The organism is Aneurinibacillus sp. REN35, from assembly GCF_041379945.2.
GTDB lineage: Bacteria > Bacillota > Bacilli > Aneurinibacillales > Aneurinibacillaceae > Aneurinibacillus.
In genome coordinates this window covers 230,687-326,056 of sequence record NZ_JBFTXJ020000004.1, presented here as the reverse complement: position 1 = coordinate 326,056, position 95,370 = coordinate 230,687, and the positions used below count along the sequence as shown (strand labels likewise).

92 protein-coding genes are annotated in these 95,370 nt (G+C 42.8%); 71 read left to right on the top strand and 21 right to left on the bottom strand.

Translation table 11 applies throughout. From position 1 onward, the window contains the following. The first annotated feature begins 167 nt into the window (after window positions 1-167). From AB3351_RS10870 to AB3351_RS10850, 5 genes are all read left to right on the top strand, one after another. Window positions 168-2,297 carry a sensor histidine kinase gene (locus AB3351_RS10870; RefSeq protein ID WP_371147155.1) on the top strand — a complete coding sequence of 710 codons (2,130 nt, stop codon included), beginning with the start codon at window positions 168-170 and terminating at the stop codon, window positions 2,295-2,297. Between the two features lie 7 nt (window positions 2,298-2,304). Continuing rightward, window positions 2,305-2,931: a hypothetical protein gene (locus tag AB3351_RS10865; protein ID WP_327885083.1), complete on the top strand. Its 627-nt coding sequence runs from the start codon at window positions 2,305-2,307 to the stop codon at window positions 2,929-2,931. Further along, on the top strand, window positions 2,921-3,574 hold the full coding sequence (locus AB3351_RS10860; RefSeq protein ID WP_327885084.1) for an HNH endonuclease: 654 nt from the start codon (window positions 2,921-2,923) through the stop codon (window positions 3,572-3,574). Before AB3351_RS10865 ends, AB3351_RS10860 begins: the two co-directional genes overlap by 11 nt. Before the next feature lie 27 nt (window positions 3,575-3,601). After that, window positions 3,602-5,041, top strand: coding sequence for an Eco57I restriction-modification methylase domain-containing protein (locus AB3351_RS10855; protein WP_371147154.1), 1,440 nt, complete (start codon window positions 3,602-3,604; stop codon window positions 5,039-5,041). A 62-nt stretch (window positions 5,042-5,103) separates the two neighbouring features. Continuing rightward, window positions 5,104-5,394, top strand: a complete 291-nt coding sequence (locus tag AB3351_RS10850) for a DNA sulfur modification protein DndB (protein WP_371147153.1) — start codon at window positions 5,104-5,106, stop codon at window positions 5,392-5,394. A 370-nt stretch (window positions 5,395-5,764) separates the two neighbouring features. Here AB3351_RS10850 and istB read toward each other — a convergent pair whose 3' ends face one another. Together istB and istA are read right to left on the bottom strand one after the other, a co-directional pair. Further along, entirely contained in the window at window positions 5,765-6,493 is a 729-nt protein-coding gene (gene istB / locus AB3351_RS10845; protein ID WP_371147152.1) for an IS21-like element helper ATPase IstB, read from the bottom strand. After that, window positions 6,490-7,911, bottom strand: coding sequence for an IS21 family transposase (gene istA / locus AB3351_RS10840; protein WP_371147151.1), 1,422 nt, complete (start codon window positions 7,909-7,911; stop codon window positions 6,490-6,492). The genes istB and istA overlap by 4 nt, the downstream gene beginning before the upstream one ends. Window positions 7,912-8,802: 891 nt before the next feature. Between istA and AB3351_RS10835 the strand changes: the two genes are divergently transcribed. Beyond that, window positions 8,803-10,623, top strand: coding sequence for a helix-turn-helix transcriptional regulator (locus AB3351_RS10835; protein ID WP_371147150.1), 1,821 nt, complete (start codon window positions 8,803-8,805; stop codon window positions 10,621-10,623). Window positions 10,624-11,482: 859 nt separating this feature from the next. On the opposite strand, the gene AB3351_RS10830 is transcribed toward AB3351_RS10835, so the two are convergent. The 4 genes from AB3351_RS10830 to AB3351_RS10815 form a co-directional block, all read right to left on the bottom strand. Continuing rightward, window positions 11,483-12,013, bottom strand: a complete 531-nt coding sequence (locus AB3351_RS10830) for an IS630 family transposase (RefSeq protein WP_371147149.1) — start codon at window positions 12,011-12,013, stop codon at window positions 11,483-11,485. Beyond that, window positions 12,006-12,542: a helix-turn-helix domain-containing protein gene (locus AB3351_RS10825; RefSeq protein ID WP_371147148.1), complete on the bottom strand. Its 537-nt coding sequence runs from the start codon at window positions 12,540-12,542 to the stop codon at window positions 12,006-12,008. Before AB3351_RS10825 ends, AB3351_RS10830 begins: the two co-directional genes overlap by 8 nt. A gap of 267 nt (window positions 12,543-12,809) precedes the next feature. Continuing rightward, window positions 12,810-13,766 carry a DUF4365 domain-containing protein gene (locus tag AB3351_RS10820; protein WP_371147147.1) on the bottom strand — a complete coding sequence of 319 codons (957 nt, stop codon included), beginning with the start codon at window positions 13,764-13,766 and terminating at the stop codon, window positions 12,810-12,812. A 237-nt stretch (window positions 13,767-14,003) separates the two neighbouring features. Continuing rightward, complete coding sequence (locus AB3351_RS10815; protein ID WP_371147146.1) at window positions 14,004-15,005, bottom strand: DGQHR domain-containing protein; 1,002 nt, start codon at window positions 15,003-15,005, stop codon at window positions 14,004-14,006. Between the two features lie 149 nt (window positions 15,006-15,154). Here AB3351_RS10815 and AB3351_RS10810 point away from each other — a divergent pair, with 149 nt between their 5' ends. Next, entirely contained in the window at window positions 15,155-15,511 is a 357-nt protein-coding gene (locus AB3351_RS10810; protein ID WP_371147145.1) for a helix-turn-helix domain-containing protein, read from the top strand. Window positions 15,512-15,618: 107 nt separating this feature from the next. Next, on the top strand, window positions 15,619-15,834 hold the full coding sequence (locus AB3351_RS10805; protein WP_371147144.1) for an SDR family NAD(P)-dependent oxidoreductase: 216 nt from the start codon (window positions 15,619-15,621) through the stop codon (window positions 15,832-15,834). Window positions 15,835-16,398: 564 nt separating this feature from the next. Here the strand turns inward: AB3351_RS10805 and AB3351_RS10800 are convergent. Then, window positions 16,399-17,712 carry an RNA-directed DNA polymerase gene (locus AB3351_RS10800; protein ID WP_371147143.1) on the bottom strand — a complete coding sequence of 438 codons (1,314 nt, stop codon included), beginning with the start codon at window positions 17,710-17,712 and terminating at the stop codon, window positions 16,399-16,401. A 256-nt stretch (window positions 17,713-17,968) separates the two neighbouring features. Here AB3351_RS10800 and AB3351_RS10795 point away from each other — a divergent pair, with 256 nt between their 5' ends. The 12 genes from AB3351_RS10795 to AB3351_RS10740 all read left to right on the top strand — a co-directional run bounded on the left by AB3351_RS10795 (window position 17,969) and on the right by AB3351_RS10740 (window position 37,018). Next, window positions 17,969-19,912 (top strand): RNA-directed DNA polymerase, encoded by a 1,944-nt coding sequence (locus AB3351_RS10795; protein ID WP_371147142.1) that lies wholly within the window; start codon window positions 17,969-17,971, stop codon window positions 19,910-19,912. Window positions 19,913-20,245: 333 nt separating this feature from the next. Then, window positions 20,246-24,439: a hypothetical protein gene (locus AB3351_RS10790; RefSeq protein ID WP_371147141.1), complete on the top strand. Its 4,194-nt coding sequence runs from the start codon at window positions 20,246-20,248 to the stop codon at window positions 24,437-24,439. Between the two features lie 749 nt (window positions 24,440-25,188). Then, the gene (locus tag AB3351_RS10785; protein ID WP_371147140.1) at window positions 25,189-26,691 is read left to right on the top strand and encodes a malate:quinone oxidoreductase; all 1,503 of its coding nucleotides are present in this window, start codon (window positions 25,189-25,191) and stop codon (window positions 26,689-26,691) included. A 377-nt stretch (window positions 26,692-27,068) separates the two neighbouring features. Next, window positions 27,069-30,218 (top strand): 7TM diverse intracellular signaling domain-containing protein, encoded by a 3,150-nt coding sequence (locus AB3351_RS10780; RefSeq protein ID WP_371147139.1) that lies wholly within the window; start codon window positions 27,069-27,071, stop codon window positions 30,216-30,218. A gap of 98 nt (window positions 30,219-30,316) precedes the next feature. After that, window positions 30,317-31,366 (top strand): selenide, water dikinase SelD, encoded by a 1,050-nt coding sequence (selD, locus tag AB3351_RS10775; RefSeq protein WP_371147138.1) that lies wholly within the window; start codon window positions 30,317-30,319, stop codon window positions 31,364-31,366. Between the two features lie 18 nt (window positions 31,367-31,384). Beyond that, on the top strand, window positions 31,385-32,407 hold the full coding sequence (gene mnmH / locus AB3351_RS10770; protein WP_371147137.1) for a tRNA 2-selenouridine(34) synthase MnmH: 1,023 nt from the start codon (window positions 31,385-31,387) through the stop codon (window positions 32,405-32,407). 313 nt (window positions 32,408-32,720) lie between these two features. Further along, window positions 32,721-33,170, top strand: a complete 450-nt coding sequence (locus tag AB3351_RS10765) for a hypothetical protein (protein WP_371147136.1) — start codon at window positions 32,721-32,723, stop codon at window positions 33,168-33,170. A gap of 91 nt (window positions 33,171-33,261) precedes the next feature. Continuing rightward, complete coding sequence (locus AB3351_RS10760) at window positions 33,262-33,678, top strand: YugN family protein (RefSeq protein WP_371147135.1); 417 nt, start codon at window positions 33,262-33,264, stop codon at window positions 33,676-33,678. Between the two features lie 83 nt (window positions 33,679-33,761). Beyond that, complete coding sequence (locus AB3351_RS10755; RefSeq protein ID WP_371147134.1) at window positions 33,762-34,253, top strand: YajQ family cyclic di-GMP-binding protein; 492 nt, start codon at window positions 33,762-33,764, stop codon at window positions 34,251-34,253. Window positions 34,254-34,427: 174 nt separating this feature from the next. Beyond that, window positions 34,428-35,483, top strand: coding sequence for a spore photoproduct lyase (gene splB, locus AB3351_RS10750; protein WP_371147171.1), 1,056 nt, complete (start codon window positions 34,428-34,430; stop codon window positions 35,481-35,483). A 92-nt stretch (window positions 35,484-35,575) separates the two neighbouring features. Continuing rightward, window positions 35,576-36,004 (top strand): transcriptional regulator MntR, encoded by a 429-nt coding sequence (gene mntR, locus AB3351_RS10745; protein ID WP_371147133.1) that lies wholly within the window; start codon window positions 35,576-35,578, stop codon window positions 36,002-36,004. Window positions 36,005-36,112: 108 nt separating this feature from the next. Next, window positions 36,113-37,018: a patatin-like phospholipase family protein gene (locus AB3351_RS10740; protein WP_371147132.1), complete on the top strand. Its 906-nt coding sequence runs from the start codon at window positions 36,113-36,115 to the stop codon at window positions 37,016-37,018. Window positions 37,019-37,023: 5 nt separating this feature from the next. On the opposite strand, the gene AB3351_RS10735 is transcribed toward AB3351_RS10740, so the two are convergent. Both AB3351_RS10735 and AB3351_RS10730 read right to left on the bottom strand, forming a co-directional pair. Beyond that, window positions 37,024-37,428, bottom strand: a complete 405-nt coding sequence (locus AB3351_RS10735) for an SA1362 family protein (protein ID WP_371147131.1) — start codon at window positions 37,426-37,428, stop codon at window positions 37,024-37,026. 45 nt (window positions 37,429-37,473) lie between these two features. Then, window positions 37,474-38,418, bottom strand: coding sequence for a DUF1385 domain-containing protein (locus tag AB3351_RS10730; protein WP_371147130.1), 945 nt, complete (start codon window positions 38,416-38,418; stop codon window positions 37,474-37,476). A 181-nt stretch (window positions 38,419-38,599) separates the two neighbouring features. Between AB3351_RS10730 and AB3351_RS10725 the strand changes: the two genes are divergently transcribed. The 4 genes from AB3351_RS10725 (at window position 38,600) to efp (ending at window position 41,256) form a co-directional block, all read left to right on the top strand. Further along, window positions 38,600-38,953, top strand: coding sequence for a c-type cytochrome (locus AB3351_RS10725; protein WP_371147129.1), 354 nt, complete (start codon window positions 38,600-38,602; stop codon window positions 38,951-38,953). 137 nt (window positions 38,954-39,090) lie between these two features. After that, window positions 39,091-39,546, top strand: coding sequence for a type II 3-dehydroquinate dehydratase (gene aroQ / locus AB3351_RS10720; protein ID WP_371147128.1), 456 nt, complete (start codon window positions 39,091-39,093; stop codon window positions 39,544-39,546). Between the two features lie 23 nt (window positions 39,547-39,569). Next, window positions 39,570-40,631, top strand: coding sequence for a M24 family metallopeptidase (locus AB3351_RS10715; RefSeq protein WP_371147170.1), 1,062 nt, complete (start codon window positions 39,570-39,572; stop codon window positions 40,629-40,631). 67 nt (window positions 40,632-40,698) lie between these two features. After that, entirely contained in the window at window positions 40,699-41,256 is a 558-nt protein-coding gene (efp, locus tag AB3351_RS10710; protein WP_371147127.1) for an elongation factor P, read from the top strand. Between the two features lie 54 nt (window positions 41,257-41,310). Here efp and AB3351_RS10705 read toward each other — a convergent pair whose 3' ends face one another. The 3 genes from AB3351_RS10705 to AB3351_RS10695 all read right to left on the bottom strand — a co-directional run bounded on the left by AB3351_RS10705 (window position 41,311) and on the right by AB3351_RS10695 (window position 44,242). Beyond that, window positions 41,311-42,108 (bottom strand): methyl-accepting chemotaxis protein, encoded by a 798-nt coding sequence (locus AB3351_RS10705; RefSeq protein ID WP_371147126.1) that lies wholly within the window; start codon window positions 42,106-42,108, stop codon window positions 41,311-41,313. Window positions 42,109-42,193: 85 nt separating this feature from the next. Next, a complete protein-coding gene (locus tag AB3351_RS10700) occupies window positions 42,194-43,459 on the bottom strand; it encodes an MFS transporter (RefSeq protein WP_371147125.1) in 1,266 nt (421 codons plus the stop codon). A gap of 6 nt (window positions 43,460-43,465) precedes the next feature. Then, complete coding sequence (locus tag AB3351_RS10695) at window positions 43,466-44,242, bottom strand: alpha/beta fold hydrolase (protein WP_371147124.1); 777 nt, start codon at window positions 44,240-44,242, stop codon at window positions 43,466-43,468. A 189-nt stretch (window positions 44,243-44,431) separates the two neighbouring features. Between AB3351_RS10695 and spoIIIAA the strand changes: the two genes are divergently transcribed. The 26 genes from spoIIIAA (at window position 44,432) to spo0A (ending at window position 66,791) form a co-directional block, all read left to right on the top strand. Beyond that, window positions 44,432-45,367: a stage III sporulation protein AA gene (spoIIIAA, locus tag AB3351_RS10690; RefSeq protein ID WP_371147169.1), complete on the top strand. Its 936-nt coding sequence runs from the start codon at window positions 44,432-44,434 to the stop codon at window positions 45,365-45,367. A gap of 4 nt (window positions 45,368-45,371) precedes the next feature. Further along, window positions 45,372-45,890, top strand: a complete 519-nt coding sequence (gene spoIIIAB / locus AB3351_RS10685; protein WP_371147123.1) for a stage III sporulation protein SpoIIIAB — start codon at window positions 45,372-45,374, stop codon at window positions 45,888-45,890. A gap of 12 nt (window positions 45,891-45,902) precedes the next feature. After that, window positions 45,903-46,106, top strand: a complete 204-nt coding sequence (gene spoIIIAC, locus AB3351_RS10680; RefSeq protein WP_371147122.1) for a stage III sporulation protein AC — start codon at window positions 45,903-45,905, stop codon at window positions 46,104-46,106. Between the two features lie 12 nt (window positions 46,107-46,118). Further along, window positions 46,119-46,508, top strand: coding sequence for a stage III sporulation protein AD (gene spoIIIAD, locus AB3351_RS10675; RefSeq protein WP_371147121.1), 390 nt, complete (start codon window positions 46,119-46,121; stop codon window positions 46,506-46,508). A gap of 14 nt (window positions 46,509-46,522) precedes the next feature. Then, complete coding sequence (gene spoIIIAE / locus AB3351_RS10670; protein ID WP_371147120.1) at window positions 46,523-47,725, top strand: stage III sporulation protein AE; 1,203 nt, start codon at window positions 46,523-46,525, stop codon at window positions 47,723-47,725. Window positions 47,726-47,739: 14 nt separating this feature from the next. Beyond that, entirely contained in the window at window positions 47,740-48,450 is a 711-nt protein-coding gene (spoIIIAF, locus tag AB3351_RS10665; RefSeq protein ID WP_371147119.1) for a stage III sporulation protein AF, read from the top strand. Continuing rightward, entirely contained in the window at window positions 48,447-49,043 is a 597-nt protein-coding gene (gene spoIIIAG / locus AB3351_RS10660; RefSeq protein WP_371147118.1) for a stage III sporulation protein AG, read from the top strand. The genes spoIIIAF and spoIIIAG overlap by 4 nt, the downstream gene beginning before the upstream one ends. A 15-nt stretch (window positions 49,044-49,058) precedes the next feature. Continuing rightward, on the top strand, window positions 49,059-49,640 hold the full coding sequence (locus AB3351_RS10655) for a SpoIIIAH-like family protein (RefSeq protein WP_371147117.1): 582 nt from the start codon (window positions 49,059-49,061) through the stop codon (window positions 49,638-49,640). A gap of 188 nt (window positions 49,641-49,828) precedes the next feature. Next, window positions 49,829-50,347 carry an acetyl-CoA carboxylase biotin carboxyl carrier protein gene (gene accB / locus AB3351_RS10650; protein WP_371147116.1) on the top strand — a complete coding sequence of 173 codons (519 nt, stop codon included), beginning with the start codon at window positions 49,829-49,831 and terminating at the stop codon, window positions 50,345-50,347. Between the two features lie 10 nt (window positions 50,348-50,357). After that, window positions 50,358-51,710 carry an acetyl-CoA carboxylase biotin carboxylase subunit gene (gene accC, locus AB3351_RS10645; RefSeq protein ID WP_371147115.1) on the top strand — a complete coding sequence of 451 codons (1,353 nt, stop codon included), beginning with the start codon at window positions 50,358-50,360 and terminating at the stop codon, window positions 51,708-51,710. 100 nt (window positions 51,711-51,810) lie between these two features. Beyond that, window positions 51,811-52,221, top strand: coding sequence for an Asp23/Gls24 family envelope stress response protein (locus tag AB3351_RS10640; RefSeq protein WP_371147114.1), 411 nt, complete (start codon window positions 51,811-51,813; stop codon window positions 52,219-52,221). A gap of 39 nt (window positions 52,222-52,260) precedes the next feature. Beyond that, a complete protein-coding gene (amaP, locus tag AB3351_RS10635) occupies window positions 52,261-52,830 on the top strand; it encodes an alkaline shock response membrane anchor protein AmaP (protein WP_371147113.1) in 570 nt (189 codons plus the stop codon). Between the two features lie 10 nt (window positions 52,831-52,840). After that, entirely contained in the window at window positions 52,841-53,059 is a 219-nt protein-coding gene (locus AB3351_RS10630; protein WP_371147112.1) for a DUF2273 domain-containing protein, read from the top strand. A 185-nt stretch (window positions 53,060-53,244) separates the two neighbouring features. After that, window positions 53,245-53,676: a transcription antitermination factor NusB gene (gene nusB / locus AB3351_RS10625; RefSeq protein WP_371147111.1), complete on the top strand. Its 432-nt coding sequence runs from the start codon at window positions 53,245-53,247 to the stop codon at window positions 53,674-53,676. Between the two features lie 3 nt (window positions 53,677-53,679). Continuing rightward, on the top strand, window positions 53,680-54,633 hold the full coding sequence (locus AB3351_RS10620) for a Kae1-like domain-containing protein (protein ID WP_371147110.1): 954 nt from the start codon (window positions 53,680-53,682) through the stop codon (window positions 54,631-54,633). A gap of 136 nt (window positions 54,634-54,769) precedes the next feature. Then, window positions 54,770-55,636 carry a bifunctional methylenetetrahydrofolate dehydrogenase/methenyltetrahydrofolate cyclohydrolase FolD gene (gene folD, locus AB3351_RS10615; RefSeq protein ID WP_371147109.1) on the top strand — a complete coding sequence of 289 codons (867 nt, stop codon included), beginning with the start codon at window positions 54,770-54,772 and terminating at the stop codon, window positions 55,634-55,636. Window positions 55,637-55,657: 21 nt separating this feature from the next. Further along, the gene (gene xseA / locus AB3351_RS10610; RefSeq protein ID WP_371147108.1) at window positions 55,658-57,025 is read left to right on the top strand and encodes an exodeoxyribonuclease VII large subunit; all 1,368 of its coding nucleotides are present in this window, start codon (window positions 55,658-55,660) and stop codon (window positions 57,023-57,025) included. Beyond that, on the top strand, window positions 57,018-57,263 hold the full coding sequence (gene xseB / locus AB3351_RS10605; protein WP_371147107.1) for an exodeoxyribonuclease VII small subunit: 246 nt from the start codon (window positions 57,018-57,020) through the stop codon (window positions 57,261-57,263). The genes xseA and xseB overlap by 8 nt, the downstream gene beginning before the upstream one ends. A gap of 5 nt (window positions 57,264-57,268) precedes the next feature. Beyond that, window positions 57,269-58,156 (top strand): polyprenyl synthetase family protein, encoded by an 888-nt coding sequence (locus AB3351_RS10600; protein WP_371147168.1) that lies wholly within the window; start codon window positions 57,269-57,271, stop codon window positions 58,154-58,156. Window positions 58,157-58,351: 195 nt separating this feature from the next. Then, entirely contained in the window at window positions 58,352-60,295 is a 1,944-nt protein-coding gene (gene dxs / locus AB3351_RS10595) for a 1-deoxy-D-xylulose-5-phosphate synthase (RefSeq protein WP_371147106.1), read from the top strand. Between the two features lie 3 nt (window positions 60,296-60,298). Next, a complete protein-coding gene (locus AB3351_RS10590) occupies window positions 60,299-61,117 on the top strand; it encodes a TlyA family RNA methyltransferase (RefSeq protein ID WP_371147105.1) in 819 nt (272 codons plus the stop codon). Between the two features lie 132 nt (window positions 61,118-61,249). After that, window positions 61,250-62,107, top strand: coding sequence for an NAD(+)/NADH kinase (locus AB3351_RS10585; RefSeq protein WP_371147104.1), 858 nt, complete (start codon window positions 61,250-61,252; stop codon window positions 62,105-62,107). Between the two features lie 36 nt (window positions 62,108-62,143). After that, window positions 62,144-62,593 carry a transcriptional regulator AhrC/ArgR gene (ahrC, locus tag AB3351_RS10580; protein ID WP_371147103.1) on the top strand — a complete coding sequence of 150 codons (450 nt, stop codon included), beginning with the start codon at window positions 62,144-62,146 and terminating at the stop codon, window positions 62,591-62,593. Between the two features lie 21 nt (window positions 62,594-62,614). Continuing rightward, window positions 62,615-64,342: a DNA repair protein RecN gene (gene recN / locus AB3351_RS10575; protein ID WP_371147102.1), complete on the top strand. Its 1,728-nt coding sequence runs from the start codon at window positions 62,615-62,617 to the stop codon at window positions 64,340-64,342. A 113-nt stretch (window positions 64,343-64,455) separates the two neighbouring features. After that, window positions 64,456-65,781, top strand: a complete 1,326-nt coding sequence (gene spoIVB, locus AB3351_RS10570) for a SpoIVB peptidase (RefSeq protein WP_371147101.1) — start codon at window positions 64,456-64,458, stop codon at window positions 65,779-65,781. Between the two features lie 230 nt (window positions 65,782-66,011). Continuing rightward, window positions 66,012-66,791, top strand: coding sequence for a sporulation transcription factor Spo0A (spo0A, locus tag AB3351_RS10565; protein WP_371147100.1), 780 nt, complete (start codon window positions 66,012-66,014; stop codon window positions 66,789-66,791). A 319-nt stretch (window positions 66,792-67,110) separates the two neighbouring features. On the opposite strand, the gene AB3351_RS10560 is transcribed toward spo0A, so the two are convergent. Then, a complete protein-coding gene (locus AB3351_RS10560; protein WP_371147099.1) occupies window positions 67,111-67,314 on the bottom strand; it encodes a Spo0E family sporulation regulatory protein-aspartic acid phosphatase in 204 nt (67 codons plus the stop codon). A gap of 252 nt (window positions 67,315-67,566) precedes the next feature. Here AB3351_RS10560 and fabI point away from each other — a divergent pair, with 252 nt between their 5' ends. Together fabI and AB3351_RS10550 are read left to right on the top strand one after the other, a co-directional pair. Beyond that, the gene (gene fabI / locus AB3351_RS10555; RefSeq protein ID WP_371147098.1) at window positions 67,567-68,337 is read left to right on the top strand and encodes an enoyl-ACP reductase FabI; all 771 of its coding nucleotides are present in this window, start codon (window positions 67,567-67,569) and stop codon (window positions 68,335-68,337) included. A gap of 75 nt (window positions 68,338-68,412) precedes the next feature. Next, window positions 68,413-69,252 (top strand): PHP domain-containing protein, encoded by an 840-nt coding sequence (locus tag AB3351_RS10550; protein WP_371147097.1) that lies wholly within the window; start codon window positions 68,413-68,415, stop codon window positions 69,250-69,252. Between the two features lie 133 nt (window positions 69,253-69,385). Here the strand turns inward: AB3351_RS10550 and AB3351_RS10545 are convergent, their stop codons facing one another. After that, the gene (locus AB3351_RS10545; RefSeq protein WP_371147096.1) at window positions 69,386-69,832 is read right to left on the bottom strand and encodes a GNAT family N-acetyltransferase; all 447 of its coding nucleotides are present in this window, start codon (window positions 69,830-69,832) and stop codon (window positions 69,386-69,388) included. Between the two features lie 119 nt (window positions 69,833-69,951). Between AB3351_RS10545 and AB3351_RS10540 the strand changes: the two genes are divergently transcribed. The 5 genes from AB3351_RS10540 (at window position 69,952) to AB3351_RS10520 (ending at window position 73,437) form a co-directional block, all read left to right on the top strand. Beyond that, a complete protein-coding gene (locus AB3351_RS10540; protein ID WP_371147095.1) occupies window positions 69,952-70,134 on the top strand; it encodes a hypothetical protein in 183 nt (60 codons plus the stop codon). 177 nt (window positions 70,135-70,311) lie between these two features. Next, window positions 70,312-70,866: a phosphatidylglycerophosphatase A family protein gene (locus tag AB3351_RS10535; protein WP_371147094.1), complete on the top strand. Its 555-nt coding sequence runs from the start codon at window positions 70,312-70,314 to the stop codon at window positions 70,864-70,866. A 130-nt stretch (window positions 70,867-70,996) separates the two neighbouring features. After that, a complete protein-coding gene (locus AB3351_RS10530) occupies window positions 70,997-72,256 on the top strand; it encodes a S1C family serine protease (protein ID WP_371147093.1) in 1,260 nt (419 codons plus the stop codon). 59 nt (window positions 72,257-72,315) lie between these two features. Next, entirely contained in the window at window positions 72,316-72,939 is a 624-nt protein-coding gene (locus AB3351_RS10525; protein WP_371147092.1) for a stalk domain-containing protein, read from the top strand. 117 nt (window positions 72,940-73,056) lie between these two features. Beyond that, window positions 73,057-73,437, top strand: a complete 381-nt coding sequence (locus AB3351_RS10520; protein ID WP_371147091.1) for a DUF4912 domain-containing protein — start codon at window positions 73,057-73,059, stop codon at window positions 73,435-73,437. 84 nt (window positions 73,438-73,521) lie between these two features. Here the strand turns inward: AB3351_RS10520 and AB3351_RS10515 are convergent, their stop codons facing one another. Beyond that, entirely contained in the window at window positions 73,522-74,001 is a 480-nt protein-coding gene (locus AB3351_RS10515; RefSeq protein WP_371147090.1) for a DUF1885 family protein, read from the bottom strand. Between the two features lie 213 nt (window positions 74,002-74,214). On the opposite strand from AB3351_RS10515, the gene AB3351_RS10510 reads away from it, so the two are divergent. Beyond that, window positions 74,215-74,736, top strand: coding sequence for a MarR family winged helix-turn-helix transcriptional regulator (locus tag AB3351_RS10510; RefSeq protein ID WP_371147089.1), 522 nt, complete (start codon window positions 74,215-74,217; stop codon window positions 74,734-74,736). A 217-nt stretch (window positions 74,737-74,953) separates the two neighbouring features. On the opposite strand, the gene AB3351_RS10505 is transcribed toward AB3351_RS10510, so the two are convergent. Continuing rightward, complete coding sequence (locus AB3351_RS10505; RefSeq protein ID WP_371147088.1) at window positions 74,954-75,925, bottom strand: 4Fe-4S binding protein; 972 nt, start codon at window positions 75,923-75,925, stop codon at window positions 74,954-74,956. Between the two features lie 309 nt (window positions 75,926-76,234). Here AB3351_RS10505 and AB3351_RS10500 point away from each other — a divergent pair, with 309 nt between their 5' ends. Both AB3351_RS10500 and AB3351_RS10495 read left to right on the top strand, forming a co-directional pair. After that, entirely contained in the window at window positions 76,235-76,528 is a 294-nt protein-coding gene (locus tag AB3351_RS10500) for a DUF3055 domain-containing protein (RefSeq protein ID WP_371147087.1), read from the top strand. 233 nt (window positions 76,529-76,761) lie between these two features. Further along, a complete protein-coding gene (locus AB3351_RS10495; protein WP_371147086.1) occupies window positions 76,762-76,875 on the top strand; it encodes a GapA-binding peptide SR1P in 114 nt (37 codons plus the stop codon). 75 nt (window positions 76,876-76,950) lie between these two features. Here the strand turns inward: AB3351_RS10495 and AB3351_RS10490 are convergent, their stop codons facing one another. Next, window positions 76,951-78,420 (bottom strand): aminotransferase class I/II-fold pyridoxal phosphate-dependent enzyme, encoded by a 1,470-nt coding sequence (locus AB3351_RS10490; protein ID WP_371147085.1) that lies wholly within the window; start codon window positions 78,418-78,420, stop codon window positions 76,951-76,953. A gap of 255 nt (window positions 78,421-78,675) precedes the next feature. On the opposite strand from AB3351_RS10490, the gene AB3351_RS10485 reads away from it, so the two are divergent. Then, complete coding sequence (locus AB3351_RS10485) at window positions 78,676-79,653, top strand: NAD(P)H-dependent flavin oxidoreductase (protein ID WP_371147084.1); 978 nt, start codon at window positions 78,676-78,678, stop codon at window positions 79,651-79,653. A gap of 62 nt (window positions 79,654-79,715) precedes the next feature. Here the strand turns inward: AB3351_RS10485 and AB3351_RS10480 are convergent, their stop codons facing one another. Continuing rightward, a complete protein-coding gene (locus AB3351_RS10480) occupies window positions 79,716-80,342 on the bottom strand; it encodes a YktB family protein (protein ID WP_371147167.1) in 627 nt (208 codons plus the stop codon). A 172-nt stretch (window positions 80,343-80,514) separates the two neighbouring features. Between AB3351_RS10480 and AB3351_RS10475 the strand changes: the two genes are divergently transcribed. Together AB3351_RS10475 and AB3351_RS10470 are read left to right on the top strand one after the other, a co-directional pair. Beyond that, entirely contained in the window at window positions 80,515-81,114 is a 600-nt protein-coding gene (locus tag AB3351_RS10475) for a hypothetical protein (RefSeq protein WP_371147083.1), read from the top strand. 124 nt (window positions 81,115-81,238) lie between these two features. Beyond that, window positions 81,239-82,747 carry a leucyl aminopeptidase gene (locus AB3351_RS10470; RefSeq protein WP_371147082.1) on the top strand — a complete coding sequence of 503 codons (1,509 nt, stop codon included), beginning with the start codon at window positions 81,239-81,241 and terminating at the stop codon, window positions 82,745-82,747. A gap of 27 nt (window positions 82,748-82,774) precedes the next feature. On the opposite strand, the gene AB3351_RS10465 is transcribed toward AB3351_RS10470, so the two are convergent. Together AB3351_RS10465 and AB3351_RS10460 are read right to left on the bottom strand one after the other, a co-directional pair. Beyond that, window positions 82,775-83,185, bottom strand: coding sequence for a hypothetical protein (locus tag AB3351_RS10465; RefSeq protein ID WP_371147081.1), 411 nt, complete (start codon window positions 83,183-83,185; stop codon window positions 82,775-82,777). Further along, on the bottom strand, window positions 83,172-83,696 hold the full coding sequence (locus AB3351_RS10460; protein ID WP_371147080.1) for a hypothetical protein: 525 nt from the start codon (window positions 83,694-83,696) through the stop codon (window positions 83,172-83,174). The genes AB3351_RS10465 and AB3351_RS10460 overlap by 14 nt, the downstream gene beginning before the upstream one ends. A gap of 258 nt (window positions 83,697-83,954) precedes the next feature. Here AB3351_RS10460 and AB3351_RS10455 point away from each other — a divergent pair, with 258 nt between their 5' ends. From AB3351_RS10455 to AB3351_RS10435, 5 genes are all read left to right on the top strand, one after another. Then, window positions 83,955-85,322 carry an NAD(P)-dependent oxidoreductase gene (locus AB3351_RS10455; protein ID WP_371147079.1) on the top strand — a complete coding sequence of 456 codons (1,368 nt, stop codon included), beginning with the start codon at window positions 83,955-83,957 and terminating at the stop codon, window positions 85,320-85,322. 35 nt (window positions 85,323-85,357) lie between these two features. Then, window positions 85,358-86,617, top strand: a complete 1,260-nt coding sequence (preA, locus tag AB3351_RS10450; protein WP_371147078.1) for an NAD-dependent dihydropyrimidine dehydrogenase subunit PreA — start codon at window positions 85,358-85,360, stop codon at window positions 86,615-86,617. A 14-nt stretch (window positions 86,618-86,631) separates the two neighbouring features. Continuing rightward, complete coding sequence (hydA, locus tag AB3351_RS10445; protein ID WP_371147077.1) at window positions 86,632-88,017, top strand: dihydropyrimidinase; 1,386 nt, start codon at window positions 86,632-86,634, stop codon at window positions 88,015-88,017. A 37-nt stretch (window positions 88,018-88,054) separates the two neighbouring features. Continuing rightward, on the top strand, window positions 88,055-88,942 hold the full coding sequence (locus AB3351_RS10440) for a nitrilase-related carbon-nitrogen hydrolase (RefSeq protein WP_371147076.1): 888 nt from the start codon (window positions 88,055-88,057) through the stop codon (window positions 88,940-88,942). A gap of 233 nt (window positions 88,943-89,175) precedes the next feature. Then, complete coding sequence (locus tag AB3351_RS10435; RefSeq protein ID WP_371147075.1) at window positions 89,176-89,772, top strand: hypothetical protein; 597 nt, start codon at window positions 89,176-89,178, stop codon at window positions 89,770-89,772. Between the two features lie 46 nt (window positions 89,773-89,818). Here AB3351_RS10435 and AB3351_RS10430 read toward each other — a convergent pair whose 3' ends face one another. Further along, the gene (locus AB3351_RS10430; protein ID WP_371147074.1) at window positions 89,819-91,345 is read right to left on the bottom strand and encodes an NCS1 family nucleobase:cation symporter-1; all 1,527 of its coding nucleotides are present in this window, start codon (window positions 91,343-91,345) and stop codon (window positions 89,819-89,821) included. A gap of 403 nt (window positions 91,346-91,748) precedes the next feature. On the opposite strand from AB3351_RS10430, the gene AB3351_RS10425 reads away from it, so the two are divergent. The 3 genes from AB3351_RS10425 to AB3351_RS10415 all read left to right on the top strand — a co-directional run bounded on the left by AB3351_RS10425 (window position 91,749) and on the right by AB3351_RS10415 (window position 95,285). Continuing rightward, window positions 91,749-93,260, top strand: coding sequence for a CoA-acylating methylmalonate-semialdehyde dehydrogenase (locus AB3351_RS10425; RefSeq protein WP_371147073.1), 1,512 nt, complete (start codon window positions 91,749-91,751; stop codon window positions 93,258-93,260). Window positions 93,261-93,295: 35 nt separating this feature from the next. Beyond that, window positions 93,296-94,552: a M20 family metallo-hydrolase gene (locus AB3351_RS10420; RefSeq protein ID WP_371147072.1), complete on the top strand. Its 1,257-nt coding sequence runs from the start codon at window positions 93,296-93,298 to the stop codon at window positions 94,550-94,552. A 226-nt stretch (window positions 94,553-94,778) separates the two neighbouring features. Then, window positions 94,779-95,285, top strand: coding sequence for a DUF4446 family protein (locus AB3351_RS10415; RefSeq protein ID WP_371147071.1), 507 nt, complete (start codon window positions 94,779-94,781; stop codon window positions 95,283-95,285). Window positions 95,286-95,370 lie beyond the last annotated feature (85 nt).

Genomic DNA, 95,370 nt, shown 5'->3' with positions numbered 1-95,370 from the left:
AAGGCGCCTCTTTTTCGTTTTTTATTTACTTTTTTTGGCTAATCAACACTCGTGATATAGTAAAATAAGTGTAAAATAATGAAAAAGAACTATGAATCGTAAATAAAAGTATATAATAATTTGGGCAAATCTATTTATATAAATTCTTAGTATACTGGGGTGATTAAGTGAAAAATCTCAAATTTACAATAGAAGATAGAGAAATTGCTGAATTGTTGGGAAGGCAGAACTTTAGTACTAAAGAATCAGCAATCTTCGAATTGTTGAAAAATAGTTATGATGCAGGAGCTAAGACTTGTGATATTTACATTAATAATAGTTATATAAAAATTATTGATAGTGGTAGTGGAATGAATGAATTAGATATAAAGATAAATTGGATGCATGTTGGAAAAAGCAATAAGGGCTATAAAGATAAAAATAATAATAGAATTTTAACAGGATCAAAAGGTGTAGGAAGATTTGCATTAGCTAGATTGGGTAATAGAGCAAAAATTATATCAAAGAAAGAAAATTATAATCCAGTTCATTGGGAAACTGATTGGATAACTTCTGGTTTTAAAGAATTAACTGATGATGTTGAAATGGGAACTTGTATAGAAATTACAGACTTGAGAGATAATTGGCGTTTGAAGGATATAGAAAGTTTAAAGACATTTCTTAATAGAGCTTATAAAAGTGAAGATATGAAAGTATTTGTTCATTTTAATGATGATAAACCGTATCAGATTCAGTCCATATTTAAAGATTTAAAAATGGGTATTAACTATAGTTCGAAGATATTATTAAATTATGATAGTAAAAATATGGAATTAACAGTAACTATAGAGTCAGATGAATTTACTCCAGAAATTGGAAGTGTAGTAGATGTTAATACTGCGAATTATTATAAGGATACTTTTAGTATGGAAAACGAATTAAAAATTGCTAAGACAATTGAAAATTCACATTTCTATCTAACTCAATTAGGTGATTTTAGTGCTGAATTTTATTTTAGTTTAGAAAAACAAATTACTGATGTAGCAAACAAATTTATGTATAAATATAATGGATTAAAGGGTTTAGATACAAATATAGCCCTTTATAGGAATGATTTTAGTATTTCTTCTCTTGAGGGGAAGAAGGATTGGCTTGAAATAGCTTCACGTGCTAGAAGATCTCCAGCAGCAGCCACTCATCCAACAGGTAGTTGGAGAGTTCGATTAAATCAAATCTTTGGGTTTGTAAAAATTGATAAAGTAATTAATCATAATTTGAAGGATTTAGCCAATAGACAAGGTTTAGAAGAAGATGATTTCTACCATTTTTTTGAGGATATCTTACATTTTGGGATAAGTAGATTTGAAAAGCATCGGCAATCAATAATTAGAAAAATAGTTGAAAAAAGGAATACAGAAAATAAGGAGAAAAAAGAAGAAAAAAAGAAATTAATTCAATTTTTAAAAAGACCATCTACTGTTACAAAAATGTCCAAAAAAGAAATTGTTTCTCTAGTTACTGAAATAAAAGATATTCAGAGAGAGGCAAAGGAACAATCAAAAGTATTTAAAGAGAGTGAGCAAAAACATAAATATGATGTTAGAATTTTAAATGTTTTAGCTACGCAAGGTTTAAGAGCAAGTGCTATTGCACATGAATTACAAAATAAAAGGAATGCACTAAGTACGGGATTTCAAGATATAGTTAGTGCTTTGGAGGAATATGGATTTTGGGAAGAGTTAAATTCAGATGAATATACGAGAGTTTCCTATAAGGATGTACCTAAAACCTTGAAAAATCTAGAAGAAATAAATCTCAAATTGATAGCTTTTTTAGATGTAATTCTTAATAAAATTGAAAAAAACAAATTTAATTCTAATGTCGATTCCATTGAAAGTGTGATAACAAAAATAATAAATGTATGGGAACAGCAGTATAATTGGCTTGATTTTAATTTTAAGATAAATGAAATTCCGAGAAAATACAAATTTACTGATGATGTATTAGAAGTTATTTTTGATAATTTGATATTAAATAGTATTCAACATAATGAATTGAAAGATAGATTAATAATAGAAATAGAAGTAGAAGTAAATGGAGATTTTATAAACTTGAAATATAGTGATAATGGGCGTGGTTTACATAGGAAATATAAAAACGATCCAGGGAGAATATTAGATGTGCACGAAACTTCTAGAGAAGATGGTCATGGATTAGGCATGTGGATAGTTAATAATACTTTACATATGTATGACGGAAAAGTCATTGAAATATATGGAGAAGATGGTTTTAATATAGATTTATCATTGAGGGGGTAAGTACTAAATGAAGAAGATTATTAATATTTGTTATATTGATGATAGAATAGACAATATATTAGATAGATATTTGGATGTATTTTGTAAGGATTATAATCAAATGGATGAATTTAAATATCATTTGGCATTTTCAGATTACACATTTAAAAGTACAGATAATTATAAGACCTTATTGAGTAATAGTACGATAAACAGCTCAAACATCATAATTATTGATTCTCGGTTATTTGAAAATGAAAATTCAAGCTTAAGTAAATTTACAGGAGAGCAATTTAAAATAATTTTAAGACAAATTTTACCTTTTATAAAAACCATTGTTATTAGTCAAAATGCTACCAATTCCGATTCTCTAACTTTAAAAAAATTTCAAACTAATGGCTCAATGAATTTAGAAAGATCTAAAGAGTACTATGATGAAGCTTTGGCACCTATATTAAAGAGAAATATTTTAGCCACAATTGAAGAGTTTGAGGTTTTAAATCAATTAACTCTTGACAATGAAGTCGATCCTGTATTAGTAGGAACAATACAAACTACAATTGCAGGTATTCACGATACAGCTTTATTTGAAAAAGAAGATTTGGATAAGTTAATTGAACTGTTTAATGAGGTTAAGATTAAGTATGATAACTAAACAAATAAAGGATTATAGAAATACTTCATATAATGAATATGATCACTCTTTAGGAGATAAAAAGGTAAAATTTATGGATGATTTTAAATTAAATTATCCTAGAGCATGGAATATATATAGCTATGTTAATAAAAATGGACAATTTTATAACATAAAATTCAAAAACATTTATTATGATAAATGCGTTTATTGTGGAATAAGTACACAAGTGATAAATTCTTCTAATTTTGAAGTGGATCATTTTATACCTAAAGCAGTTTTGGATGTAAACTTAGGATATGATAAAAAAGAGATTCATGGAATAAAAAATTTAGTTAACAGTTGTAAAATGTGTAATAGAGGTAAATTAGATTTCTTATGTGATGCAGAGTCTATTGAAATGTTGCATCCAGATAATAATCAGTTGTCTTTAATATTTAATCGAAAAACTGATTTTTCAATAGAGATTAATAATGAATATGTTAATAATAATGTTATTAAAGAATTTTATACTAAATTAAAATTGGACAATCAGTTAAGAAGATTAGATTATTTGCTAATGGAAATGAAAGATTTTTGTGATAGGTATGAAGGAGAGTCAATTATTAATGAAATTCAAAAGCTTATTCTTAAAATTGAGAGTAAAAGAAGAAAAAACTATTAATCTAATTTTTGTTGTTGGTGAAATATTGTGAATAATAAATGTCAAATTTTCACCCCTGAACCATATGTAAAAAAAATGTTAGATGCTATAGATTATGAAGGGAAACAAATAGTTGGTAAATATATTTTAGAAAACTCATGTGGTGAAGGGAATATTTTAATAGAAATTGTGAAAAGATATATTGAAGCATCGATAAATCTACATCATTCAACTGAAAAAATAAAAGAAGATTTAGAGAAATATATACTGGGTTTTGAAATTGATAAGGAGGTTAGTGACAGTTGTATTAAGAATTTAAATAGGGAAGTTAGTAAGTATGGTATAAAAGGGGTAAAGTGGAAAATTAATAATACGGATTATTTAAAATATAATCTTGAAGAAAAAATGGATTTTATTGTAGGGAACCCTCCTTATATTATGTATCAAGGTTTAACTTTAGAAGATAGAATGTTTCTAAAACAAAATTTTTCATCATGTTTTCAAGGGAAATTTGACTATTGTTACGCATTCATTGAGAAAAGTATAAAAGAGCTAAGTAATAACGGTAGAATGTCTTATATAATCCCAAATAGTATTTTTAAAAATGTATTCGGTAAAAGAATAAGGGACATTATGAAGAATACTCTTGAAAAAATATATGATTATAGGGAGAGTTCCATTTTTGGTAAAGATATCCTAACCTCACCAGCAATTATATGTTTAAATAATAAAAGACAAGGGAATTCATTAAGATATTACGATGTTGATAACGATCAAGTTCTTTTAATTGATAAAATGCAGTTAATAGATAAATGGTTATTTTCATCTAATGTAAGTCCTTATGATTACAAAAATTCTAAAAAGTTCGGGGATTTTTATAAAGTATCTAACAGTGTAGCGACTTTATTAAATGAAGTATATGTGATTGACAAGAGGGCTATTTTAAATGAGAATGAGTACTTTATAGAAATAGAAGGTTTTCATATAGAAAAGGGAGTGCTTCGTTGTGCTGCTAGCCCTAGAAATTATTCGCTAAATAGAGAAGAATATATTATTTTCCCATATACTTATAAAAATAGTAAATTGGAAAAGTATGAAGAAAAAGATTTTAAACTTAATTATCCAGGTGCATACGAATATTTATTAAGTGTTTCTGAAAGATTGGAAAAAAGGAAATCAGATAAATCTGCGAAATGGTTTGAATATGGTAGAAGCCAGGCTCTTCCACATTTAAATCAAGAAAAGATTTTAGTATCTTCAGTAATCACAAATGAGGTTAGAGTCTATCGACTAGATAAAAATACAATACCTTATTCTGGATTTTATATCATACCGTTAGCTGATAAGAATTTAGATGTAGCAGAAGAAATCTTGACTTCCCCTGAATTTTATTCATATTTGTCCATCAGAGGAATAAATGCAAATGGTAAATCTCTTAGGTTTTCTGTAAATGATATATTAAACTTCCCTATGAATGAACTAATTTGATTTTAAAGTCTACTTAATTCATAAAATTGCAGTTCGGAGATTTCTCCGAACTGCAATTTTTAGTGTTTTTATCACGAATTGAGGAGGGGGCATCAGATCTTACATATGAGGATCTAATCAAGTGTGAAAACGACTTGGGGCTATGTAGTTTTGATATACCACACGATTTCCAACTGTCTGTTATTGATGGACAGCATAGGTTAACTGCACTTTTCCTAAGTGATGATCCAGAATTAGATGAAATAGAACTGCCAATAGTAATTTTGTTCGGTGTGTCATATTCAGTTGCTGCTAAATTATTTTCTGAAATAAATAGCCACCAGAAGAAGGTGGATAAACAGATAAATCTATGATATATGATTTAGCATCAGTTATTGAGTTGGAAAAGCGAGAGAATGTAGCAACTGAGGAGCTCGAAGTAATTACTTTTTGTCATAAAATTTGCAAGGTATTTTACGATCAGGAAGGGTCTCCGTTGTATAGGCAAATAAGGATGCTTGGTACCGGACAGGGCTCCGTATCTCAAGGCTTTTTAGTTGATGCTTTATATCTAATAGTTGTAAAACTTCGACAAGAGTATAATGAACAAGAGATATTTAATGCCCTCTATTATTACCTTAGTTCTTTCCAAAGTATTTTTAGTGATGATTGGCTGTATTTTGCAATAGAAAAGTGCAGAGAAATGCAATGTTTTTTACACAGGTTTGCCAGCCCTTATATTTCTTACAAACTCGTTTTTGATAAGGCATTTTTTAGTCGGTAACTCTCGCCGGTAAACGATAAAACGTGGGCATGGTGGACCAGACGGTCCACTAACGCTGCTGTTAAACGTGCATCATAGAAGATACGGTTCCACTGACTAAATTCTAAATTCGAAGTTACGATTATGCTTTTCCTTTCATAACACTCAGCGATAATGTGAAAAAGGAGTTCTGCTGCCTCCTTACTGAAAGGCAGATATCCGAGCTCATCAATAATTAGAAGATCGCACGTTTCTATCGACTTCCGAAAGGAGGCCAAAGATTTTTGCGCTAAAGCCAGCTCTAATTTTTCTACAAGCGTAACCGCGCGGAAGAACCGTACTTCTTTTCCTTTTTGGCATCCAGCGATTCCAAGTGCGGTCGCTAGATGAGTCTTTCCTGTACCAGGAGATCCGATTAAAACTACGTTTTCCTTCTCATCAATAAAACGTAAGGACAGTAAAGTCTCCCGATTTGTCGAAGCCGGTAAATGAATGTTTTCATGCCATTGATAGCTCTCTAATGTCTTGCGCTCTCCAAATTTCGCTTTCTTAATCAATCGCTCACTTTTCGCTCTCTCACGAAGTTCAAGCTCACGTTCCAGAATATACTGCAGGAAAAGTTCCGGATGTTCAAAAGGTGCCTCTCCGTAAACTTCAGCGACATAGGCAAGACGGAGAGACTTACAGAGTTTACGAAGTTTCTCGCTCATCCTTTTGCCTCCGTTCCTCGCTGCGGAGTTAACGCGTCATATGCCTGCCAGTCCACATCAAAGTTTTGTTCTGTTTGTTCATGAGAAAGAAGAGTGATTTCATAAAATCGTTCTTCAATATCTGCCATGGAGTAGCGAGAGAGAAGCTGCAGAATTTCTTCGACTCGTTGCTTACGTTTTGCTATGTTCTCTACATTAAAATAAGCTTGTACACGCACCGGAAGGTGCTTATAGTGCCGGGAATAAAGAACAGAGCCCGGTTTTATTCTCCAGTCATGCAGAATATCTTTCCAGGGGATTGGTTTTCCTTTGTTCATATAAGCCCGGGGTGAATGGTAAAGTTCTTCTCCAAAAGGAGAATAGGCAGTAAACCGATCCCACTCTTTACGGACCTGGACAAGTTTGTGCTTCATTCCCTTCGGAATCCGAAACCACTCCTGATCCAATTTGATTTCCCCGTATTTGTTCACCTGTGCAGTATCATATGTGAAGATCGGATAATCTTCTTCCGGAAGTGCAAGAAGATGCGGTTTTTCTTCTCCCCATAACGCTTCAATGGTCGTTCCTTTTCGGTAATGTGGACGATCCCTGTCTTTTTGTAGCTGCTGTGTTAACCTCTCACTCATGGATTGATAGCTCGCCATCACAGGAGGAACAGAGAAAAAGTTATATCGAATATACCCGACTTTATTTTCTACATGGCCTTTTTCGTTTCCGCTGTATGGATTACACGTCTGTACTTCAAAGCCATAAGCTGCTTGAAAACGAAGGAAAGCATCGGTTAGTTCGGCTTTTTCTCCCCCTCGCTTTGGCTTAGTGACAGCAGCTGGTAAGTTATCAATCCGTAAGGTTGTAGGTACACCCTCAGCCTGTATAAATAACTGTGTAAGCCCATGTAAGAAGCACTCTGTGTTCTCAGCAGGCAAAGCCGTAGCGAAAGCTACGTTGCTAAAAGGGAAAGATAGTACGAGTACTTTTACATCCACATATTGATGATCCTTTACCACTTCCATTAATCCAAAATCTAATTGCGCTTCTCCTGGAGGATGTTCCAATCTTTCATAAGATTGATATTCTTCTTGAGAAAGCCGCCGGGACTTCCACTCCGCTATAAACATACATACCGTACGGTATGAACCGGGAAATCCGATCTCCTTGAGAGCCAGGAAAATAGCTTTGGAGGTACGTCGCTGTTTACGGCGAAGCTTACTGTCTTCAAACAGCCAATCGGATACAATCTCTCCCCACTTCTCCTCATACATCATGCCACGGCGTATGACCATCTTCTCCTGGGGTCGTTGTTCTTCATCTGCATACTTTTTCGCCGTACGCCAATTGATTTTAAAAGTCTCTGCTATTTTTGAGATCGATAACTCTTTTGTATTACGTAAATGTTTGATAGACTTAATATCGGACATTGCTAGCATCCTTTCCGTTCCCTCCACCTGTTGTTTGATTCGACACCAAAAACAGTAAAGGGGAATAGCGGGGCTAGCAAGTCCTTTTTTATTGCACACCTCTGCACAATTACGCTGTAAAACTATGTACTTTTATTTTGCATTACACAGATTGGCCTGTACTTGAAAATGTTGATAACATCGAGGACCAAAAAAAACATGCACACAATGTATTAAAGGTAAAAAAATCGCAACTAGCTAAGACGCTAGGATTAGGAGCCATTTTGTTAAACTTTCCATTAGTATTTTCACGGTGCAAGTTTGATCCCGATTTGTATGAAAGATATGTTTCCAGGCTAAAAGGGAAGATTGCTTGGTCAAAACAATCATGGGAAGAAGATAAAAGTTTGTATTTCATAGAGGGAACGAATAAAAAAGTATTAAAGAGCTTACTGAAAAAATAAATAGTATAATGCTGAATTAATAATTCATGTGTTTTGGATTATTTAGGTAATAAAAATTATACTTCAGACTGTCGACAAAGTACGTCGACAGTCTTTCATTTAAGCAGTATTCTTGCCCATTTAGCTCCCGGTTGGTCTTTCAGCACACAACCAAAGCTGCGATTTTGGATTGATCAACTTTAGCGGAGAAAGGTCTCCAATTACTCATGCACAACAACTTGGTACAGGGGCTGTTCCAAAGGTCATTCTAAATTTTGTAACCCCACATTTAACGGAAAATGGTTGAAAAAATGGACTCATTCTCCAGTGGAATTTGAGGCCATTTTGAGTTCCTTCCTTTTCGTACAAACATTAGAGCTTATTCATTGACAAGGTGTGAGCATCTGCTTATAATTTTTTTAACAACGCTCACAAAATAACGTGAGCAAAAGTTTAAGGGGTGCTACTTTTGACAGATAAAATATTATTATCCGAGATTGCCGGAGCTAAGGAGACTGCTGAGTTATTAGGGATGAGTACAGCAGGCTTATCAAATTTGCGGAACCGATACGATGATTTTCCTGAACCAGTCAAGAAGTTAACGGCTACCCCACTGTTTCTCATTAGCGAAGTTGAGTCATGGATGGAGGCACATGGACGTAAAGGAGCACGTCGTCATTTGCCTAATCCCAAGAGTGGGCGTTTTAAAGTTTTAGCCGTGTGTGGTCGCCCTCGTGTGGGTAAAAGCTTTCTTATCTCTATGTTTTCGGCTGATACATATGGCTACCGTACTGCTTGTAGTCGTGAAGGGGACGACTTCACACAATGCGAAGTTCAAAATGTAGTATGGGAAAATTTAGATGAAGGGTTCGCTGTTTTTCATTCAACTGACGAGACTATGAATGGTATGGAGTCTCCCCTTACGCCTGAAAGGTTGACACGTTTTCTTAACGAAGTGAACGACTACTTGAGAGAGTGTCGTGAAAAAGGATGGAACGGGGAAAAAGGAGAACATTATCACTATATTGAGATATTCTCCCCGCCTAGCGATTTTGCTCGGCGGATCATGCGAGCCAACAATCTGGATTATTTAATTATTACCGATACTCCCGGAGTTGCTGAAAACTATGGAGTGGTTCCAATTGAGAAAGCAGATCTTGTATTATTTGTTTTAGCTGATAGCGGTATGGATGAAGCCAAGAAAAGTTTTTCAACATTAGTTGAAGCAATGGCACCACTTGTTGCATCCAGTAAGGCTTGCTTCTTGTACCGGACAAATTCAAGTTGCGACGATGAGGACGAATATATCCAGATGCAGGCGGCTGCGGAAAGAGCAATGAAGCGATTTGAGGATTGTTTCACTGGTCTCAAAGGTCGCATTATTGAATCTTCATTGGATGTCTTGCAGCCAGCGGAGTCGGTATTGGGTGTTCCCATCATGAAGGATAAAAAGAGCTCCCAGTCCGAAATCATGTTTCAACAGCGCTTCGAGGACAAAATATGTCGAGCCTTTCAAGCAGAGGAATCGACAGACTTGAAAGCAAAGTTATCGGCAACGATACAAGAAGCCGATGTTTCGTCAAACGTAGTTATTGATTTCCTTGTAAGCCTGCTTGGTGGATTAACCAATAAAGAGGATTCGAAAAATGATAATTATTTTTCACAGTTTAGAGATTCAAAACCAAGACATAATCGGGTCAAGACAGTAGATGGTTACCGCCTTTTGATGCAAGCCCAAGATGCATGCAGAAAACAGTTACAGTCCTTGTACAAATATTTCTCATGCTTCACTAGCGAGGAATATCCTCAGACGTGGCAGCAGAACTGTATTAAATACATTTACAGCGTTTTGACAAAGGGCATAAAGACAGACATTGGAATTGGACACGGGGGACACCCTTTTGAAGATCGACCGCCAGTGACGATGCTTGTTGTTGAAGCGATTTTGGCAGAAGAATTGCTAATGGCTTTCAAACAAGCCAAGACTGAAAGTCAGTTGTATTCTTACCAAAAAACTTTTGAAGACAATGGTGTCCAAAGTAACTCTTGGAACTACGTCTGGGTAACATCTCATGGTGATGGGTTAAAGAAGTTGGAAATTATAAAGGATACAGGTCTTCGTCATCGACATTCTAACTCACTGTATCTGTTGGTTAGAAATTGTTATGTTGGAGGAATGCAGAAATTAGCTGAATATCAGATATGGATGACAGTACTTACTGCTACAGGGATTTCATCCGATGCTGCTGAGGTGGAAGCTATGAATGCACTAAGGAAAACTGGTTTTTAAGTATGCAGGAACAGTTTTAAATTGGAAGGGGATTCCCTCTCTAGTTAAGGGGGAAATGAGGAATAAAGGCATGCACAGAGAACCAAGAGGATCAGTTAGCAACTACGAACGGACGTAGTTGCATCTGGTGTAATTATATAATAATTCTTACATTTTTCTTCAGCTTTGGGAGCTTCCTGTGTTTAAAAGGAGAGCCCCCTTCGCTATAGGTCTGATCGTCCTAGAGCTCGAGTTTCGAGCTTGACACTGAAGACTAGTCGCTTTGTTCAGGTTGCTCAGGCATCCCACAAAATAACTTGCAGATCATTTCCTCCGTAGTGTCGATCCGGGCCTACACCACCGTCAGCTGGTCGCGAAGGGGCTTGACCCTACCGAACCTGCAGTCGTTGACGCTGCGGAAGAATTTCTTGAGAATGTCGGCGTAGCGGCCGCCTGATGGATTCGTTCGGAAACCGTCCCATCCTACGGCCAGCGGTCATCGCCGTGCCGCACACGAGACAGTGTATGGGGCCAGTCTTAACGTTCAATCGACATAAATTGGGGCATCGAATAATGGGATGCTGTAATTTTTTACTTTAAAGGTGATACGGAGAACCGTATCATAAGTAACGGTAAACCAAAAAATTAAATATGATTGTGTTTTTTAGTAAAAGTACTCCAGCAAGGAAAAAATTAAGTTTTCCCGTTTTTCCTCTATAAATAAATAAATAAATAATCATTGTGTTAAGAACCGCTTTACTAGGAGCAGGTTCAGACCTATTACAATTAAATCAAGCAGTAGAATCAGCATTGAATGAATAAAAGCCGCTCTTTAGCGGCTTTTTTATAGTTTTTAACTATATAAACATGCTCTAAGCCTTTAACGTTCCAAACATCCAATCCTAGCTAATACTTTTTCAGGGCAGGATTGAATAAACGTAAGAAAATCAGAAACCGATGAGCGAATCTCCGATTCATTTTTATGGAATCGATTGACGATGACCATATCCTTTAGCCAACGCCATAGCTTTTCGATTGGATTCAATTCTGGCGAATATGGAGGAAGAAACAAGAGAAAAAGACGATGACGGTGCTGCTTTAAAAAGGGATGCAGAAGCTTCGCATGATGGATTCGAGCGTTATCCAGGATAAGCACAATCGATTTATCTGCATAACGAGCAACAAGTTCTTTAAGAAAAGCCAAAAAAGTAACGGCATTACACCTGTCAGCGGACGAACAAAACACATCACCTGTTTGAACATCTACTGTTCCAAATAAAGTAACCTGTGCATGGTGACCCAGCGTAGGAATTTTCTTTTGGTGGCCTTTTAGTGCCCATACAGCCCGCAGGGCTTGATAGGCTCGAATAGGGGTCTCATCCTGTGATAACAGGACCGTATTTTCATCCAACAGTTTTTTTTATCATGTCCAATTGCTGTACAAACATTTTCTGTTTTGCCGGATCTGCCTTTGCCAGTGCGTAACCTGGACGTGTATATCGAAATCCCATACGATACAGCATACGTAAGACCGCGGGACGACACATGGAGACACTGAACCTTTCCTCTAAGAAAGCCTGAAGAATACGGGTATCCCAGGAAGCAGCAGGTTCAATGCCTTCTTCCTTCGGTGTACTCTCAAGCAAAACGCGTCTCAACTCTGCTTGTTCTTCTTCGGATAAATACGGTTTGTTTCCCGGCGGGAAATCTCGGTGAAGAAGTTCCACAAGTCCGCTTCGATTGAACATGTTGACATAGGTAGAGACAGACTGACGGCAAATGCCTAGAATACCAGCTGCGTCTGTGGCCGAGTAGCCTTCCATTACGAGACGAACGGCCGTAAGGCGCTGCTTAAAGAACGCGTCTTTCATTTTTCTTTCTTCTTGACGCAAGCTTTCACTGGTAAAACCGTGGGTTTCTGTTATTTTGATTTTTCTCATGATCCATCGCTCCTTTGATATCATCTTAGGAGCCAGTATAGCCAAATTTGTAGTCGTTAAGACATCAGAACACGTTTATATATTTAATAATTTACGATTATAAATCATTGACTATTTTTAAAAGAAATTATATAAAGTTAATAGAGGCTAACTTAGGTTGAGACTGTAATGATGCCCAGTCAATAATAAAAGGCATCAAAGGACGCGGGTCTAATTGCAATGTTAATTAGGCTGCATGCGTAAGCGGTTAATCTGCCTAGTTAGCTTCTACCTCAATAAATCCTCTAAATTCCCTTTTCTTCTTGCTTCGTAAATTGAATAGAACCATATTCTTTGTTGTATCTCTGATGGGGTAATTACTCTTTTCCTTAATAGAACGATTTTTATTATTGATGGAAACCTATAATTAAAACTGCATTGTGCCTTTATAATTAATTTATCTATAATTACTTTATTCTTTAATTTTTTATCCTTATAATATTTTGCATCTATTGTTTCATATTCTGTAGCATTCTCAATAATATCCGGGACTAGGGGTAATAAAATTAAAGATTGAATTATCCTCCCCTTGTTTCTTTTTTTTCTAGTTATATGCCTCCACCCTACCCTAGTAAACTCAATATTCATATGTAAATCCGGACATTTAGATTGCATTTTCTTTTCCTTAAAATGATCATATAAATCTTGGGAAATCTTTTTTAAAGGTACATTACTAAGCAAATTTGGAAGTATATCGTTCTTCACTAGTAACCTAGGAATACTATATTTATCTATACTCTTGCTAATTAAATTTTTTATTTTATTTTTGGCACTACCATTAAAGATGTTATTTGGATTACAATATAGAATCTCTCCTGACTCATCAAAACTCTCTTTGCTTTTAAGATCAATCCACCAAGCCTTGTTATTAGAATTAGTTACTACTAGTATGGCTGGTCCTACAACGCTATCCCAAACCTTTTTATGAGCTTTAACACTTTCTTTCGTCATATTTTGTATTCTAAATTTTTCGGAGGTGTTTTTGGGAAGGTAACTATCGCCACCCTTACATTGGACGTAAATAACATCTATAATGTTCCCGTTTTCTTGCCAAACTATGGCACCATCAAACCCATTATCAATGCGATGGGGAAACTCTATAAACTCACCTTTAAAGGAGTTTCCAACTACTGAATTAACCTTAGTAACACATGCTCTTTCGGAAGCAATTTGCTTTTGTCTCAAGTTATCCACTTCTTCACCTCAAAAATTCTACTTTTTAATTTATTATAAGACCTCCTATTTACTTTTCTCTATCAAAATTTAATAATTTTTCAAGTTTGTATCCCTCTATTTTTCAGAAATCAAGGTACATCTTTTCGTAGCTATTCAGCCAGTAGATAGTTATTTACTGATAATATCAAAGAGGTATTTCTTACACTATCAGTAATACCTCTTTGATTAACTTGAAAAGTAATAAATTTATGGATGAGGTGTAACAAGTAATGCAGCTAAATCAGGAGCCAAAGTTTTTGAGCCTGTAATTCCTTTTAAGTATTTCAGACTCCCCTCGGTAGACCAATCTATTTTTTTAAGTTTCTTCACTGATTTATAGATATGAGTATAATCGACTTTTTTATTTTCTTCTGATACACAAGCGCTCATCAAAGAAGCGCCAGCTATAGAAAGAGCGTCCAGGCAAACGATATGTGTAATTCTATACCCCTTATAATCAAGCCATTCCTTAGGAAATGTCTCTTTTATTGCTCCGTAATAGCTGTATGCTAAACGTAGTTTTTCTTCTTTGTTTAAAGCAGCAATATGTTCTTGTTTTGTAAGAAAATGGAGCGTTTTATGCAAGTTTTGAAGCGTAATATGCCTGCCTTTTGTACGCTTTCCAATAACGCTGCCTATATTATGGAAAGGACTATCTGGTCGTACAATTAATTCCGTGGCCACCCAGCTGATATCATCTGAATCACGACGTAAATATTTGCTCAATGATGAACCGATACCTTTTGCTTTAGTGTTGATAATATCAAATAGCTGAACTTCTTCATCTTCATCGAGATAATGAAATGCCAAAAATGGAACGTTAATATTTGAATTCGTTTCCTGAAAGTATCGCTTAATTCCCCCTAAACGGTGTTGTCCATCCATAAGGGAAGCTTTCGCATAACAAAGTAAACGTCCGTAAGAAGGACGTAGTTTATCGTAAGGTGTAAATTCCCATTCTCCTGCTGTATTTAGCAAAATAGGCGTAAATAAAGCATTATCTCCTTGAGATAGGTAAAGAGCAAAATCATTGCAACGTTTGGGATCAACCGGGCGTTGATATCCTTTTCCAGACGGATCATCGAAAGGTTTTACATAGGTTATGTTTAAAGCATCTATAGAAGAGAAATGGCTTTGATAAGCCACTTTACCTCGCATTTTACATTGAATAACACTTTCGATAACTATGGGATTGACTAATTTGTGCATATGTAATCTCCTTTTTTCTAAGTTGTTGGCAAGTCACAATTTAAAGTCAATATAATACTTATAAGTATTATATTCAATGGTTAAATATAGTATTATATGTGTATGTAACTCTTAGGCTATCTCATCTACGCTTAGAATGAGGTGGTCAAATGGAGAACTTACTTAGCTTTGTCGGAAAAAAAGTTCGCTCAATTAGGAAGGCCAAATCGCTTACACAGGAGGACTTAGCGGAAAAGGCAGGGGTTCACCGTGATTATATTGGCGGATTAGAAAGAGGAGAAAGAAATGTTTCTTTAGCTTCTTTAGAAAAAATTTTATTTGCTTTGAATATAAGTATTGAGGACTTTTTTAGTTTTCAGACTGAAAACAAATTATTAAATCAAAAAGAGCAGATTTTAGAAGAACTAAATCAGCAGTTTAAGATAAGAAGCATTAAAGATTTAGAAACTGTACAAAGAGTTTCTAAAGAAATATTTGAGTTAGTTGATTTTATGGAGAAAATATAAAAAGAGCTAAAAGGGGTTAAACAAAAGGTCATATTACACTTTCTTTGGTTCAGCCCTTTTTAGGCCTGATAATCCCAGCTATGTAACCGGGCGTATTACTGCTGATTGTGATCCTTTCATTTATCGCTTGTGATACTACTTTTAAAGAGTTGGGTACAGTGGACATTTTGGTTGTTAATGACGCAGGCATCATTGATAAATTTGTTTCCGCAGCAGATTTAACCGATAAACTTTTGGAACGAGTCTTCGCTATTAATACAACAGGTTCAATGAGAACAAGTAGGGGCATTATTCCGATATTTACGGCTAAAAAAGTGTCGTAATTGTAAAAATCACTTCCGCAGAAAGACTACAGAGGTCACATGCGAGTGCTACCTATATGACAACTGCTAAACATGTTGTGATTGGATTCAAGAAACATGTCGGGTTTCAATTTGTAAACCTCGGCGTTTACCGTAATATAATTAATTGCACTTAATCCATTGGATATGGAAAGAGCGATGGCTGGTATAAATTTAAATCCTTGTGCAGGAGAACCAGGGGAAATAGCGAAGGTTGCCCTAGTCTTGACATCAGATGAAGCAAGCTTTGTTAACGGCACAAGCGTTATAGCTGATAGTATATTAAAATTAGCGTCTATAAATACAAAAAACATCAATCACAATATGGATTGACGTTTTTTGTATTTATAGACTGTAATAGTGATTTAATTAATGGAGGTTAATCTTCTGGCATTTGAGCTACTTGCTTGTTATATTATATCCCATAAGATAAATAATTTTTTGTTTTTGAGCAGAGAATAAGTAAATCGACAGATATTTAACATTGAAAAGACAGTTAAAGAAATGAAAAAACCAAAAACATGGTGAATAATTTAATCCATCATTTTAATCTTTTTTTAATTGTAATAAATTGAAGTACCTTTGTAATAATGTTTTTTTATCCATAGACAACACTTGCCTGTAGGTTAAATTTTTATCCATTTTATATACTTTACTTCGAACAGTATATAAGGGTATTTTATTAAAATTAATAAGCTTTTGTTTCTGTTTTGATCTTACTGCAGACAGACTATGGAGTTTGCTGAAATTATTTCCGTATTTAACTTTAAGATGGTAAATTTTATGCGTTAGGTATGTATCGATTTTTTTAAAGCTATCATCGTTTGCAAACTTATAGTCCTCAATTAAACCAAATGTAATATTTGATTTTTTAAAACCAAGTTCTGTATTCTTTCTTAAATAAATTTTTTGTTTAGAAATTTTATTAATGGAGGTAAATGAAACGAGTCTTTCGAATAGTAAATCAATATTTGGGTTTCTACGGAAATCATAGATATAATAATCAATTTTTTTATAATACTTCTTTAATTTGCTTTTGCTAATATTGATATTTAAATTAGAGGTTTTATTTTTTTTAAGTCGTTGGAAAGAATATCCTAAATATTCAAACATGTCACTCTTAGATCCTTTTAAGAGTTCTATATACTTAGTCTTCGTTCTGTTGAGCTGTAAATTAAAAGAAATAAATATTTTTTCTATATACTTCTGTAAGTTGACTTTTTCATTTTTATTTAATTTACCCGTTATAACTAAAATAATATCATCAACATATCTTGAATAAAGTAAAATTCTTGGGTGCACTCTTTTTAGTTTCATATCTAAATTTTCAAGGAATAATTCAGATAAATAATTACTAATAGATAATCCTTGCGGAAGGCCATTTTTAGCATCATTTAATAATTGAGTAAAAATGTAGTATTCATTAGCTTGAAGTAATGAACTGGTTTCAAATTTTTGTTTCAGCTCATTTATAGAAATTGAAGGAAAAAAATTATTTATATCTATTTTAATAACATAATAATCTATGTCCTCTGAAAGGATGTTTATTAAATTATTAATTATGTCATTTCTATTTTTGGGTTTGATTTTATACTTTTGTTTAATTTTATCTTTTAAATATTCTATTAATATACGGTCTCGGATAGTAGGAATATTAACAGTGCGATTATTTCTAGTAACTTGTTTTAGCTTAGTGAACTTATAAGTTCGATTTTTAACTTTTCTAAGAATAATATTTAAGTTTTCTTCTAAATTACTCTCATAATTATCAGCAGAAATCCGATCTAATCCAACCTTTAGCGTAGGCTTTAAATAGTTAAAGTATGACTCTAATGTAGAATAAGTAAAATTTTTATACAAGTTATCACCTTCCTAAAAAAAGGGGAGGGAAAGTAAGTTTTTATTGTGTATTGCCGAGAAATGACCCAGGTTATCACAAACAAAGTTCTATATTATGTAGATTTCTTGATGTTTTATGTTTATAACAAAAAAAGTATATTACATAATATACCTGCAGAAATAAATTATATACTATGAATATACAAGTACCTTCCACAACCCCTTTTTTTATTATATTATCTATTTGATGTAATTTCTATACAGTAGGTGAAATTTAATGAAAAGTAGGAAAAAACCAGTAGCATTATTAACTGATACTCTCCCAGTAGAATTACCAATAATATTCTCGAATAAAAAACTTTATGAACATATAGTAAATAATATAGAAGATTGGAATTCAATTACATTTAAGGATAGTAAGACTAATAAAAATCTTTTGCGATATACAGTACCGTATACTTTCTTAATTAATAAAAACGATTCTGAAAAGAGGAAGATGAGATTAGTACATCCTTTAGCACAATTGCAAATTACAAAATTTATAGAGGTATATGACAGTGTAATAATCAATTTTTTTGTTCAAAACAATTTATTTTCTATCAGATATCCGAATGGAATAAATAACTTCCAAAAAAAAATACCTGAAAAATTTTTAGAAGAAACAACATGGGTATTAGATTCTACGTCTGAAAATAATGAGAATATAAGAGAAGAATTTATAAAGAATTATTTTAATTTAAGTAGGTTTCCTAAAATAACAGATTTCTACAAATCGTATTATTTGAAGCATATAGAAGTAAAATATAGGTTTCTAACTAAATTAGACTATCAGCAATGTTTTGATAGTATTTATACTCATTCACTTGATTGGGCATACCTAGGTGATAAAGAAATTGCAAAAGAAAACCTTGATAATAGCCTTGAAAGGTTTTCTGGCCTATTAGACAAAGTTGCACAAACAATAAATTATAACGAGACAAATGGTATTGTTGTTGGACCTGAATTCTCTAGGACACTTGCGGAATTCGTATTAACTAGGCTAGACAATACTCTTTATTCTAAGCTTCTAGAACAGGGAATTATTTTTAAAAGAGATTATGAAATAGTACGGTTTATAGATGACATTTTTATCTTCTATAATGATTCTAATGTCGGTGAACTAATTGAAAATGAAATCAAGATAATAAGTCTTGATTACAAGCTAAGTATTAATGACAATAAAAAGGTAATTGAAAAAAGACCGTTTTTAAGAAATCATTTATGGGTTCCAAAATTAAAAAAAGAGCTACAAACGATTTTTAACTATTTGATCAGTACCGAAATAGAAGCAACAAGGTTTTGTTATGACAATTTCTATGAAAATATTAGATTATTGCTTCATGAATACAACGAACATGGTAAGTATATTGTTTCATATTCTATTAGTTCATTTGAGAAAAAAATAAAAAAAATCATTAAGAACATAGAAGCAAAAAATGATGAAGAACTTTTATATTTCCACTTTTCGAGGTTAATTGATCTTTTTACATTTTTACTTACATATTCTTTAAAATCTGAAAATGTATTTAAATTAAGTAGAATAATTTTAATGATGAAAAAATCTGCGGAAAAAGCTAACTTTGATATAAATGATTTGATATTCATGAAATTATTTAATGTACTCAAGTTTAATAAGGATAAGTTTGTTGACTTACTCAACATTATACTAATTCTAACTTTTAATGAAAATAATTTACCTCCTTCATACTTTTTAAATTCATTAAAAGAAAACAAAGATTATTTTGCTATTTCTGTTATTACCTTTTATATTATCAATAAAAGAGATGGTAATATCTATTACAGAGATATCATAGATAAAATTAATGAAATAATCTTTAATAGTATTCTAGAGATTAAGACAAGGTTCTCTACAAATAAAAAAAGGAAAAGCGATGAGACTAATTTCGATGAAATTGATGATGTGCTAACCTCTGGCTACTTTTACCTAATACATGATATTTATTCTTCTGGAATTCTTAATTCTAAAAACAAAATGGAGATAAAGAATATAATAAAAAAAATCTCAACCTCAAAAACTGGTAAAGGGATGGAGATATACAACCTTTTTCTAGATTATATTAAGGATTTTGATCAACCATTTATGAACTGGAAAGCAGGTTTTGATGAGATTGTTACTGACATGTTTATAAGTAAGTATAAAAAAGTTTATGCATATGAATAAAGAGATACTTTGTATCACGAGTGGAACTATTCAATCCATACTAAACAGGCCATCTCGCGGGGGCTATTTTTATCAGAAAGTAAGTGTTCCTTCTATTACCTGCAGAAGAGGAAAGAGAACAAGGAGCCCTTTTTTTACAGTTCTTCAAACATCGTCATTGTCTCCTCACCTTGCAAGTTGTTTTTCTGCCTATATACTCAAAATAGTCCATTTTTAAAACAAGAGCTGAGTAGTTACCTCCTTATGAAAAAATATATAGAAAATCAGGGTCTGTTGTGTACTATAGCTACGATGTAAAAACTTCAAAATTAACCATTCTTGGAGACATAAATAATGGAAACGTTAAAGTTGAAACGAAACCGTGATGCTTGGGCAACCATTCGAGGCTATGTCTACCAAGTAGACCTAACCATCGAACATTGGATCAATCTAAGGGATAGTCAGATTCTTGAATTAGAGCGGGGAGAAGACATTGATGTTGTGACAGTCTTAGCCGGATTAGATGAACAATATAGTAGAGTTTTAGGTCAAGTTAAACATAGAGAGAAAAACATTACGCTCCGCACTAGTGAGGCGCTTGAAGCTCTGGCTAATTACTATGAACATGTTCAATTAAATCCCAGTTGTCATTTAGCCTTTAGGTTTATTACTAACGCTGAAATTGGGAAGGAAAAACCTGCGCTGTTTCCTAAACAGGCTGCTATTACCGTATGGGAGTTAATTAGGGCTCTTGAGGTTCTCGATACAGATTCATTAGTAAATTTAAAATTAATTCGTAATTTTCTTGTATCATCTACGAAGCCTAAAGCCATTGAAAAACAAACATGGCAGAAGTGGCAGCAATTTCTTTCAAGTGTGACAGATAATGAGTTTTTTGAATATGTAAGAGGTTTTACATGGAGCACCCGATCTACAGAATTTAACCATTTGAAGTCTAAAATCGAGAGTCTTCTCGTTGAAAAGCATATAGCTGAAACAGTGGATGTCGCTACTAGTATCTATGAGAGACTTTTTTTTAATATTTTTAAAAAACTTTCAAAACCGGGTGTCAAGACTTTAACGAAAGCAGAGCTTGAAATTGAAGCTAGAAAAGTTGTATCTAGTCAAGAGGATATTAATCTTTTGAACCAGTTACGATTTGTATGGAGTCAGCTCGAAGAAAAAGTAGATCGAATTGAATGTACGGTGGGGGAGCAACAAAATCAAGTAAGAGTTCTGCAAAACCATGTAACCAAGCTTAGAGAAGAAGTTGGTTTCAATGCGACTATTGATCTTTCTGTTCAGCGACCGGTATTGGATATTCCGGTATTAGATCAAGTTATACAACGAGATGATACAGTAACCTGGCTCATAAAGGAGATGCGGTCTGTTACCTGGTGTGCTTTAACAGGTGATTATGGTAGTGGGAAAACAAATCTTGCTGTTCTTCTTGCAAGAAAGCTAGGCTCAGTTCGTGGATGGATTCGATTACGTGATTTAAGCGCGTCCCATGCGTATTTAAGGATTGATGATGCTCTTTTAGAGTTAACTGGCGTAAAGCCAGGAACCAATTGGAGCCAGTGGTACGAGGATGTCTGTCGTAATTTTGCAGCTTCTGGGGATATGTTGATATTTTTAGACGATTTGCCACGTACGAATGGGAAACACATGCTCGACGAGAAGTTGCTGATGCTTGCTAAGGCATGTGATTCGGTTGGAATTAAAATTTTGTCCACCAGTGCATATCCTTTACATAAAAGTTTCTATACTATCTTGGAAGAAAACAAGGTAAAACAATATGAGGTACCTAGATTCATTGAAAAGGACGTCGAAGAACTCTTTCGATTGCATAAGGCACCAGATGAATTCCGCAGTAATAGCAATTTTATCACATTTGTAACTTTGCTTACTAAAGGGCATCCTGTGTTAGTGACGGCAGCTACTCATTATTTTATCAACAAAAATTGGATAATCGACAAAGATACTTTTGGTGCACTGTTTAAGGGGGAGTATGCTGGTAGTTTAATTGAGGAGATGCAATTTGCATTATTAAATAACCTTGAGGATGCTGAAACGAGGGAATTTCTTTACCGATTAACATTAGTACGTGCTCCATTTGATCGGGAACAAATTCAAAAAATTAGTGAAGTACCACCAGTTATCTCTCATCCTTTTGAAAAAGTATTTAATATTTCAGGCTTATGGATCCAAAAGGATACGGAAACCAATTATCTTGTGTCACCTTTGCTCACTCAACTGGGAACGCTTAATTTGGACATGGACACAATAAAAAAGGTGAACCATGTTCTAGGTTTACACATCGTTCATAAACGAACGATAGACCCAATGGATGGCGTACGAGCAATCGGGTACTTTGTAGCTGCAGAAGCTTATAAAGAAGCTGGACTCACATTAATCGTATCCCTTGATCAATTGGAGCAGCACAAGGTTTATAAGGATGTGTGGGGATTTACTTCGATATGGGCTGATACTTCATTACCTGATCAAATGGATTATGAAACAAAGCTGGCATTACGCACAAAGCAAATTATGGTTTTTCAAAAAATGGGTAAATCGATAACGTATTTGCTTCAGGATTTAGATTGTTTATTGACAAGTGTGGAAGATTCCAATTCCACAGTAGTGTTCATTACTATGTTATATGCCGCATCTTTACATGCGTTGGATAACGCAGAGAAAGCAAATACTTATTTAATACATTCCTTGAATATTTTAGATGCAAATACCAAAGAATTGGATGATGAATTTAATAAATTTCATCTGGCTTCATTGATATGGGTCACAGGTGCAGGAGTACGAACATCTTCTGAGTTGAGACTGTGGTTAGAGGCCCTACGGAGTATGACACCAGAACAGTTAAGCTATGCAGTACAGAGTGAATTATATTATGATAGCTGTATTAATATCTGTGATCGTATATGGACGCAGGAAAGTGAGAAAGAAAAAGGTATTCAAAATTGGCAGCAAGTTCTTTATCTCCTTGAGGATGTCTCAAACTGTGCAGAGGATTTAAACCTGGATATTCTTTTGGCTTGTTCTATTCGAGGACGTATAATTGTCTACGCAGAATATTTGAATAATATATCGTATGCACATAGTTTGGCGATTACCGCTTTGGATCATACATCATTTAATGATGTTGATCTATACGTGATTAAAGATGCTATCGGAAGACAGTATGTGTACAAAAAAGATTATATGGAAGCCATTAGATGGTTAACCGAGGCATTAAAAACTGAAATTAGCTTATTTCCAGTACAGCGCATATATACGTATATAGAGCTAAGCAAAGCAATTGGAGAGCATAACCTTCAACAAGCAATGTTTTTCACTCAGAAGGCTGTAGACTTGTCTAGAAATAACGAACAAGTACCAGAAATTCTGCTCCTAAAAGCAATGGGAGAACATATAATTGCTCATTGGATGGCTGGCCAGTTATCCAATGTACTTTCAATTTATGAGGAAGCAGTAGAACGATTATTAAATGCAGATAAGAACAACGAAGAGTGGCAGGCTGCATTTATGAGTTTTGGACATGCGCTCGGATATATTTGCTCGGATGTTGTAACAGGAAGTCCTCCAGATTCTGCATCTGATGGAAAGGAATATGTTGCACCCTGCAGAGGTTTTTTCATTGTGCATCGACCTTTGATTGCTAAGGCGTATAAATCAGAAAGCGAGCTATTCTTACCTGCTCATCTAGGGATAGCAGCTGACCATTTTAATAAACGAGAAGAAGCGATCAGATGGACTTTAGAAGCTTTCGACCTTGCTCGAAATAAAGGGGCACAAGGGAGCGTGGGTATGATTGGGGTACGGGCATTACCTCTTTTGCTTGAAGAAAAAGAATATGCTTTGGCTTTGGACGTTGCCCTAGAAGTTCAAATATTGTTTGCGATGTATCATCAGGGATCCACTCATGCTGATCCTGAAGAAGTTTTAGGAGTGAAACCTAATAAGATTTGGAATGATATAGAGGAGAATGGGGCTAATTTTAGCATTATTCCTGCTATACTTAAATTATTGGTATCTTATATATATGAACCGGAGCGTGCACGTGAGCTCGCAGGTCAACTTCAATTATTATCAAATCAAATGAGGATAACAGCCTCATCTCCCGAATTTTGGTTCGAGTTATCTAATGTGATTGAGGTCGTTTTTGCCAAGGATCGTTCTTATGAAAATTTGATCAAAAACGGAAATAGTGTATCTGAATGGCAATCGATAAAGATGGTTTATTATCTTGCAGCATCATATCTATCCTTACCAAAAGATGCACTTCATATTTTTGAAGCTTGTGTTTCTTTCCTTGAGGGAACGTACCAATCTTGGAAAGAGTTGAAGAAGAGACTCATCGTCCCTTATGTCTATGAGTTTTGGACAATAATGGTATCAAGAAACGGACAATTCTTTGAAAATCCAGAGGGTATGAAAAAGGAATTGGAAGTATTCAGGGATGGGGAAGAGGATAATATTTCGATGTTGTTGGCTACCATAAAGAATGGTCTTGTGAAAAGAATCAATTAGTATATGAACAGCTCAAATTCATTTACCGATCCACATTATCATTAATGAAAAAGGTGAAAGAACATTAGACTACCTGACTTACCACTAATATAGAAAAATTAGTTGAACACCATACAAGGGGTTGCCGACTACATATGTCTGGCAGCCTTTACTCAATTATTTAAAAGTTAATTTTTATAAAATGGGTATTTGATGAAAAGTAAATATTCTATAATTATACAAATGGTCTATAGTGCGTTCTTTTGCCGAATAAATTTTTGTCTAACTAAATATGATTTTTTTCAATAATCAGGGAATAAATTCATTAATTATCATTTTCTAATCACGAAAAATGAATCTATTTTTAGAGTGATTAATAATTAAAATCTAATTAACTTTGAATTTTTATCTAAATTAATATGATACGTGTCTTACTAATTATGATAAATAACAAAATGAATAGATATGCAGAAAAGGTGAAGACGAGTATGTCTTCACCTTTTTATCAAGAATATATTATCCCGTATACTTTTACTAATTCTTACCTGTAATAGTATGTCACCGTGGAAATTTACCACATTTTAATAGCCTATAACTATCATATAATAGTAAAAAAAAATTTTAATCTCTAACTAATAGTGATACACTATGATAGGGTTATAATTGATCTAGAAAAGGTGTGTGACTGGTCGCGCCTAGCTTGCTGTAGCGCCCAAGCAGGAGCGCCTACATCCTTTCTGCAAATTTAAAGGTATAAAAGGACGGTAAAAATGAGTAACAGACAAACGAGAACAGACGTTATCTTAATTGGTGCCGGAATCATGAGTGCAACTTTGGGGACATTGCTGAAAGAGCTAGCACCAGACTGGAACATTACAGTGTTTGAGAAGCTCGCAAGCGCAGGTGAAGAAAGTTCTAACGAATGGAATAACGCAGGAACAGGGCATGCGGCACTGTGCGAGCTTAACTACACTTCCGAAAAATCGGACGGATCGATAGATATTAGCAAAGCTATAAATATCAATCAACAGTTTCAGGTTTCAATGCAGTTTTGGTCTTATCTTGTAAAAAGCAATCTTATTCGTAATCCGCAAGATTTTATCATGTCATTGCCTCACTTGAGCTTAGTGCATGGGGAACAGAATGTAGAGTTTTTAAAGAAGCGTTTTGAAGCGCTGTCTAACAATCCGCTGTTTCAAGGGATGGAGTTTTCCGATGACCCGAAAAAACTGATGGAATGGATTCCGCTTATTATGAAAGACCGGACATTGAACGAGGCGATAGCTGCAACAAAAATCGACTCTGGAACAGATGTCAACTTTGGCGCTTTAACGCGCATGTTATTTGACCACTTACAGAATAAAAACGTCGCTATAAAATTCAAACATAATGTGGATGATATTAAGCGCACGAGCGACGGATCGTGGGAATTGAAAGTGAAGAATCTCAATAGTGGAATGGTCGAGCGTCATACGGCAAAATTCGTCTTTATCGGAGGCGGAGGTGGAAGCCTGCATTTACTGCAAAAATCAGGTATCCCTGAAGGCAAACATATTGGCGGATTCCCGGTAAGCGGAATATTTATGGTATGTAACAATCCTGAGGTTGTAGAGCAGCACCATGCCAAAGTATACGGTAAAGCTAAGGTTGGTGCTCCGCCAATGTCTGTTCCGCATCTGGACACAAGATTTATCGACAACAAAAAATCATTGCTCTTTGGACCGTTTGCCGGCTTCTCGCCAAAGTTCTTAAAAACCGGTTCCATGTTTGATTTATTAGGTTCCGTAAAGCCGAATAACGTCGTAACGATGTTGGCGGCAGGCGCAAAAAACGTTCCATTGACAAAATACCTGATCGAGCAAGTGATGTTATCGAAAGAAAAGCGCATGGAAGAATTACGTGAGTTCATCCCGACCGCTAAAAGCGAAGATTGGGACTTAGTGGTAGCGGGTCAACGTGTACAAGTTATCAAAGATACTGCTGCCGGCAAAGGAACATTGCAATTTGGCACGGAGGTTATTAGTGCTGCTGATGGTTCGATCGCTGCATTGCTCGGCGCTTCTCCGGGTGCTTCTACTGCCGTTCACGTTATGCTTGAGGTAATAAAAAAATGCTTCCCACAACAGCTACAAGAGTGGGAGCTGAAAATAAAAGAAATGATTCCTTCTTATGGCGTTTCACTTGCGGAAAACCCAGAGCTTTTCCACGAGATTCAAACTTCAACAACACAGACGCTTGGTCTAGTCGGTCAAAAACAGTACGCATACGCATAGGGACGATTTGTAATTGCTACGATCATACCGTACCAGTAAAATTGAAAAATTTATGTTTCCTTTAGTTTTTTGAGTACCTTTATTGGTTTATTCGACAGACGTTCATGAGCTACAAAAAGGTACGTAATATAAATAAAGGAAATGTATGATAGATATATTATTTCACGAGTGATAACTACTCGTGACCTATTATGAATAATCACAACAGCACTCATAAAATGAGTAAGGCATCTACGGGCGGCAGCGCTCTGCAGGTGCCTTTTCTTTTGATTTTTTTACATAAAGCTAATTCCAATCGTAAGAAGATTGAGATTATAATTAAGTATAATCCAAAAAATGTGTGCGCATCTACCGAAGAAAAGAAAGGGGCGGAAAGTTTGAAAAAAGCATTCGTTATGGTTTTCTTTTTTTTCTTTCTTTTTTTGGTCTTTCCCCTGCTTGTTCAAGCTAACAATATGGTGCTGCTTGATTCAAGTCAAAGTCAGTACACATTGGCACCCTACATCGATATTCTAGAGGATAAGGAAAAGAAATGGACGATTGCCGATGTTAGTTCTGGCGCATTTTCTAATAGGTTCTCTCCTATTGATCAAACGTATCCCAATTTTGGCTATGTCTCCTCCGCCTATTGGGTTCGCATTCAGATCAGCAATACCTCCAGCGAAAAGGAATGGTGGCTTGAGATTGCCGCCCCGCCAATCGATCGTGTCACATTGTATACACCTAATCGCATCGGTGGATTTACGGCTAAGACAGCTGGCGATATTTTTCCGTTGCAGGATAAGGACATTCCGCATCGGAACGTTGTATTCGCCATTCACCCCGCACAAATGAAGACCGAAACGTTCTATTTGCGTATCGAAACGGAAGGTGCCATGCAGTTTCCGCTTCTGTTATGGGAACCGCAGGCGTTCGCTGAAGCAAGTCAAGCCGAATTCCTTATTATTGGCATCGTTACAGGTATTTTGCTGGCTATTGCGCTGTATAATTTATTTTTATTTTTTTCACTTCGCATGTACCAATATCTCTACTACGTTTTGTTTGTTTTTTCATCTCTTTGTACACAGCTCGCTTATAATGGCATCGGTTATGAATATATATGGCCGAATTCTCCCCAATGGAACAATGTATCCATTATCTTTTTCATGGCCTGCTCCATCATCTGGGGTGCTCTATCTGCACGAGATTTCTTGAATATCAAAGTCTATGCTCCGAAAATCAATCCCTGGCTTCTAGGCTGTATATTTGCCGGAATACTGACGCTGCTGCTGCTTCCGTTCAGTTATAAGCTTTCCCTTCAGCTTGTGATGCTAAGCACAGGAATTTCGACCATTATGATTATCGTTGCCGGAGCACTGTGCTGGGTAAAGGGATACAGGCCTGCCCGTTATTATTTGCTTGCCTGGCTGTTGTTTTTCCTTTGCTCGGCTCTCTCTAGCATGATTGATGAAGGACACTTTACCGGAGCGAACTGGATGCGGTATTCATTCCAGTTTGGCGCTGTATTGGAATCGCTTTTGCTGTCGTTTGCCTTAGCTGACAAGATCAATATGATGCGGAGGGAAAAAGAGCTGGCGGAAGCCGAGACAAAGAAAAGTCAGCAGCTCGCATTGGAAAGCCTGCACAGGTTAGATAAGCTTAAGGATGAATTTGTAGCGACGACTTCACATGAACTTCGGACACCGCTGCATGGGATTATGGGTATCGCTGATTCGCTATTGGCGGGGGCCGCAGGTCCGCTTTCGGAACAAACAAGAAAAAATATCTCGATGATCAGCACAAGCGCAAGCCGACTTTCAAGGCTTGTGAATGATATGCTGGATGTCTCTCAGCTAAAGAATCAGGCTATCCTTTTATATCGTAAGCCGGTCCGTATACAGGATATAACAAGAGCCGTACTGGAGTTTGCTGCCTACCTTGCACAGAATAAGGCGCTGGAATTTCATAACCGTATCCCGGATTCGTTTCCTCCCGTATATGGAGATGAGAATCGCATCCAGCAAATTTTATATAATCTTATTGGGAATGCGGTGAAGTTTACAGAGGCAGGCAGGATTGAGGTAGCGGCAGAAGTGTCGGGAGTCTACGCGAAAATTTTCGTCAAGGATACAGGTATAGGCATTCCGGAAGAAAAGCTGGAGATTATTTTCAAAGAGTTTGAACAAGGTGATATAGAAACACATCGCCGCTTTGGTGGAAGTGGATTAGGGTTAAGCATCACTAAGGGATTCATTGAAATGCATGGAGGTACGATTAAGGCAGCGTCTGAGGAGGGCGGTGGAGCGACCTTTGTGTTTACGCTGCCGCTCGCGCAACAAGCAGAACAGGAAGTAGCCGCATCCTCTGCTGTGGTCTCTTATGAAAAAGGCGTAACAAGGGTGGCACAGGAAGTCACTCCTTATAGGGTTGCAGCGGAAAAGGTACGGGGAACCATTCTCATTGTAGATGATGAGCCAATAAATTTGCAGGTGCTGATTAATCATCTTGTATTGGAAGGCTATCATGTTAGCACCCGTAATGATGGAGAGGAGGCAATTCATGCATTTGAGGAGCACGGTGGCTTTGATCTGGTGATTCTCGATATTATGATGCCTAAACTCTCGGGGTATGAAATATGCCGCCTGCTGCGACAGCACAACTCCCTTACAGAACTCCCTATTCTTATTGTAACCGCAAAGAATCAACCCGAAGACATTATCGCGGCATTTGAGGCTGGGGCGAATGACTATATCACCAAGCCATTTGACAGAAGAGAGCTTCTTGCTCGAGTACACACGCTTCTCTCGCTGCGGCAGGCTATACAAGAAGTGAGGGAGCATGCCAAAGAGCTTAGTCAATTCAATGAGAAGCTTGAGGTAAAAATAAGAGAGCGTACGAGAGAGCTTGAGCAGATGCACTGGAAAAATGCCGAGGCGTTGGCTGAGAAGTCAGTGCTTGAAGAGAGAAATCGAATTGCCGGTGAAATTCATGATATTGTAGGCCATTCCTTAACGACGACGATCATTCAACTTGAAGCAGGGAAGCGGTTGCTGATGAAAGATCCGATGCTTGTCATGGAAAAGCTTGAACTCACTCAGCAGCTAATACGAAATGGATTAGATGAGATTCGCCGCTCAATGCAAATGCTGCGGAGTGAACAGGTGGCTTTTTCTTTAGAGCAGAGCCTGATCCAACTGCTTCAAGAGACAGAGCAGCATATGGGTGTAACGATTGATTATCAAATTTCTCCCTTACCTGAACTGTCCCCGACGCAAAAAAAAGCATTGTACCATGCGCTTAAGGAAGGTCTGACAAACGGAATCCGCCATGGGAAAAGTACACATTTTCTATTTTCTCTGCGCCAGGAGAACGGCAACCTGTATTTTGCATTGCAGGATAACGGTAAAGGTGATGAGCGGCCGTTATTTGGGTTTGGTCTTTCTACGATGTGTGAGCGCATTGAAGAGAGCGGGGGAACGCTTCATGTACATACGGAGCCGGGGGCGGGGTATCGGATTAATATTGTTGTACCTGTAACCGACATCTGAGCATCGTGTGTTCTGCCGTAGAGACTGTTTTTTGCGAAGAAGCCCTCTTGTGTTGTACTATAAAGTTATCATTCATTACGTAGAAAGGGAGACGTATCATGTCGACTGAAAATAAAATTAAGCTCACATCTTTTTCAACAAAGGGGGGCTGCGGTTGTAAAATCGGCCCGATGGATTTAGCGCAGGTGCTTCAGCAACTTCCGGTGACCGAGCCGCATCCCAACCTGCTTGTCGGTCTGGATACGAGTGATGACGCGGGGGTATTTAAGCTTTCTGACGATCTGGCACTGGTTCAGACGCTGGACTTCTTTACGCCTATTGTAGACGATCCGTATTCGTTCGGACAGATTGCTGCGGCGAATGCGATCAGCGATATTTATGCGATGGGAGGCAAACCGCTCACCGTGATGAACATCGTGGCTTTCCCAATACATAAGCTGGATAAAGCGGTTCTTGCTGATATTCTTCGGGGAGCGGCTGAAAAAGTACAGGAAGCCGGCGCCACGCTGGTAGGCGGTCACTCGATAGACGACAATGAACCAAAATTTGGCCTCGCCGTAACGGGTCTGGTGCATCCCGATCATGTAAAAACGAACGCTACAGCTATAGTGGGAGACCGCTTGATTCTAACGAAGCCGATCGGCGTGGGCATCTTGACGACAGCGATTAAAAAGGATCAGCTTACGGAGCAGGAAGTGGCCCGTGTGACACAGGTCATGTCCACGTTGAACAGAGCGGCCGCTGAAACAATGGCCACCTACGATGTGCATGCCTGTACAGATGTGACCGGTTTTGGCCTGCTAGGGCATGCCCTGGAGATGGCCAAGGGCAGTCATGTGGGGATTGAGATCGATCGTTCGCAGGTTCCGGTACTGCCGCGTGTGCGCGAGCTGGCGGAAGCCGGATTTGTCCCTGGTGGTACGAAAAATAACTTTCAGCATGTAGAGGATGCTGTATCTTTTGCTGACAATCTTGATCAGATTGAACAGTATATTTTATGTGATGCGGTCACTTCGGGCGGCCTGCTGCTGTCGGTGGCGGAAAAGGACGCAGAAGCGCTGCTGGAAGCGCTGCGTGGAGCAGGAGTAGAAGCGCAGCAGATTGGTTATGTAACAGAAGAGCATCAAGGATGCATCAAGGTTTTTTGACAGGAGGCGCAATCGCTGTTGTTTCAGGATATTACGGTTCAAGAGCTGCTTGAACAACACAAGCAGGGAAAGGTGGTTCTCGTCGATGTTCGCTCCTCTGCTGAGTTTGCAGAGGCTACCATTCCCGGAAGCATGAACATTCCTCTTTTTACGAATGAGGAGCGGGCAGAAATCGGCACGATCTACAAACAGGTAAGCGTAGAAGCGGCAAAGGAACGCGGGCTGGAGATCGTCTCAGGCAAGCTGCCTGCTTTTATTAAGCAGTTTCAGCAGTACGATGCACCACTAGCGGTGTTCTGCTGGCGGGGAGGTATGCGGAGCAAGACGACGGCCACGCTGCTTTCACTAATGGGGCTGCGCGTTTTTCGTCTGCTTGGAGGTGTGCGTGCCTACCGCAGATGGGTGGTCGAACGACTGGAGCAGTATGAGTTTCGTCCGCAGGCGATCGTCATAGGTGGTAATACCGGATGTGGAAAAACACATATTCTTCATGAAATGCAAAAGAACGGCTACCCAGTGCTGGATCTGGAGGCTGCTGCAGGACACCGCGGTTCGATTTTTGGAGGGATCGGTACTACGCCCAACAACCAAAAGTCGTTTGACGCGTTATTGTTACATCAGCTTGACCGTGTGAATGAAGCGCCCTATGTGGTAATGGAAGCGGAAAGCAGACGAATCGGAAAAATTCTGCTCCCTGAGTTTCTTATCCAAGCCAAAGCGAAAGGTATACATATCATTATAGAGCTGCCGATACATGAACGTGTCCGCATCATTCTTGAAGAGTATCGTCCCAAGGAATATAAGGAGCAATATATAGAAGCCTTCTTAAAAATAAAGAAGCGAATCCACATTCCTATTGCAGCTGCGATTGAAGAACATCTGCTTCATGATGAATATGAAGAAGCCATTCGATTATTGCTTAAGCATTATTATGATCCGCGCTATACATTTATGGAGGGGCAGTATACAGGTGAATCAATCGTAATTGCTGCTGATCATGTTGCGGAAGCTGCGGAAGCCGTTATGCATTATCTGAAGTAAGTAATAACAGGAAAGCATCGCCCAATGCATTATGCTTGCGGCTGTGCTTTCTTTTTTTGTCCGGTACAACAGCCATAAATATATCGAGCATTGTGCCTGATTTTCCTCACAGCTACTATAGGTATACATATAGAGAAAATGGAAGAGAGAGGAAGAATATTGCGGAATTTCCTAGCTTTTTGCCTACAGGATAAGTTCCGTAGAACTTCCCTTTTGTAAACGCTTCAGCTGGTTTACAGTATAGCTGTACTATGACGGTTACAAAAAGAAGCTTGATTTGTAATCGCAAGACTCTTCGAAAGGATGGTGAAGCATGAAAAGCTGGTACATGAAAAAAGCAGGATTTTTTGGCATAGTGACAATGCTGGCAATTATTTTAGTATTCGGTTCCATCTCTCCAGCAGGGGCGTATGATGCGCAGCGTCACTGTCAGGGAGAGCGATGCTGGAACTTCTCCTTTATTGGAGAACCAAACGAGTATGAAGCCTGGTTTTATGATGGCAGCGGCTTGTATTTCGATGGCGGACAGGAAAATCGGATTCAAGGCTATATTTATCAAGGCCGTGTCGATGATCCGAAAACGGTGCGCTTCGAATTCTACAATAACCGGGGCGAGTTGATGAAGGCATTCACTAAAACATCATACCAATCCCAGCAATGGTTCTCGTTTGACTTAACCGATCTAGGTGTCGGGCTAAGAAAGATTAAAGTAATCGACGTGAACAAAAAAGGTGTAAGCGTATCCGGACAGCTTCATTACTAGGAGCAAAACCTCTGCTTTGGCAGAGGTTTTTTGTATAAAATCCCTCTTTATCTCAAACAATGAAGGAAATGAATGCTTAGGGGGACACAAGATGCTTGCCTTACCATCATCACTGGATGGACAGCAGAGGACGTTCAAGGAATTGTTTGCTTTTTTTAATGCACATGATTTTGCGGTGGGTGGCGGCTGGGATATTGACGGCGGTTTTTTTGACTTGAAGATGGGGGCTGATGAGGACGAGGGCAAGTACTTTTTTCTTCGAATTCCGGCTGCTCCCGTACAAGGGAATTTCGGTGAGAATGATGCCATCATTCGCTTGGGTACACCATTTGTACTCGTACATCGCTATCAAAACGATCAGGATGATACAGCTAAGTATCGTACATATACTGCGGTCATGGATCAATTCGCAAGCCCGGTAGAGAAGGATGCGCATGTCTCGGCAGAATGGAGAGATCGTGCGAAAGAATGGCTGCGTGTAATTGAATCGGAGTTTTTGAAACCGTAATTTCTTTGACATCTGATTCCTTTTCTTGCACAAAATCTGGTACGATGAAGATACAGAATGAAAAGCAGTAGAGGAGGAAGAGAATGAGCAAGGAGAATTCATTTGATATTGTATCCCAGGTAGATATGTCGGAAGTGACCAATGCCATTAATCAAGCATTGAAAGAGATTGAGAACCGCTATGATTTTAAAGGCAGCAAGAGTGACATCAAGCTAGAGAAGGAAGAACTTGTTATTGCTTCCGACGATGAATACAAGCTTGAACAAGTGAAGGATGTGCTGAGTGGCAAGCTGATTAAGCGCGGCATCTCGCTTAAGGGCATTACGTATGGAAAAGTAGAAGCGGCATCAGGCGGAACCGTGCGACAACGCGGCAAAATTGCGCAGGGGATTGACGCGGATAACGCTAAAAAAATTAACAAGCTAATCAAGGATACAAAGCTAAAGGTAAAGAGTCAGATTCAAGATGATCAAGTGCGTGTCTCCGGCAAAAGCCGCGATGATCTGCAGCAGGTGATGGCTGTCTTAAAGGGGGCCGATCTTCCCCTCGATCTGCAGTTCATTAATTTTAGGTAGAATCTGGAGTGAACCTGCAGCAGCAGCATCTGCTGAACAGCTTGGCTAACAAAAAGATGCATAAAGTAAGGAGAGCGGGCCGTAAATATTGGCTCGCTCTTTTTGCGTGCGTAAGATCATTTCATGCGCATACTAACGAATAAGAAATAAAGAGAGGTGAGTCGCATGAATACCATGACACATATACTGTCACGTTCTCCTGGAATAAGGGAGTTTGAACCGGATCAGGTATTTTTTGAGCCGAATGCACTGAATTATCCGCTTGGACAGGAACTGATGGAGAGATTCAAGACGCTGGGCATCCCGATTCATATGACGACGTCACATAACCAGGTGCGCGGCATTCAAGGGGAGTCAGAGCTTGAGAAATATCGAAATGCAAAGCGTACATTGGTGGTCGGCGTGCGAAAAACGCTCACATTTGACACGTCTAAGCCGTCAGCTGAGTACGCCATTCCGCTGTCTACAGGCTGCATGGGGCATTGCCACTACTGTTATCTGCAGACCACATTAGGAAGCAAGCCGTACATTCGTACGTATGTCAATATTGAAGAGATTTTGGAGCAGGCGGGCCGCTATATCGAAGAGCGTAAGCCAGACATTACCCGCTTTGAGGCAGCCTGCACCTCCGATCCTGTCGGCATTGAGCATATTACCGGCAATTTGAAGCGCTGCATCGAATACATGGGACAGCAAGCGTATGGCAGACTGCGCTTTGTGACCAAGTATGCTCACGTGGAACCGCTGCTTGATGCAAAACATAACGGACATACCCGTTTTCGTTTTAGTATTAATGCTGATTATGTAATCAAAAACTTTGAACCTGCCACATCACCGTTTCTTGATCGGATTGAAGCAGCGGGCAAAGTTGCACGTGCAGGCTATCCGCTCGGGTTTATTATCGCCCCACTGTATCGTTTTGATGGTTGGCAGGAAGGCTATCGAGAGCTCTTAGAGCACGTAGAAGCAATGCTTCCGGAAGAGGCCAAGCGGGATTTGACATTTGAACTTATTCAGCATAGGTTTACCAAAACAGCAAAAGCGGTTATTGAAAAGCGTTATCCGAAGACAAAACTAGAGATGAATGAAGAGGAACGCAGGTACAAATGGGGTCGGTATGGTCGGGGAAAATACGTGTATAAGAAGGATGAAGCAAGGGAATTGCAAGAAACAATGGAGAAAATGCTCGTTTATTGCTTTCCTGAGGCGAAAATTGAGTATTTTACCTGAAATTCTTGCATGTCAATTTTAAAGTACGGTATGATAATAAAATACCGTACAAGTTGTCCGGGAAGAGAAGTGGGTAAGGATGGGGGAACGGCATGGCAACTCCAAGTATGGAAGATTATTTGGAACGAATCTATACACTCATTGAAGAAAAGGGATATGCGCGTGTTTCTGATATTGCGGAAGCGCTGAATGTTCATCCATCTTCAGTAACCAAAATGGTACAAAAACTGGATAAAAGCCAGTATTTAGTATACGAAAAGTACCGCGGTCTCATGCTGACAAGCAAAGGCAAAAAAATGGGGAAGCGTCTCGTTGACCGACATGCTCTACTTGAAGATCTACTGCGCCTCATCGGTGTTTCCGAAGACGTGATCTTTGATGATGTAGAAGGCATTGAGCATCACTTAAGCTGGGATTCAATTACTTGTATTGAATATCTGGTGCGCTACCTGCAGGAAAATCCTGAACGTGTCCAAGAACTTCGCGATCTCCGTGATACAGAGGACGAAGTGACTGAGTAAAAGTAAAAAGACGGGGGGCAAACAATTTCGTTTGCTCCTCGTCTTTTTGCTTCTGAAATGCCCTGCTTCTGAGTACATTTACAGAGAAAAACGGAAGGGAGCAGGAGTGTGAAAAAAATTGACGCGGTATTTGAAGGCGGAGGTGTAAAGGGAATTGCTTTCGTGGGGGCCATTGCAGAGTTTGAAAGACGGGGATATAGTTTTTGCAGGGTAGCAGGTACATCTGCTGGAGCGATCATTGCAAGCCTTGTGGCGGCAGGATATCGTGCCGATGAGCTGAATGAACTAATGAAAGGTTTTAACTATATGGCTCTTCAGAAAAAGCAGGGAATGGCCCGAATACCTTGCATTGGAACATGGCTGAATTTATGGATTAAGAAGGGGATGTATTCTGCAGATTATCTATATAATTGGATGGATGCACAATTAGCTGCCAAGAAGATTCATACGTTTGGTGACTTACCTGAAGGTGCGTTAAAAGTGATTGCGTCGGATATTACGGCTGGTCGGCTGCTCGTACTGCCTGATGATGCTAAGCAGCTCGGACTTTTGCCACAATCGCTTTCTGTGGCGTTGGCGGTGCGCATGAGTGCAAGCCTGCCCTTCTATTTTGAGCCTGTTATTCTTCAAAAGCAAGGTGTACCCGTCTATGTAGTGGATGGCGGTATCTTGAGCCGCTTCCCCCTCTGGCTGTTTGAGGAGGACAGTCAATCGTGTTATCCTACAATTGGTTTTCGATTATCTGCTAACTATGATACAAAAGCGTATAAGACAAATACGCTGCCTGAGTATGTAAATGCGATGCTTAAGACGATGATGCAGGCGCATGATCAGCGTTATATTGATAAGCAGCATGCAGCGCGCACGGTGTTTATTCCTACGGAAGGGATTCCGGCCGCTAAGTTTGATATTACAGAGGAAGAGCGCACGTGGCTGTACCAATCCGGAGAGGCTGCAGCTAGACAGTTTATGACTCGTCTGCCATCCCTTCGTTTAAAGAGAAAAACCTCTTGATGGAATCAAGAGGTTTTGGTCTTTTTGTTTGGTTTATTTTTTTTGCCTTCGATAACCCGAAACGGATTATCACGGCGTAAGGCTGGCTTTAGACGATTCATCTTTTTCATTTTTGCAGGAGACGTTGAGACGGATGAAGATGTAGACGGCTGTCCTTGCTGTTTCCCTTTATTGCGCTGTTTCTGCTGGCGCAGCGCTTTCTGGTAGCCTTTATCCGTAGGGCTAGAAGACATTCCCGCGCCCCGGGAGAGTAGCAGTTTATTGACAAGAAAATACAGAACTGCTGCAATGGCGCCGAAGATAAGAATTGATTTGAGTAGACCCCATGCATCACTATACAACTGAGTAGCTAATCCGACTCCGACAAGGGTAAGCAGCACAACCGCAAAAACCTGAGACTTCCGCGACACCCTAACACCTCATTTCGTTTAGAGTTTACCAATATTGTAAGAAGATTAACTAATCGAAATTGTCGTCGTGGGAACGCTTTGCTTTGCTTCATCCATCTCGCGCATACGCAGAAAGGAAGCAATAGCGACTTCTACTTGGTGATCATCTGGTTCGCGGGTCGTAATTTTCTGCAGCCATAAACCGGGATACCCGATAAAGCGGAGAACAGGAATATCACGTAGTTTATTGGTAGCTTGAAGTGTTTCGTAGGATACTGCGATCACGACAGGTAGAAGTAAAATACGTTGATAAACTCTTTCCCAGAGCGAATCGTAATGGAAGAAGGAATAGATTACCACGCCGACAAGGACCGTAAACACGATAAAACTGCTGCCGCACCGATAGTGCAGCGTGGAGAATTGTTGAACTCTCTTTACTGTTAATTCTACCCCAGCTTCGTACGCATTAATCACCTTATGTTCAGCACCGTGATATTGAAAAAGCCGCTTAATCATTGGTGTTCGAGCGATTGCCAAAATATAGACGAGAAGTAAAATTATTTTAATTCCGCCCTCGATTAAATTCTGGGCGATATTATTTGTAATCCGCTGAAAAAGCACATCGGCAAGAATGGCTGGAACGACAGTGAAAATCAGTTTACCAAACAGAAACGATAATACGCCGATAAGAGCTACGCCAAGAATCATCGTAAGCTTGGAAGGAGCTTCTTCTTCCGCCTGCTCTTCCCCTGGCTCGGTATCATATCGTTCTGTAGAGAAATTAAGGTGCTTCGACCCGTTCGCGCTGGCTGCGATGAGTCCAACGATGCCACGGAGAAACGGAATTTTTTGTAGTTTTTTGACCCATACCTTCTCTTGCTTCGGTTCTTCATAATATTCAATTGTACCGTCTTTGCGACGGATTGCGGTTACTGTGTAGTGTTTTCCGCCGAACATCACGCCTTCTACAACGGCCTGGCCGCCATAGGCTGGTCTTGTTTGATTTGACAAGTTAAACACCTTCCTTACCCTTTATTGTAGCTGATTTATCTGGTTCTTTCTAGCAGAAAAGTAGTGCGAAAATCGACAATATCCGAGCGAATGTTCAATAATATGTGATAAGTAATATGTGTAACGTATTGAAAATTGAGGTAAATGGTGAGTACAATGAGACTGATAAGGGGGTGAAAACATGAAAAAATTAACAACTGCGGGTATATTGTTGGCATTATCCTTGAGCTTAGCGGCTTGTGGCGGTGGTGAAGAAAAACCGTCTAGTGCTCCAGCTGACCAGAATCAGTCCGCAACAACAAGCAGCGGCGGAGATGATGCAAAAAAGGTAGTTCAGCAGAGTTGTGCATCTTGTCATGGTCAGAATCTTGAAGGTGGTGTAGGTCCTGCACTTAAAGATGTAGGAAGCCGTCTTGATAAAGATGCGATTGCAAAGATAATTAAAGAGGGTCGTCCACCGGGCATGCCAGGAGGATTGATTTCAGACGAGAAGCAGGTAGAAGCTGTTGCTGCTTACTTAGCTGAGCAGAAATAATTATATACGTATCAGTACATAGCCTGCTTTTAGTAGCTTATACAAGCACCTCTATCTCAACGTTGAGTAGATGGTGCTTTTTTGTTCGAAAATTGTGATACAATATGCGGAGTAAAGACACGAGGAGAGGTGTATACATGGCGATAATTCTCGTAATCAATGGACCTAATCTGAATATGCTTGGCAGACGGGAGCCAGGGATTTATGGTAGCGAGACACTTGCTGATGTGGAAGCGCGTATTGTACGTCGTGCTGAAGCGGATGGGGTGAAGGTAGAATTCTTCCAATCAAATCATGAAGGCGCATTGATTGATCGTATTCATCAGGCATTTGGCTTATGTGATGGCATTGTAATAAATCCAGGTGCCTTTACTCATTACAGCTACGCGATACGAGATGCGCTCGCAAGCGTTAGTATTCCATTTGTTGAAATACATATATCCAATATTCATGCGCGGGAAGCTTTCCGTAAAGAGTCGGTGCTTGCCCCGATTGCACTTGGGCAAATTAGTGGACTAGGTACGTATGGATATGAATTGGCATTCGATGCCCTTGTGCACCATATACGTAAGAACAAAGAATACAAAATGTAGAGTGAGGATGATGGGAAATGGAAATGAAAGTACAGGCGATTCGTGCACGCATGCAGGAAGAGAAGCTCGATGGACTTCTGATTACAAATGGATATAACCGCCGATATGTATCCGGGTTTACCGGTTCGTCGGGCTGCTGTCTTGTCACGGGGCGTGCGGCTGAACTCATTACAGATTTTCGTTATATTGAGCAGGCCAATCGGCAGGCGCCAGCCTTCACCATCATCCGCCACCAAGCCGACATGCTTGAGACCGTTATCGAGCGTGCGAGTGAACACGGGGTAAAACGGCTGGGATTTGAGAAAAATCATATGACGTATGCGCTGTACCAGCGTCTTGGAGAACTTTCTAGCGATATAGAATTCGTTCCGGTATCGGGCTTAGTTGAAGCATCACGTTTGGTGAAGACAACGGAGGAAGTGCAGATTATTAGAGAAGCGGCCGCAATTGCGGATCAGGCTTTCTCCCATATCCTTACGTATATTAAGCCTGGAATGACGGAACTTGCGGTATCGAATGAACTTGACTTCTTCATGCGTTCCCTTGGAGCTTCCGGTACGTCGTTTGATACGATTGTTGCGTCCGGTATTCGCTCCGCTTTTCCTCATGGAGTAGCTTCCGATAAAGTGATTGAAGCAGGTGATATGGTAACGCTTGATTTTGGAGCGTATTATAAAGGGTACTGTTCAGACATTACGCGTACGATTGCGGTCGGTGAGCCGGGAGAGAAGATGCGGGAGATTTATGATATCGTGCTGCGCGCTCAATTGAACGGGGTGGCCTGTATCAAAGCGGGCCTTACCGGTAAAGAAGCGGATGCGCTTACCCGCGATATAATTACAGAAGCGGGATACGGCCCGAACTATGGCCACAGCACCGGTCACGGCATTGGACTTGAGGTGCATGAAGGGCCGACGCTTTCGGTGCGTGGTGAGCAAGCGCTTGTAGCTGGTATGGTGGTGACGATCGAGCCGGGCATTTATCTAGAGGGTGTAGGCGGCGTCCGCATTGAAGACGATGTACTGATCACAGAAGACGGCTGTGAAGTGCTAACGAGCTCACTGAAGGAATTACTTGTGATTTAGTATGGGTTTTATGTTATAATTTGAAAGTTAGAGGACAAGAAATAACTGGTTTGTAGGAGGTTTATTCATGATTTCAGTAAACGACTTGCGCCCGGGCACTACGATTGAGTATGACGGAGCGATTTATTCTGTTATCGAATTTCAGCATGTAAAGCCGGGCAAAGGCGCTGCTTTCGTACGCACCAAGCTGCGCAATCTGCGCAACGGTTCCATTAAGGAAACAACTTTCCGTGCGGGTGAAAAAGTAGCGAAAGCAAGAATCGAAACGAAAGAAATGCAATATCTGTATGCTTCTGGTGAAGATCATGTGTTTATGGATACGCAAACATACGATCAAATTACGATGCCAACCAGTCAGATCGAGCATGAACTGAAATTCCTCCTTGAGAACATGAACGTAAGCGTTGTGATGTTCGAAGGTGAGATCCTGGGCGTGCAAGTGCCGAACACAGTAGAGTTAACCGTTTCAGAAACAGAACCGGGTATCAAAGGCGATACAGCATCGGGTGGTACGAAACCGGCGAAGATGGAGACGGGTCTTATGGTGCAAGTTCCTTTCTTTATTAATGAGGGAGACAAGTTGGTCATTGATACGCGTAACGAAGTGTATGTATCGCGTGCATAATAAAAGTAAAACAAGAAGAAGCGACCTTGCATTAGAGGGTCGCTTCTTTTTGTCTTATAAGTTTTCTTGCGTGAACGTATGGATTGTATTCATTGCAGAAGCCACTTGCTGGATCGCTTGACCAATCTCTGTAACTGAGACTTCATGCTTGGTATTTGACTGATTGTTCTGTTCGATTTTTTGTTTGATTTTTTCTAACTCATTTTGAATATGATTGATCTGCTTAAGAATTTGCCCTGCTGAGTCATTCGTTTGATTGGCAAGTTTTCGCATCTCTTGGGCGACAACTCCAAATGCACGGCCTTCATCTCCAAGACGTGCTGATTCAATCGCTGCATTAAGCGATAAAAGATTCGTCTGATCTGCAACATATGAAATTAGTTTGTTCATCTCCATGATGGAAGCGAAGCTATCGTTCATATGTGAAATTTCATATTCAATTTCATTGAAGTTAGTAACCATTTGTTCTGACATATCACTCAAGTCAGAGATTGATACGCCGATTTGCTCTACGACAGAATTTACCTCATGAATCGAAGTCTTTAGCGTATTCTGTGTCGATATATCCATAGCGATAGCCAAAATACCGTCATCAAGCGGAAATGCCTGTACACGGAGCGGCATGCCATATACATCCGGTGGAACGGTAAAATCAATCGGGCGGCGTGTTTCAAGCACGCGATAGATCGGACTCTCCGGTCGTATCCTATCTCCTGATGATAGAAAGCGAAGCGAGCCGTTGCTCGATAGTACAACACCGTTTTCGTCACCAACGATAACGGCGGATTGTTTGGTACGAATGAGTGATTGCACAATAGGCACCCACTCTTTAACATGCTGAATTGATGGCATAAAAATCGTCCTCCCCCTTTCTTCTATTATGGAAGGGAGCAGAGGCAAAATTCAACAAGATTTTCCTTCTTTAGTAAAACTTTTATCACGGGTCTTTTGGTTCGGTAGAGGGAAGTGTAAATAAAAGACGAACGTGACCATTTTTGCTTTTGATTGGGCCTGGACGTTGAAGAAAGCGGATGGTAAGCAGTACAAGGAGAAGACACGCTCCGCATGTTCCCCAAAAAAGCACGAAGGGACGTGTGAGCAGTGACCCAAACACAGCAGGTCCTGCCGCAATGCCGAGAAAACGTACGCTGCTGTAAAGCGAGGTGATCATTCCTCTCTCGGCTTTACCGACAGCGGAAGTGATAAGTGTATTCAGGCTGGGGAGAACCAATCCTGTGCCAATACCTCCAAAAAATAAAAGGCCAATAAGCGTAGCTGGCTTTGAAACGAAGGGAAGAATAGCGGTGATTGCTGCGGTGATTGCTGTTCCTCCAATAATAAATAATTTAATGCGCTCGGCACGACACTCAATCGCCCGTCCGCACCAGATGGACGTAAGGATTAATGATAAGAGCGGAAAAGCCAGAAGAAAACCGCGTGCTACACCTGAAAAAGAAGGAATTTGATCCAAAGCTTCTGCAAGGTAGAATAACATTCCAAATAAAAAAAACATCTGGATGGCTCCGAGCATAAAACCGATCCCAAGCCAATGCCCATGTCTACGAAATACAAGCGCAATATCGCGCTTATATTTCGTAAAGGAGGGCGCTGCTCCGGTTTCCGTATCCTCTACCCAGCGTGCAATCACCCAGATGGCCGGTACAATGAAAAGCGGAAAGGCGAAAAATAACGCATACCATGCAAGGAGTGCAAGCAATGCGCCAAGAATCGGGCTTACTACCTTACCAAATGCGTTGGCGGATTCAATAACGCCAAGCGCTCTGCTCCGGTGTGCCGGCGGATATAAGTCAGCAATTAATGCCATAGCAATCGGCGCTGTGCCGGCTGCGCCAACGCCTTGGACGATTCTTCCTACCACAACCCAAGTATACGGGGATGGGAGAAGCAGTCCGGCCGCCCCCGCAATCAATCCACCTGTTCCATATAATACGAGAGCCCATAGGATGATCTTCTTGCGTCCAAAGCGGTCTGACAAGAACCCCGCAACAGGAATCATCGCACCAGCAGGTACAGAGAATAGCGTGATCAAAAGCCCGGTCTGCAGTGAACTCAAATCATATTCGTTAGCAAGCATAGGGAGTATAGGGATAATCATGGAATTGCCCAATACCATAATGAGCGGCACAAGGCTTAAAGCAAACAATATACGCCCAGACGGTTTTGAACTCTCATCCGCATACATCCCCCGTCACCTCGCCTCTAAAAAATCTTCTACCAGTGCATTGAAGACATCACACGCCTTTGTTGGGCAGGCATGCGAAGTCTTTGGGACCAAACATACTTCTGCACGGGGCATTGACGTCAGCATGATATGTCGATACTTCATCATATGGCGTTCGTTGCCGCCATACAGCAGAAGCGTAGGCACAGTAATTTGAGGCAGGAACGCTGTCAGATCAAAGGAAAATAAGGTGCGCAACAATAAGAGGGCTTCTGAGCGTCGCACTTTCAGCGCTTCGTCTGTAAATAAAGCGATCTCTTTTTCATTTGCTCCATTTGAGCGGGCGACGCCGCGCGCCTCGTATTCTGACGCGTTCAATAACGTAAGCAGGTATGACATGCCTACTTTGGCATACATATAGGGGTTTCCCAGCCGGGGAAACGCCCCTGTGAGCACTGCGCGCTCGCACATGTCCTGATGGTCGCTGAGAAACTGCAGCAATACCAATGTGCCGGTGGAATATGCAATAAAGTGTGCTTTTTTGATCATAAGATGATCGAGCAGGTGTTTGAGATCCTGGCTTAGTGTTGGCAGATACTCTTCCGGGCGCTTGATTGCAGTTATACCGCTGCGTCCATGCCCGCGCATATCATAACAGATTGTACGAAAGTTTTTAGAGAAATAATGGACCTGTCCGTGCCAATTCACATGAGAAAGCCCCATGCCGTGAATAAATACAACGGGCATACCTCTTCCCTTTTCTTCATAATACAAAGGCGTGTTCTGTATGTTTAAGTGTGGCATATCGACTGCTCCTTTTCATATATGTACATGTGCCGATCATCTCTTCTGTAGTTTGCCCCAAATGGAACTCGCAGCATCCGTATGCCGTGACTCCTATAATATACTTCCCTTTTGTAAGATAGGCATAAAGTGGCCAGGCTTCCCATATGAATGTGATAAGTACAGTGGGACAAAGGGGAGAGTTAGGTGATAGAGGATATTCTTCGTATGCTGCCCGACAGCCTGCGTGCCAAGCTTAAAAACCTCGAATCGCGCAAGTTAGAAAAAGTAGAGGAGATTCGACTGCGTATTGGCCGACCTATTGAATGTGTGGGGGATGGTGCATCTTGGTTTGTCGGCGAGAGAGACATCATGCAGACGAACGATGCGCTGTTATTCACAAGAGAAGAGGGCGGACAGCTTCTAAGTCGTCTCAGCCATCATTCTCTCTACATGATGGAGGAGGAGATGCGGCGCGGATATATTACGATTGAGGGCGGTCACCGGGTAGGCATCTCAGGTAAGGTAGTGCTTGAAGATGGCCGTGTGAAGCTGATCCGGGACGTTACCAGTTTCAATATCCGGATAGCCAGGGAGCGAAGAGGGGCCGCCGATCAAGTGCTTCCCCTTCTTACACAGGGAGATAAGTTGAAGAGCACATTGATTATCTCTCCGCCCCAAGGGGGAAAAACCACGCTGCTCCGTGATCTTGCCCGCCAGATTAGCGAAGGCTCCAAAGCGCTTGCTGCGCGTAAGGTATCAATTGTAGACGAACGCTCGGAAATTGCCGGATGTGTAGGGGGGATTCCGCAAAAAGATGTCGGAATGCGCACCGATGTGCTTGATGCATGTCCGAAGGCAGAAGGAATGATGATGATGATTCGCTCTATGTCACCGGATGTTCTGATTACAGACGAGATCGGCAGGGCAGAGGACGGCTATGCGCTTGAAGAAGCGATTCATGCCGGTATTACCGTCATTACAAGTGTGCACGGAAGCGGACTGAAGGACATCATGCGCAGACCTACGCTATCACGCATTCTACAGTCAGGTGTATTCGAGCGTTATCTTGTTCTCAGCCGCAAACCTCGTGTAGGGACAGTGTCTTGCATATATGATGAGCATTTTGCCGAGTGCCGGAGGTGAGAGGATGTTCAAGTTAGTAGGCGCTTTCCTGATCATTCTTGCAGGTACGCTGATCGGCATGCAGTTGGGCGGATATCTTGCGCATCGTCCATTGCAAATTCGACAGCTTCGTACCGGGCTTGCTCTGCTGGAGACGGAGATTACGTATGGAGCGCGTCCGCTTCCTGAAGCGCTTGCCTCAATCGCTCAAAGACTAACAGGGTCAGGTGCACGGCTATTTGCACAGGCGGCAGAGCTATTTGCCAAGGAGTCGGAATGGACAGCCAATGATTGCTGGCGGCGCGCCGTTTATCAGGTCTGGCCCAGAACCGCACTGAAAAACCCGGAAAAAGATATCGTGCTTCAATTGGGGCTCGTGCTCGGACAAAGCGACAGAGAAGATCAGCGTAAGCATATCCGGCTTGCCTGCACGAACCTTGAACACGAAGAGATAAACGCCAGGGAGAATCAGCAGCGCTATGAGAAGATGTGCCGCAGTCTGGGGGTGCTGAGTGGAGTGTTGCTCGTTATCCTACTTTATTGAGGGGTGGAAGAGATGGGGTATGATGTGAATGCGATTTTTCAGATTGCCGGCATCGGCATTATTGTCGCTATGATTCATACCGTGCTCAAGCAATCGGGAAAAGACGATTGGGCGCAGTGGGTCACGTTAGTCGGATTTATCATCGTTTTGTTTATGGTGGCATCTTTTATTAATGATTTGTTTCAGGAAATTAAACGGGTTTTCCTGTTTCAGTAAGGGGACCTTGGCATGGATATTATTCAGATTGTAGGACTTGGGATTGTTGCCACGGTACTGAGTCTGGTTGTCAAAGAGCAGAAGCCGATGTTTGCATTCGTGCTGGCGACGGTTACCGGCGTTATGATCTTTTTGTTTCTAATCGGTAAGATTTCAGATGTCATCCGCGTGCTTGAGGGCATAGCGATGCAGGCCAATGTCAATATCGTCTACCTTGATACGATCTTAAAAATCATCGGCATCGCCTATATTGCCGAGTTTGGAGCGCAGGTGACAAGGGATGCGGGACAAGGGGCGATCGCATCGAAGATTGAGCTGGCCGGCAAAATCCTAATCATGGTACTGGCTATACCCATTCTGTCTGTTATCGTCGAAACGATTGTACAGCTACTTCCGTCATAGAAAAGGTTGGGGAAATGATGAAACAGAAACGATCACAGCTTCTTGTCTGCATCGGAGCATTCTGGCTTCTGCTAATCGCCTGGTACCCAGTAAGCGCCGCTGAGCCTACCACAGCCCCCTCGACGCCTAAGGATACGATTGTGCAGGAGCAGCTTGAGCGGCTTGATACAAAAGATATTGAGGCATTCTGGCAGAAGGTTTTGGATAAGTACGGAGGCTATTTGCCTGAGAGTGAAGGGCAAAGTTTGTTCGAGATGGTAACCGGAGAGAAGGCGCTCAGCCTCTCGGGCGTTGCCAAAGGGCTTGGTGCTTTTCTCTTCCATGAATTGCTCATTAATGGCAAATTGCTGGGCGCCATCCTCATCATTACCGTATTCGCTATGGTGCTTGAGACGATGCAGACTGCCTTTGAAAAAAATACGGTCAGCACGGTTGCTTATGCAATTTCGTACTTGGTGCTTATTATTTTGGCGGTGAATAGTTTTCGCATTGCCATTGATTTTGCCCAAGGGGCCATTAGCGATATGGTGGGATTTATGCTGGCGCTGATGCCGCTTGTGCTGGCGCTTCTCGCATCAACCGGAGGCATCACCTCTGCGGCGTTGTTTCATCCGATGGTCATCTTTTTAGTTAATACGAGCGGCATGCTGATTTCAACCATTGTATTTCCTTTATTATTTTTGTCCGCGCTCCTAAGCATTGTCAGTTCGTTCTCTGTAAAATATCAGCTCACCCGGCTTGCCAAGCTATTGCGTACGATAAGTCTGGGATTGATGGGGAGTTTTCTCACCATCTTTCTTGCGGTGCTGTCCCTGCAGGGGGCAACGGCAGCGGTAGCCGATGGTGTAGCAATCCGCACGGCCAAATACATTGCAGGCAACTTTGTTCCTGTAGTAGGTAGGGTATTTGCGGATGCGGCTGAGACAGTAGTGGGAGCCTCACTCCTTGTTAAGAATGCTGTCGGAATGATTGGTGTCATCATTTTACTTTTTTTAGTCGCATTTCCGGCGCTCAAGATTCTTATTCTGGCCTTTATCTACAATCTATCTTCTGCCGTTATGCAGCCGCTTGGCAACAGTCCGATCCTCTCCTGTCTTAGCATCATCGGCAAAAACCTGCTGTATATCTTTGCGGCGTTGGCTACGGTAAGCTTGATGTTTTTTCTGGCGATCACCATTGTCATATCGGCCGCCAACGTTTCAGTCATGATGCGGTAAAGGAGGGATGCGCCATGATGGCTATGCTGATTCTCTGGTTGAAGAAAATCATTTTGCTTGTGCTTTTGGCCACCTTCCTTGATCTGCTTCTGCCAAACGGGGCATACAGCAAGTACGTCAAACTGGTGATGGGTCTTCTCATTCTGCTTGCTCTTCTCTCGCCTGTACTTGATTTGTTCCGCAAAGATATCTCGCTTGCACAGCTTACCTTTTCTGCAGGAGACAAGGTGACAAAGGAGTCGAATCCTGATTTTGCACGCGTAGAGTCGTTAGCCAAAAGACTTGCTGAACAAAATGATGCAGAGGCTAGACGCTATGTTCAAACGCAAATCAGCGAGCTTATTAAAAAACAAGTCGAAGCAAATTATGGAGTAAAGGTAGAGAACGTTCAAGTAAAAGTGCATGCACAAGATCAAACGGCCAAGCAGCCAATCGTAGGGATTGAAGTTGTACTAGCACAGAAAAAGACGGATGCAGAGGCGAAGGGGCAGAGCAGCGAGCGCGTGGCAGTCGAGCCGATGGAGCCGGTTCAAATAGAGATCGCACTCACGAAACAAAAAGATACAACACCACCTTCAACCCAAAGCGAGGCATCTGTCGAAGCGCTTGCAGAACAGAGCCGAATGGAAAGAAACATTGCTGAAACGATCGCCGGTATGTGGGATGTGCCGCAGGATACCGTTCGTGTAACGTGGTTGGGCGCAAGAGAGGAGGGTAGTGGATGAGCAAGAAAGAGGGCGGGAGCAAAAAGATGGGCGCTATGCAATGGTTGATTATCGCAGGTGCGCTGGGTGTAGCTATGATGCTGTTTAGCTCCTTTTACAATCTAGAAGAACAGTTGCCGCATGCTACACCCACTCCGTCGCAAGCGGAGGGTGAACAGGCGGTATTTGCCCAGAAGAAGCAAGAATCATACACCATGGAAGAGTATGAAAAAATGTATGAGAAAAAGCTGAAGGATGTACTGCAGACCATTACGGGTGTAGGCGAGGTTTCCGTGATGGTTAATCTTGAATCAACGGAAGAAATCGTTGTTGAGAAAAATACCAATAGACAGACGCAGACAACACGTGAAGCGGATAAAGGTGCCACTCGTGACATCAGCAGTGAATCGATGCAGGAGCAGGTCGTGATCACAAAAGACGGAGGAGGAGACCGACCCGTTGTCATGAAAACCGTCAAACCGAAAGTTCGCGGTGTTGTCGTCGTGGCAGCCGGAGCTGGGAATCTTCAGGTTAAAGCGTGGATATTGGAGGCGGTACAAAAAGTACTTGCTGTCCCTTCCTATAAAATTTCAATTCTGCCCAAAAAAGCTTAAGGAGGCTGAGTACGTATGGTATTGAAAAAGCAAACGGTTTGGTTATTGTCCATGCTTGCCGTCCTGGTTGTGCTGTCGGCGTATTATTTAGTGCAGGGGCCTGCAGAACAGGTGCCTGTGACAACAGGAAATATGAGCGATACGGCTTCGGTACCCAAAGCATTAGTGCCGGACAATAAAGGCATCAGCGTAGAGACAAAGCAGATCGCACAGCAGCCGGAAGGTGTGCCGGTAACGACTCCATCTGATGATTACTTCATCGGATATAAGATGCAGCGGGATGCCCAGCAAGAACAAGAGATGGGCCGCTTTATGGAAGTGATGACCAACAGCGAAGCGAAGCCTGCGGCCATTGCAGAAGCGAAGAAGAAATATGAGGAATTGGCCGCACTAAAGGACAACCAAACTCAGGTAGAAGAGCTTGTAAAATCACTTGGCAATTATAAAGATGTTGTGGTTATTGCCAAGGATGACGTGGTGCGCGTAGTCGTTCAGGCAGAAGCTTTAAAGCGAGATAAAGTGGTAGAAATTATTGGGCTTGTGAAGCAGCATATGAAGGTGCCGGGAAATAATATCGTAGTCAGCTACAAACCGTAAACAATGTGAGGAAAGAGGGAGGGGCGGGGGCTCCGTTCCTCTTCTTTTTTTGCTGTATATATTATAAAATGGTGTTCGAATTCATAAATAATTCAGTACATGACTAGTACTAAACAGCTTACTTTGTGTTATAATACATGATGATGCTTTACTACATAGACCATAAATAAGTTAGGAGTGGACGAAGCATGTTAAAAATCCATGAAATCAGAGAGATCATCAAGCTTGTAGACCAATCAGCTATTACCGAGTTTAAGATTGAGGAAGACGGTACAAAAGTTAGCATCAAAAAAGGAAATGTTGTAAACGTTTCCCAACCGGTTGTAGAGACAGTACAAGTTCCTCAGGCGGCACCAGCACCTGTGGTACAACAAGCAGCACCGCAGGCAGCGCCAAAAGCCGAACCGGCACCGCAGGCAGCACCAAAAGCCGAACCGGTAGCTGCTGAAGCAGTGGATGAAGCAGGACTGCACAAGATTACCTCTCCAATGGTTGGTACATTCTACAAGTCAGCTGAACCGGGAGCTGCTCCATTCGTACAGGCAGGCGACAAAATCAAAGGAGATACTGTCGTATGTATTGTCGAGGCGATGAAGCTGTTTAACGAGATCGAAGCTGAAGTAACCGGCGAGATTGTAAAAGTACTAGTTGAAGACGGACAGCTAGTAGAGTACGGACAACCTCTCTTCCTTGTGAAGGCGGAGTAGGGAGGATTCTATGTTTAAAAAGGTACTGATTGCAAACCGTGGAGAGATTGCCGTCCGTGTCATCCGCGCTTGCCATGAGCTAGGCATCCAGACTGTTGCCGTCTATTCCGTAGCGGATAAAGATGCATTGCATGTACGTCTGGCCGATGAAGCATACTGCATTGGGCCGACTGCATCCAAAGACAGCTACTTGAATATGACGAACTTGATGAGTGTGGCCACTAAGGCAGGAGTAGATGCCATCCATCCAGGATACGGATTTTTGGCGGAGAACGCAGATTTTGCAGAAATTTGCTCCGCTTGCAATATTACATTTATCGGACCTGAACCGCAGGCCATCATAAAGATGGGGGATAAGAATGTCGCGCGCGAAACAATGAAAAACGCGGGTGTCCCGATTGTTCCTGGTACAGAAGGTCTGATTGAAGACATTGATGAAGCGATTCGCATTGCTGAAGACGCAGGCTACCCTGTTATTATTAAAGCAACAGCGGGCGGCGGTGGAAAAGGTATGCGCGTTGCGCGTTCTCAAGAAGAACTGGTTTCCTCTGTGCGTCAGGCACAGCAGGAAGCGAAGAATGCATTTGGCAATCCAGGCGTATATCTTGAGAAATATCTTGAAGATACCCGTCATATCGAAATCCAAATCATTGCCGATAAGCATGGTAATGTATGTCACTTAGGCGAGCGCGATTGCTCCATTCAGCGTCGCCATCAGAAGCTTGTAGAAGAAGCTCCATCGCCTGCGCTTGATGAAGATACGCGACAGCAGATGGGAAGCGCAGCGGTAGCAGCAGCCAAAGCTGTAAACTACCATGGAGCGGGTACAGTGGAATTCCTGCTTGATAAAGACGGACGCTTCTACTTTATGGAAATGAATACCCGCATTCAGGTAGAGCATCCGGTAACCGAACTTATTACAGGAATCGATTTAATTAAAGAACAAATTATGGTAGCGGCAGATTATCCGCTGTCCTTTAAGCAGGAAGATGTAGAGATTGACGGGTGGGCCATTGAGTGCCGCATCAATGCGGAGAATCCGGCTAAGAAATTCATGCCGTCTCCAGGTACCATTCAGTTCTATCTGCCGCCGGGCGGATTTGGCGTACGTGTGGATAGCGCTGTGTACCAGGGCTACCAGATTTCGCCGTTCTATGACTCGATGGTGGCGAAGCTCATCGTCTGGGGTAAAGACCGCACAGAAGCGATTCAGCGCATGAAGCGTGCGCTCTCTGAGATGGTTATTGAAGGTGTGCATACGACCGTTCCGTTCCATCTGAAGCTGCTCGATCATGAAGTATTCGTAGAAGGAACATTTAATACGAAGTTTTTAGAGACGTATGACTTGAAAATTGAAGAATAATTGCTAAAACCGACACCTTCTTCAAAGGCGCAAATTGTATTCTTTTCCTTTCGTTTGCTATAATAAGCAAGGAAGCGCACTTTGGAGGAGGTGTTTTATATTGGATAATGGAATAGAATTCTCACAGCTTGAGTTAGGAAAAATCGAAATTGCTCCTGAGGTTATTGAAGTGATCGCCCATATGGCGAGTTCTGAAGTAACGGGCGTTATCGAATTGAGCAGCGGGATTGTAAGTGATTTTGTAGAGCGTCTCGGACGCAAGAACAGCCGCGGTGTACGGGTGGACATTAAGGATAAGGAAGCAACCATCGATCTTTATATTATAGTAGAGTATGGGCAGCAGATTCCTGATGTAGCGTACAAAGTACAGGAAAACGTGCGTGAGTCGATTGAGAACATGACAGGGTTGACGGTTGCACATGTAAATGTACATATCGTCGATGTGATACTGAAGCAGGAAAAAGAAAAGAAAGTATCCGTCAGCAGTGAAGAGGTTCACCGAGTTCGGTAAAGCGAAGCCGTCTTTCGTTTCGCTGGTAGGAGGGCGTCTGTGAATTTATTTGATCGTTTTATTCTTACGTTATACAGTCTAGCATTGGTAGTCATCTCGTTATTTGTTATGGCAACGAGCCTGAATTTGATCTCGTCGACCTACATCACAAACGCAATCGAAGAGATATACACATCGTCTCAGGTGGGTCTTATGTATTTCGCTTGTGCCGCTATTTTCTTTCTTATCAGTTTGAAGTTTTTGTTTACCGGAATGCGCGTTCGCGCAGAGAAGGGACGTGCAGGAGTTTCTGTACACAGTCAGACCGAATACGGGGATGTACGGATTACGCTTGATACGATCGAGAGTATAGCCTGCACGGCTGCACGTCGTATTCGAGGTATACGGGATCTGAAGGCGCGTGTCCGTGCAGAAGAAAATAAGACATCAATCCATGTGAAAGTTACAGTGGACGGAGAGACGCCGATTCCCGGCCTTGTAGAGCAAGTGCAGCAAGTAATCAAAGAACGCGTCGAGACGATTGCAGGACTTTCGATTGCCGAGGTGACGGTGCTTGTGTCTGAAGTGGCTCAGCCCGGAGGCGGCGCACGTGTCCGGCGGGTAGAATAGAGGGATGCACATGTTCTGGCAATTGATTTTAGAGAACCGGGGCAAAGCATTTGGTCTTGCGGCAGGCTTTATCTTCGGTCTGCTCTTTCTGTGGGTAGGCTTTCTCAAAACGATTGTGTTTGCGGTGTTCGTAGCGACCGGTTTTTATATTGGTCGTAAATTCGACAACGAAGAAGATGTAGGAGAAGTGCTTGATCGGATTCTTCCTGGAAAGTTTACCAAACGCTAGAAGTGTTATGGATGTAGCATACTATGAAAGCGTCAAATCTCATGATTAGGGATTTGGCGCTTTTTGCAGTAAAATGGTACCGTCAAAGTATTTCCAAGGAAGTAAGGTTTTGATAAACTCAAGGAATGGTTACTTTTTGCGCAGGCAAAACTAGTAAATATGGACAACGATAAAGGTGGTAACGAATGAACCGACATCAATCCCGCGAGAAAGCGGTACAAGTATTATTTTCTATTGATATGACGCAGGCCGAGCCAAAGGAAGTGCTTGCTAACATGCTTGAAGAAGAGGATGAGCAGGTAAATGAGGAGAGAAACCTCGAGTTCTTGACTGAGTTGGTGGAAGGAACGGCAGCTCATCAGTCTGAAATTGACCAAGCCGTAAGCCAATATTTACGTGGTTGGACAATGGGACGCTTAGCGAATGTGGACCGTGCTATTTTACGTCTGGCTGGTTATGAGATGATGTATCGTAAGGACATTCCGATAAAGGTAACGCTGAACGAAGCGGTTGAACTGGCTAAAATGTATGGAACGGATGACTCGCCGAAATTCATCAACGGTGTGCTATCAAGCCTGGTAAAAGACCTGCAAAAAAACGATCAGCAAGGGGTATAACCCATGAATGCGGTACTTGGTATCGACACGAGCAATTATCGGACATCGCTTTGCCTCGTTGATACATCCGGGCAGATCATTGCTGAAGCCAAGCAGCTTTTGACTGTTAAGGAAGGGGAGCGAGGGCTTAAGCAATCGGAAGCGTTATTTCAACATGTAAAGCGTCTTCCGGAGCTGGCTCGAAACATGGCAAAAGGGGAACACCGCATCATAGCGATTGCGGTGAGTCGTACACCGCGTCCTGCGGCAGGCAGCTATATGCCGGTGTTTTTAGCAGGACAGATGGCAGCGGAGATGATGGCTTATTTCTTTGATGTGCCACTTTATTACACGTCTCATCAGGAAGGTCATATTGCTGCGGGTGAATATACATTGCCGGCTCCGCTTAGTGCAGGTCGGTTTCTTGCCGTGCATCTATCCGGTGGTACGAGTGAATTGCTAGACTGCACAAAGCAAAACGGTGGGTATGCAATTGAGTGCATTGGTGGCACGCAAGATTTACATGCAGGGCAGCTTATTGACCGCGTTGGTGTGGCGCTGGGTCTTCCGTTTCCAGCCGGGCCGTATCTCGAAGAGTTGGCAAAAGGAGCCGATGATGCTGATTTCTCTGTTCCATCATCGGTCTTTGCATATACATTCAGCTTTTCTGGACCCGAAGCAGCTTTGCTGCGCGCCGTGGAACAGAAGGTTCCTGCGGCACAGATTGCCCGGGCAGCGGAGAAATGTGTGGCAGCGACGCTGGAGAAGGTACTGCGCACGGCTGTTGAGAACGGGTATGCAAAAGATATCCTAATTGTTGGCGGCGTCTCAGCCAATTCATATATTAAGAATCGACTTATGAAGCGGTTGACTCATCGTGCAGTAGGCGCTCGTTTGTATTTTGCCGATCCGGCTTATGCCGGAGATAATGCATTTGGTGTGGCGCGTATTGGTTTATTACAGCATAACATTGGTTAAAAAACGAACATTAAACGCTATAAATTGAAATATATTTCGTAATTTGTCTTTGCATTCTTCCGTTTGATTCGCTACACTGAAAGGGAAGAGGAGAGCTTGAACTTTCTCAACATTTCCATTTGAACGGAGGATATGTATGTCAGCACATATTATCGTGGGTACTGAAGTAGCAGAAGAAATTCGCGCAGCGTTAAAAGAAGAGGTTGTTCAGTTAAAGGAGCAGGGAATTCATCCAGGGCTTGCTGTCATCCTGATTGGTGATGATCCTGCTTCTCATTCCTATGTCAAAGGAAAAGAAAAAGCGTGTCAGGAGATCGGCATCTATTCTGAAGTAGTACGTCATGACGCTTCGATTTCACAGGAAGAATTGCTCCAACTAGTGGAAGGGTACAATCAGAACCCGAACATTCATGGCATTCTTGTACAGCTTCCGCTGCCGAAGCATATTTCTGAGACGGCGGTAATTGATGCGATCAGTCCTGAGAAAGACGTAGACGGTTTTACACCGATTAACGTAGGCAACATGCTGATCGGGAACGAATGCTATCTTCCATGCACACCACATGGCATTATTGAATTAATTAAGCGTTCCGGCCAGGATATTGCAGGCAAGCATGCGGTTGTTATCGGGCGCAGCAATATTGTAGGAAAGCCGGTGGCTATGTTATTATTACAGGAAAATGCGACGGTCACGATCGCTCATTCCCGGACACAAGATCTCCCATCTATCACGCGCCAGGCAGATATTCTTGTTGTAGCTGTAGGCCGTGCAGAGATGATTGGTGCTGAACATGTGAAGATCGGTGCCGTTGTAATTGATGTCGGAGTTAACCGCAATGCGGCAGGCAAGCTCGTTGGCGACGTTCACTTTGATTCTGTTAAAGAAGTAGCGAGTTATCTGACACCTGTGCCGCGCGGTGTAGGACCCATGACGATTACGATGCTGATGAAGAATACAGTAGAGGCGGCGAAAAAGGCAGCGCGCGTCGCACAAAAGCAATAGAGCGAGGGAAGGAAGAGAGCTGTGCAGGATACCCGGCAAGTTTTTTCAGTAAAACACCTTACGCGCTACATTAAGGATGCGTTCGATTTTGACGAAGTACTGCAGGATGTGTGGGTACGAGGAGAGTTGTCTAACTTTGTGCACCATTCGCGCGGGCATATGTATTTTACGGTCAAGGATGAAGAATCCAAAATCAAAGGCGTGATGTTTGCCGGGTATAACCGGTACCTCAAATTTATTCCCAAAAACGGAACCCGGGTGCTTATCCGAGGTTCTGTTTCTGTGTATGAGCGGGATGGACAATACCAACTGTATGCCAAAGAGATGCAGCCCGATGGAATCGGCAGTCTGTATATGGCTTTTGAACAATTAAAAGCAAAGCTTGAAGAAGAAGGGTTATTTGCTGAACAGTGGAAAAAGCCTATTCCTTCGTATCCCTCCCGTATTGGTGTGATTACCTCACCGACCGGAGCAGCCGTTCGAGATATTATTACAACCATTCGCCGCAGGTACCCGGCCGCTGATATTCTGCTCCATCCTGTATCGGTTCAGGGAGAGCATGCTGCGCCATCCATTTGTGATGCCATTAAGCGAATGAACGAGCTCTCGGATATAGATGTCTTGATTGTCGGACGGGGTGGTGGCTCCATCGAAGAGCTGTGGGCATTTAACGAAGAGACGGTTGCGCGGAGCATGTATCATTCACGCATCCCGATAATTTCGGCTGTGGGACATGAGACAGACTTTACAATTGCTGACTTTGTCGCCGATGTTCGTGCTGCTACTCCTACAGCGGCGGCAGAGATCGCGGTTCCGCATATGCTAGAGATCGGACGGCATATTGATGCGCTGAATGGCCGCTTGTCTACTTCGCTTCGCCATCAAGTGCGCAGGCTGCGCGAGAGATTGGAGAGGATGCAGCGTTCTTATGTGCTGCGTCAGCCGGAACGCCATATTATGCAGTACGAGCAAGAACTTGATCGGCTTACACAGCGTCTTATGCGGGCAGGAGAACACTATCATATACAGAAACAGGCTCAATGGAGAGAGATGCACCGACATTTACTACAGCACAACCCGTCCATCGCCGTACAACGTGCCAATGATCGCGTAGATGATCGTAAACAGCGTCTTCAGCGCTCAATGGGGGCTCTTCTTCGAGAGAAGAGCGGTCGCCTTGATCGTTATATAGACAAGTTGGATGCGCTTAGTCCGCTAAAAGTCATGCGGCGCGGCTATTCTCTCGTTTTCAAGGAAACGTCAGAAGGCGAAAAGTTGGTGACAACAGTAGAGCAGGCCGCAGAAGGCGAGCAAGTGTCTGTTCGGTTGGCGGATGGTACGTTGGTATGCCGGATAGAGGAGACGCAAAAGGGGGAGACTAATGAGTAAGAAAAAGGCAGAAATACCATTTGAAGAAGCGATGAAGCAGCTAGAAGATGTTGTAGGGCAGCTAGAAGCGGGCGATGTACCGTTGGAGAAGGCGATTGAGTTGTTTCAGAATGGAATGGAGCTATCTAAGCTATGCAGCCGCAAATTGACTGATGTTGAACAGAAGATTGAGATGCTGCTTGAGCAGGAGGGCGAACAAACCCGCATTGCGTTTCAATTGGAGGAAGACGGCGAGTGAGTGATATGCAGATAAAAGAATATATTCATACAAGAGCGGAAGTCATTGCAGAACGCCTAGCTGCATATGTAGATCAGACAGATATTCCAGAAACGCTGCGCGAGGCGATGGCCTACTCGTTGCTTGCCGGGGGCAAACGCCTTCGTCCTGTGTTTGTACTTGCAACGCTTGAAGCGATGGGCAAGCCAATTGAATCCGGGATTTCTGTAGGCTGTGCTGTAGAAATGATTCATACGTATTCACTTATCCATGATGATCTTCCTGCAATGGATAATGATGATTTTCGCCGTGGCAAGCCGACAAATCATAAAGTATACGGGGAAGCGATAGCGATTCTTGCCGGCGATGCGCTGCTGACGTATGCGTTTGAGATTGTTTGTGAGGCAGAAGCCGCAGACATTCCCGCTTCTCGCGTAGTACAAGTTGTGCGTGAGCTCGCTTCCTATGCGGGAGCACGAGGAATGGTGGGCGGTCAGTGTGCGGATATGGAAGGAGAGAACGTTCAGCTTACATTGGAGCAACTTCAGTATATCCACCAGCACAAGACTGCCGACTTACTTATATTCTGTGTACGTGCGGGTGCTATTCTTGCGGGTGCAACTGAGCAGCAGCTAAACCTTCTTACGCGCTATGCGACAAATATCGGCCTTGCATTTCAAATTCAAGATGATATTTTGGATGTTATAGGAGACCAAGATAAAATAGGCAAGCCTGTAGGCAGTGACGAGAAGAGCCATAAATCGACATACCCGGTTTTGATTGGTATGGAGGCTTCCCGTCAGATGCTGACTCGTTTGGTGGATGAAGCCAACCAGGCGCTCTTAGAAGCTCGATTGGCAGATGATCGAATACTGCGTGCGCTTGCTTCCTTTGTGATTGAGCGGGATTATTAATAGATATTACATACCTCTTCTCTTTCATGCACAGCCGACAGCTATGGCGTATGAAAAGGAGAGGTATTTTTGTTACTTTTTTGTTGTTTTCTCGTATAGCTGATAACATAGTATCTTATCGCTGGCTCTTTGATCAGTGGTGTTTATGCTGTGTTTGTGATACCATGTTGTTGATTTACTCATAACAAAACGGGTATGATATGTAATGCCATTTATGAAAAAATAGAACGAAACGTTGAAAGTGAGGAGTTTTCTTTGTTATCTGGTATTAACTCCCCTCAAGACCTGAAAAAATTACATCCATCGCAATTGAATACATTAGCGGAAGAGATCCGTGAATTTCTTATTAAGAACCTATCTGTGACAGGTGGGCATCTGGCGCCTAATCTTGGTGTGGTAGAACTGACATTGGCGCTGCATTATGTTTTTGACAGCCCAAAAGATAAATTCGTATGGGATGTCGGACATCAAGCATATGTACATAAGATGCTGACCGGACGTATGGATCGTTTCCATACGCTGCGCCAGTATAAAGGGCTATGCGGCTACCCGAAATGCAGCGAAAGCGAACACGATGTGTGGGAGACGGGCCACAGCAGTACGTCTCTTTCTGCGGCGATGGGGATGGCGATCGCGCGCGATTTGAAGCGAGAGAAGAGCAAGGTTGTCGCAGTTATTGGTGACGGCGCGCTGACAGGCGGGATGGCGCTTGAGGCAATGAACCATATGGGGCATGAGAAGCGTGATGTGACAGTGATCTTGAATGATAATGAGATGTCAATTGCTCCGAATGTTGGTGCTCTGCATAGCTATCTGGGCAAGCTGCGTACAAACGATGGATATAAACGGGTGAAGGAAGAAGTAGAATATTTACTGAAAAAAGTACCGGCAGTTGGCGGAACAATGGCCAAGCTGGCAGAACGTCTCAAAGACGGGCTAAAATATTTAATGGTATCAGGAATATTGTTCGAAGAGTTGGGCTTTACGTATTTGGGACCGGTAGATGGACATGATTTGCCGATGCTTATGGAGACGCTGCGACAGGCAGCTCATACGAAAGGTCCAGTACTTGTTCATGTGATTACAAAAAAAGGAAAAGGCTACCGCCCGGCTGAAAATGATTCGGATGTATTCCATGGGGTTGGTACGTATAAGATTGAGAATGGCGAAGTAGTAAAAACGGAAGGTCCGCCAAGCTATACGAGCATTTTTGCACGAACGCTGGACAGGCTGGCTCAAACCGATCCGCGTATTGTGGCGATTACAGCGGCAATGCCAGGCGGCACGGGGCTATCTTCGTTTGCGAAAAAATATCCGGAGCGTTTCTTCGATGTGGGGATTGCCGAACAGCATGCCACAACAATGGCAGCCGGTATTGCGACACAAGGTCTAAAACCGGTGTTTGCCGTATACTCCACATTTTTGCAGCGCGGTTATGATCAGCTTGTGCACGATGTATGCCGCCAGAACTTGAATGTAACGTTTGCGATTGACCGTGCCGGATTAGTTGGTGCTGATGGTGAAACGCATCAAGGGGTATTTGATATCGCTTATATGCGCAGTTTGCCGAATATGACGATCATGATGCCAAAGGATGAAAATGAACTGCAGCATATGATGTATACAGCCCTTCACTATGAGGATGGACCGATTGCGGTACGTTATCCGCGCGGTAATGGCGAAGGTGTAGAGATGGACACTGAACTCAGTGTTCTTCCTATCGGCAAGGCGGAAATCCTGTGTCCGGGCGCGCATGTAGCTGTGCTTGCCTTTGGTAATATGGTTCCGACGGCGCAGAAAGCGGCCGATGTGCTGGCAGCAGAAGGAATTAATCCGATGGTAGTGAATGCACGTTTTGCTAAACCGCTTGATGAAGAGCTGCTCTTCTCGTTGGCGAGCGAAGGCTATACGATCATTACGCTTGAAGAAGGCTGTGTGCAGGGCGGCTTTGGCAGTGCGGTGCTTGAGTGCTATGCGCAGGCAGGTTACCACAATACGGTAGTCGAACTGATGGGAATTCCCGATTATTATATAGAGCATGGAAGTGTAAAAGAGCAGCGGGCAGAAGTTGGCTTAACACCTGAACATGTGGCTGAGAAAGTCCGTTCCCTGTGGCCGGCAAGGAGGCAGCGAGCGTAGACGATGAGTAAAAAAGAGAGAATTGATGTGCGCCTGGTACAGGAAGGATATTTTCCAAGCCGGGAAAAAGCGAGGGCTGCCGTTATGGCAGGCCTTGTCTTCGTGGGACAGGAACGCTGCGATAAAGCCGGGATGAAGGTAGAGACAGACAAGCCTATCACGGTAAAAGGGCAGGTCCATCCGTATGTAAGCCGTGGTGGTTTGAAGCTTGAAAAGGCGATTCGAGAATTTGCGATTGATCTTACGGATGCGGTCGTGATGGATATCGGTGCGTCCACCGGCGGATTTACGGATTGTGCGCTGCAGCATGGGGCGAGATTGGTGTATGCCATTGATGTAGGATATGGTCAATTGGATTGGTCGCTGCGTCAGGATGAACGGGTTATTGTGATGGAACGAACGAACTTCCGCCATTTGAAAGCAGAGGAATGGGAAGGCGAGCGTGTGCGCTTTGCGACTATTGATGTTTCGTTTATTTCGCTGCGTCTGATACTCCCCGTCTTAACCAATTTTTTAGCGGACGGTGCGAGCGTGCTTGCGCTCGTAAAACCGCAGTTTGAAGCCGGACGGGAGCAGGTGGGCAAGCATGGAGTTGTACGGGAGCCGCGCGTACATGAAGAAGTATTGCGCAGAATGATTGGATTTAGTGAGACGTTGGGCTTTCGGATGCGCGGGATGTCCTTTTCACCGATTACCGGCGGGGAAGGAAATATCGAGTTTCTGCTGCACCTTGAATGGAGCAGAGAGGCAGGAGCGCAGGAGCCGGTGGATCATGAAGCAGACATTGTTCACATTGTTAGCGAGGCGCACACAACCTTTTGAAGATATATGGATACAGATAAGCGGGAACTCCATTGGATGTCCTGCTTTTTTTGTATTTTTATGCATGGCAAAGGGAAAGCATGTATAATAAGGGAACAGGCAATATCACCCTAGCTAATCGAGGTGTTAGTTGTGACGGCGATAGGTATTGTAGCAAATCAGCAGAAAAAGAACGCGTGGCTTGTAGCGGAAGAACTCGTTCGTTTATTAGAAGAGAAGCAGGCGGGTGTATACATAGACCACGTGGTAGCGTCCCATATCGGGCGTCTGGATCTAGCGCTGCCGCTTGAGAAGTTTCATGAGCAGGTAGATATTATTTTTGTTTTAGGTGGAGACGGGACGTTAATAGGGCTAGCGAGAGAGCTCGCCGCGTACCCCATTCCGATTCTTGGTATTAATATGGGCAATCTTGGTTTTCTCTCCGAGTCAGAGCCCGAGGATTTACCTCATGCGGTCGACCGTATTTTAAGCGGTGAGTATTGTGTAGAAGAGAGAATGATGCTGCATACGGAAGTGCTGCGTGATGGACGGTGTGTGCATGAAGCGATTGCACTCAATGATGTGGGCATTGCTAAAGGAAGCTTTGGCCGAATGATTAAATGCAACGTATATGTGGATGATCTGTATGTAGGGATGTATAACGGCGATGGCTTGATTATTTCTACTCCTACCGGATCGACTGCGTATTCTCTCTCAGCAGGCGGTCCAATCGTTGTGCCATACATCAACGTCATATTGCTGACACCGGTTGCTCCTCACTCTCTAACGGCACGTCCGCTTGTGCTTCCAGCCGATGAGGAGATTCATGTCATCGTTGATGCTACACATAATGAATTAGGTCTGACAATTGATGGTCAATTAGGATTCGGGCTTGAGGTCGGCGACGAAATCATTGTGCGCCGCTCCCCATATATGACTTCATTGATTAAATGGAAGAAGCGCAGCTTTTTTGAAGTCGTACGCAAAAAGCTGCAGCGTGAGGACGAATAAATGACAGAAAACGAAAGCATGGCTGGAGGAAGAAATATGAACAAAGGTCAACGACATATCAAAATCCGGGAGATCATTGCCCGCAATGATGTAGAGACGCAGGATGAGCTGGTTGATTTGCTTTGCGCTGCAGGATTTAATGTGACGCAGGCTACTGTCTCTCGTGATATTAAAGAACTTCATCTTGTAAAAGTCCCGACGAATGATGGCCGCTATAAATACTCGCTGCCTGCAGATCAGCGCTTCAATCCGCAGCATAAGCTGAAACGGACGCTGATCGATAGCTTCGTGAGCATTGATCAAGCAAACAATCTTCTGGTTATGAAGACGATGCCGGGAAATGCAAACGCTATTGGTGCATTGATTGATAATCTGGAGTGGTCGGAGATTTTAGGTACCATCTGTGGGGATGATACGATTCTAATTATTTGCCGCAGCCAGGAGTATGCGACCGAGATGTCGCAGCGTTTTATCGACATGTTATAGGCGGATACGGGAGGATTTATTATGCTGCTTGAGTTAACGATTCGCAATTTTGCCGTGATTAAGGAGGTCTCCGTTTCATTTGGACGGGGCCTTACAATTTTAACGGGGGAAACCGGTGCGGGAAAGTCGATTCTCATTGATGCGATTAGTCTGCTCCTGGGCGGCCGCGGATCTTCAGATTATGTCCGATACGGATGCAAAAAGGCAGAGATTGAAGGGCTGTTCGAATTCGAGAGCGGTGCACCTGTACTTTCGGCTCTTGAAGAAATAGGAATTGAAGCAGAAGAGAGCACCATCATCATCCGACGGGAACTGGCAAGCACAGGCAAGACGATATGCCGGATCAATGGACAGATGGTTACGCTTTCTATGCTGCGGGAAGTGGCCCCTTGGTTAATTAATATCCATGGACAGCACGAGCATCAATCGTTAATGCAGGGAGATCGCCATATGGAATGGCTTGATTCTTTCGGTGATGACAAAATTACCCCCGCACTGCAGGAGTTTTCCAAGCTGTATGGAACATATCGCCAGCTTGCTTCCGAACTTGAATATATATCCACCAACGAACGGGAAATGGTGCAGAGAATGGATATGCTGCGTTTTCAATTGCAGGAGATTGTAGAAGCGAATCTAAAGCCTCTCGAGGATGAAGAACTAATTAAAGAGAGAAAAAGACTCTCCGGCGGCGAGAAGCTTGTGCATAGTCTTGAGGATGCATATCGCTCTTTGGTCGGTGAGCAGCGAGGTGTGGATTGGGTGAGTCATGCGGTGAGCCATTTGGAAACCGTACTTGAATACGATGAGGAACTGCAGGATACACACCAAATGGTGGAGAGCGCATTTTATCAGCTTGAAGAAGCAGCCCGGTTGGTGCGATCGTATCGTGATGCGATCGAGTTCGACCCGGAGAGGTTGATGGAGATTGAAAGCCGTCTTGATGAAATCAATCGGTTAAAGCGTAAATATGGTCTATCCGTTGATGAGATTCTTGAATATGCCGCTTCCATTGAAGACGAACTGGACAGTATGGAGAACCGGGAGACACGCATTGAAGAGCTGCAAAAGAAGCTTAAAGAAGCGGCGCTTGATTTAGCGGTGGATGCGATCGAGCTATCAAAAATACGCAAGCAGGTGGCCGCAGTGCTGGCGCAATCCATTGAGCAGGAACTTAAAGAGCTTCATATGGGACGAGCGCGGTTTGAAATTGCGGTTAACCAGCAGGAGGATGCACGTGGTCTTGATGTGAATGGGACGCGTCTTCGTGTAACTGCCAAAGGGATTGATGCGGTGGAATTTATGATCGCACCTAACCCTGGTGAGCCGCTGCGTTCCGTCAGTAAAATCGCATCCGGCGGCGAGCTGTCACGGATTATGCTAGCAATGAAAACCATTCTTGCGGATGCGGAAAATATCGACACAATGATTTTTGATGAGGTGGATACAGGTGTAAGCGGGCGTGCTGCGCAGGCGATTGCCGAGAAGCTTGTGCGTGTCTCAAGAAAACGACAGGTATTGTCGATTACACATCTGCCGCAGGTGGCCAGTATGGCTGATACGCATCTGCGCATCGAAAAGCATATGAATGAAGATGAAACACAAACAAAGGTACAGCCGCTGTCATATGAGGAGAGGGTTGTGGAGTTGGCACGCATGTTAGGCGGTGCTCAGGTAACAGAAACAACGAAGAACAATGCGCGTGAAATGCTTGAACAAGCCGAAGAGTTGAAGAGTGGGGCGAAAGGATAAACAGGAAGAGATTGTTTCGGTCTGCGGGTTATAATTGAGCCTGTCTACGGCAACATTATTAGTACAGACATATGGAGGTGTAGGTAGGGAACGTGTAGGAGCGTGATGACCCGTTGAACACCCGAAACAAAAAGAAAACACTATTTGGCAGCATGATTCTTGTACTCGCTCTTCTCACTTTCTCTTCAGCCCCTTTTCAACAGTTTGCGTCTTTTCCTGAAAAAATCCGCATGTTCCAAGGCTCGCTTACCCAGCTTTCTCTGACAATGCCGGTAACAGCTACGCTTACATCAACCGATCCAGACGTTGCCCACGTAAGCTCACAGGTATCAGAGCAGGTAGATCTAAGCAAGCCGCTTACCATTCAGCCGGGAAAACCCGGTGGAGCAAAGCTGACCATGCGTCTTGGAAACATTCCGATTAAAACAGTGGATGTCGAGGTGCTACCGGAGCTTAAAGTCATTCCGGGCGGACAATCCATTGGCGTACAACTGCATACGGTTGGTGTGCTTGTCGTAGGTCAGCATCTGGTTGAGAGCCAAGGTAAAAAGTTTTCTCCAGGTGAAGTCGCCAATGTAAAAGTTGGGGATATGATTACCGCGATTAATAATGTACGTGTTCGCAGCATGGATGAAGTAGGGAAAATTGTAGACGAAGCCGGGAAAAAGGGAAAGGCACTACAGCTTGAAATTCTGCGCGGTAAACAGACCATTACCGTTGATCTTACTCCTGCTCTTGATGATAAGGATAAGAAATACCGAATGGGACTTTATATTCGTGATTCAGCTGCAGGCGTAGGTACGTTAACGTTCTTTGATCCAAAAAGCCGGAAATATGGAGCGCTTGGCCATGTCATCTCTGATATGGATACTGGCAAGGCAATTGCCGTGGGTGAAGGACATGTCGTGCAATCGAGTGTTACATCAATTGAACCAGGCAAAAGCGGTGCGCCTGGTGAGAAGTATGCAACATTTCGCAACGAGCGTGTGAAGTTGGGTACGATTGAGAAGAACACACCGTTTGGTATCTTCGGTAATATGAAGCAAATGCCTGAGCAGGCATTTACGAAAGAACCAATTCCCATTGCTTTGGGCGAGCAGGTAAAGCCAGGCCCAGCCGAGATTTATACGGTTGTAGAGGACCAAAAAGTTGAGAAATTTAAAATTGAAATTGTCAATGTTGTTCCGCAGAAGTACCCGGCCACCAAAGGGCTGATTCTAAAAGTAACCGATCCGGTATTATTAAAGAAAACCGGTGGAATTGTCCAGGGAATGAGCGGAAGCCCGATTATCCAGGATGGTAAACTTGTGGGAGCGGTCACTCATGTATTCGTTAACGATCCGACAAGTGGATACGGAACATACATTGAATGGATGCTGCAGGATGCTGGCATTGACTTGACCAATCAGAAGATGGAAGAAAAACGCAGGGTAAGCTAACCCTGCGTTTTTTCTGTGATTTCGTCGAAATGGCAAGAGAATGGTCGAAAAGTATTGCCGCCTATTTTGCAGGAGTTAGAAAGGGGGCGTCGAAGTTACAACATAGATGCAATGTGCACTGAATATTACACATAAGAGATAAAGTTACATAGGTGTATATGAATAGCATTTACTTTCTTACATTGTGAAAATATAATTAAATGCAGTAGCACAAAAGGGGCGAGACCATTTTGAAAACGATTCGAGTTATTCTTGCGGATGACAATCGCGAATTTACAGAATTGCTTCAGGAGTATCTGAATGACCAGGATGATATTGAAGTAGTTGGCGTTGCGTTTAACGGTAATGATGTGTTGAATTTATTTAACCATACGCTGCCGGATGTGTTGATTCTCGATATTGTGATGCCGCATCTTGATGGGCTCGCGGTATTGGAGCAGATTCGAGGAATGAAGCTGCCGGTTATGCCGAAGATTATTATGCTGACGGCATTTGGACAAGAGGAGATTACGAAGAAGGCTGTGGAATTGGGTGCATCATATTATATTTTGAAGCCGTTTGATATGGAAGTGCTGGCCAATCGTCTGCGACAGGTTGCTGGGCTTGCTCCGTCTGTATCGCACAATTTACGTTCCCCTTCGCTACCGCCAAAGGGTAAGAATCTTGATCAGAACATTACGAATATCATTCACGAAATTGGTGTTCCTGCTCATATCAAGGGATATTTATATTTACGTGAAGCCATTACGATGGTATATAACGATATGGAATTGCTTGGATCTATTACGAAGATTCTCTATCCGGAAATCGCTAAGAAGTTCAATACGACAGCAAGCCGTGTAGAACGGGCGATTCGCCATGCGATTGAAGTGGCTTGGAGTCGGGGAAATATGGACTCAATTGGTAAGTTGTTCGGCTATACAGTCAGCAATAGCAAGGCAAAGCCGACAAACTCGGAGTTTATTGCCATGGTGGCGGACAAGCTGCGCATTGAGCATCATGTGAGTTAGGCAGAGAAAAAAGTCGAACGTCTCTTATTCCTTAGATGTATCGGAGTCTGGTGAATAAGGGGCGTTTGTGTTTGTATGATGAGGTAGAGGGGATAAAACAACGAAAAAGCGGGAAGAGTCAGACGAATCTAGAGTCCTCTCTTCCCGCGTTGAATTTGCTGGTAGAACATGATATTTTTATAATGTTGTCTAGGAAAGTAAGAAGGAGTGGTTTTTTGCGTATGAGAAAAGCATATATGCTTGTATCAGTCATTATTATTATTTCTCTTGTGCTATCCATGATTCTGCCTTTTATGCAATAGCATGACAGTTTATGTTTTTAGTGGGAGCGAAAGAAGCGGTCGTGCAAATTCAGCTTGGCATCAAGCTGTTGGCTGATCTCTACCACTTTAGGGTGGGTAAAGCTGTTTTTTTCCTTAGCTAGTCTATACATATTCTCGCGTAGTTGAGCAATCTCTTGCTGCAGTATATCGAGCTGGTTCGAGTACTCTGAACCACGGTATTCTATGCACATAGACATCATGACCTGCTCCTCCTTCATTGTTACGCAATTATACATTTTTCTACATTCCTATTTTTTGCTTACCACATCTTGCAGTAGATAAAACAGGACAAGCCATGATTCATATCTGTTATTGTTCAGTATATAAAGTTTTGTGCCAAATTATGCTTATTACATGATATTTCATCAGCTAGCTAGTGGGGGCATTGCCTCCGTTTTTGCATAGGCGCATCCTGCATCTATAATTTCTTACCAATAGGAGGAAACATAACGATGGATATGCTAAAAGGTAAAAACATTCTGGTTATGGGCGTAGCCAACAAGCGAAGCATCGCTTGGGGCATTGCGCAATCTCTGCATGAAGCGGGCGCGACCCTTATCTTTACGTATCAGGGAGAACGGCTAAAAGCGGGTGTAGAGGAATTGGCTTCTTCGCTCGGCCAAGATCGTACTATACTTGTACCTTGCGATGTGACCAGTGATGAGGATATTAAACGGGCATTTGCTTTGCTAAAAGAAGAAGTGGGTGTGTTGCATGGGGTAGCACATTGTATCGCCTATGCCAAGACAGAGGATTTAGAGAAACCTTTTGTCTCAACTTCACGCGATGGCTTCGCTTTAGCGCACGATATTAGTGCTTATTCCCTTGTGGCTGTAACTGAAGCGGCGCGCGCGATGATGGTGGAAGGCGGCAGTATAGTAACGCTGACATACCTTGGCGGTGAGCGGGTCATTCCGAATTATAATGTAATGGGTGTAGCTAAGGCTGCACTTGAGATGAGCGTACGGTATTTGGCTTCCGATCTAGGTGCTGATAACATCCGGGTTAATGCGATTTCGGCAGGTCCTATTCGTACGTTGGCAGCCAAAGGAATCCGTAATTTCAACGATTTAACAAAAAGTGTGCCGGAGAAAGCGCCGCTAGGACGAATGATTGATCAGCGTGAAGTAGGAGATACAGCGTTGTTTTTATTTAGTCATCTTTCACGAGGCATTACGGGCGAAGTTATTCATGTGGATGCAGGATATAATATTATGGGATAGGAAAAAAGAGTAAGAGACGGATGCTTTTGCATGCCGTCTTTTCATCTATACATATACATCAATGGGGTGACAGGGATGAGCAAAGTAGATCTTCATTCGCATACAACAGCATCTGACGGAACATTTACTGTCGAGGAGTCCATTGCACGCGCAAAGGCAAACGGGTTGGCTGCCCTTGGAATTACGGATCATGATACAGTAGCCGCTCTTGCCAAAGCGGTCGAAGAAGGCAGACATCAAGGCGTTGAGATTGTACCCGGTGTAGAAATCAGCTCTGTCCATGAAGGTAAAGACGTACATGTGCTTGGTTACTATATGGATATGCAGGATGCCACCTTTTTGGCACGCTTGGAGGAATTGCGTGAAGTACGCGGCAGGCGAAACCAGATGATGATTGCTAAGCTCAATGAGCTTGGGATTGATATTACATGTAAAGAAGTAGAACAACGCAAAAAGGAAAAGGCGGGAAATATAGGACGACCACATATGGCAGAAGTGCTCATGGAAAAAGGTATCGTCTCTTCCATGAAGGAAGCGTTTGATAAGTACTTGGGCTCCACAGGAGCAGCGTATGTTAATCCGCCGCGTATCTCTCCCGCTCAGGCGATTGATATGATCAAGGAAGCAGGCGGTGTGGCTGTGCTAGCACACCCCGGTCTATATAGAGATCTTGAAATGGTGAAAGATTTAGTTAAGCATGGTCTACAGGGCATAGAAGTATACCATCCTGATAATAGCGAAGAAGACGTGAGGTTGTACGGGACGCTAGCGGATGAGTACGGATTAATCAAAACAGCAGGCTCTGATTTTCACGGTATGCGGAATGGTGATGTGTTCCATGCCGATCTGGGTACATGCGCGACTACGATGGAGGTCGTCCACCGGCTTCGGGATAGCAGCCATTTAGGAAGCTAGGGGCTGTCTAAAAAGTCCCTGTAAGCGTAAAATGCACACAAAAAAGCCAAGCATGCGGATGTAACAGCATGCTTGGCTTTTCCTTTTATCAAGGCTTCGGTTGAAATATGACTTTTTAGACAGCCCCTTTTATCTATACAGTCTTGATCATTGCAATATGTTCAATTCCAGCATCCATGAAGGTTGCACCATGTGGAGTATAGCCAAGCCGCTCATAGAAGGGCTGGGCTTGTAGCTGTGCATGAAGCTTCAATGTATGAAATCCCTTCTCCCTGGCTTCCGCCTCAAGCTTCTCCATCAGCATACGTCCCACGCCTCCACCTCGGACGGTAGAAAGTACGGCGACCCGCTCGATTTTGCCTATTCCTGCTTCATATTCACGCAGCCGTCCTGCTCCGCAAGCGTTTCCCCCCTGATCAACTGCAAGTACATGAATGGTTGGGGTGTGTGGAAGGTCGTGTTCATCTATCTCTAATTCCTCTGGAACTTCTTGTTCGTTAATAAATACCTGCCGTCGAATTTCAAGTGCTTGTTCTCGTTCAGTTTCTTGTTGTGCTCTTTTTACAGCATAGCTGCTCATGGAATCAACTCCTATGATGTCATCTGTTTTTTGCCTGTGCATACGGTGTCCTCTATACGTATATTTTTGACGCGGCCGGTCAACCTTATAAATAATCGGCATAAGAGGAGGAATAGAACATGGCAATTTTTTATATCGTTATTCTATCTTTGTTATCACTTCTCCTGCTTTTTGGAGCAAGCTATCTGATCGCCGTTATTTTAAATCGTGTAGGGGGCGGAACAGATAGTGATTGGAATGCACCGCAAAAGCTTGCTCATACAGGGGATAAGCCAGAATACGAGCGTGAGGACCGGCCCTAGGGGGCCGGTTTTTTTGTTATCAACAACCTTGCCTGCATCATATACATAATTATAGCCGAATTTATTGTATAGTTCGTAAGATACAGAAACATATCATGAATACAGGTCAATTGTGGTATGATGGGATATATCTGACTTTTTTTGTGGTGTTATCGGTTTGGGAAGGGGATAACTAAGATGAAGAGACAAGTACACAGCAGAGAGGTAAAAACCGCAGCACTCCAGCGCCTTGCTGAAAGGGGTGTCACCATTGAGGATATTGCGGAAGTGGTGTACCTCATGCAAGCTCCATATAATGTAGGTTTAAAAATGTCTTCATGCATTGAGAGCGTGCATGCTGTTCTAGAGAAAAGGGAAATTCAGCACGCGCTTCTTGTTGGAACTGAACTTGATATTTTGGCTGAGAAGAAGATGCTTCAAGAACCGCTGCAGTCTATTATAGAAGCTGATGAAGGTCTATTTGGCTGTGACGAGACGTTAGCACTCGGATCGGTGTTTGGCTATGGCAGTATTGCGGTTACAACATTCGGTCATTTAGATAAACAAAAGATCGGTATTATTAAACGTCTGGACACCAAAAGAGGAAACGGGATTCATACGTTCCTTGACGATCTGGTGGCAAGCATTGCAGCTTCTGCATCAAGTCGGATGGCGCATCGCCTGCGCGATGAAGAGGAGATAGAGAGAGATCGTCAATTAAATACGCAGCAGAACAGTGAACAGGTTGGCTAGTCCATGATAAAAACAAGCTCCGAAGCGTCGGGGTTTGTTTTTTTTATGGAATTTTATCTAGAGAAAATAGCCGAATAAACCTAGGCTGCATATACAGAAAGAAAAAGTAAAAGACCAAGGGGGAATGACTATGAGAGCATCTTTTAGGCGTCTCGTGCTTTTTTTTATAAGCACATGTCTGCTTTTGCTGGTAGCTGCCTGCAGCCAGCCGCCAGCTCCGGTTGAGCAAAATAAAAAGGTGGAGGCCTATACAAGGCCGGCTGTTGTACGTGTTGTAGCTTATAATGCGGCTGATTTTACAATCACAGGCGAATTAGCGCAGTACGTAGGAACAAGCAGGATAACAGAATATGATGGAGGAACTGGGTCAGGGGCCGTCATCTCCTCCAATGGGTATATTGTGACGAATGCGCATGTCGTAGAAGCGATCCACAAAGAGGAAACGGAAGCGTATGAGGCCATGTATAATATTCTTCTTGCCGATCTCTATGCACGCTTCAAGCAGATTAATCCTGCGACAGCCGATGCGGATATCCAGCACGTTCAAACGTATTTTGACCAGTATGTAAAGCTTGAGAGTTTTGAGCGGGTTAGCACGGTTATTCTTCCGGGGGGCGATGAGCAGGCTTTCGATATTAAGTCGTATGGCAAGCCGATTGGGGAGGGGAAGGATGTAGCCATCCTCAAAATTAATGCAAAAGATTTGCCGACGATCTCTGTAGATGATACGGATGGCGACGGAAGTGCAGTTTCTTCTGCCATTCAGTTTGCCGGATATCCCGGTAAAGCGGATTTAGGCGGGTTTCTCGATGAGAGGAGCCAGTTAGAAGCTACGTATTCTACCGGCACGATTTCTGTTTCCCAAAAAATAATGAAAAACGGAGCACCTGTCATTCAGTTGAACGCGAATCTGAATCCGGGTAACTCCGGAGGACCCGTGCTCTCAGAGAGTGGGAAGATGATTGGGATTGCAACCGCTACCTCCCATGAAGGAATAGGGTGGGTCATTCCGTCCTCTACGGTAATGGAGTTTGTACGGCAGGCGGGAGCGGAAGTGAATCAGCCAACATTGATCACGCTTCTATGGCAGGAGGGCTTAGGTTATTACTGGGAAGGATATTACAGTAAAGCCATCCCAAAATTTGAAGAAGTCAGGCGTCTGTATGATAAGCATTACAGTGTCTCCACATATCTTGCTAAGTCACAAAAAGCGATGAGCGAAGGTGCGAACCGAATCGATTGGCGTGATTACTATGTATACTTTGCCATTGGGGGAGCGGTGCTTCTGCTGATCATTCTTCTAGTGGTTGTATGGGCGATACAGCGAAGCAGAAAAAGAAAACAGAGCGATAATGAGGAGAAGGATACAGAAAATAGCCGAAGGGAGTAAAACAAATGGTTCGTAAGTGCGTATAAATAATAGGCAAAGAATCGGAAAAGGGGTATAGAATGAAGCGGAAAGTACTTATCCTGCTCACATCCGTGCTGCTTTCCGGGGTAGCTATGGCATCTAATGAGCTATACCAGGGAAAGTATCCTGTCGCATCTGTCGAACTTAATGGAAACCCGCTCAGCAATCTCGAACCACCCCCATTTACAATGGACGGTACAGTGTTCGCCCCGCTGCGTATTGTAGCGGAGAAATTAGGCGCTTTCATCATGTTGGACGAAGAAACAGGTAAAACGGTCGTGACCAAACCGAATGTTAATATGGTTATCGCTTCTTCGATTGAAGAGACACAGAAACAAAATTATCACATCATCAGTCCATTCATGGTAGTAGAAAAAGGAAGCAAGGTTTCGTTCGATATCTTTATGGATATTGACCGCGCTCCGAAAGTAGATTCTCTCGTATTCAAAATCGTGATTCGCAATCCTTCTGGCTCTGAGGAATATGTGAGTTATCCACAAAGTTATTCAACCATTCGGAGTGGCACCGCTTTTGTATATACGCATAATGTAAAGGGAATGCAGTTTAAAGAAGCAGGAGAGTATAAGGTTCAGCTCATCATGAAGTTGGGAAGCAGCGGAGACTATCAGATTGTTGGGGAGAATGCCATTACTGCACGATAGTAATTTTGATGCTCAACTATTCATATTGATGCAGAAAGGTGCTATAATTAAGGTATACTACAATGTGTCGGTAAGAACTGCATGGTATTTTACTAAAGAAAGGAACGAGAGCAGCGGATGAAAGCAAAGCCTAAGAGGCGTACCTCTAAGAATGACCTTGAGGGACCGAATATACGTGTCGCATGGAATGATACACAGTCGCTTACAGCGTCCTGGGAGATTGATAATCGTCACAAGGAGGCTATCGAGCAGCAGTTTGCAATCCCGGTTTCCGAACTGCCCTTTGTTATTCGGCTCTATGATGTGACAGAGCGGATGATTAAGAATGACGGCCTTGATACGTATGTTGACTTTGACATTAATTTTCAGGCTGCAAACTGGCTTTTGTATGGAATCGAGAATACGCGTCAGTATTGTGTTGAGTTAGGGGTGCGCATGATAGACGGTCGGTATTATTCGCTGAAACGATCCGATCGCATTCTTCCCTTTGCGGGATAGAAGCAGGAAAGAGCAGAGTTGTCTGCTCTTTTTTTGTGCATAAAAACGCCGCATATTTGCGGCGTTTGCTATGTATGCTGCTTATTACTTACGCGGATTATAATGCATCACACGGCCGTTAAAAAGATGAAGCTCCGCTTTATATTCTTTAGCGAGATATTTGCAGAATTCGTTTGCTTTTCCTTTATCTCCATGTGTTGAATCAGGTGCTAATGTAACCTGGATATAATTCTCATCCTCTGTTGTTGTAACCGTTTGGGTCTGCCCCTCATTTTCTGGATCAGGCTGTGTTGTCTGCTTTTCCTTTTGGCGCGAGCCGACTCCGACAAGAATATAGTGGTATAGCTTCGTATCAGTTCCCTTCAGATAGAACCATTGCCCTTTTCCTTCAGGCTTTTCTTCCATCGTATATGGAAATGCTGAATGCTTATAATCCCAATCCAATTGCTGGCCGGTCTTCGCTGTCATTTCTGTATAACGATTGAATTTTTGCTTTACTTCGTCTAAGGAAACTTGTTTTGTAGTTGACCCTTCAACAAATTTTATGTAGGCACTTCTGCTCACTTTTTCTCCCTCCTACCCCGGGTTGTAAACGCTCTTATCTCTGAGTTTAGCACCGCATCCAGGCTTTGGCAACCGCTAAACCACAGGAATTTCCATGCTGTTTTAATAATTCTTATGTTGACTAAATTTTTAGAAAAATATACTATTAAAAATATACTATTGTATAGTAGATAAAATAATATTTATGCATGGAGGGGGAAGGAGAGGTAAATTATGGATTATCATAGTCAACCAGAGGAATTACACGAAATCCTAAATACACTGCGTGCGATTGCCGTAGTAAATAAAGATGATTGGGAGACAGCTGCACGCAAGTTAGAGCTTGATTCGGCAGTTCAGTTGAATATTTTGTGGATCGTATATTGTTATGAAGGTGTACGTGTAACACAAATCGCTGAGTGGACGTTCTGGCATCCGTCGTCGGTCGTTATTCACGTAAAGAAGATGATGGAGAAGGGTCTTGTCATGATCGAGAAAAGTGACAAGGATGGACGTGTCGTGAATGTATATCTAACCGATACGGGCAGACGAATTGTAGAGGAGAGCAAAATACAGGCACCAGATGTATTCCGCATTACACGGGCCTTAGAAAGCCTAGAAGTGCGCTATGGTCGCAACGTGTCTGCGCTCTTTTTCGAATGTTTAGATTTCTTGGCCGAAGAATTGCACGGACCTGACAAAATACATTGGCTGCGGGAAAGCGAGCAAAGATCGGACCGTATCGCTACTATATAAATAATTCAGTAGAAAAAAGTAGAAAACAAAGTAATGCAGAAAAGAGAGAGTGCTTTTTTCCTCTTTAGATTGCAGTGTTCCTGAGTCCTCTTTCTTTTCTTTGTTTCTCACAAGAAAGGAGAGCGGCTTTTTTAGGCCGCTCTCCTTTTGTACATAAAAGTGGTAAAGAGATAAAGACGTATAGCAAGATAGGAGGCAGACCAGGCTGCCTCTGCTGTTATTTTTTAACCGGAAAGATACTAATTTCACGCTCGATTTTTTTGCCGTCTTCGCCTGTAATCGTAATTTTAATATTTGTATTTTTTCCGAGACTGCCTTCATCAATACGGAAGAGCAGATTTTCATTCGCTACCGAGTTTGGCTCTGCTTGAACCGTAGGGGGCAGAATTACATCCCAGCTTGGCGGAACATTTTCATATGTGAGTGCGAATGTAGCAGGTTTACTCTTTAAATTCTCCACCTGAAGATTGTACGTATAAATGATGCGATTCTCTGCCGGTACGCCCTGCAGGTTCTTACCAATGCTTACCGCAAAGCCTGTACTTGTGAAGATAGCAAATACGAGAAGTGATGTCATAACAGTCAACAGCAGCGTGAGGACAAGTCCAGCACCCCGGAACATATTTTTGATGCCTCCGGTGCGTGAGTTTTTGTCTGATAAAATCATCTGCAGCATGCCATACGGACAGGAGCTGCGGCAGAATTTGTGGCGCAATCGGTTAATCATGACGAAGAAGAAGGCGCTTGTAAGTACATAAGCCCAGAAAGCCCACGTTGTATTAAGCGTGATGATTTCTTGCAGCAGATCCTTTGGGTTATAGAAGTAAGCGATCATGCTAAAGCCGATAATGGGAGCGAAAATAAGCGATAGACCGATATCAATTGCATTGCGCAGGCCAGCATTTTCACGCAGCCTTTTGGAATTGGTGATCTTGGTGAGATAGCCGGAAAACGTATTGTGCGGACACATCCATCCGCAAAATTGGCGACCGAACCACTGTGAGATGGATACGAAGACGAATACAAGTACCAGGACGGTAAGAAGGAGAATATAGCCGTCACTAAAAGAAAAGCTTTTGGTTAAAACGTAAAAATGAAGATGAGTCAAATCGATTCGAAAAATATCCAGCAGCGGAACAATGAAGAATAAAATAAGAATTGTAATTTGTGATAGCGTACGCTTGCTCATACATTACACCCCTTTGATTTCTCTTCCTGAATTCTCTATAAAGGAAGTGGTTACACTGAAATTGTCGCACAGGAAATTCCAGAAGTGAAGTGAATTATTTGTGACCTTTGACCCTAAAGAGCCTTGTTATTTCTAGGGTTTTTATATATTTTTTCATCAAAAATAGGGGGGTTCCCCTATAGACGAATAGAATCGGAAAAATACGTCTTGTTTCCTGATTGTGAAAATAAAATTGTCAGAGGTCGAATCCATGATATAATGAAAAATAACTGTAAATTCACGCAAATCGAAAAGGAGGGTTTCTATACTATGTTTGAACGCTTGTATGACACATCAGAGAAAACGAAAGTAAATTTTGTTGGTTTTGCTTCTGAGAACGCACGTTATGATTTTGGTCTCGTTTATACAAATCAATTTTTTGGAAAGCCTCTGGTCGTTTGCATGCAGACAGGTCGTTCTTCTCTGCTTTGTGCTGAAGATGCGCAAAACATTGAAGTGCTCAAAGAAAAGTTTGCTATTGAATGTGACCTAGAGGCAGAAGAGTTGTCTGTTTTTTTACAGGGTCAGCTTCCGCATACCAGCCATGCATTAACGCAATATTAGGGTGTGCTTTTTACGATAATTATAAGCGTAGATAACTATGTAAACCTCCAGGGTTGATCTTTGGAGGTTTTTTTATGCGATTACTTTCTCAGATGTGAAATTTTTATTTTTTTAGTAAAAACCTATTGACGTTATTAGTATGACATATTATATTAATGACATAACATATTGTGGTCGTGAATGGTGAATATGCATCTTTAATTATCATGAACTACCGAATGGAGGGTAATATTATGGGAACAATCGTATGCCAGCACTGTGACCAGATTATTGAGCATTATGAGCATGAGAAGGTAGAAGTGCTATACGCGTCTTCCTCGGACTGCACTAGTTGTGACGAAGAATAGATATTACTAAATATAAGCATAGATAAGCCCCTGCCGTTGAGCAGGGGCTTTTTTTGCGTTCATACAGCAGCGATATTATTTAATCGCCTGAGTACGCTTGATTACTTTAATTGTTTGAATCGATTCATCTTCAGGTCCCTGTACGGGAAGCCCGGCTTCAAGATTTTCGAGGATGTAATCAATATTATCCTGTGTCAAGATCTCACCTGGAAGCACGATAGGAATACCCGGGGGATAGACCATGACAAACTCAGCCATAATTCGACCAACAGCATCCCGAATCGGAACAATCTCTGTCTCTGAATAAAACGCCTCGCGCGGCGAGATGGACAGCGCCGGGATATTCGGCAGATGTACGGTGAGCGGCTGCATTGAATCCTTTCCAAGTTGGATGCGTGCCAGCTCCCGTAGCGCCTGAACGAGTGTCGTCACAGTCAGGATAGAATCACCTGGCGTGATAATGCACAGGATGTTGTACAGATCGCTCAGTTCAACTTCGATATTGTACTTATCACGCAGCCATCCTTCTACCTGATGACCGGTAAGCCCGATGCCGCGCACTTGAATAATAAGCTTGGACGGGTCCATATCATACGTTGCTGCACTGCCAAGAATTTCTTCTCCAACGCAGCGCAATCCTTGAATGTCATTAATCTCGCTGCGAGCATAGGAGGCAAGCTCTAGCACCTTATCCATCATCTGTTTTCCGTTTTCAACCAATTGGCGGCGCGCTGTATCAAGAGAAGCGAGCAGAAGGTAAGAAGTAGAGGTCGTGGTCAGCATACTGATAACCGACTTCACACGGTTAGCCGAGACAAGACCTTCCCGGACGTTTAGAACGGAGCTCTGCGTCATTGAGCCGCCCAGCTTGTGTACACTCGTGGCAGCCATATCGGCTCCAGCCTGCATGGCAGACAGCGGCATATCGGAATGGAAATGAATATGCACACCATGCGCTTCGTCTACGAGCACCGGAATCTCATATTGATGAACAAGCTCTACAATTTCCTTCAAGTTGGCCGCAATACCAAAATAGGTTGGGTTGATGACAAGCACCGCTTTGGCGGTCGGATGCTGTTCAAGAGCTTTGCGTACTGAATCAGTCGTGATCCCATGAGCAATGCCCAGATCAAGGTCCATAACAGGGTGTACAAAGATGGGAATGGCTCCCGCAAAAATAATCGCTGATAGAATTGATTTATGCACATTGCGCGGGATGATGATTTTATCTCCAGGACCCACGACAGCCATAATCATCGTCATGATGGCCCCGCTTGTTCCTTGAACGGAGAAGAATGTATAATCAGCACCGAACGCTTCCGCCGCGAGTTCCTGCGCTTCTTTGATCATGCCTTTCGGATGATGCAGATCGTCAAGCGGAGCGATGTTAATTAAGTCGATGGACAGCGCGTTCTGTCCGATAAAATCGCGGAATTCCGGATGCATTCCGCTTCCTTTTTTATGGCCGGGGATATGAAATTGAATCGGATTCCGCCGGGCGTGTTCCAAAAGCCCCGTGAATAAGGGGGTTTTTGTTTGATCCATCTAAGCATTCCTCATTTCTGTATGGGGTGCCGCGCACGATGATGCGGTACAATTATTACAGTACAAACATATTTGAGTATATCAAAATGCGTGGCTAATTTAAATCATCTAGGCATGTAAAAATATGTTGCAATAGAAAAATATTTAACCCTATTCGTTTAATTAGAATTGTTCTTTCTATTCAAGAAGGAGTTTGCAGGCGGAAGGGCGAATAAGGTCTACAGAATATGTAGGTAAAGGAGAGGGAGAGAAGAGATGAAAACACGTGTGACGGAACTGTTTAATATTCAGTACCCGATTGTACAGGGCGGACTTGCTTATCTGGCCTATGCGGAGCTGGCGGCTGCTGTATCTAATGCCGGAGGTCTGGGACAGATCACCGCTATGACGCTAGGTACGCCGGAGAAAGTGCGGGAAGAAATCCGCAAGGTTCGCACATTGACCGACAAGCCGTTTGGAGTCAACTTTGCCATCGGTCAGCACGGACGCTCATATGAAGAGCTGCTTGAAGTTGCGATCGAGGAAAAAGTGCCTGCAATTTCCGTAACCGGCGGCAACCCCAAACCGATTTTTGAGCGGCTGAAAAACGAAAACATTCGTACGCTTGTGCTTATTGCAGGTGTTCGACAAGCACAGAAAGCAGAAGAGTTGGGTGCGGATGCGGTCATGGCGGTAGGTGCAGAAGGCGGCGGTCATCTGGGGCGTGATGATATTGGTACGATGGTGCTGATTCCTAGAGTAGTAGAAGCCGTATCGATTCCGGTGTTGGCAAGTGGAGGGATTGGCAGCGGCCGCGGGCTATTGGCAGCGCTTGCACTTGGTGCGGAAGGCATTGAGATGGGTACACGCTTTATTGCCACACAAGAATGCGTCCATGCCAGTGAAGCATATAAGCAAGCAATCGTGGCAGGAAAAGAGACGGATACCGTCATTATTAAGCGTACGCTGGGCGCACCGGGACGGGTACTTAAGACCCCGCATGCGCTAAGCATTATTGAACGGGAGCAGGCCGGCGCAACGTATGAAGACCTAAAAGAGATGATCAGCGGCAAAGCGAATCGCTCGTATATTTATGATGGAAGCGAGGCATCCGGATATGGTTGGGCCGGTCAGGTGATTGGCCTGATTAATGATGTGCCAACGGTACAGGAACTGTTTGATCAGATGCTTGCTGAGGCGCGAGAAGAGCGCAAGCGCTTAGAAATGATTTTTGGTGCCAAAGTACACGGATAAATAAGAAGGGTCGGAGCCGTATAGGGGTTCCGACCTCTTTTTGATTATGTAGAGAGAAATGCTTAGGTAAAGGAAAGCTTATATAAGGGAATGAGCGTCTCAAACGTATCGCGCACAGTACGCAGGAAGGCATCGCCATCTTTGAGGACGGGATCATCAGGCAGAATGTGCCGCCCGATGAGGAATTCGGCTTTTTTGATAGTGCGGAAGCGGATAAGCAGCTCTTCTAGTTCTTCTTTTTGCAAATTTGCTACAGAATGCGCATCTTTTTTCGTATGATCCAAAGAGATAACAAAATCATCTGGAATCAGTTCTTTTACAGTGTCAATATGATCTATGAATGTCTGCGCAATTGCCTGCTTATTTGGCAGTTCATAAATAAAAGCAAGCCAGACGAACACATGATCATCAAACAGACCGACTTGGAAGTGAGGATGCGCCTTATAACCACGCTTATTATGGGAGATTGCCAACCACGAATCCTTCGGAGGGTTCACCGTACGCCGGGCGTGCTTGGCGATATGAAGGAACATTTCATTGCCGACGAGAAGGGCGATATCAGCCGTTAGTGGTTCACCTATTGCTTTGAATTTTGGTTGAATATGACCCCGAATCGCTTCCATGCGCGCATCGAGACCATCGATTGTAAATGCTGCAAAATCTTCTTGAGAAAATCCTGTAAAGCCCATCATTGAACGTCCTTTCTTTTTGCAAAAGTGTACTCTCATCGTAGCACACGCCATATAAGATGTTAACAAGTTGATGTAATAATAAAAACAAGTTGCTTTTATATATTATGTACGATACAATTAACTTAATAAAAATAAATATTAAGAAAATTCGGCGAATGGAGGGGTGACAATGCAGGCATTTGAGCAGATTGAGTACAGCGGTGTAGCCCTATGGTTTAATGAGGAACAAATCCATGAGCTTATTGCAAAAATCGTCGAAGCGGGCATGCGTGTCGCATGGAAAGAAACAAAGAAATATTTTACCCTCTCCGTCCAATCAGAGAATGAAGCACATTGGCTTACATTCCGTAAAGTCGGTATCCGTTATCGTCTGCGTGATCGCCACTATAATACGGCTGACCCACGTTTTGAGAAGATATTGCAGCATTTTATTGAACTGGCTAAAGGCCATGCAGTCATTAAGGTTTTTTCCGGTGGGCAGCTTGTCGTTCAGAAGATCCGTTACGGGGAAGCTGAACAGATTATTAAAATTTCCGGCGCCTCGAAAGAGGTTATTTTTGAAAAAGAGTGTTCAGTTTCGATGGAAGAAGTGATGGAGGCTCTTAAACGGCATGATGCGGAAGAGAGGATTCCAGCACTGACACGTGAAGTAGACGATGAACTGAGCACACTGCACGAAGCAATACGTACACAGGATGATGAGAAGGTAGCCGCCTGCAAAGCGAGGCTTGCGACGCTACATCACGAAATGATTATGTTAGAAGTGTAACAAAAAGAAGGAAACCGTTTTCTTAATGGCGAATATGTAAGCATACTTCACCCGAAGTATGCTTTTTTGTGTTTTAAATGTCGCATACTAACAGGGAAGCCATTCTGATTAGCGGAGGTAGAGCATGAAAGTAAAAATCTCAACGGAAACAATTTCTTCGATTGCTACCGATTGTCTTATTGTCACATACTGTGAAGACCAGGATACGGTGAAAGGATACGCCAAAACCGTAGATACATCGCTTGAGCACAGAATTTCACAGTTGATTGCGGAGAAAGAGATCCGTGGAACCTTCGGGGAAGTGACGATGCTTCATAACTGGGGAAAAATCCCGGCGAAGCGTACTTTGATTTTGGGATTGGGGAAAGAAAAGGAACTGACAGCAGCCAAGGTTCGTGATGCAATTGGGATCGCTGCACGCCATGCTCAAAAGCGCGGGGTTAAAAACATTACCTTCGGTGTCTCTCACTATTATGTAGAAAAACGCTTTTGGAACCCTGTCGATATCGTTCAGGGTGTCGTAGAAGGCGTGGAATTAGGCACGTATACGTTTTCTGGCTACAAAAAACGTGATGAACAGCAGTCGATAATTGAAGAGTTCATTCTCGTTGCCAGTGAAGAGATGGAACAACCGGCCATTCAAGCAGGATTGGAACGTGCTGATGTAGCAGCATATGCGACCAATCTCGCACGCAATCTTGTAAATGAACCGGCAAATAAGATGACCCCTGCCATTTTAGCGGAGCGGGCGAGAGACGTGGCGCGTCGGCGCAACCTAGAAGTTAGCATATTGAATAAAGCTGATTTGGAAGAACTGGGAATGGGTGCGCTGTTAGGTGTAGGCCAGGCAAGTACCAACGAGCCGAAAATGATTGTAATGAAATATCATGGCGCTTCCGATAGCAAAGAAGTGCTTGGTTATGTTGGCAAGGGAATTACCTTTGATAGCGGTGGAATTCAGGTGAAGCCTGATGAAGGAATGGGTGAAATGAAGACAGACATGGCCGGAGCGGCAGCCGTTATTGCAGCAATGGACGGCATTGGTGCGTTGCAGCCGCACGTAAATGTTATCGCTGTCATTCCTACCTGCGAGAATATGATCGCAGGGAATAATTTAAAACCATCTGATGTCATTAGCTCATTTGCCGGGAAGACAATTGAAATTGTGCATACAGATGCCGAAGGTCGCTTAATTCTAGCGGATGGTGTTGCATATGCAAAGCATCTGGGGGCGACGAAGCTGGTAGATGTAGCGACGCTGACAGGATCGGTAATCTCTGCGCTCGGACATGCAGCTACCGGTATGATTACGAACAATGAAGAATGGCTTGAGGATGTGAAGTCAGCAGCTCGCATCGCTGGGGAAAAGATGTGGCAGCTGCCGAATTTTGAAGAATATCAAGAGTATATTAAGAGTGAGATCGCGGATATCAAAAATGATGCGGGTCGTCCGGCGGGCTGTATTCAAGGCGGTATTTTTATCGGAGCATTTGCAGAAGATACGCCTTGGGTTCATCTTGATATCGCAGGAACGGCAGTTACCGATAAGGATAACGGCCACAATCCGACCGGCGCTACAGGTGTTGCGGTTCGTACACTTATACAGCTTGCCATTCGGTTTGGCGGAAAATAGCGGAAGATACATGAAGAAAGAAGCGACTTATCGGTCGCTTCTTTTTTGGTCTGTATCGTTTTCTTTTTTATACTGTTCAAGTCCCTTTTTAAACAGCTCTAATAATACGTCATGCTGCGTCTTGCTTTTTACATAGCTGCGGATCACGTTGATTTCCTTCACCAATTCGGCATCGAGGTGCAGGTTTACAGTCTTCCCTTTTTCCTCATCAAGAATTTCAAATCCATCCGGCAGGGGTTTAATCATTCCGCTTATCTTCATATCACTTGTCAGCAGCATTTTATCCGGGATGAATAGCTTTTCCCCTTCTATGACGATTGCGCTGTTATCTTCCGTAAATTTAAGCGTGAACCCTTCTATTGCACCCTTATTTGCATCTCTTATTTTTCTTGCAATCAAAATATTATCGTTTGTGTTTTTGATTTCAATACTTACCATTGTGTCCCGCACCTTTCAATTGCTTCTCGTTCACGCTGTCGATGATTGTATAATCAGATAATTGAATTTTGTAGAGAAATTGCCCATCCTCCATACGAATATCGATGATGGTAGCTAAAAGAGAAGCTGTTTCTGTATCATACAGCACTTCATCCAATATATCGTAATAAGGAAACAGATACCCTTTAGCATATAGAAATGAGAACACGCTCTCTTTTTTATAGAGGTTGCGTTTTTTTCCCTGCTTGGTTTTCAATGCCCAAAACCGTTCGCGCTCATCCGTCACCTCGCCAAGATATCCTTCATCTGTCCAGCGTTTGATGGTGGACATATTGATGATCTTACCGGAACGTTGCTTTATATAATCAATAATTTCTTTAGAAGCTACGTAATGCTTCCGCTGTTCCTTTTGGCTTTTATATTCGGTTAATTTTTCTTCAAGCTCTGCAAGCAGCGCCTGTTTTTCCTTAATTTCTTGTTTTATATGTGTGATGCGCTCTTCTAATTCCATTCTCCTGTATCCTTTCACGCATGCCAATATGCTAAAAATACGAAGCCTTCTTTCTTTTATTTTAACAAAGTTTATCTTTCTCTCAACCTTATTTCCTTTTCGAAATGTGATAAAACATTCAATTCATCCTATTCAGTTAAAAATATTTATATAAGCAATTAAAAATGTTGATAATTTATTTTTTGTATAATAATATTAATATAAAGTTCTGAAAATTTTAACTACAATACGATTATTTTCGTCAAGGAGGAGAGCGTAGTGAGTCAACAGGCTTTTATTCCCGTCGAAAAACTTACGAAAAACTTTCAAGAGTTCCTTCCCGGTTTACGGGAAAAAGATGCAATGGATGAGGCGAATCGCTGCCTTTATTGCTACGATGCACCATGTATTAAAGCTTGTCCAACCGGTATCAATATCCCTTCATTCATTAAGAAGATTGCTTCAGGAAATATGTTGGGTTCTGCCCGCGCTATTATGGAAGCCAATCCCGTCGGAGCGAGCTGTGCGAGAGTTTGTCCTACTTCTGAGCTGTGTGAAGGCGCCTGTGTGCTCAATCATGCTTCTTCACCGATTATGATTGGACAACTGCAGCGCTATGCTACGGACTGGGCGATGAAGAATGATGCAGTTTTATTTCATAAAGGAGAGAGCAATGGAAAAACTGCGGCGATTATTGGAGGGGGGCCAGCGGGCCTGTCAGCAGCCAGAGAGTTGGCCAGGCTCGGTTATGCAGTAACTGTATACGAATCAAAGGCGCAGGCGGGAGGTTTGAATACGTACGGAATTGTATCGTTTCGTCTGCCTCAGCAGGTCGCTTTATGGGAAGTTGAACAGGTCGAGAAGCTGGGCGTGACCATTCTTACAGGCATGATGGTCGGAAAAGATATTCAAGTTGAAGAAATTGTGAACGGATACGATTATGTGGTGCTGGCGATAGGGCTTGGCAATGTGCCTGATTTAGGAATTGAAGGAGAAGAGTTGGATGGGGTATATGATGCGATTGCGCTTGTAGAAGATACGAAAACCAAGCCGCTTGAGATGCTTTCGGTCGGCAAACGCGTCGTCGTGATTGGCGCAGGCAATACGGCGATTGATGCAGCCACCTGTTCACGCCGCCTCGGAGCAGAGCAGGTAACGATGATGTATCGCAGAACGGAACATGAGATGACGGCGTATGACTTCGAGTATGAGTTTGCTAAGCAGGAGGGTGTCGAATTCAGATGGCTGGTAACGCCTGTGCGGATTATAGGAGATGAGAGGGGAAAGGTGAAAGCGTTAGAATGCGTGCGCATGGAGCTGGGCGAGCCTGATGCGTCGGGTCGACCGCGTCCGGTGCAGATCGAAGGCTCAGCCTTTACGGTAGAAGTGGACAGCGTAATCAAAGCAATAGGTCAGAATAAACTGCTGCCGCTCATCCAATCGTTTGGCTTAGAACATGTTCGCGGTGTAATTAAAGTGAATGAGAACAACCAAACATCCAATCCAAAAATTTTTGCTGCAGGTGATTGCATCTTTGGTCTAGGAAATGCGGAGGCCATGGTAGTGGATGCAGCGGAGCAAGGCAAGAAGGCAGCGTATGGCATTCATAAGGCATATCAATCTACGCAAGAGCAAGCTCTAGCTTAAAAACGAGAATCTACGAAATCCAAGGAGGTATTTCTATGGCCGATTTACGGATAAATCTAGGGGGAATTCAGGCACCGAACCCGTTCTGGCTCGCTTCGGCACCACCTACCAACACGGGTTATCAGGTAGAGAGAGCGTTTGAAGCAGGATGGGGCGGAGCTGTATGGAAAACGCTTGGCGACCCGATTATCAACGTAACATCCCGCTTTGCCGGTTTGAAATACAATGGGCAGACGGTCGGATTTAACAACATTGAGCTTATTACGGATCGTCCGCTTGAAGTGAATTTAAAAGAAATGAAAGAAGTAAAAAGGAAGTTTCCTAACCATGCACTTGTCGCTTCGCTGATGATGGAGCCGAACCGTGAGAGGTGGCATGAGCTTGTTAAGGCGGTAGAAGATATCGGAGTGGATGGTCTGGAGTTGAATTTTGGCTGTCCTCATGGCATGGCAGAGCGCGGCATGGGTTCTGCGGTTGGACAACAGCCCGAAATGGTGCAGCAGCAGACTGAATGGGTAAAAGAAGTAGCGCAAACGCCAGTCATCGTAAAACTTACCCCCAACATTACGGACATTCGATATACGGCACGGGCTGCCAAGCAGGGCGGAGCAGACGCAATCAGTATGATCAATACCATCAACAGTTTGATGGGGGTTGATATTGATACATGGAATCCGATTCCCCATGTGGATGGAAAAGGCGCTCATGGTGGCTATTGCGGGCCGGCAGTAAAGCCGATTGCTCTTAATATGGTGGCTGAATGTGCACGCGATCCCCAAGTGGATCTGCCTATTTCGGGTATAGGCGGCATTTCAAACTGGCGCGATGTTGTAGAGTTCATGTTAATGGGATCATCCGGTATTCAGGTGTGTACGGCGGCCATGCTGTACGGTTTTAGAATCGTAGAGGATATGGCTGAAGGACTGAGCCATTATCTTGACGAGCGGGGCATTGCATCGGTTATGGATATTGTAGGGAAATCAGTTCCCCGTTACTCCGAGTGGGGGAACTTGAATCTCAATTATAAAGTAGTGGCTCATATTGATGAACAATCCTGTATCAACTGCAATCGGTGTCATATCGCTTGTGAAGATACATCACACCAATGTATTGAAATCGTACAGATGAAGGACGGACGCGAAAAGCTGGTTGTGCAGGAGGAAGACTGTGTAGGATGTAATCTCTGCTCGATTGTCTGCCCGATTGAGGACTGTATTACGATGGTAGAAGTGCCAAGCGAGCAGCCGTCGCTTACATGGAAAGAACGTACCGCTTTACTAAACCAGGCACAATAAAAGGGGGAGAGTGCATGGCAAAAATCATTAAAGGTGGAACTGTTGTTACCGGCTCGGACATATATAAAGCGGATATTTTGATTGAAGGTGAAAAAGTTACCTCCATTGCAGATACGATTGATGCGCCCGAAGCAGAAATTATCGACGCAAAAGGATGCTACGTATTTCCCGGCGGTATTGATCCGCATACACATTTAGATATGCCGTTCGGTGGCACGGTAACAGCAGATGATTTTGAAACAGGGACTCGGGCTGCCGCATTTGGTGGTACAACAACCATTGTAGATTTCTGTCTTACACAAAAAGGGAAACCGTTAAAAGAAGCAGTGAAGATGTGGCATAAAAAAGCAGAGGGAAAAGCAAATATTGATTATAGCTTTCATCTAATGATTAGCGAAATGAATGATAATGTGCTCAATGAGCTGCCGTCTATTGTACAAGAACAAGGAATCACATCGTTGAAACTGTTTATGGCCTATAAAAATGTGTTTCAGGTTGACGATGGAACGCTATTCCAAACGCTCACAAAGGCAAAGGAACTTGGGGCGCTTGTACAGGTACATGCAGAAAATGGGGATGTGATCGAACTGCTTATACAAAAAGCATTAGAGCAGGGCAACACGTCACCGTATTATCATGCGGTTACTCGTCCTCCGGAAGTGGAAGCGGAAGCAACAGGAAGAGCCATTGCCATGGCAGCGCTTGCTGATGCGCCAATTTATGTTGTGCATGTATCGTGTGCGGCGGCTGCAAATAAAATTAAGGAAGCAAGGGCTCAAGGGTTAAAAGTATGGGGAGAGACATGCCAGCAATATTTGGTGCTCGATGTTACCGATTTGCAAAAATCTGATTTTGAGGGAGCCAAATACGTATGGTCTCCTCCATTAAGGGAGAAGTGGAATCAGGAAGAGTTGTGGGCGGCGCTGCGTAATGGAAGCTTGCAAACGGTCGGTTCGGATCAATGTTCGTTCAACTTCGAAGGACAAAAGGATCTTGGAAAAGATGATTTTACTAAAATCCCTAATGGAGGCCCGCTGATTGAGGATCGCTTCTCTATTTTATATTCGGAAGGCGTGCACAAAGGACGAATTGGACTGAATACGTTTGTCAATGCCGTTTCTACGAATGCAGCCAAATTATTTGGACTTTTTCCGAAGAAAGGAACAATCGCTGTAGGAAGCGATGCCGATATTGTCGTTTTTAATCCAAATAGAGAACGTACGCTTTCTGCCGCTACCCATCATATGAACGTCGATTATAATCCGTTTGAGGGAATGAAGATAACAGGGGAACCAGTTGTCGTTCTCTCGCGCGGCGAAGTGCTTGTCAAAGATCAGCAATTTCACGGCAAAAAAGGAAGAGGACAGTATATAAGCAGGCAGCCGTTCCAGCAGTATTAATTAAAGGCGGTAGCATATGATTACAGGAGGGGATCGGATGTCTAAAGAAGTTGTAATTGGACTCATTCAAGCCAGTCATGATGTGCATGGAGATGAACCGGTGGATGTGCACAAGGAAAAGGCGATCGCTAAGCATATGACGCTGATTGATGAGGCGGTGGCTAAGGGAGCGCAGATTATCTGCCTGCAAGAAATTTTCTACGGGCCGTATTTCTGCGCTGAGCAGACTGTGAAGTGGTATGAGGCGGCCGAATCGATTCCGGACGGACCAACCACACAGCTTTTTCAAGATGTGGCCAAGAAAAACAATGTAGTTATCGTGCTGCCGATTTATGAAAAGGCGGCTGAGGGTGTGTATTATAATACGGCTGCGGTTATTGATGCAGACGGAACGTATCTTGGAAAGTACCGCAAGAAGCATATTCCGCATGTGGCGGCGGGTGAAGGCGGTACAGGTTTTTGGGAGAAGTATTATTTTAAGCCGGGCAATGAAGATTATCCGGTATTTGATACGAAATATGCCAAGGTTGGTGTCTATATTTGCTATGATCGGCATTTTCCAGAAGGGGCGCGTCTTCTTGGACTCAATGGAGCAGAGATTGTATTTAATCCATCCGCAACGGTAGCGGGTACATCCGAATATTTATGGAAGCTAGAGCAGCCGGCTCATGCGGTTGCAAATGGCTTCTATGTAGCGGCTATTAATCGTGTTGGACTTGAAGCACCGTGGAATATGGGGGAGTTCTATGGGCAAAGTTACCTTGTCAGCCCGCGAGGTGAATTTGTGGCGATGGGAAGCCGGGATAAAGATGAGGTCATTATCGGAATTATGGATCGGAATGTCATACACAATGTTCGGGATCAGTGGCAATTCTACCGGGATAGGCGGCCTGAAACGTACGTGAACCTCTCAGCTCAACTCTAAAAGAAAGAAAAAGGAAGCGGCGATCGCTTCCTTTTTTGATGGAAAAATATTTTTTGAATAATAAGAAATTGAGAAGAAAAGAAATTTGTGTTATAGTTTTTTCAGATTTTCATAATGATATAGTGGGAGCTTGTTCGAGGGATATACATCATCTTCCGCATGAAAAGAGATACAGATAGGTAGGAAGAGAATGTGAGGTGTTCTTACTCTGATACGAAGGAGGAGAACAGGGAATGGTAGAGCACGTAGTTGTCTATAGGGGAATTTGTTTGTCGGAAGCTATAGAAGTGGTCGGAAGCCAGAAGTACCTCGCTGCGGAAGAGAGAAAGTTTTGGAATGATATCGAGATTAAGGCGGTATTCGGATCGGGTGTGTATCTTGTGAGCGATTATACGGTCGCTGCGGAATATGCCTATTGCCATGCAGAAGCGAATCATGATAAAGGAAGCGTGATTCGCCAGTTGTTATACTTACAGAATCCGCTTCAGCTTGACGGACGTTTTGGTGAGAAGGAGATACGCAGTCTAGCATTAGCGTGGAAATATCCACATGGAATACCGGACGAAGAAGCTGTGGAAATAGCGAGCGTTGGGTTAAGCCGCTGGGCTGGAAGTAGGATTCAGGAATACGTGACACAGCTTGGCCATGACGGGATTGTCTATCACATTGACGACACATTAACGTATTATATCGCCTATAAGCCGGATGAACAGATTAGTGCAGTTCAATTGGATTTTGTGTATGATATCAAAGATATTCAGTCCGCTACATTTACCGATTTACGGAATCAGTATCAAGCGCATATGAAAGAGATGCCCTTTCAGGAATAAAAGAACCTCCCGGCCGCATGCGCGCCTGGGAGGTTCTTTGTGTTTGCTATTTTATCGCTGTTTTCACGTCAGGTGCGGCGGGAGGGGCAGGTGTATCATCCGAGAACACAGTAATGGCTTCATATTCTTCTTTCGTTAGTATACTCTTATCGTTTTTCATGAGATACATATAGGCAAAAATTGAAATAAACAAGCCGAATGTCCAGGCATTTTCCCACATAAAGCGAAGGGAAGGAATAAATACACCTAAGAGAGGGATCGCCACGCCGATTAGAAGTGCATACACACCGTTCATATTAAAACCAGACGTATAATTGTAGCGGCCATCAGGCATATATAACTCTTTCAATGCCATGCGCCTGCGCCGGACGATCCAGTAATCAGCAATAGCGATTCCATCAATAGGGCCGAGCAGCGCTCCATATGTTCCCAGCCAGCCGAAAATGTAGTTCCCGAAGTTCGACATGATATACCAGGGTTGCATAAGAAGAGCGAATAACCCGGTAATCACTGCACCCATGGCAAAAGTGATTCGTCGCGGATATAGATTTTCAACGGCACGCGCGGGTGCGACAACATTCGCCCCAACATTAATAGTAATGGAAGAGATAACGATAACGATCGTTCCTAAAAAGATAATAAATGGAGGAAACTTGGCAAGAAGAAGTACCGGATCCCAGAGCGCTTCGCCAAAAATAACAAGCGTGGCAGATGTAACGGCAATGCCGATAAAGGAAAACAAACCCATCGTAAGCGGGAGTGAGAAGCTCTGGGCAACCACCTGTGCCTTTTGGGTTTTGGCATAACGGCAGAAATCGGGGATATTTAATGCCATCGTAGCCCAAAAAGCGATCACGCCGGTTAGGGAAGGGAAAAAGTACGTAAGGAACTCGCCGGTGGAGGTAAACTTGGAAGGTGCAGAAAGCATCGGTCCCCACCCGCCAGCCGAAGTAAATGCCCAGATCAGAAGAATGACCGCGGAGACAGCCAGTATAGGAGCTGCGATAATGCTGAGTAATTTGATTGCTTCCGGTCCTCTATAAGCCACACCGACATTAAGTAACCAGAATAGTGCAAATACAATAGCGGTATGGAAAGGAATGCTTTGCCAGGAGGAGAAGGAAGCAGATAATAACGTATCGATGGCCCCGGCCCCGATCCATGTATTAATACCAAACCAGCCGGCGCCTACAATGGCTCGAGCCATTGCCGGAATATGCGCGCCTTTTGAGCCGAACCAGAGCCTAGCAAATACAGGATATGGAATCCCGAATTTAGTTCCGGCATGAGAATTAAGCAGGATAGGGATGAGCACGATAACATTACCAAGGAAAATGGTGAGGATTGCTTGATACCAGTTCATACCCAGACTAATCATACCGCTTGCCATCGTATACGTAGGAATACAAAGGCACATGCCGACCCATAAGGCTGCAAAGTTAATCCCTTTCCATGAATGCTCCTCTTTTGTTGTAGGGCGCAGATCCTCGTTCCATAGCGGACTGTCTTTCATTTGCTGCGAGACGTGTGGATCAAGTGTTACGATACCGTTTGTTTCAATTTGCGTCTTCATAACTCTCCTCCTTTGTGGAAATAAGAACATACACCGAAATGAAAAAACAGGAGAGAATATCCGAGATAATAAGTTGTTGTGTTCCTCCTTTCTATTTTTTTAGATATTAAAAATAAAGAAATATATTTTTAGTTGCTAAAAATATATTCTTCAAATTTGATTATAAGTACTCGTCTACATACGGTCAATTAAATATTTTGAAAATTTAAATAAAAATAAAGAATGGAAGCTGCGTATACTTGTGCAAGATTACGTGTGCCAAGTGATCGTTACTACTCGTTTTATAAAAGACTATACACTCCGTCCAGTTGATCCGGAGATTATTAGACAAAGTGTATAATGAAAATTTTCTGAATTATTATTAATATTAAATATAGCAATCAAAAAAGGGGTGAAGGCGTTAATGAATATAAAACAAGTGGAAATCGCCTTGCTTAAAAACTTCATTAATGGAAGTTGGGTGGATGCTCAAACGGATCGGTTCGAAGAAGTAATAAATCCTGCCACAGGTGAGGTTATTGCCAAAACGCCTCTTTCTTCCTATGAAGATGTTGCGCGGGCGGTAATGGCGGCTGAACATGCGTGTACTGAATGGAAGGAGACGACCGTTAGCGAAAGAAGTAAGCTCATGTTTGCTTTTCATGCCATTTTACTTGAGCATCAGGAAGAACTTGCAGAATTGATTACAAGAGAAAACGGAAAAACGTACCATGAGGCTTATGCGGAATTGTTGCGGGGGTTTGAGTCAGTTGAATTTGCCTGTGGACTTCCTACGTTGATGATGGGAGATACACTATCGAACGTATCTCGGGGCATTGATACTCACATGGTTCGTTTTCCGCTTGGCGTGGTTGCAGGTATTACCCCATTCAATTTTCCGGGCATGCTTCCGCTCTGGATGTTTCCATTAGCAATTGCCTGCGGAAATACATTCGTACTAAAACCATCAGAGAAGACGCCGCTAAGCGCGATCCGCGTCGTAGAACTTGCTCAAAAGGCAGGTGTACCACCAGGTGTTCTCAACCTTGTACACGGTGCTCATGATGCCGTGAATGCGCTGCTTGAGCATCCAGGTATTAAGGCTGTTTCCTTTATTGGCTCTCAGCCTGTTGCAGAATACATTTACAAGACTGCTTCTAAGCATGGCAAGCGTGTACAAGCGCTGGCGGGTGCAAAAAACCATCACCTTGTTATGCCGGATGCGGATCTGGATAAGACAGCGGAGATTCTTGTAAGTTCTGCCTTTGGCTGTGCAGGTGAGCGCTGCCTGGCCGCTAGCGTAGTGGTAGCACATGAGGTGATTGCAGATGAATTAGCACAGAAACTCGTTGCCTATTCAGATCGGCTGAAGGTAGGACCCGGATCTGATCGGAACAATGAGATGGGACCGGTGATCCGCAAGAGCCAGTTGGAGAGAGCACACAGCTACATTCACCAAGGAGAGGAGAGCGGAGCGCAGCTCATTCGTGATGGACGTGAAGAAGGAGTGAACATCGGGCAAGGCTATTTTCTTGGACCGACGATATTCGATTATGCCAAGACGGATATGAGCATCATCCAAGATGAAATCTTTGCGCCGGTGCTTAGTATGGTGCGGGTTCAAAGCTTTGATGAGGGCATCAAGACAATCAGCGAATCGCGCTTTGGTAACGGGGCGTGTGTCTATACGAACAGTGGGGCTTATGCCAGGGAATTCGTACAACGGGTCGAGGCCGGTATGGTTGGAGTGAACATCGGTTTGCCAGCTCCCATGAGCTTCCTCCCGTTCTCTGGATGGAAAAACTCCTTTTATGGCGATTTGCATGCGAACGGAAAAGACGGAATAGAATTTTATACAAGAAAAAAAGTAGTAACAACCCGTTGGTATAAAGGAAATGAGGAATCCATCGGTCAGAAACGGGATTTTGTAAAGTAAATCATATGTCGATATAGGAAGGCGGGGGAAGAGGATTGGCGACTCTGCATCTGAATATAAGCAGCGAACGATTGGAAAAGCGGATTGCTGAATTAGCAAAGATTGGACAGATTGAAGAAACAGGTGTGTGTCGGCTCGCTCTGTCCAAAGAAGACAAGCAAGCTGTAGAGACAGTAAAACAATGGATGAGCGAAGCTGGGATGAGTGCACGTATTGATCATTTTGGTAACCTGATCGGACGATTGGAGGGAAAGAATCCAAAGGCTCCCGTATTAATGATCGGTTCGCATATTGACTCACAGCCATATGGCGGTCGCTTTGATGGAACAATTGGGGTATTGGGTGGCATAGAGGTAGTACAGACAATGAAGGAAAACGGGATTGTTCCCGAGGTTCCCATTGAGGTAGCGGCATTTTGTGATGAGGAAGGATGCCGTTTTAATAAAGGTCTGTTCGGTGTCCGGGGCATTCTTGGCAAGTTGGAGGCAGGGGAGCTAGGGCGCAAGGATAAAAATGGGGTCACAAGAAAGCAGGCGTTACTTGATTTCGGTTGTGATCCTGCCAGATTCCATGAATCAGAGTATGAAGCGGGTGCCATTCGTTCCTATTTGGAACTTCATATCGAACAGGGACCGATACTTGAAGCGATGGATCGGCCTGTAGGTATCGTGACAGGCATTTCAGGACCACTTTGGCTTACGGTAGAAATGGTCGGCTTTGCTGGGCATGCAGGCTCAGTACCGATGACAATGCGACAAGATGCGCTGCTTGGCGCAGCGAAGGTCGTCGTTAAGCTCAATGAGATCGCCGCGCGCTATCCCAAGAATCCAACGGTAGGGACGGTTGGAAGCCTTCAGGTATTTCCGGATTCGCGAAATATTATACCGGAGCGAGTCGTATTTACAGTAGACTTGCGTGACATTGACATTCAACGTCGGCACGCATATGAAAAAGAACTGCGCCAAGAGATAGAGGAGATCGCTGCTGAACACGGTTTGGCCTACACGATACAGGAGGATACGAATAGCGAACCGAGGTATTGCGCTGAGCCGATTATGGAAAAAATGCGCGAAGCCTGCAAGGAAATGGGCATGGAGGCGCCGGAATTAATGAGTGGACCGTTTCATGATGCGCTTGCTATGTCGTATGTTTGTGATTATGGAATGATTTTTGTACGGTGCAAGGATGGGATCAGCCATAATCCAAAAGAATTTTCCACCTATGAAGATATCGCCCTAGGAACCGAAGTGCTGTATAAGACAGCCCTAAAAATAAGTTCTGCCTCTACGTAGGCTAGCATGATTCGATGAACAAAGCACCGCCGATGCAAATATGCCGGCGGTTTTTTATTGGTTAAATTAGAACCAATTTGTAAAAAAGACCAATATTCGCTGTGGTCATAGTGCGGCCATCTGATATAAAATAGACACGTTGTGGATTTAGCTCGGTCAGTGGTGTTCTTCTTCCACACCCACTGATAGAAGTGTTACTTTATTGCAGTGAAAGGATGGTACAGCCGTGGAGGTATGGTTCACCAAAGAAATCGTCGCAGGCATCTTTGGACTTCTCTTGCTTCTATTTCTCATCTTGTTTATTTGGAACATTGTCCTTAGCGTGAAGTTCGGACGGTTAAAGAAACGCTTTCGACGCATGGCGCAGGGAACATCGAAAGATAATCTGGAGCAGATGCTTGAGAAGTTGTTCGACCGAATGGAAGCGCTCGAAGCATCTCAGCATGGGGTAGAAGCTTTAGCGGATACGATGAGGCAGAAAGTAAGGGAGCAAAAAGGGCGGGTGAGTATACTTCGTTTCTCGGCCTTTGAAAATGAAGGCAGCGATTTAAGCTTCTCAGTCGCATTTGTAGACGAGAATGGAGACGGTGTAGTCATGACAAGCATTTATGGCCGTCATGAATCCCGTGTATACGCCAAACCTGTAGAGAATGGAACGTCAGTATATGCTCTTTCTGACGAAGAGAAACAGGTGCTTGAGAATGCATTAAAAAATGACATACATAACGAATAAAAAAGTATTGCATATTTGGCGTATTCATGTTACTTTAGTTTTCGTTAAGAAAATTCACTTGAGATTTATGTGTGATTAGGAACCA

What these genes read in the sequence shown, in the direction of transcription:
- AB3351_RS10865 (WP_327885083.1), top strand. Translation starts at nt 2,305, where the DNA reads ATGAAGAAGATTATTAATATTTGTTATATTGATGATAGAATAGACAAT.
- AB3351_RS10860 (WP_327885084.1), top strand. Translation starts at nt 2,921, where the DNA reads ATGATAACTAAACAAATAAAGGATTATAGAAATACTTCATATAATGAA.
- istB (WP_371147152.1), bottom strand. Translation starts at nt 6,493, where the DNA reads ATGAGCGAGAAACTTCGTAAACTCTGTAAGTCTCTCCGTCTTGCCTAT.
- istA (WP_371147151.1), bottom strand. Translation starts at nt 7,911, where the DNA reads ATGTCCGATATTAAGTCTATCAAACATTTACGTAATACAAAAGAGTTA.
- AB3351_RS10825 (WP_371147148.1), bottom strand. Translation starts at nt 12,542, where the DNA reads ATGAGAAAAATCAAAATAACAGAAACCCACGGTTTTACCAGTGAAAGC.
- AB3351_RS10815 (WP_371147146.1), bottom strand. Translation starts at nt 15,005, where the DNA reads ATGCACAAATTAGTCAATCCCATAGTTATCGAAAGTGTTATTCAATGT.
- AB3351_RS10810 (WP_371147145.1), top strand. Translation starts at nt 15,155, where the DNA reads ATGGAGAACTTACTTAGCTTTGTCGGAAAAAAAGTTCGCTCAATTAGG.
- AB3351_RS10795 (WP_371147142.1), top strand. Translation starts at nt 17,969, where the DNA reads ATGAAAAGTAGGAAAAAACCAGTAGCATTATTAACTGATACTCTCCCA.
- AB3351_RS10790 (WP_371147141.1), top strand. Translation starts at nt 20,246, where the DNA reads ATGGAAACGTTAAAGTTGAAACGAAACCGTGATGCTTGGGCAACCATT.
- AB3351_RS10785 (WP_371147140.1), top strand. Translation starts at nt 25,189, where the DNA reads ATGAGTAACAGACAAACGAGAACAGACGTTATCTTAATTGGTGCCGGA.
- selD (WP_371147138.1), top strand. Translation starts at nt 30,317, where the DNA reads ATGTCGACTGAAAATAAAATTAAGCTCACATCTTTTTCAACAAAGGGG.
- AB3351_RS10765 (WP_371147136.1), top strand. Translation starts at nt 32,721, where the DNA reads ATGAAAAGCTGGTACATGAAAAAAGCAGGATTTTTTGGCATAGTGACA.
- AB3351_RS10760 (WP_371147135.1), top strand. Translation starts at nt 33,262, where the DNA reads ATGCTTGCCTTACCATCATCACTGGATGGACAGCAGAGGACGTTCAAG.
- AB3351_RS10755 (WP_371147134.1), top strand. Translation starts at nt 33,762, where the DNA reads ATGAGCAAGGAGAATTCATTTGATATTGTATCCCAGGTAGATATGTCG.
- splB (WP_371147171.1), top strand. Translation starts at nt 34,428, where the DNA reads ATGACACATATACTGTCACGTTCTCCTGGAATAAGGGAGTTTGAACCG.
- mntR (WP_371147133.1), top strand. Translation starts at nt 35,576, where the DNA reads ATGGCAACTCCAAGTATGGAAGATTATTTGGAACGAATCTATACACTC.
- AB3351_RS10725 (WP_371147129.1), top strand. Translation starts at nt 38,600, where the DNA reads ATGAAAAAATTAACAACTGCGGGTATATTGTTGGCATTATCCTTGAGC.
- aroQ (WP_371147128.1), top strand. Translation starts at nt 39,091, where the DNA reads ATGGCGATAATTCTCGTAATCAATGGACCTAATCTGAATATGCTTGGC.
- AB3351_RS10715 (WP_371147170.1), top strand. Translation starts at nt 39,570, where the DNA reads ATGAAAGTACAGGCGATTCGTGCACGCATGCAGGAAGAGAAGCTCGAT.
- efp (WP_371147127.1), top strand. Translation starts at nt 40,699, where the DNA reads ATGATTTCAGTAAACGACTTGCGCCCGGGCACTACGATTGAGTATGAC.
- AB3351_RS10705 (WP_371147126.1), bottom strand. Translation starts at nt 42,108, where the DNA reads ATGCCATCAATTCAGCATGTTAAAGAGTGGGTGCCTATTGTGCAATCA.
- AB3351_RS10700 (WP_371147125.1), bottom strand. Translation starts at nt 43,459, where the DNA reads ATGTATGCGGATGAGAGTTCAAAACCGTCTGGGCGTATATTGTTTGCT.
- AB3351_RS10695 (WP_371147124.1), bottom strand. Translation starts at nt 44,242, where the DNA reads ATGCCACACTTAAACATACAGAACACGCCTTTGTATTATGAAGAAAAG.
- spoIIIAB (WP_371147123.1), top strand. Translation starts at nt 45,372, where the DNA reads ATGTTCAAGTTAGTAGGCGCTTTCCTGATCATTCTTGCAGGTACGCTG.
- spoIIIAC (WP_371147122.1), top strand. Translation starts at nt 45,903, where the DNA reads ATGGGGTATGATGTGAATGCGATTTTTCAGATTGCCGGCATCGGCATT.
- spoIIIAD (WP_371147121.1), top strand. Translation starts at nt 46,119, where the DNA reads ATGGATATTATTCAGATTGTAGGACTTGGGATTGTTGCCACGGTACTG.
- spoIIIAE (WP_371147120.1), top strand. Translation starts at nt 46,523, where the DNA reads ATGATGAAACAGAAACGATCACAGCTTCTTGTCTGCATCGGAGCATTC.
- spoIIIAF (WP_371147119.1), top strand. Translation starts at nt 47,740, where the DNA reads ATGATGGCTATGCTGATTCTCTGGTTGAAGAAAATCATTTTGCTTGTG.
- spoIIIAG (WP_371147118.1), top strand. Translation starts at nt 48,447, where the DNA reads ATGAGCAAGAAAGAGGGCGGGAGCAAAAAGATGGGCGCTATGCAATGG.
- AB3351_RS10655 (WP_371147117.1), top strand. Translation starts at nt 49,059, where the DNA reads ATGGTATTGAAAAAGCAAACGGTTTGGTTATTGTCCATGCTTGCCGTC.
- accB (WP_371147116.1), top strand. Translation starts at nt 49,829, where the DNA reads ATGTTAAAAATCCATGAAATCAGAGAGATCATCAAGCTTGTAGACCAA.
- accC (WP_371147115.1), top strand. Translation starts at nt 50,358, where the DNA reads ATGTTTAAAAAGGTACTGATTGCAAACCGTGGAGAGATTGCCGTCCGT.
- AB3351_RS10630 (WP_371147112.1), top strand. Translation starts at nt 52,841, where the DNA reads ATGTTCTGGCAATTGATTTTAGAGAACCGGGGCAAAGCATTTGGTCTT.
- nusB (WP_371147111.1), top strand. Translation starts at nt 53,245, where the DNA reads ATGAACCGACATCAATCCCGCGAGAAAGCGGTACAAGTATTATTTTCT.
- AB3351_RS10620 (WP_371147110.1), top strand. Translation starts at nt 53,680, where the DNA reads ATGAATGCGGTACTTGGTATCGACACGAGCAATTATCGGACATCGCTT.
- folD (WP_371147109.1), top strand. Translation starts at nt 54,770, where the DNA reads ATGTCAGCACATATTATCGTGGGTACTGAAGTAGCAGAAGAAATTCGC.
- xseB (WP_371147107.1), top strand. Translation starts at nt 57,018, where the DNA reads ATGAGTAAGAAAAAGGCAGAAATACCATTTGAAGAAGCGATGAAGCAG.
- AB3351_RS10600 (WP_371147168.1), top strand. Translation starts at nt 57,269, where the DNA reads ATGCAGATAAAAGAATATATTCATACAAGAGCGGAAGTCATTGCAGAA.
- dxs (WP_371147106.1), top strand. Translation starts at nt 58,352, where the DNA reads ATGATATGTAATGCCATTTATGAAAAAATAGAACGAAACGTTGAAAGT.
- AB3351_RS10590 (WP_371147105.1), top strand. Translation starts at nt 60,299, where the DNA reads ATGAGTAAAAAAGAGAGAATTGATGTGCGCCTGGTACAGGAAGGATAT.
- ahrC (WP_371147103.1), top strand. Translation starts at nt 62,144, where the DNA reads ATGAACAAAGGTCAACGACATATCAAAATCCGGGAGATCATTGCCCGC.
- recN (WP_371147102.1), top strand. Translation starts at nt 62,615, where the DNA reads ATGCTGCTTGAGTTAACGATTCGCAATTTTGCCGTGATTAAGGAGGTC.
- AB3351_RS10560 (WP_371147099.1), bottom strand. Translation starts at nt 67,314, where the DNA reads ATGATGTCTATGTGCATAGAATACCGTGGTTCAGAGTACTCGAACCAG.
- fabI (WP_371147098.1), top strand. Translation starts at nt 67,567, where the DNA reads ATGGATATGCTAAAAGGTAAAAACATTCTGGTTATGGGCGTAGCCAAC.
- AB3351_RS10550 (WP_371147097.1), top strand. Translation starts at nt 68,413, where the DNA reads ATGAGCAAAGTAGATCTTCATTCGCATACAACAGCATCTGACGGAACA.
- AB3351_RS10545 (WP_371147096.1), bottom strand. Translation starts at nt 69,832, where the DNA reads ATGAGCAGCTATGCTGTAAAAAGAGCACAACAAGAAACTGAACGAGAA.
- AB3351_RS10540 (WP_371147095.1), top strand. Translation starts at nt 69,952, where the DNA reads ATGGCAATTTTTTATATCGTTATTCTATCTTTGTTATCACTTCTCCTG.
- AB3351_RS10535 (WP_371147094.1), top strand. Translation starts at nt 70,312, where the DNA reads ATGAAGAGACAAGTACACAGCAGAGAGGTAAAAACCGCAGCACTCCAG.
- AB3351_RS10530 (WP_371147093.1), top strand. Translation starts at nt 70,997, where the DNA reads ATGAGAGCATCTTTTAGGCGTCTCGTGCTTTTTTTTATAAGCACATGT.
- AB3351_RS10525 (WP_371147092.1), top strand. Translation starts at nt 72,316, where the DNA reads ATGAAGCGGAAAGTACTTATCCTGCTCACATCCGTGCTGCTTTCCGGG.
- AB3351_RS10520 (WP_371147091.1), top strand. Translation starts at nt 73,057, where the DNA reads ATGAAAGCAAAGCCTAAGAGGCGTACCTCTAAGAATGACCTTGAGGGA.
- AB3351_RS10510 (WP_371147089.1), top strand. Translation starts at nt 74,215, where the DNA reads ATGGATTATCATAGTCAACCAGAGGAATTACACGAAATCCTAAATACA.
- AB3351_RS10505 (WP_371147088.1), bottom strand. Translation starts at nt 75,925, where the DNA reads ATGAGCAAGCGTACGCTATCACAAATTACAATTCTTATTTTATTCTTC.
- AB3351_RS10500 (WP_371147087.1), top strand. Translation starts at nt 76,235, where the DNA reads ATGTTTGAACGCTTGTATGACACATCAGAGAAAACGAAAGTAAATTTT.
- AB3351_RS10495 (WP_371147086.1), top strand. Translation starts at nt 76,762, where the DNA reads ATGGGAACAATCGTATGCCAGCACTGTGACCAGATTATTGAGCATTAT.
- AB3351_RS10490 (WP_371147085.1), bottom strand. Translation starts at nt 78,420, where the DNA reads ATGGATCAAACAAAAACCCCCTTATTCACGGGGCTTTTGGAACACGCC.
- AB3351_RS10485 (WP_371147084.1), top strand. Translation starts at nt 78,676, where the DNA reads ATGAAAACACGTGTGACGGAACTGTTTAATATTCAGTACCCGATTGTA.
- AB3351_RS10480 (WP_371147167.1), bottom strand. Translation starts at nt 80,342, where the DNA reads ATGGGCTTTACAGGATTTTCTCAAGAAGATTTTGCAGCATTTACAATC.
- AB3351_RS10475 (WP_371147083.1), top strand. Translation starts at nt 80,515, where the DNA reads ATGCAGGCATTTGAGCAGATTGAGTACAGCGGTGTAGCCCTATGGTTT.
- AB3351_RS10470 (WP_371147082.1), top strand. Translation starts at nt 81,239, where the DNA reads ATGAAAGTAAAAATCTCAACGGAAACAATTTCTTCGATTGCTACCGAT.
- AB3351_RS10465 (WP_371147081.1), bottom strand. Translation starts at nt 83,185, where the DNA reads ATGGTAAGTATTGAAATCAAAAACACAAACGATAATATTTTGATTGCA.
- AB3351_RS10460 (WP_371147080.1), bottom strand. Translation starts at nt 83,696, where the DNA reads ATGGAATTAGAAGAGCGCATCACACATATAAAACAAGAAATTAAGGAA.
- preA (WP_371147078.1), top strand. Translation starts at nt 85,358, where the DNA reads ATGGCCGATTTACGGATAAATCTAGGGGGAATTCAGGCACCGAACCCG.
- hydA (WP_371147077.1), top strand. Translation starts at nt 86,632, where the DNA reads ATGGCAAAAATCATTAAAGGTGGAACTGTTGTTACCGGCTCGGACATA.
- AB3351_RS10440 (WP_371147076.1), top strand. Translation starts at nt 88,055, where the DNA reads ATGTCTAAAGAAGTTGTAATTGGACTCATTCAAGCCAGTCATGATGTG.
- AB3351_RS10435 (WP_371147075.1), top strand. Translation starts at nt 89,176, where the DNA reads ATGGTAGAGCACGTAGTTGTCTATAGGGGAATTTGTTTGTCGGAAGCT.
- AB3351_RS10430 (WP_371147074.1), bottom strand. Translation starts at nt 91,345, where the DNA reads ATGAAGACGCAAATTGAAACAAACGGTATCGTAACACTTGATCCACAC.
- AB3351_RS10425 (WP_371147073.1), top strand. Translation starts at nt 91,749, where the DNA reads ATGAATATAAAACAAGTGGAAATCGCCTTGCTTAAAAACTTCATTAAT.